This window comes from Bacillus sp. AFS029533, assembly GCF_002585125.1.
Classification (GTDB): Bacteria; Bacillota; Bacilli; order Bacillales; family Bacillaceae_G; genus Gottfriedia; species Gottfriedia luciferensis_B.
Map to the genome: position 1 here is coordinate 41,272 of NZ_NUQC01000019.1, position 89,088 is coordinate 130,359.

The 89,088-nt window shown below is 32.0% G+C and carries 73 protein-coding genes and 6 pseudogenes; 13 read left to right on the plus strand and 66 right to left on the minus strand.

Annotated elements, in window-relative coordinates:
- Window positions 1–484: 484 nt before the first annotated feature.
- From COE53_RS09930 to COE53_RS09950, 5 genes are all read right to left on the minus strand, one after another.
- Window positions 485–1,702 carry an MFS transporter gene (locus COE53_RS09930; RefSeq protein WP_098947958.1) on the minus strand — a complete coding sequence of 406 codons (1,218 nt, stop codon included), beginning with the start codon at window positions 1,700–1,702 and terminating at the stop codon, window positions 485–487.
- A gap of 608 nt (window positions 1,703–2,310) precedes the next feature.
- The gene (locus COE53_RS09935) at window positions 2,311–3,450 is read right to left on the minus strand and encodes a Ger(x)C family spore germination protein (protein WP_098947959.1); all 1,140 of its coding nucleotides are present in this window, start codon (window positions 3,448–3,450) and stop codon (window positions 2,311–2,313) included.
- A complete protein-coding gene (locus tag COE53_RS09940) occupies window positions 3,447–4,871 on the minus strand; it encodes a spore germination protein (protein WP_098947960.1) in 1,425 nt (474 codons plus the stop codon). Before COE53_RS09940 ends, COE53_RS09935 begins: the two co-directional genes overlap by 4 nt.
- A complete protein-coding gene (locus COE53_RS09945) occupies window positions 4,871–5,956 on the minus strand; it encodes a GerAB/ArcD/ProY family transporter (RefSeq protein ID WP_098947961.1) in 1,086 nt (361 codons plus the stop codon). Before COE53_RS09945 ends, COE53_RS09940 begins: the two co-directional genes overlap by 1 nt.
- 812 nt (window positions 5,957–6,768) lie before the next feature.
- Window positions 6,769–7,023, minus strand: a complete 255-nt coding sequence (locus COE53_RS09950) for an NAD(P)H-dependent oxidoreductase (RefSeq protein WP_098947962.1) — start codon at window positions 7,021–7,023, stop codon at window positions 6,769–6,771.
- A 213-nt stretch (window positions 7,024–7,236) separates the two neighbouring features.
- Between COE53_RS09950 and COE53_RS24555 the strand changes: the two are divergent.
- A pseudogene (locus COE53_RS24555) lies at window positions 7,237–7,332 on the plus strand (IS3 family transposase); the annotation flags it as partial.
- Window positions 7,333–7,428: 96 nt separating this feature from the next.
- Here the strand turns inward: COE53_RS24555 and COE53_RS09960 are convergent.
- From COE53_RS09960 to COE53_RS10000, 10 genes and pseudogenes are all read right to left on the minus strand, one after another.
- Window positions 7,429–8,298: an alpha/beta fold hydrolase gene (locus COE53_RS09960; protein ID WP_098947964.1), complete on the minus strand. Its 870-nt coding sequence runs from the start codon at window positions 8,296–8,298 to the stop codon at window positions 7,429–7,431.
- 26 nt (window positions 8,299–8,324) lie between these two features.
- Window positions 8,325–8,822 (minus strand): DinB family protein, encoded by a 498-nt coding sequence (locus tag COE53_RS09965; RefSeq protein WP_098947965.1) that lies wholly within the window; start codon window positions 8,820–8,822, stop codon window positions 8,325–8,327.
- A 44-nt stretch (window positions 8,823–8,866) separates the two neighbouring features.
- Window positions 8,867–10,108, minus strand: a complete 1,242-nt coding sequence (gene fabF / locus COE53_RS09970) for a beta-ketoacyl-ACP synthase II (RefSeq protein WP_098947966.1) — start codon at window positions 10,106–10,108, stop codon at window positions 8,867–8,869.
- Between the two features lie 38 nt (window positions 10,109–10,146).
- Window positions 10,147–10,575: a PaaI family thioesterase gene (locus COE53_RS09975; RefSeq protein WP_098947967.1), complete on the minus strand. Its 429-nt coding sequence runs from the start codon at window positions 10,573–10,575 to the stop codon at window positions 10,147–10,149.
- Window positions 10,576–10,744: 169 nt separating this feature from the next.
- Window positions 10,745–11,323 carry a TetR/AcrR family transcriptional regulator gene (locus COE53_RS09980; RefSeq protein WP_098947968.1) on the minus strand — a complete coding sequence of 193 codons (579 nt, stop codon included), beginning with the start codon at window positions 11,321–11,323 and terminating at the stop codon, window positions 10,745–10,747.
- A gap of 163 nt (window positions 11,324–11,486) precedes the next feature.
- Window positions 11,487–11,609: a hypothetical protein gene (locus COE53_RS24310; RefSeq protein ID WP_286162556.1), complete on the minus strand. Its 123-nt coding sequence runs from the start codon at window positions 11,607–11,609 to the stop codon at window positions 11,487–11,489.
- Window positions 11,610–11,708: 99 nt separating this feature from the next.
- Window positions 11,709–12,926, minus strand: coding sequence for an MFS transporter (locus COE53_RS09985; RefSeq protein ID WP_098947969.1), 1,218 nt, complete (start codon window positions 12,924–12,926; stop codon window positions 11,709–11,711).
- Window positions 12,927–13,186: 260 nt separating this feature from the next.
- A pseudogene (locus tag COE53_RS09990) lies at window positions 13,187–13,546 on the minus strand (class I SAM-dependent methyltransferase); the annotation flags it as partial.
- 800 nt (window positions 13,547–14,346) lie between these two features.
- Window positions 14,347–14,703: an SDR family NAD(P)-dependent oxidoreductase gene (locus tag COE53_RS09995; RefSeq protein WP_286162557.1), complete on the minus strand. Its 357-nt coding sequence runs from the start codon at window positions 14,701–14,703 to the stop codon at window positions 14,347–14,349.
- Window positions 14,704–15,174: 471 nt separating this feature from the next.
- On the minus strand, window positions 15,175–16,404 hold the full coding sequence (locus COE53_RS10000) for an APC family permease (protein ID WP_098947971.1): 1,230 nt from the start codon (window positions 16,402–16,404) through the stop codon (window positions 15,175–15,177).
- Between the two features lie 130 nt (window positions 16,405–16,534).
- Here COE53_RS10000 and COE53_RS10005 point away from each other — a divergent pair.
- Window positions 16,535–16,729 (plus strand): annotated as a pseudogene (locus tag COE53_RS10005) (LysR family transcriptional regulator); the annotation flags it as partial.
- Between the two features lie 98 nt (window positions 16,730–16,827).
- Here the strand turns inward: COE53_RS10005 and manA are convergent.
- The 5 genes and pseudogenes from manA to COE53_RS10030 all read right to left on the minus strand — a co-directional run.
- Window positions 16,828–17,501 (minus strand): annotated as a pseudogene (manA, locus tag COE53_RS10010) (mannose-6-phosphate isomerase, class I); the annotation flags it as partial.
- A gap of 648 nt (window positions 17,502–18,149) precedes the next feature.
- Window positions 18,150–19,310: a murein hydrolase activator EnvC family protein gene (locus COE53_RS10015; RefSeq protein WP_098947973.1), complete on the minus strand. Its 1,161-nt coding sequence runs from the start codon at window positions 19,308–19,310 to the stop codon at window positions 18,150–18,152.
- Between the two features lie 270 nt (window positions 19,311–19,580).
- Window positions 19,581–20,393 carry a VOC family protein gene (locus COE53_RS10020; RefSeq protein ID WP_098947974.1) on the minus strand — a complete coding sequence of 271 codons (813 nt, stop codon included), beginning with the start codon at window positions 20,391–20,393 and terminating at the stop codon, window positions 19,581–19,583.
- Window positions 20,393–21,097, minus strand: a pseudogene (locus COE53_RS10025) (flavin monoamine oxidase family protein); the annotation flags it as partial. The gene COE53_RS10020 and the pseudogene COE53_RS10025, both read right to left, overlap by 1 nt.
- 196 nt (window positions 21,098–21,293) lie before the next feature.
- Window positions 21,294–21,764 (minus strand): hypothetical protein, encoded by a 471-nt coding sequence (locus tag COE53_RS10030; RefSeq protein ID WP_142350406.1) that lies wholly within the window; start codon window positions 21,762–21,764, stop codon window positions 21,294–21,296.
- 220 nt (window positions 21,765–21,984) lie between these two features.
- On the opposite strand from COE53_RS10030, the gene COE53_RS23920 reads away from it, so the two are divergent.
- Both COE53_RS23920 and COE53_RS10035 read left to right on the plus strand, forming a co-directional pair.
- Complete coding sequence (locus COE53_RS23920; protein WP_180242408.1) at window positions 21,985–22,161, plus strand: hypothetical protein; 177 nt, start codon at window positions 21,985–21,987, stop codon at window positions 22,159–22,161.
- Window positions 22,162–22,338: 177 nt separating this feature from the next.
- Window positions 22,339–23,040, plus strand: a complete 702-nt coding sequence (locus tag COE53_RS10035) for an FHA domain-containing protein (protein WP_098947977.1) — start codon at window positions 22,339–22,341, stop codon at window positions 23,038–23,040.
- A 111-nt stretch (window positions 23,041–23,151) separates the two neighbouring features.
- On the opposite strand, the gene COE53_RS23925 is transcribed toward COE53_RS10035, so the two are convergent.
- The 4 genes from COE53_RS23925 to COE53_RS10050 all read right to left on the minus strand — a co-directional run bounded on the left by COE53_RS23925 (window position 23,152) and on the right by COE53_RS10050 (window position 27,384).
- On the minus strand, window positions 23,152–23,319 hold the full coding sequence (locus COE53_RS23925) for a hypothetical protein (protein ID WP_180242409.1): 168 nt from the start codon (window positions 23,317–23,319) through the stop codon (window positions 23,152–23,154).
- Window positions 23,320–23,641: 322 nt separating this feature from the next.
- Entirely contained in the window at window positions 23,642–24,751 is a 1,110-nt protein-coding gene (locus COE53_RS10040; RefSeq protein WP_098947978.1) for a GerAB/ArcD/ProY family transporter, read from the minus strand.
- Between the two features lie 19 nt (window positions 24,752–24,770).
- Window positions 24,771–25,877 (minus strand): Ger(x)C family spore germination protein, encoded by a 1,107-nt coding sequence (locus tag COE53_RS10045; RefSeq protein WP_180242410.1) that lies wholly within the window; start codon window positions 25,875–25,877, stop codon window positions 24,771–24,773.
- Entirely contained in the window at window positions 25,870–27,384 is a 1,515-nt protein-coding gene (locus COE53_RS10050) for a spore germination protein (protein WP_098947982.1), read from the minus strand. Before COE53_RS10050 ends, COE53_RS10045 begins: the two co-directional genes overlap by 8 nt.
- Before the next feature lie 301 nt (window positions 27,385–27,685).
- On the opposite strand from COE53_RS10050, the gene COE53_RS10055 reads away from it, so the two are divergent.
- Window positions 27,686–28,477, plus strand: a complete 792-nt coding sequence (locus COE53_RS10055; RefSeq protein ID WP_069032238.1) for a Cof-type HAD-IIB family hydrolase — start codon at window positions 27,686–27,688, stop codon at window positions 28,475–28,477.
- 217 nt (window positions 28,478–28,694) lie between these two features.
- Here the strand turns inward: COE53_RS10055 and COE53_RS10060 are convergent, their stop codons facing one another.
- The 3 genes from COE53_RS10060 to COE53_RS10070 are packed head-to-tail and all read right to left on the minus strand — an operon-like array spanning window position 28,695 to window position 30,836.
- Window positions 28,695–29,510 carry an RnfABCDGE type electron transport complex subunit D gene (locus tag COE53_RS10060; protein ID WP_069032237.1) on the minus strand — a complete coding sequence of 272 codons (816 nt, stop codon included), beginning with the start codon at window positions 29,508–29,510 and terminating at the stop codon, window positions 28,695–28,697.
- Window positions 29,500–30,405 carry an FAD:protein FMN transferase gene (locus COE53_RS10065; RefSeq protein WP_069032236.1) on the minus strand — a complete coding sequence of 302 codons (906 nt, stop codon included), beginning with the start codon at window positions 30,403–30,405 and terminating at the stop codon, window positions 29,500–29,502. The genes COE53_RS10060 and COE53_RS10065 overlap by 11 nt, the downstream gene beginning before the upstream one ends.
- Window positions 30,405–30,836 carry an FMN-binding protein gene (locus tag COE53_RS10070; RefSeq protein WP_069032235.1) on the minus strand — a complete coding sequence of 144 codons (432 nt, stop codon included), beginning with the start codon at window positions 30,834–30,836 and terminating at the stop codon, window positions 30,405–30,407. Before COE53_RS10070 ends, COE53_RS10065 begins: the two co-directional genes overlap by 1 nt.
- 443 nt (window positions 30,837–31,279) lie before the next feature.
- On the opposite strand from COE53_RS10070, the gene COE53_RS10075 reads away from it, so the two are divergent.
- Window positions 31,280–31,990, plus strand: a complete 711-nt coding sequence (locus tag COE53_RS10075) for a DUF421 domain-containing protein (protein WP_069032234.1) — start codon at window positions 31,280–31,282, stop codon at window positions 31,988–31,990.
- Window positions 31,991–32,084: 94 nt separating this feature from the next.
- Here the strand turns inward: COE53_RS10075 and COE53_RS10080 are convergent, their stop codons facing one another.
- Complete coding sequence (locus COE53_RS10080; RefSeq protein ID WP_098947983.1) at window positions 32,085–32,549, minus strand: DUF2231 domain-containing protein; 465 nt, start codon at window positions 32,547–32,549, stop codon at window positions 32,085–32,087.
- 283 nt (window positions 32,550–32,832) lie between these two features.
- On the opposite strand from COE53_RS10080, the gene COE53_RS10085 reads away from it, so the two are divergent.
- Complete coding sequence (locus tag COE53_RS10085) at window positions 32,833–33,231, plus strand: alpha/beta hydrolase family protein (RefSeq protein ID WP_069032232.1); 399 nt, start codon at window positions 32,833–32,835, stop codon at window positions 33,229–33,231.
- A gap of 102 nt (window positions 33,232–33,333) precedes the next feature.
- Here COE53_RS10085 and COE53_RS24315 read toward each other — a convergent pair whose 3' ends face one another.
- The 3 genes from COE53_RS24315 to COE53_RS10105 form a co-directional block, all read right to left on the minus strand.
- The gene (locus COE53_RS24315) at window positions 33,334–34,689 is read right to left on the minus strand and encodes a L,D-transpeptidase family protein (RefSeq protein ID WP_175403435.1); all 1,356 of its coding nucleotides are present in this window, start codon (window positions 34,687–34,689) and stop codon (window positions 33,334–33,336) included.
- 1,070 nt (window positions 34,690–35,759) lie between these two features.
- Window positions 35,760–37,136 (minus strand): class II fumarate hydratase, encoded by a 1,377-nt coding sequence (gene fumC / locus COE53_RS10100; protein WP_069032230.1) that lies wholly within the window; start codon window positions 37,134–37,136, stop codon window positions 35,760–35,762.
- A gap of 342 nt (window positions 37,137–37,478) precedes the next feature.
- Window positions 37,479–37,877, minus strand: coding sequence for a DoxX family protein (locus COE53_RS10105; RefSeq protein ID WP_069032229.1), 399 nt, complete (start codon window positions 37,875–37,877; stop codon window positions 37,479–37,481).
- A gap of 667 nt (window positions 37,878–38,544) precedes the next feature.
- Between COE53_RS10105 and COE53_RS10110 the strand changes: the two genes are divergently transcribed.
- Complete coding sequence (locus COE53_RS10110) at window positions 38,545–39,330, plus strand: TMEM164 family acyltransferase (RefSeq protein ID WP_069032228.1); 786 nt, start codon at window positions 38,545–38,547, stop codon at window positions 39,328–39,330.
- A gap of 69 nt (window positions 39,331–39,399) precedes the next feature.
- On the opposite strand, the gene fabF (COE53_RS10115) is transcribed toward COE53_RS10110, so the two are convergent.
- Window positions 39,400–40,632, minus strand: coding sequence for a beta-ketoacyl-ACP synthase II (gene fabF, locus COE53_RS10115; RefSeq protein WP_098947985.1), 1,233 nt, complete (start codon window positions 40,630–40,632; stop codon window positions 39,400–39,402).
- 107 nt (window positions 40,633–40,739) lie between these two features.
- Here fabF (COE53_RS10115) and COE53_RS10120 point away from each other — a divergent pair, with 107 nt between their 5' ends.
- On the plus strand, window positions 40,740–41,579 hold the full coding sequence (locus COE53_RS10120) for a helix-turn-helix transcriptional regulator (protein WP_098947986.1): 840 nt from the start codon (window positions 40,740–40,742) through the stop codon (window positions 41,577–41,579).
- Window positions 41,580–41,872: 293 nt separating this feature from the next.
- Here the strand turns inward: COE53_RS10120 and COE53_RS10125 are convergent, their stop codons facing one another.
- The 3 genes from COE53_RS10125 to COE53_RS10135 all read right to left on the minus strand — a co-directional run bounded on the left by COE53_RS10125 (window position 41,873) and on the right by COE53_RS10135 (window position 47,876).
- Window positions 41,873–45,826, minus strand: a complete 3,954-nt coding sequence (locus tag COE53_RS10125; protein ID WP_069032225.1) for a S8 family serine peptidase — start codon at window positions 45,824–45,826, stop codon at window positions 41,873–41,875.
- A gap of 884 nt (window positions 45,827–46,710) precedes the next feature.
- Window positions 46,711–47,001: an SAV0927 family protein gene (locus COE53_RS10130; RefSeq protein WP_069032224.1), complete on the minus strand. Its 291-nt coding sequence runs from the start codon at window positions 46,999–47,001 to the stop codon at window positions 46,711–46,713.
- A gap of 308 nt (window positions 47,002–47,309) precedes the next feature.
- Window positions 47,310–47,876 carry a GNAT family N-acetyltransferase gene (locus tag COE53_RS10135; protein ID WP_069032223.1) on the minus strand — a complete coding sequence of 189 codons (567 nt, stop codon included), beginning with the start codon at window positions 47,874–47,876 and terminating at the stop codon, window positions 47,310–47,312.
- 170 nt (window positions 47,877–48,046) lie between these two features.
- Between COE53_RS10135 and COE53_RS10140 the strand changes: the two genes are divergently transcribed.
- The gene (locus tag COE53_RS10140; protein ID WP_069032222.1) at window positions 48,047–48,847 is read left to right on the plus strand and encodes a formate/nitrite transporter family protein; all 801 of its coding nucleotides are present in this window, start codon (window positions 48,047–48,049) and stop codon (window positions 48,845–48,847) included.
- An 84-nt stretch (window positions 48,848–48,931) separates the two neighbouring features.
- Here COE53_RS10140 and COE53_RS10145 read toward each other — a convergent pair whose 3' ends face one another.
- The 10 genes from COE53_RS10145 to azlC form a co-directional block, all read right to left on the minus strand.
- Window positions 48,932–49,954 (minus strand): NADH:flavin oxidoreductase/NADH oxidase, encoded by a 1,023-nt coding sequence (locus tag COE53_RS10145; RefSeq protein WP_069032221.1) that lies wholly within the window; start codon window positions 49,952–49,954, stop codon window positions 48,932–48,934.
- A gap of 167 nt (window positions 49,955–50,121) precedes the next feature.
- Window positions 50,122–51,756, minus strand: coding sequence for a hypothetical protein (locus tag COE53_RS10150; protein ID WP_098947987.1), 1,635 nt, complete (start codon window positions 51,754–51,756; stop codon window positions 50,122–50,124).
- Between the two features lie 2 nt (window positions 51,757–51,758).
- Complete coding sequence (locus COE53_RS10155; protein ID WP_254664525.1) at window positions 51,759–52,517, minus strand: ABC transporter ATP-binding protein; 759 nt, start codon at window positions 52,515–52,517, stop codon at window positions 51,759–51,761.
- A gap of 275 nt (window positions 52,518–52,792) precedes the next feature.
- The gene (locus tag COE53_RS10160) at window positions 52,793–54,910 is read right to left on the minus strand and encodes a HelD family protein (RefSeq protein WP_069032219.1); all 2,118 of its coding nucleotides are present in this window, start codon (window positions 54,908–54,910) and stop codon (window positions 52,793–52,795) included.
- 384 nt (window positions 54,911–55,294) lie between these two features.
- Window positions 55,295–56,413 carry a Ger(x)C family spore germination protein gene (locus tag COE53_RS10165; RefSeq protein WP_084006721.1) on the minus strand — a complete coding sequence of 373 codons (1,119 nt, stop codon included), beginning with the start codon at window positions 56,411–56,413 and terminating at the stop codon, window positions 55,295–55,297.
- 7 nt (window positions 56,414–56,420) lie between these two features.
- A complete protein-coding gene (locus tag COE53_RS10170; RefSeq protein WP_069032218.1) occupies window positions 56,421–57,506 on the minus strand; it encodes a GerAB/ArcD/ProY family transporter in 1,086 nt (361 codons plus the stop codon).
- A gap of 23 nt (window positions 57,507–57,529) precedes the next feature.
- A complete protein-coding gene (locus tag COE53_RS10175) occupies window positions 57,530–58,987 on the minus strand; it encodes a spore germination protein (protein ID WP_098947988.1) in 1,458 nt (485 codons plus the stop codon).
- Between the two features lie 368 nt (window positions 58,988–59,355).
- Window positions 59,356–61,104, minus strand: a complete 1,749-nt coding sequence (locus COE53_RS10180) for an adenine deaminase C-terminal domain-containing protein (RefSeq protein ID WP_483295428.1) — start codon at window positions 61,102–61,104, stop codon at window positions 59,356–59,358.
- A gap of 18 nt (window positions 61,105–61,122) precedes the next feature.
- Window positions 61,123–61,455 (minus strand): branched-chain amino acid transporter permease, encoded by a 333-nt coding sequence (locus COE53_RS10185; RefSeq protein ID WP_069032216.1) that lies wholly within the window; start codon window positions 61,453–61,455, stop codon window positions 61,123–61,125.
- Window positions 61,452–62,165, minus strand: coding sequence for an azaleucine resistance protein AzlC (gene azlC / locus COE53_RS10190; RefSeq protein WP_069032215.1), 714 nt, complete (start codon window positions 62,163–62,165; stop codon window positions 61,452–61,454). The genes COE53_RS10185 and azlC overlap by 4 nt, the downstream gene beginning before the upstream one ends.
- Window positions 62,166–62,385: 220 nt before the next feature.
- On the opposite strand from azlC, the gene COE53_RS10195 reads away from it, so the two are divergent.
- On the plus strand, window positions 62,386–63,783 hold the full coding sequence (locus tag COE53_RS10195; RefSeq protein WP_098947989.1) for an aminotransferase-like domain-containing protein: 1,398 nt from the start codon (window positions 62,386–62,388) through the stop codon (window positions 63,781–63,783).
- An 82-nt stretch (window positions 63,784–63,865) separates the two neighbouring features.
- On the opposite strand, the gene COE53_RS10200 is transcribed toward COE53_RS10195, so the two are convergent.
- The 4 genes and pseudogenes from COE53_RS10200 to COE53_RS10210 form a co-directional block, all read right to left on the minus strand.
- Window positions 63,866–64,345: a GNAT family N-acetyltransferase gene (locus COE53_RS10200; RefSeq protein ID WP_084006718.1), complete on the minus strand. Its 480-nt coding sequence runs from the start codon at window positions 64,343–64,345 to the stop codon at window positions 63,866–63,868.
- Between the two features lie 672 nt (window positions 64,346–65,017).
- On the minus strand, window positions 65,018–65,209 hold the full coding sequence (locus COE53_RS24485; protein ID WP_175403434.1) for a nucleotide-binding domain-containing protein: 192 nt from the start codon (window positions 65,207–65,209) through the stop codon (window positions 65,018–65,020).
- 34 nt (window positions 65,210–65,243) lie between these two features.
- Entirely contained in the window at window positions 65,244–66,230 is a 987-nt protein-coding gene (locus COE53_RS10205; protein ID WP_069032213.1) for a proline dehydrogenase family protein, read from the minus strand.
- Between the two features lie 40 nt (window positions 66,231–66,270).
- Window positions 66,271–66,501 (minus strand): annotated as a pseudogene (locus tag COE53_RS10210) (L-glutamate gamma-semialdehyde dehydrogenase); the annotation flags it as partial.
- A 180-nt stretch (window positions 66,502–66,681) separates the two neighbouring features.
- Here COE53_RS10210 and COE53_RS10215 point away from each other — a divergent pair.
- The gene (locus COE53_RS10215) at window positions 66,682–68,247 is read left to right on the plus strand and encodes a sigma-54 interaction domain-containing protein (RefSeq protein WP_069032211.1); all 1,566 of its coding nucleotides are present in this window, start codon (window positions 66,682–66,684) and stop codon (window positions 68,245–68,247) included.
- Between the two features lie 543 nt (window positions 68,248–68,790).
- Here the strand turns inward: COE53_RS10215 and COE53_RS10220 are convergent.
- Together COE53_RS10220 and COE53_RS10225 are read right to left on the minus strand one after the other, a co-directional pair.
- Window positions 68,791–70,011, minus strand: coding sequence for a sugar efflux transporter (locus tag COE53_RS10220; RefSeq protein ID WP_069032210.1), 1,221 nt, complete (start codon window positions 70,009–70,011; stop codon window positions 68,791–68,793).
- 141 nt (window positions 70,012–70,152) lie between these two features.
- A complete protein-coding gene (locus tag COE53_RS10225; RefSeq protein ID WP_069032209.1) occupies window positions 70,153–71,022 on the minus strand; it encodes a Cof-type HAD-IIB family hydrolase in 870 nt (289 codons plus the stop codon).
- Window positions 71,023–71,226: 204 nt separating this feature from the next.
- On the opposite strand from COE53_RS10225, the gene COE53_RS10230 reads away from it, so the two are divergent.
- Window positions 71,227–72,123, plus strand: a complete 897-nt coding sequence (locus tag COE53_RS10230) for an AraC family transcriptional regulator (RefSeq protein WP_098947990.1) — start codon at window positions 71,227–71,229, stop codon at window positions 72,121–72,123.
- 83 nt (window positions 72,124–72,206) lie between these two features.
- On the opposite strand, the gene COE53_RS10235 is transcribed toward COE53_RS10230, so the two are convergent.
- The 15 genes from COE53_RS10235 to COE53_RS10300 form a co-directional block, all read right to left on the minus strand.
- On the minus strand, window positions 72,207–73,355 hold the full coding sequence (locus COE53_RS10235; protein ID WP_069032207.1) for a toxic anion resistance protein: 1,149 nt from the start codon (window positions 73,353–73,355) through the stop codon (window positions 72,207–72,209).
- A 19-nt stretch (window positions 73,356–73,374) separates the two neighbouring features.
- Complete coding sequence (locus COE53_RS10240; protein WP_091021241.1) at window positions 73,375–75,057, minus strand: vWA domain-containing protein; 1,683 nt, start codon at window positions 75,055–75,057, stop codon at window positions 73,375–73,377.
- An 8-nt stretch (window positions 75,058–75,065) separates the two neighbouring features.
- Window positions 75,066–75,800 (minus strand): hypothetical protein, encoded by a 735-nt coding sequence (locus COE53_RS10245; RefSeq protein WP_069032205.1) that lies wholly within the window; start codon window positions 75,798–75,800, stop codon window positions 75,066–75,068.
- A 303-nt stretch (window positions 75,801–76,103) separates the two neighbouring features.
- A complete protein-coding gene (locus tag COE53_RS10250) occupies window positions 76,104–76,580 on the minus strand; it encodes a hypothetical protein (RefSeq protein ID WP_069032204.1) in 477 nt (158 codons plus the stop codon).
- A gap of 71 nt (window positions 76,581–76,651) precedes the next feature.
- A complete protein-coding gene (locus COE53_RS10255; protein ID WP_069032203.1) occupies window positions 76,652–79,147 on the minus strand; it encodes a transglycosylase domain-containing protein in 2,496 nt (831 codons plus the stop codon).
- A gap of 199 nt (window positions 79,148–79,346) precedes the next feature.
- Complete coding sequence (locus tag COE53_RS10260) at window positions 79,347–80,264, minus strand: alpha/beta hydrolase (RefSeq protein ID WP_091021240.1); 918 nt, start codon at window positions 80,262–80,264, stop codon at window positions 79,347–79,349.
- A gap of 224 nt (window positions 80,265–80,488) precedes the next feature.
- The gene (locus tag COE53_RS24320) at window positions 80,489–80,611 is read right to left on the minus strand and encodes a hypothetical protein (RefSeq protein WP_286143666.1); all 123 of its coding nucleotides are present in this window, start codon (window positions 80,609–80,611) and stop codon (window positions 80,489–80,491) included.
- Window positions 80,612–80,926: 315 nt separating this feature from the next.
- Window positions 80,927–81,547: an ATP-binding protein gene (locus COE53_RS10265; RefSeq protein ID WP_091021239.1), complete on the minus strand. Its 621-nt coding sequence runs from the start codon at window positions 81,545–81,547 to the stop codon at window positions 80,927–80,929.
- A gap of 22 nt (window positions 81,548–81,569) precedes the next feature.
- A complete protein-coding gene (locus COE53_RS10270; RefSeq protein WP_175495537.1) occupies window positions 81,570–81,950 on the minus strand; it encodes a PAS domain-containing protein in 381 nt (126 codons plus the stop codon).
- A 442-nt stretch (window positions 81,951–82,392) separates the two neighbouring features.
- Window positions 82,393–82,899 (minus strand): (2Fe-2S)-binding protein, encoded by a 507-nt coding sequence (locus COE53_RS10275; protein WP_091021710.1) that lies wholly within the window; start codon window positions 82,897–82,899, stop codon window positions 82,393–82,395.
- A 10-nt stretch (window positions 82,900–82,909) separates the two neighbouring features.
- Entirely contained in the window at window positions 82,910–85,174 is a 2,265-nt protein-coding gene (gene pucD / locus COE53_RS10280; protein WP_091021237.1) for a xanthine dehydrogenase subunit D, read from the minus strand.
- 11 nt (window positions 85,175–85,185) lie between these two features.
- Complete coding sequence (locus COE53_RS10285) at window positions 85,186–86,070, minus strand: FAD binding domain-containing protein (protein ID WP_175495536.1); 885 nt, start codon at window positions 86,068–86,070, stop codon at window positions 85,186–85,188.
- A complete protein-coding gene (locus COE53_RS10290; protein ID WP_091021235.1) occupies window positions 86,063–86,710 on the minus strand; it encodes an NTP transferase domain-containing protein in 648 nt (215 codons plus the stop codon). The genes COE53_RS10285 and COE53_RS10290 overlap by 8 nt, the downstream gene beginning before the upstream one ends.
- The gene (locus COE53_RS10295; RefSeq protein WP_098947991.1) at window positions 86,700–87,743 is read right to left on the minus strand and encodes an XdhC family protein; all 1,044 of its coding nucleotides are present in this window, start codon (window positions 87,741–87,743) and stop codon (window positions 86,700–86,702) included. Before COE53_RS10295 ends, COE53_RS10290 begins: the two co-directional genes overlap by 11 nt.
- A 216-nt stretch (window positions 87,744–87,959) precedes the next feature.
- Window positions 87,960–88,703, minus strand: a complete 744-nt coding sequence (locus tag COE53_RS10300) for an SGNH/GDSL hydrolase family protein (protein ID WP_286143665.1) — start codon at window positions 88,701–88,703, stop codon at window positions 87,960–87,962.
- Between the last annotated feature and the right edge of the window lie 385 nt (window positions 88,704–89,088).

The following is an 89,088-nucleotide window of genomic DNA, read 5'->3' on the forward strand; positions in this document are numbered from 1 at the left end:
AAGGGGAGTTTTTTTATATGTTATTAACTTTAACGTTTATTAGACAATTTTATTCTGTGAACACTGCCACCCTGCGTGCCGACAAACAAATATTCTTCGTCTGGAGAAAGTTCAATTGCTGTAGTATTTCTATTCTCAAGTCCCTCAGATAAATGTTTTTCCTCCATCTACACTCATTATTACACCGCGACAACCCTTAAGAAGTCCAGTTTCATAATAAGAACCAGTGATTTAAGGAAGAATAGGATGACTCTGATAAAACTTAATTAAACCATTTTATTTAAATTCTAAAAACCACAGTAATTACATTGATATTTAGATTCTTTTGATAATAATTCCAAAAAAATTAAAAAACCTGCTCCGATCTGAGAACAGGCTTGAATTAACATTTCGTATTTTTTAATTTCTCTCTTTTGTATGGAATATTACAAAATACCCAAATTGAAAATAATCATTTCATTCCAAAATAAAATTTTGATTGTAGCTATGAAGCTTTGCTTAGTCTACATGAAATCACTGATTTTTTGAAAACTTTTTTATAACGATAATAGACATAAGTTGCTAGTATAATACTAATCAATGCAATTATAAAATCTAACCAGAATACTGCAGTTACACCGATATTTTTTACAAATAACCCTGTAATATATGGGATTACTATGAATGCAGAACTTGATGCAGTGCTTACATAAGCCGATATTGTCGCTTTATTTTTAGGGAAGAACTCGACTATGACTGTAATACACAATTGAAATAAACCTGCAGTTGAAAAACCTATTAGAAAAGAACTTATTATTAACAAACTTGGTTGTTGGCAAAATAATAAAATCAATAATGATAATGAAGTTAAAAATGGATACAAAATTAATATTAATATTGGACTTACAAACCGATTGATAACAAATGCAAGGATTAAAACTGAAATTAGAGATCCAATGTTGAAATAACTCAATAACTGAATAGATTCAGTTCTACTCAATTCAAGTATTTTAAGACCATATGTTGGTATCCAAATTTGTACGACCATAAATAATGTTGTGGTTGTAAATCCCATAAATATGGTAGCTAGGCCTTCCAACAAAATATTTGATTTTGTTTTGAATCGATATCCTTCGTAGATGATATCTTCATTGTTTTTATTAGTATTCTTCGGAAAACGAACTGAAGATAAGAAACTTCCATTAATAAAAAAGATAAATGCAAGTATAAAAAATGAATATCCGTAAAAAATATTATGATTGATAATAAATGAAATTAAGATTGGAAGAATCATTGCTCCGACTGATATAGATGCTTTTATTAATACTGTAGATATTCCTGGATTTTTTGGAAATGCTTCAATCAGTGCCGGATAGGCTCCTGAGTCTAATAATGAATTACTAACCCCGGCAATTATGGCAATAATAAACGCTATTTCATAAGTAGGTGCTAGAGGTATTCCAATCAAAAATAGTAGATATAGAAATGAAGCTGTTACTACAAGTGGCTTTCTCCCGAATTTGTCTGAAAGCCTACCTGATACACTTAAAGTGATTAATTTTCCAATCCCAATACCTGAAACTAAGATACTTATTCCAGTATTATCCGTATTTAATTGTGTTGTTAGAAAACTCATATTTGATGAAAAAATGATATTAATCATACCTAACAGGAAGTAATCAATATATAACCCTATTGTCATACCTACATGTTGAGTTTTCATAAGATCCCCCAATTTAATGTTATACCTTCAATTATTAAAATCTCGTTAAAAAACTAGCTAATCTTTTTTATTATGTCAAGATAATCCTTTTGATTGGCACATTTCTAGTTCACTTAGCTATGCTGCTTGAATATCGATATTGGTCTAAAGATTGTAAAGAGAAGAGTAAAAAAACTGGTCCCAGATGCACAAAAAACCTTTAATTAAAGATATATTTTTAAAAAAATTCATCAGTAATATTTCCATAATTATCTGCAAGGTAGATTTTCAAGATTATTTAATCATTAATACACTTTGATATCTATCTTACTGATCTCTTATTTTATTTCAATTAATAATTACTTTTGAATATTATCTCGAATTCAAGATAATAATAATGCTTATCAAACTTTTTGTCAATTACACCTAAATCATTTTAATTTTTTATCCTTGTTTTCTTATATTTAATTTTTATTACTCTTTTTAACTATCCCCTCACTTAACTATAATTTTCCTTATAAGATTTTTTAGATATCATTATTTAGTCAAAATAGTTTTTGCAAAGGGATAGTATGAATATTGGATTCATTTTTAAATTTATTAAAATATATACTTTTAAATATTTTCATTTATTCTATTTCTTCTCTATCAGTGACTGTAACCTTTACTTTAATCGTACCAAGAGATTTCGATGTTAGTTGAAATTTATTTTTTTTTGTAATTGTTTTCCAGGATTTATAGTTATTTCTAAACAATTCTTCTTCTAAATGAAATACATCAAACTGTTTACTAATTCCTTTTGAAAAAGTCGTACGGATTTCCTTTTTAATTTCTTTTTCTGCTTCATTTTGCAAAACTTTATTGCTGACTTTAGAGTTTAACTGAGTTACAGTTGCATGTACTTTAATATTCATATTAAATTTTGGAACACCTGATTTTTTAACCTTAGAATGCATTTTAATATTTGGGTTTTCAATTTGAAGCAATGCTTTTATTCTTCCGTTTTTTTCGTTAAGAGTTAGAGGTGTTCGTTCTGTGTTCCGATCAACCCAAGCTAATCCTTTTAAATCATCTTTGGATAGCCATTGTGGTTTTTTCGCTTTATAAAACAAAAAAGCTCCATTTACATGCATCATTGGCATATTTTTGTCATCTTTTTTCCACAGTTGGTCATTTAAACCAAGTGTTGGTATGATAATTGACGCACTAGGTTCATTAATTAGTGCTGCGAATTCAACTAATTTCATCGGTTGTATTAGTGAATGTTGTTCATAGTTTCCATTCGGTAAATGTAATAAAGTCATAATTGGTGAATTAGGAAACATAGGTTCAACTGCAAAAATTTTATCAATTGGTTCTTTTGTAGTATAAATCCATGGTGTGAGTCGTGCATCTACAAATCGCTCAAATAATTCCAAGGATTCTTCAACTTGTATTTTACCCAAGGCTGATTCTTTATACACTATCGAACTAATTTGACCAAATAATGTCTTTTGTTGAGTGCTATTATATAAGTCGTTACAAGCCATTGCAAATGTTGTTCCTTTTCCTTTACCGATCCAAATGTTAGGACCTTCAGCTCCACTACTTCCTTGCTCTGATTTACCAATCGTTGCAAAATCCAAAACTTGCGCATATATAACAAATTCATTATTTACATAATCTACTCCTAAAGCTGAAATATATGTTATTTGACTTAATTGTTTTAAATCCCAACATCCGGTTAAAAGTAAAATAGGAGCAATTAGTAGTAGTAACCTCCGTTTCAATTTGAATTATCCCCCTGTTGACGTCCAAGCTTCGTATATAAAAATTTTGGACTCTTTCTCATAACTGTTTTTGGAAGCTGAATTAAACCTTTAATATAGTCACTGTCACTTGGATTATTAAATGAAGACATGTATGGCACTCCAAAGGATTTTAACGTTGAAAGATATATTAATATTAGAAAAAGAGCAAGCATTAAACCTGGCAAGCCTATAATACATGCCATTAAAATACTTATAGCTCTCATTAAAATAACAGCACTTCCAAAAGATTGGTTTACAATTAAAAACTGACCTATCAATGTAATTGCAACAATGACAACTACATTCGGAGAAGTAAGTCCTGATCGAATCATAGTTTCTCCTACAATTAAGGCTCCTACCACCGTTACAGTTTGACCTGTTGATTTAGGTAAACGCAAACCTGCCTCGTACAGAATTTCAAAAAGAATAGTCATTATAATTACCTCCACCCCTGGAGAAAATGGTATCCCTTTACAATTAATTGAAATCGTTGCAAGTGCTGGAAAGGGTATCTGATCTTGATGAAAAGATACCATTGCAATGTAAAAACCTGGAAGTAAGACTGAAATTAATAAGCCTAAATATCTTAATAATCTTTCAAGTGTCACAAAATAATAAGGCATGTACAAATCTTCAGCGGATTTTAGTAAAAATTGCAAATTAATTGGTGCGATTAATGCTGCTGGAGCACCATCTATTAATATACAAAAGCGTCCTCGTTGCAGTGACTCGACAATCATATCTGGCCTAGTATTATAAGTTAAAGACGGGATAATCGAATATGGTGAATCTGATAGCAACTCCTCAAGAGGAGAAACCCCATTTAGAATGTCTAGATCTATCGAATTAAGTCTGTTTCTTGCTTCCTCTATAATATTCTCATTTATTACATCTGAAAGGTAGAGTAATGAAACGCCAGTTTGACTTCGTTTACCGATCGTAAATATTTCATTACATAAAGTGGTACTACGTACTCGTTTTCGAAGTAATGCCACATTTGTTTCTAGAGATTCTGTAAATCCGTCACGAGCACCTTTAATTGAAACCTCATATGTGGATTCCTCAGGTTGACGTTGTGGAACTTTTGATATATTTAATGAACATAGCTCTCCAGTTTCTTCAAATAGTAATATTAATTCACCAGAAAAAACTTTCAATGTGATTTGCTGATCAGTGTCCTTTTCGCCATAAATGATGGGTATTAATTGTAAAGTATTATTTTGGAGATTGGGTAAAACAAACTGATTCATATGAATAGTATCAATCATTCCACTAGAATAGACAAAAATCACTCGTTCACTTTTCGTATGATTATTTAAGATATGAACTTTTATTTGCACATCTGCACAGGTTCTAAATAGCTTTCTTATTTTTTGTTCATTTATTTTTGAAATGGGAATTAGCCCCCTTTTAGTTTTACCTTATATTTTGTAACAAAAAGTACTAATAAAATCGATATGAAAAAGATAATTGGTATAAATATAGGGAAATAATTATTTTTTACAAATGAATGAACATTTTTATCCGTAATAGGTATACAAGCGACTACAAATAACACAAAACATAAAGACCACAACAAATTTTTCTTATTACGTTTTGATCTAATATTTAAAATATCAACACATAAGAATAAAGTTAACGCAATTCTAATAAAGGAGGCTGACATAAATTGATAAACAGAGAGAAAATCTACATGTTGAATAAATTGACCAATACTTAGTAGTCGCCATTGCTCATAAACAGGGTAGCGCATTTTTTCTGATAATTGAGGACCAAATAAAGAGATTGAATAAAATAATGGAAAAAGTGATGATAGTAATATCAAAAATCCTAATAAAAATAATTGCCAGAATTTAACTCGACTTTTGATATGACGTTGGATTAGTAATAAAAACAATAGTTCAATATATCCTCCAGCAATGAAAAAGCTCCCTTTAAAAATAGGACTCCAACCTTTTTGCAACATCGGTTTCATCCAATTTATGTGCATAAATTGGATATTTGCACCATCAAGAAAATATTCAAACAATAGAACAAAAGGAAAAAGAAATACTGATATAACAGCAATGGAAGATATGCCGGCATAAGCACAATAAGTACAGATAATTAATAAACATCCTTCGATAACAATGATTGGTGTTTTCGGTAAATAAATAACTGTGATCCAATATGAGGTATTTTTTAGAGCAATGTATGTATTTATCAATAAAAAAGCTAATAATGGGATTATAATGATAGAATAGGCTAAATTTCCATATCGCTGTTTTATCAGTAAAGTGATGGATTTTTCTTCTGTTTTTATCATGATGTAATATAAAATGCAAAGCCAGACTAATAGAGCTGGTAAAGCAATGATTACCGAAATCCACGAATCTCGACCAGCTATGTCAAGTATTATTGGAATCAACATAAAATGGTGCATAAGTATACTGGAAAATAGTACAAGGATTAATGCTGCACTAATGAAAATTTTTTCATTATTCATTTTTCGAGCAATACCTCCTTTTTCTACTATTCATTTATTTCATGAACATGTATATATTATCCATTGATACAACAACCTATACGTCAAAAAACTGCAGCCATTACCCAATAATAGAGGTAAAAGCTGCAGTTTACTTTATCAACTACTTTATTAATTTATTTAATTATAATTACTTTCGTGTGCTTCAAACAATTCATGTACATATTGAATGCCTAATCCAAATGCTCCGTCATGCTCACTTGTGTAGTAAACGTGTCCCTATTATGAGTGATACTTTGGTAGCAGCCTTTCCTCCATCGGCATTACCCGACTTCATAGGTACTACGCTGCTATCCGATTCGCTACATCGGCATTTGGTTTCCTTACTCTTTATCGCTTGTACAACATACTCTTCTATTAAATGAAAAGACTGGTAGGGTCTCCCGAGTTGCCATATCATATCAATGTGTTACGTGCCAAGGTCTCTGACTCTGGAGAGGCTTTACCCTTCTTGCCTTAACGAAAGGTAAAATGTTGCTTTCTGCTATGCGTAAGGCATCAGCCCTCTCGATTTAATAACATTTCGAAGCTCAATCCCTTCAACCATTTGGCTTTCGGCCCGCAACCTAACTGTCTACGCTTAAAGATTAAAGTTACCAATCCTTCAAGACTCGCTACGAGTGAATGGCTAGTTCTTTCTTGACGGGAATCCCACCCGTTATATGATACGACCTATGCTCGGCCGCAAACGCATGCTTTAGTTGTACAACAAAAACAAAAATCCTTCTCAAAAGAAGGATCTTTATTATGTTAAATATTACAATTACTTCAGCTTAAACCGTTACTGACTGGTTTGTTACGTATTTTACATATTCGGCTGCGTTTTGTGCCAATTGCTCATCGGTTACGTCACCAACCCCGTGCAAAATATACGGTGTCATAAAGGTCATACCGATAAATGGGTTCGTAGCCGTAGCCTGAATCGGCTTCAACAATTCCTCCATTGTGTAACGGTTATAACCGCTAGGCTGATATGATTCCGCAGGACCGAATGGAATATGTAAAACTACTTGTAAAGATCGATTCAAAAGCTGTTAAAGTTTCAAATATTCAAGTGCAACCAAAGAATGGAAAATATGAAATCTCGTTTAATGCTGACACTTAAAAGATACAATATAAAAATAAGTATGGCTAGAAAAGGAAATTGTTTGGATAATGCATGCATCGAAAGTTTCTTTAGCCATTTTAAAACAGTATGCTTTGATCGATATCAATTTAACGATCAATAACAAGTTGAGCACGCAGTGAAACGTTATATTTGGTACTACAATAATAAAAGATTTCAAAAGAAATTAAATAACCTTAGCCCTATTGAATACAGGGCTAAGGCTGCTTAAAATACATTTTTTATTAGTGTCTACTTGACAGGGGTAAGTCCATTGTTGAGTCATCTTTTTCATATTTATCCGATGTTAAAATATTAATTCAATTTGTTATTTAAGATTTTTATTGAGAAAAATATTTACATGTTCTGCAAACATTTCTGGATATTGGAATAGAAATCCATGACCGGAATCCGGATAAATAATCAGTTGAGCATTCGGAATTCGTTGAGAGATGATATAAGAATTAACGGTAGGAATCATGATATCGCGATTTCCGTTGGCCACGAGCACGGGCTGCTTGATTTCTCCCAATCGGTCGAAGGTTGAAATCGTTCTCCATGCCCCGGCACCTTTGATTTGGGCTTGCACCGATTCCGGTTTTACAAGCGGCGCTCTAGATTCTTTTCTTCTGGCAAGACGCTCTAAATACGCTAAGCCTGCCGCTTTGCTCGTCTCACTTTGCTCAAAGAACAAGTACAAGAAATCCTCGGCATCGTTAACTGGCTTGAACGCAACTTGAAATACTTCAGGTTTTCCTGCTTCCGTGCCTTCTCCGGTTCCTCCCCCCGTACCTGCCAAAATCAAGCGACGGACTAAATCCGGATGCTCTAACGCCACGATTTGAGCAATGTAACCGCCCATTGAAAATCCCAACAAGTCGACTTGTTTAAGTCCTAACGCTCTAATGAAAGTATATACGTATTTCGCCGTTCCAAAGAACGACTCCGGTGTCTCTCCCGATGACAATCCTATGCCCGCGTTATCGAACAGGATGATCGTCCGTTCTCTTGCCAGTGCATTGATGAGAGCAGGATCCCAATCGTCTATCGTGCCTCTGAAACGTTGGCAAAAAACGAGCGGAACATCCGATGGTTTACCGAAAGTCCGATAAGCGAACCGAATGCCATCCGCTTCTAAATAAGAAGTTTCTACTGTTTCTGCAGTGAATGTATTTAAATTTTGTTCTAAATTTTTCATTTTATATCATCCTCATAATTTATTTTTTATTTGTTAATCTCTGTGTTTGTATTTAAACGTTGAATCTCCCTTAATATATAGGTTGAAGTCGTTGAATGTTGTACTTCATGTATTGTTACAAACGCTAAAATATCCCCAATTGTTACAAACGAAGTATCACGAATCAAAAATGGATCTTTCAAATTCTCATTTAATTTATCCATAAAGAGTGAATTTATATCGTCTAATTGTAGTTTTAGTAGTTGAACCAATTTAACTTTTGAAGGTGGAGATATAGTCCAGTCTGAAGGTTTTGTTCCGCCTTTAAAAAGTTCAATGAATCCATCAGGTAGCCTTGATGATCCCGTAATTCGTTTGAAAAGCATGCTATCGGTAATCGCAATGAAATGACCTATATTCCATCTGATTGTGTTATTAAACTGAATCGGCTGTATATCATAATACTCTTCTAACAAAGACTCAAATTTTCGGATATTATTTAAACGTACATAGTTTGCAGTTTTCAATATGGTATTCGAGCTCATGATAGCCCTCCTTATTGTATTTTATATAATTGAAAGAGCTATATTTAAAAACTATCATTGAATTTCTTAAATACTAAAACTGCATTATGTCCACCGAATCCGAATCCATTTGAAATCGCATAGTTTACTTCTGCATGAACTGGATGATTTGGAACATAATCTAGATTACATTCTTCATCTGGATATTCATAGTTAATTGTAGGTGGAATTGTATTTTCCAAAATACTTTTAAGGGTGATGATTGCTTCAATTCCTCCAGCAGCTCCAAATAAGTGCCCTGTCATAGATTTAGTTGAACTTACTTTCAGTTTATATGCATGGTCTCCAAATACACTTTTAATTGCTTTCGTTTCAGATTTGTCACCTTCAGGTGTGCTCGTGCCATGAGCATTGATGTAATCGACATCTATTGGTTGGATCTGAGCCATATTCAATGCGAGATTCATTGCTCGTTCTGCTCCATGAAAGTCAGGGGAAGTAATATGATAGGCATCAGTTGTTGATCCATAACCAATGATTTCACCTAAAATAGTTGCCCCTCTTTTTTTAGCATGCTCAAATTCCTCAAGCAACAAAATACCTGCTCCTTCCGACATAACAAAACCATCTCTTCGTTTGTCAAATGGTCTGCTGGCAGTCTCGGGTGAATCATTATTAGTTGACATTGCTTTCATCCTAGAGAAACCAGCATAAGCTAAAGGACTGATGGAAGCTTCAGATCCTCCTGCCAATATGGCATCAGAATATCCGTGCCGAATGTTAAGAAAGGCTTCTCCTATTGCATGATTGCTAGTTGCACAGGCAGATACAGGTGAAAAACTTGTTCCTTTGAAACCTGTTTTGATTGATACGATTCCTACAGCCATATTGCTGATCATCATTGGTGCCATGAAAGGAGATACTTTTCTTGCTCCTTTTTCTAAAAGCATTTTATGATTTTCTAGTACAGTGTCTAATCCACCAATTCCTGAGCCAATAAATACTCCCAATCGATTTGGATCTGTTTTTTCGAGGTCTAGTCCTGCTTGATCTAATGCTTGTTTGACTGCAATATACGCATATTGAACAAATTTATCGTATTTACCTAACTCTTTTTTATCAAAAAATTCTTCTGGAAAAAGTTTCTCGATATGGCCACCAATTTTTGTACTTATATCTTCATAGCCCTCGAACTCAACCTTTTTAATGCCAGATTTTGAAGCCTTTACATTTTTCCATAATGTGTCTACATCATTACCTAATGGTGATACTACACCATAACCAGTTATTACAACCCTGCGATTCATAAAGAACCTCCTATAACAATTCTAGAGATTTTGCCATGCTACCTATTTTTTGCACTTTCACCTTTAAGCGTCATGCATGTTGAACTTGCTTTCGCAATCAATGACTCTTTTTCATCATATATTGAGCAATCAATAAAACCGATGTTGCTTCCTTTTTTGACTACAACCGCATGGGCTTTTAAAGTTGTCTGCCATATAGGTTTTAAATAATTTATTTTTAATTCAACAGTCGTAAAGGATTCACTTTCATTTAATAAGGTAGCATACGCAATTCCCATTGCTGCATCCGCCAGGTCACAAAGTATACCACCATGAACTGTTCCCATCGGATTTAAATGGTCTTCCTTTGTCTCAAGTTGAAATACAGTCTCTCCTCTATTAATCTCGATTGGATAAAAGCCGATTAATTTTGCAACAGGAGGAACAGAAATTTCCTTCTGTGAATTTAATTTAATGGTATTCTTCATTAAAATTCCCCTTTCAGTATTAAATATTATTTAAATACATAAACCTAAAATGAAAATAAAGAATGGATCATAGCAAAGTCACAATTTACTATGCAACTCACCTCTCTAAAAATATTCAAAAAAGAACCAAACGGTCTGTTTTTATTTCAAAAAAATATGGAAATCGCAATTAGAAAAGAATGTCTATTAATTGCATATTTACCATATCTAAATAATTTTTATCTTTGTATAAACGACTAAGGGCTAATGCTCCTTCTAATGAAGACAGAATGAAAACGGCCATTTTTTCTGGATCTATGTCACTTCCGATTTCATTTCGATTCTTTCCATGAATGATAATCGTTTTAGTAAGTTTGATTAAGTCAGTAAATCCTTCTTTTATTGAATCCTCGAATTCAATTGTTGAATCATCAGCTTCTATTGCCGCATTCATCAACGGGCATCCACCTATGACAATTTCATCTTGAGACAAAGTATTAAAAACGCTAATAAATGCTTTAAATTGATCATAAGCAGAATCTTTTGATGCAACTGCTTCTTTATAATTTTCTTTAAGGGTATTTAAAGAATGAGTAAACGAAGCTTTGGCCAATGTATCTTTATTTTCAAAATGATTATAAATACCACCCTTTTTTAAACCAGTGGCAGTCATTATATCAGAGATAGAGGTCGATTTATATCCATGTTTATTAAATAATGTAGATGATTTCTCAATGATGTATTTTTTAGTTCGTTCACCTTTATTAATTTGCTACTTACCTCCTTTTTTTCAAAAAAGAACAACTGGTCTTTTATTAAAACATATTATTATAAGTATTGTCAATCTAACATTAACGGATTAATCCAATTTTTCCTAATAATAATCAGTTTAAAAAGAGAAATCTATCCTATTGTAGCGGATACTTAAATAGTTAAAGGAGATTGGAAAATTCTATTGCTATTCCTTCTCCAATCCCAATAACCCCTCTAGTAATAATAACTGTTTGATTATTGAACTTTCCTGTCATACCTTTAATCCTTTCGACAATTTTCATATATCGTACTTTCCCCTCATACTTTTTACCTAGTACATGATTAAAACCATAAAGGAATTACCTTGTCAATATCCCTTAATCCTTTCCCTACTTTTATGCTCATCCAGACAATGGATTTGTCTGGACTGCCAATACTTCTTCCTTTTCGTTCTCTTTTACAAAACTAGTAATTATTAAGGTGCCAAGAAAAATGCATGAAGCAAGGATGTACGCACTTTGAATTCCACCAAATTTTTCAATAACCGCTCCTGCTAAGGATGGACCTATTAATTGGCCAATCGAATAGAATACTGACACATATCCTAAGACGGCTGGAACTAGAGATGGACTTACTCGTTCGGCTGCCATAGATTGGATAAGTACCAAAAATCCTCCGAGTGAAAACGGAAATAAGATGGAAGCTGCTACAAAAGCAATAAGATGATGATTTAGGACAGGTAGAATTCCTGCAATCATGCAAAGGATCGATGTAATTAGTAAAGAATTTTTTCTTCCTATACGATCAGAAATCATTCCAAAAACTGGACTTCCTACAATGATAGATAACCCAGATAATGCAAATACATTTCCTGCAATTTTTTCACTGAAGCCTGAATTGATCATAAATGATGATTGGAAAAGTACTGGGATTAGGTAGCCCACTCCAACCAAGAAATAAATAATTCCGATTCGAATAATTTTTACATTTTTAAATGCCTTGCTAATTGATTGATTTTGGTTGTTTTTCGTATTCGTTTTGTTTTCTGACTCTTTTAGTACGAACAGTGATAAAAGTGTAACGATTAAGGATATAGTACCGAAAATCGTCCAAATGTCCCTCCACCCTAAAGATGGAAAGTAATCACTTAGATTGGTCGTTATTATTCCACTTAAAAGCATCCCCGAACCTACACCACTCAATAAAATCCCAAGTACAAGCCCTTTTTTATTGGCAAACTGAATAACCATTAGGGACATAAGTGGTGCAAATGCTAATGAACTTCCTGCCCCAAGTAGAAACATGATAAGCATGACAAAATAATATGATTTTGCAAATGAAAGAAGGAACAGACAAACTGTAACTAAAAATCCTCCGGCTAATACAATTTTCTTTATGCCAAACTTTTGGGCCAAAACGGCAATAAGTGTTGAGATGACCAAAAATCCAAGTGAAATGATCGTAGCTAAAAATCCTGCCTGAGCGTAGTTGATAGCTAAATCTTCTTGCATAGAAGGCATTAATACACCATAGGCTAATCTTGCAAATCCTGATGTCGCAATGACCAACAAGTAACCTGCTATTAGTTGAGAAAACATTGAACTTTTTTTATTCACCATTTTTTCATCCTCCAATAAAAAACTGTACGGTCTGTTTTTAACCCAAAAAAAATATTTAAATCCAATTCTGTACTATAAAACATCTGATTTTAAAACATCGCTACTTCCTCAATCCTATTCAATTCATTTTCAGAAAAGAACAATCGGTCTGTTGTAATTTAACTACTTATTCGATAATAAGTCAATAAATTTTTAATTATGTAAGATAAAGTTCTTGATTATAAAAATAAGGATAAATATTCCTTATTTTTATTTTAATAGTATAATATTTTACGGCTTACAGCTGGATGCTCTTTAGGTCCAGGTCCTCCTACTTTCACTATATTTTGATAGGTATCGTCTTGAAAAAACACATCAGGAACACCACAACGAATATGACCTGATGGTTTTAAAAATTTATAACAAACTTTAGCTACATCCACACCTTCTTCATAGGTAAGACGCTCCCATACATGCTCAGCTAAATTAGCTGAGATAGAATTATTATCAAATCTACTTTCCCAAGTAGTCTTATCTAATAAGTTAAGTTCATCTTCTTGTGTTTGAATCTATCCAGGATTATTGTTAAACGCTCCTGCACTTACTACTACTTTAATTTCATCTTGTTTTGTAACCAACACTTTTACCTCATAACAAATTTAGTTCATATAATATTTTCTTTGTTTACTATAAGTTTTTCTTCTTCAACTAAACTGCCATTAGCTTAATAAAAAAAATCGACTAAAAAGTCGATCATGTTGTTCAACTAAAGTATTGCGTTAGTTCAATAAGATTTTATTAATATGTTCCATTTAAGTTGGTAATTAATACATTAAACATGTTTTTTAGAAAGGGAGCTTACTAATGAAAGGTTCACATACTAAGCAGCCTATTCCTCACCTAAAAGCCCATAAACACAATTCTAATCAATTTTAGTATCGACAGCCTATTTTAAGTCATTTATTCTTTGGGATAAACGTTTTATGCTGGTATATTTGCTGGATTAATCACATTTGTCGGGGGTATTATAGCTATATTCATTATTAAAAATGACTAATACCTTATTCAACATAAATTAAAAGGATCTGTCCAATAAGCCCTCAATGTCTTTTAACAGAATAATCACTATGATTGGAATGGAAGGTGCGAGACCCCTATGGGAGTAATGTTACAGATACTACTCCACCCTCCCCCTACATAATAATAGGCCCATTGTGTTAAAACTAACTTTGGTCCAATTTATTTAATTAGATTGTTTTCTTACCCTGCAATTACTTTTTAGATTAAGTGTATATTTATTCTAAATAAAATCTATGTAATTTGTCAGATCCTAATTGGTATTGAACTATCGCTTTGGATAGTTCAATACCTACTTTTTTTTTACTCATTTTTATAAATGAGGATTCCGTTTATTTTTCTTCATCTAAGAAAATAGTTATCGTTAAAAGAATTGTGGGTATATCGCTTTTGCACCGCCAGCTAAATTTTGCTGAACCATTCGGCTCAAATTGTCTGCTAAAATTTCATAGTTATCTGCTTCTATACCATAGATAGCCATCTTTGCAATTTCAGCAGGATTTGATTTAGGTGCCTTAATATTTGCTGTCATGTCTGTTTCCATATATGCTACATGTAACCCAGAAACAAGTATATTTTTAGGAGCTAGTTCCAGTCGGAGCGTATTCGTCAAACTCCATTCTGCTGATTTAGCTGCTGGATATGAACCCCCTCCGTCACGCTCAACAAAGATAGAACGGAAAGAATATTTAGTTACTTCCTTTGCAATCTCGGCTGCCACAGCAATTGATTTTTCATCTGTAATGTCTATCTTTAGTGGGATGACACCAGGGAGATCAATCGATTCCAGTTTTCTAACTCCTGTATAAACCTTAGCTCCTCTCGCAAGAAGTTCCTCTGCATGATGACTACCCAGTCCACGATTTGCTCCTGTAATTAGTGCTATTTGTTTTGAAATTTCCTTTACGAATACACCTCATTTTCTATTTATAAATTATTTAGTCTTATGTCTTAAAATTTGTATCAAAGAGTTTTTGAATTCATTTGAGAATATTCATTCTTAAATGTGCACTAAAATTAAGTGATTCTATTATCATTTACCCTTAATATTCGTGAATTATATAACATATATACGCTTCTTGATTTGGTATTGAAGGACTGGAAGTGACATGTTTAAATCGAACTGAATACAACAATACATAAACGACAATCAAGGAAGAAGACAGATTTAGCACGATAACTTCATGTTCTTTTATACTTTCTTTTCTTCGTATTCAAAAAAATAAACAGTAACTACTGCAATTACAATTATAATGATTGGGGAGGAAAATAATAAGATCCCTAGAAAACAAATGGCAAGAATTCCTGAGCCTATTTTTAAATAAATTGAGTTGAATAAACTCATACATGCTAATACGCCTAATAGTGCATTACATAAGAAGAAGGCATTAGCAATTGATACTAATTGCTGAATACTAACTATATCCATAAAGAAAAGAATGAATACAACTACGTGTATACAAAACAAACTTAGCAATGCACGTGACGGAACATTATTTTTATTTTTAAATGATAACCATGTTGGTAATAATCCATTTTTTGCTTGATCTGAAACTAGCCTAGAAACAGCTCCAATTACTAACAGGACTGTACTAATACATAAGGCAATTGTAATGGTCGATATAATTGGAGTTGCCCATCGACCAAATAAACTTTGAAGTAATGGAGCTAATGATTGATCGGATGAAATCGAATCTTCTGAATGTACCCACTGGAATGCCAGAGCTACCGTCAGACTTACAATAGCTATCACTGAAAAACTTAATGCTACAGCTTTTGGAATTGTCTTTTCAGGGGACTTTACTTCTAATGAGTAACTGCCAATTACTTCCCACCCAATTAATGCCCAAAACAACAATAATAAACTTTGGCCAAAATCATTCACAGAAATTGGATTGGATAAAGATATATTGCCATCAACTGTAAATAAAGTATGAAAGCTACCTACAAGTAGAGTTACTACTATAATACTGGACATAATTAATGCAAATTTTCCTACATCTGCAATATTCCTGGTTAAGATCAAATACACAAAACATAGTAAGCCAATTGCTAGCCATTTTTCATTAAAAAGAGTTTGTGTTGTTAATAATTGTAAATAATGTCCCGCTGTCCCAAACACTGCAATAGGACCAAAACAAATTGCTAGTAAAAAGAATATTGCTGAAAGATTTTTAATATGAGTTCCAAAAGCACGCTCTACTGCTAAAGGTACACCTGAATCACCCGGTATCATCAAACTTATTTTCCCGAACATATTTGCAAATAACATACTTAACCCAAGCATAAGTATCCAAGCAAAAATTGCATAATTTCCAGCTATTTCAAATACAGCAGGAGGTAATATGATAATTCCTGAACCTAATATTGGACCGATCATTAGCCCACTTAGCAATAAATATCCTATTTTCCGATTCTCCATAAAATCACCTCAAATTTTTATTAGAAGAAATTGTAATCTCGTATAATTTAATTATATGTAACGACATATAATCGGTAAAATGAATATATACGATATTATCAATCGGAAAATTCGATAGAAGGAGGTATTTATGGAAATACGCCATTTGATTACATTTAAATCAATCGTAGACTTGGGTGGTATTTCAAAAGCTGCAGTCCATTTAAGGTATGCTCAGTCTACCGTTACAACAATTATCCAAGCACTTGAACAAGAATTAAGTGTCCCATTGTTTGATCGAATCGGTAAAAAGGTTCAATTAACCGAAGTTGGTGGTCATTTTCTTACCCCTGCAAATTTTTAAAGCAGATTTAGAATTAGTATATCTAAATAAAAAAGAATCAGAGCAATCGACCTGATTCTTTATCCACTATTCAAATGCATTTAAGTATGTGAAACAATTAATTCACAATCACCATCTAAAACAAACTCCCCAAATCCAACCGGAATGATGAAGTTTGATCCTTTTGATAATATATATTCTTCACCGCTGTGGATTAGTTTTCCATTTCCTTTTATAATACTAAATAATAAATATTGATCATTATAAGTTAAATGTGTTTCACCAGTAATGTCCCATTTATATACAGTGAAAAATTCTGATTCTACAAATGTATTAATCTTGATATTTTCTTTTTGTTCCGTTTTAAAATCCACTACTGTTTCTTGATTGGGAACTGTTGTGACATCAATTGCTTTATTTAAATGAAGCTCCCTTAAATTTCCCTCATGGTCCTTTCGATCATAATCGTATACGCGATAAGTTGTATCAGAGCTTTGTTGTGTTTCTAATACAAGAGTACCTTCACATAATGCGTGAATGGTTCTACTTGGTACATAGAAAAAATCACCAGGCTTAATTTTTACTCTGCGTAGTAAATTAGACCATTGGCCTTCTTCAATTTGGCTAATTAGTTCTTCTTTTGTTTTGCATTGTGGCCAAATATCATATGTGCGTCTTCTTTACAGTCAAGAATGTACCAACATTCTGTTTTTCCAAGATCCCCATTTTCATTTACTTTTGCATATGAATCTTCAGGATGAACTTGTAGAGTGAGTAAATTAAAATGAGATTTTCACTTTAAATCCAGTAGTGGCTCACATTCTTTAGGTGCGCGGAAAGAAAAATTAATTGGGAGAAATATCTAGATTCATTACCAATACAACAAAAGGCTGATCCCAGATATCCTTACAATAGACATATTAATATTAAATGTATTGAATACAGAGGTGAAGAAGATATACCAAATGATTTTTTAGAGATAAAAACTTATAAATAGAAATTTTAAAAAAAATCTAAAAAAGCCATTCATTGGCCACTCACATCTTCTTCATTAATCTCAATTGTTGGTACAAACTCTGTATCCACCAATATTTCATTGATTACATAACCTACGTTAAAAAATGCATTTGTCGCTCTGAAATTTACTAGAAATTTAATTCCCTTTTGGAATCCTAAATCTTCGTATGTTGTTTCTTATCTCCTAAAAAGTTATTTATTAAATAAAACATCAAATCAAAGTTAAAATTATAGGAAATATTTTCTGAAGTAACAGATTTGTGTCGTTTTTGGAAAAAAATGAACTGTACTTCAATTAAACACATTTATGTCGGTGTACAATTCTTTCCAAAACCAAAAAACAGCCTAGCTAAAAATAGGCTGTTTATAAATATTGATAAATCACTATATATAATGTTACAAAAGCTTAAAAGTTAATATACTTTGCTGGATTAACAGCGTTTGATTTTGCTTCATTCCATTGTCCATCATGTAATTCAAAGTGAAGATGCTGACCAAAAGAATGACCCGTATTGCCCATCGTTCCAATTTTTTGTCCTTTTGAAACAGTTTGCCCTGTTGAGACTTGATACTTTTGCATGTGAGCATAAACTGATGTAAATACTTTTCCTTTAATATTATGTGTAATAAAGACAACATTACCATAACTAGATGAATGGTAAGCTCGTATTACAACGCCATTTGCTACTGAGACAATCTGTGTACTTCCTTTTTTTGCAATATCTACGCCAAAATGCGTTTCATGATCAAATGAACGATATCCGAAACCTGAAGATACATACCCTTCCGCTGGTCGAGTAAAATCACCACCTGTAAAATTTGAAGCGGCTTTTATTGCTTTTTCCTGATCTTTTAATAGGTTTTCCTGTTCTTCTAAACTCAAAATATCTTGTTCCTTTTCGTTTACATCATCCTTAAGTTTGCTTAGTATAGCCTTCATTTGAGTTTCTTGATTAACAAGTGTACGTTCTATATTTTGAAGATCTTTTTTATCATTTTCTAACTTATTTTGGGTTAACATAAAGTCTTTCTTTTTTAATTCAACTTTTTCAAGGTCGTTCTGTTGTTCCTTAACAATGTCTTGATCAGCATTCATAAATTTACCAATTGCATTTATTCGTTGAACTAAATCACCAATACTTTTCGCATCAAAAATAACGTCTAAATATGAGTTATTTCCACCCGATTTTTGTATTGTAATTAAACGATTATTTAAGATTACTTGACGCTGATCTAAACGTTTTTGAAAGTCTTTTATATCATCTTGTAATATTTCTATTTCTTTTTTACCATTTACAATCTCTGCTTCTTTTTGGCTCATCTTTATATTTGCATTCTCAATTGATGAGCTAATTGTATCAAGAGAGTCTAATAACAATTTTTGCTGATCTTTTAATTGATCCATCTCATTTTTCGCTTTTTGTGCTTCTTCTTGAACTTTTACTCGTTTATCTTGAATACTCTTAATCTTTGTATTTGGTAAAGTCTCTGCAAGTACACCTTTTGGAAGTAAAGTAAGTGATAAACTTGCAGCTACTAATATTAGTTTATTAATAATTCGTTTCATCGTTTTCTCCCTAAGCTTGACATATACTTATATATGTTAACTTAGAAATGTAACAATTTAATGCAAATTAGACTACACTCTTTTTACAAGTTTTTTACAAGCTCTTTGCAACACTAAAAAAAAAATAATCAGTAAATCATATAATCATAGTGTACTCAACCTGAGTTATTGAAATCTTAAAAATGTCTAGAAACATAAAAAAAAAGCGTCAAACCGCTATCGTTCCAACGAATTTGACGCTAATATGTAATGGGTTCACCTTTAAATAAATTATTGGAACTTCCAATAACCATCTAACATTTCAAAAAAGTGATTTTGATTCGTATCAGAAAGGTTTACTAAAAAAGGTGTCTGCCCTTTTTCTTTTAATACCGTAGCAGCCGGGCCATCTCCAATAGGTGTACAAAATAATAAATTAGTTCCGTTCAATTTTAATATTCTACAACGTGCATTGATTTCGGAATCAGAGAACTCTTCTCCTTGTTTAAGGCCAAACAAATTCTCCCAAATTTCTACTGTCTTATCTAAATTATCTACAACAAAACCAATGCTTTCCAATTTGGGTTGACCTATTATATGTGATCCGATAAATCCTTGTTCCTCTAATTCCGAATGCCTTTCTTCATCTGATTTTTCCCATTCAATAAAAAATGGTAACTTAACCTTTTTTTCCGGATATTCTGGGAATAACAATGACCATCTGATTACTTGACCATCAGCACGAACTCTCTCCCCAGTAAGCGGTCCATATACTGTAAGTCCTTTTGCTTTTAGTTTACTTACTAGTTCTTCAATTTGATTCGTTCTAATTGCTACTGTCGCAGGTCCTTCCCGATTTTCTTTTGCTAGCTGTTCTACGATTTGCGTAATTAATCGATTTTCCTCATGTTTTTCAGCTATTGATAAAACTTCAATTCCTAAAAATTCAATATAACTTAAGCCAAAATAAGTTAGGGTATTATATGTACCCCAAGTTTCATGACGCCCTCCCTTTACAACATGAATACCTCTTTCCTTTAAGGGTAAAATTGCATTCTCTGGTTTTTTGAAGAACCAAACTAGGTGATCAAAGTATAAATCCATTATCGTACTCCTTTCAATCGATAGTTAATGATTTCAGCAACCGCCTTTTCAGCTGACAAAAGAGCACCTTCAAGATGTCCACTATAATCTGAATTCGTCTCTGTACCAGCAAATATAATTTTCTTTCCCCACATGCCTTCTACTGGGAGTGGACCATAGCTTTGGTAATTTTTAAGAGGACTTAAGTCCTCCTCAACAGTAGTTTCAGAATCTGTGGACCAATCTTTGTAAAAAATAGCTTTTACGTTTTTAGCTTCACTTCCAAAGAGTTTAACTAATTGGTCAACAACCAATTTTAAAACTTTATCCTGACCCATTTTTTTACGTGCTTCTGGTGGCATTCCAAAGAAACCAAATAATGCACCAGAGCCTTTAATAGGAGAGGCATCATATATTTCTTCTAAGGGACCAACTGCACTCAATACATATCCAGAAAGTCCTAATTCTCTCCAGAAGGGACGATCATAGACTGCTACTACCTTGGCCTGTCCCGCCATCCACGTAGGTTTTTTTACGATATCAGTAGTAAGATTTAGATGAAGTGAAGGTGAAAATTCAATGTGTTTCGCCACAAGACGTGGTGGCAATGCCAAAATAACAGCATCTGTATGAAATTTTTTTCTCATTCCATTAGAAAGCTCTGCTTCAACCGTGATATCACCAGATTCATTCAGTTGAATTTTCTCAACTCGTGTCTCCAACTCAACGGATAATTTCTGAAAGAATTAATTGACATAATATTCATCCTTTTTTCACAGAATTATATAATTGTGTAGTTTATAAAACAAATATAATTTCTATCGACTTATATGCAAGTATGCTTGCTATAGTCCTCAATTCCATCTGATAATATGATATAACCAATATAAAAACTCCCCAACAAGGCAAGGAGTTTTTTCTTCATTTATTTCGTTCCAGAAAATCTTTAACTCCTTCGAAATGATGCTTCATTTTTCCATCGATTTTCTCAAGAATAAAATGACCGTCTTTTGCAATTGGACTACTTGGTGTTTGATGTACATCAATCGAAGCAATAGAGTGACCCGAACTGATATTTATTGATGATAAGTTATGAATATGTTGCCCAACATCATAATGTATCCAATCGATTGCATGGTGGTAAGCATTTTCTATGAGCATGCTTACTGGGTAAAGGAAAAGTTTACTAGTTGGAATCAGTAATTCTACTACACCTACTCCAAACCCGACAAGTGCCACTTTCTTTCCTATTTCTTTGGCAAATTGAGTGATCATGAATCTTGAATCAACAAACGATTGTCCATTTTTCGTTTCCCCTTGAATGAGTTTGTGATGACCCACGATTAATAATTTTTGTTCATATGGATAATACGTTGCAAATCGTTTCATCATCCAGCATCCTCTCTTCCATAAAACACTATTCATTCATCACGTGTTCCTCTATTAAACGATATGAGACAACTGGTAAAGTATTCTAACGAATGTATTCACTTCTACTTTTAATAATTTATTAACTTTATTTTAATTGTCTCTTTTACCATACTCATTTCTTTACATGATTCTAAATAAATACATGAACAAATTCCAATACTAATCTTAAGAGGTGATTTTAATGGGTAAATGGAATGAACAAGCCGCAGCGAATAATAATTTGCCATCTAGCACAATCAGAACATCTGAGCTTCTGTTAGGCAAGAAAGCAGATCATGAATTTTCAGAAGACCTTTCTGATGGCGGAGAAAGAAATGAAAATATTGAAATGCTGAATAGGAATCCTAAATTGAAATAATTGTAGGTATGCCTCAATTAACAGAAATAAGAGCTAATCGAATACTTGACGATTAGCTCTTATCAATTTGCATATACAAATTAGAAGACACAATAAACAATCAATTCTTTACAAATTAGTTGCATATGATATACTCTTTTTTGGTTTAACTAGATTAGTTTTCAAAGGAGTAACTTCATGAGTATTCAAAACGTGTATCTTTCTATAAAACAAGGAGAAACAGCCACAAATCAGAATAGAATTCCTATTTCCATTAATGAAACATTGCTAGGGCGAACGTGGGGTGATGATTTCCCAGATATTCCTTTTACAAGTCAATATATTTCAAGAAAACATGCTTTAATTTGTTTCGATAAAGAAGAAAATTACACTATCGTTGATCTCATGAGTAAACATGGCACACAAGTAAATCATATTTTAATAGAAAAAAATAAACCATATTTTCTTCGTGATGGCGATTGTATAAGTCTTGCAAGTGGTGCCGCTGTACTTATTTTTCATAATCTATCAGAGCAGAACCTTGGTGACACACTTGATATGCCATTAGTTTTAGATAAACACATAAACGATGTCAATGGTTTAACTGTGAATGTAGTTAAGAGAGAAATTTTAATTGATGGGGTAAGAATCCATCTAACTAGTAAAGATACCGAATTATTTTTGCTGTTATATCAAAGAGCCAATAGCGCAGTTAGCTATAACGAAATTAAAATAAATGTTTGGCCGGAACGAATGACGAAAGATATTGAGCAGCCGGATGTAGGACGGGAAGAAATTAATACCCTTATCTATAGATTACGTAAGAAATTAGGTAAATACGGTCATAAGATTGTATCTGTTCCTCGATATGGTTATATGTTTGAACAAGAGGATAAGTAATAGAGTAAAGAAATAAAAGCTTATGAAAAAGAGTGTAGATTTTTTAAATTCTACACTCTTTTTTTGGCAAAATATTGTATTTGTTATAATAATATCAATAAATTATATAGCTTATAATAAATTAGCTCTTACTTTTTTCTCTAAAATAGTTAATTCAATATAAATTGCAATAAAAGAACACAATGAAACCATTAAAAGAATTATTGCACATACATATACGGGTAGAATTAACAGCATGTACCCTAATATAGTTCCAACAACTAATAATAAATAAAACATTACAATTCACCCTTTTTCGCATTGATCAAATTAAATCAAAATCGTCTTTTAAAAAATTATGTACTCATGTAAAGATATTACTTCATGCTTTTTTACTCAATATCATATTGATAACAAAACACTAACAATTAAAATTACAATTTCAGAAAAAGAAAAAACCTGCTCCGATACAGGAACAGGTTGATAGTTTGTTATTTCATGTATTTTAGTAACCACTTAATTACTCATATTATTTAAGTAAACTAGAAAAGCTAACTTATTTGTAACTTATTTGAGATCCCTAGGTGAAGATTGGCTCAAAAATTACTATTTACTTTATATACTAATTTCTCCCTAAACGATCGGTTTTCTTAAAAGCTTGAAAGACCAAATAAATAATAAACAAAATTGGTATATAAAAATAAAGAAAGCTAGAAGTAGCATATGTCATAAAAGTCCCTATTTTCTCCACATCCAATTTACTTTTGAGACTGATCACCATTATATGAACAATAATTATTGAGAACCATAAAGACTTTCTAGTTTTAAATTGGAACGATTCTTTTAAAATTCGGAACGCTCCCCACAATGCCATACAGCAAGGAGGGAGTATTACTAAGAGCCATAAAAATATATATACATATTCAAATCTTTCGATAAAAGGATAACGAATAATTTTTGACATCATAAGGGTTGGCCAAGTTATATGTTTAAGTTGTCCATGACTAAAGTAACCGAATGAAACGAATGTAATAAATAAGTATAAAATGATTGTATAAGCTTGTGATATATGTGCCCACTTTTGAGATTTTTGATTATTTTTAATAAAAGGAAAGTAAATAAGCAAAAATTCAGGTCCAGAGTACATCAGAATACAATACTTTGCTGAAACGAAATAGTCACTTATACTATGATTAAAAACAGGTAATAAATTCGTCCAATAAGCATATTTCAATGGAAAGTAACATGTTAACAATAAGAGAGAAGGTATTATTACTCCCCAAAAACATATTCCTGTAATGACTCTAAATCCTCCAATGACCAAATATGTGATAACAAAAAGCATAATAAATGATAAGAGCCAAATTGGAAAATATGGAAAAACCCAAGTAATAAGAACTGCTATATAGGACCGAATGATTGTTGTAATGACTAAAAGCATGTAAATATAAAATAAAGTATTTAATATATTTCCTATCCATTTCCCAAATAATTGTTGGTGTAAAGACATAATATCTCCATTATTTGATTTCTTTAACAAATAATACATTAACCAAATAATGATATGTAAAGAGAAACCAACTAGTAAAACCGAAACCCATGCATCTTGTCCGGCTCCTTTTACTATATTACTTTGAAAATTCAGCAAGCCAACACCTGTTTGGGTACTATGAATAAGAAATAATAAAAAAAAGGGAGATACTGTCAGACTTTCTTTTAATTGTTTACTCATAGACGATCTCCTCCACTTTTTACTCGCCAATCCCAGATTGAGATAATACTACTTTTACATTCACATCAAATTTAATAGTTGGATACACATTTTTATAAAATTCCTTTTCGTTCCATTTTTTCGAATGTGCTCGTGCTAAATCACCTATACCTAAAGGATCGACTTGATGTTTTTGAAAGGTTAATAATAGATTTTCAAAATCTTCTTTCATCTGTTTTTCCAATTGATTGTTTAAAAATAGATTATTTTTTCTTTTCATTAAATCTAGCCATTCTGGATAATCTTTTACCATCCCATTTAGAGTAATATCAAATTTCATTTTTGTTTTTTTCTTATTAGTTTTAATTAATCTTTTTTCATCCCCATTTAAAATCGTTAAAATTGCAGAATCAATTTTATTTCCCTTCTGAATATTAAATTCTGTTTGTCCTCTCATTACTCTTCCTCTTAATATTTTATACAGCAAGCTATCTTTTGGGTTTAAGATCAGAGCAAGTTTGTCCTTCTTAAATACAGCTAGCCCGTTCACTTCAATATTCTCGTTTTGATTTATCTTAATATAGGGTACTGAAGCATCTCTACCTTCTCCATAGTAATCAAATAAAAAACTATGAAATGTTGGAAGCGGTACAAATTGGTTCTTAAAATTTTGTTCAACCAATTTATAGATATAGTTGCTGTCTTTCTCTTTGTTTTTCTTTAATAATTCTCCTGCTGGTTCTTCTGAAACAGCCAATAGTGCATTGCTTCCAAGCAATGGATCCCTACAAACCGCCTTAACAAAATATGACACCCCATTTTCAGCAAGTTCTTTTCCAAAAATAAGAAGGTTCAACTTTCCAATTTCTATCGGTTTTGGGGATTGTTCATTTAAAGCTTGTTTAATTAAAAGGGATTTCTTGCCGCTACCTTGGAGAATAGAACTCCCTTTATTTCCTACATCGGTATAATCAGAATAAAGTGCCGTTCCAACAAAATGATCATCAACCTTATCAAAACCATAAACTGATAGGATTTGTACTTCATCAATAATTTTTTGCCGTGGAAAAGAGCAGCCTGATAGTAACAAGGTTAGTAGAAAAAAAGCACAAAAAGAGCATATATTTTTTCGATTTATACTATCCATCTTCATTATTACGATCATCCTTAACTTGATTAGGATTATATCTTTTAAGCGAAAGAGGTCTTAAAAATCTACTACGAGTCGTTGTAAATTGATATGATGACCGAATAAAACTATCGCCGAAGCTTTTTATTCTAAAAGGATACAAAGGAACCATATACGGATTTCCCAATGATTTAAGCTTTAATAAATGTCCTAACAATAGAACAAATCCAATTATTATTCCAAAACCGCCCATATAAGCTGCAAGTAAAATAAGAGGAAACCGCAAAAGTCGAATAGCATTTGACATTTTAAATATAGGTGTTGTGAAAGAAGCAAGTGCAGACAGTGATACAATGATCAGTAAAATATTACTCGTTAGTGCAGCTTGAACAGATGCCTGTCCGATTACAATACCTCCTACAATTCCCAGTGTTTGTCCAATTTTCGTAGGTAAGCGAGCTCCTGCCTCTCTTAACAGTTCAATGGTAGTTTCCAAAAAAATGGCTTCCCATATTGGAGGAAATGGAACATGAGCTCTTGAACTAATGAGGGGTTGCAATAAATCATCAGGCAAAACTTCATAATGGTATGTTAAGATTGCTACGTAAATTGGTGTAGCAAACAAAGAAAAAATTACACTTATAATGCGAATGATTCGAAAAAACGATCCAAGCACCCAATTTAGATAATAATCTTCAGGAGAAATGAAAAAATCTAATATTGTTGTTGGTCCAGTAATAATGTATGGCGATCCGTTCGAAAGAATAGCAACTTGCCCATTAACCATTGCATATACAACCCGATCAGTCCGTTCGGTTGATAAAAAAATTGGAAAAGGCGTATTTGAGTTATCTGAAATAATTTGATCAATCTGTGAATTATCAAAAATAACATCAAAATCGATGTTTTCCAATCGTTGACGAACAGTTTGTACATATTCTGGATTCGTAATTCCATCCAAAAAGGCAATAACTACTTCTGTTTTTGACATAGAACCTATTTTAATTTCCTCAAAAACTAATTCAGGTACAGCTAATTGTTTTCGAAGTAAATGAAGATTAGTACTTAGATTTTCAACAAATCCAACTTTTGGACCGATAACACTAAATTCATTTTCTGTATCATTATTCTCACGATAACCAAGATTTGCATTTTCTACGCTTATCGTCAAATAGCGTTTGAAATACTTGAATTCAAGAATAACATATCCTTTTATTAATTTTTTTTCGATTTCTAATGGGTCATTAGTAAATTGGACATCCTCAAAAGGAATCGATTTTTTCACATCATTAATTGTACTAATTTTCTTAATATTCTCTTGTAATGACGGAAGTAAAAGGTTATTTATTTTATCGGCATCTACCATACTTTTAAAGTAGCTAATGGTTAGATCCTGCTCTTCAGATAATGAAAATTGGTAGAAATCACTCGATTTAGCAGCCTGTTGAAATATGGACGTTATTGACTTTCTTTCTTTCTCGGACTCTTTACTATTTAATTTTCGATCATTTGATTTTAAACGCATTTAGACCACCCAATCGAGTTTGTTTACTAATTTCTATGTATTAAATATACTCTTCCTAGAATTTCCATTTTATTTCCTAGTTTATTTTTTCGTAATTTCTAATTTATATACAATAAAAGCATTCAATTTATATTTAAATTAATTCTCTAATACATCCATGCAATGCTGTGATCACATTTGCGGTTATTCTTTTCTATCTCCTGTTACTCATTAATCTTCAATAAATCTATACACTGAGTTTACTAGGTTTTAATATTCAGATGATATGATGGGTTTAACTTCAAATGAGGGGGCAGAATAAATGAATATTCGTGCATTATTTATCGATATGGATGGTACACTCTTAACAGTCTCAAACAACATTTCTCGCCGAAATATGGAAGCCATTAATAAGCTCATGAATCAAGGAGTCATGGTTTTTCTAGCAACTGGTCGACACTTTGAAGTGACCGCTCCCTACCATAAAGAAATTGGATTACAAACTCCGATGATTTGTTTGAACGGTGCCGCCATTCATGATGGTGAGACAGGAAGAATGATTCAAATGGAAACAGTCAAAGTGAACGAAGAACTACTCCATCATTTGACTGCTGAAGACCCTTGTAATGTTATTATCCATACAGCAAATGGACTTTACTGTAAAGAAACAAATGAAGAAATTGATTATTGGACAAAAGTTGGGCAAATACCACCACGATACATTGGTGACTTAAGACTGGCTAATTATAATGATGTGCTTAAATATAGTGTTCGAACAGATGAACAAAATATATCTGCTTTGTTTAAAGAGGAAGCTGAAGTCATAAATTGGAATGACGGTTTTGAAATGGTTGCTCCAAATGTTTCAAAATGGTCTGCTATTAAAAAACTACTTCGTGCATATCGAATTAATCCAAATGAAGTAGTAGCTATAGGAGACGGACCAAATGATATTGAAATGCTTCGTTATGTTGGCACAGGTGTGGCAATGGGGAACGCTCGCGAAGAAGTTAAAGCAGCATCTGATTTTGTAACTGGACATCATGAAAATGATGGATTAGCTGAATTTATAGAGCGTTATCTGCTTAAATCAACAGAAACATTTGCGATTTAGTGTTCTTTTCTAACAAGTTTAATGAATGTGAGAATCCAAAATCAGTAGTCATAAAAAAGGCTCAGAAAAAATCTGAGCTTTTTTGCTTTGAGATAGAATTTTATTATTGTGTAAAGATGGAACAGTCTTAAAATTATAGATTTCAGAAAAAACGATTCAATTGAAATTTTTCTTTGTTTATAATGGGAAAAACTAACATTATCATTTGTTACTAAAATCATACCTTATGAAAGGTTTGATTCCTTTGTTTGACTTTTTGAATTGAGGGTTTTGGTTTCAATAAATTAAATAAATTGCCTACGATCAAGCCTGTAAATAAATAGGTTAACCCTCCAAATAATGTATAAATAGTTACTCCTACTAGTGCACATATAAAACCGAAAATAACTTGTTGTTTGTCTTTGGCTGGCGATGTAGGAGGATCAGTGAGCATAAAAAATGCAAAGAAAAGCGATGCATTTATAAATGGACTACGAAAAGCATCCGATGCATCTCCAATATGAAACAGATTAGTCAATATTAAGAGAATGAAATAGGTTCCTAAAAATGAAAAAACCATAGGGAATTTATTTACACGACTTACAACCATATACCCAGCGATTAATAAAAATATATTTGTCCAACCTTGAAGATCTCCAAATGCCCCCCACCAACTTTGTTCAGTGTGAAAAAGGATGATAGACATTAATAGACCAAAAACTGCTGGATTAACTATTTGTTTCCTTTTAAAAACAATTATATATTTTGATAGAATTGAAATGATTGTAGTGAAAACAATCACATACCATGCAGTGGTTATACTTAAAATCATCGCGACAATCATTCCAGTAATAACTGCTCCGTATGGCTTAATATTTTTCCTTTTTAAAATTAACAAACAGAATATATCCGTGATTGTTGCCACAAAAACGGCGATCAAACAGTTAATTACTCCTCTACTGGTTTGATAATCAATTGTAGCAATTAAGAGTAAAATCATTAAGGACAGAATCACATATCCTTTTGGTGACTTTATCCATTGTTTAATAGTCAATAGTATCCACTCCTTTATGATAAATTTGTAAATCGGATGAAATTAAAATACCCTCTAAACCAACTTCTTCTAATAGAGTTAGTCCCTTTTTTCTTCCCATTAAAAAACATGTAGTTGAAAATGCGTCAGCCATCATTGCATATGGTGCGATGATACTACAACTAATCAACTCTGTTGGTGATTTTTTATTTTTTGGGTTAATAATATGATGAATTCCTGGCTTTAAACCACTTTTACGCTCATAACTTCCAGAAGTACAAATCGCCATGTTAGAAATTTCTAGTGTGTGAATGATATTTTCCTTATTTTGTGGATGCTGAATTCCTATTTTCCATTTATCACCTAATTCATCTAAACCTCCTGCATAAAGATCCCCACCAGCATTAACAATGAATCCGTCAAATTGTCTCAATTCATTTACAGCAAGATCAATGGCAAATCCTTTGGCAACAGCACCTAAGTCAATCACTAATGGCTTTTTTAAAAGTATTGTTTTATCTTCTTCATTTAAGGAAATATCCGAGTAAGTAACTTTTTTAGATGTATTATTTTGTATGAGCTCTTCTGTTAAATAATGTTGGTTAAACCCAACATTTTCCATTATTTGACCGACCGTTGGATCAAATAGTCCATTTGTCCATTTAGCCACCTCTAACGCGAATTTTAATGGCTCAAATAATAATGGACTAACAGCTACTGGTTTATTAATTTGTTTACACACCTTCATTAGTTCACTATCCAAACTAAATCGACTACATGTCCTTTCAACTTCTCGAAAAAAATCAAATGCACGATTAATTGAAGCTTCCGTTTCCTCTAACGATTTTGATGTGACTACTTTAATATCAACAATCGTATCCATAAATAATTTCGTTTTTCCTATGATTTTCTTCATTATATGTTCCTTGCCTTTAATAGAGCATCTTGAATAGCATCTTTAAAGGCCTGTGTACTATATGTCGCTCCTGACACATTCCGAACTTGTGAACTTTGAACACTTACTACTTCATTTGGTAAATTTACAATATCATTCTCAGAATAATGCATACCATAATTACTTATCTCTACATCTATTATTTTATCTTCATTTATCTTTAAGGCGATTTGAATCGATCCACGACGATTAGAACCCATCCCATAAAAAGTTCCATTTTTATATAAACTTTTTTTTACAATATTATTTTTAATTAACGGTACATTGACCTGTTCTGTTTTTGGCGACGCTACATTCGAATCTTGAATCTCAGTTGTAAAGTAGCCAGTAGCATATATCGCTCCTATTGCAGTTGAACAGATCGTAACCCATTTTTTACTCATTTTGCCCATTTACATACCTCCAGTTCTTATTATCATCTTGTATTATAATGAGTAATTCTTAAAATTCTTTTAATTGCTAAGCAAAATTAATAAAATTTCTAGAATTTTTTTGAAAACTTTTCTTATCAGATAGCTTCATTTTAGAAGCTGAATAAACAGTTTAAGATAAATTTAGATTACTTTTTCTTGTTATTCAAAAAATAGGTAGCCATTTAAAATTTGTTTCTTCTAAAAATTACACTATAAAAGTGAAAACTTGATGAAAATTTTGTTCTTTTTTCATTAAATTGCAGAAATTGAGATGCAAGTCTTCTAAGTTGCACAAACTAATTTCTACATCATTAAATTTGTCTATCAATTTTAACCTCTTTTATAAGGAGATTACATAAATACTTTAATGATAATAATAATTAAAAATAAATTAAGGTTACTGGTAAAAGGAGTAGTTGCCCATGCCTGAACATTTTGAAATAATTACAAGAACAATGCTAGCATTTTTAATATTGTTCATTGGTGCTAAACTATTAGGAAAACAAATTATTGCTGAGATGAATACCTTTGATTTTATTGCAGCTATTTCAGTTGGGAGCATTATTGCAAATTTAGCTTTTAATTTAAATATAAAAATCCACCATGCAGTATTAGCTTTTTTAATTTTGGTTTTAGTCATTTTACTCGTTAGTTTTATTTCCTTGAAAAGCAGAATAGGTAGAAATTTACTTGCAGGTAATCCAACTGTCATAATTGAAGATGGAAAAATTTTAGAGGCTAATATGAGAAAAATGCGCTATTCTCTAGACTATTTAAATCAACAATTAAGAGAAAAAGGAATTTTCAACATAGATGAAGTTCTTTATGTAGTAGTTGAAACAAATGGTAAAGTATCTTTTTTACAAAAACCACAATACCGAAGCGTAACAAAACAAGATTTAAATATACCGACAAAACAAGAAAGTAATTTACCTATTGAGTTGATTATGGATGGGGAAATTATCTCAAAAAATTTAAGAGAAAATAATCTGTCAGAATTAAAATTGCAAGAAGAGCTAAAAAAACGTAATCTTCAAACGAAAGAAGTAGTGTATGCTGTGTTGGCAGCAAATGGAAATATTTATATCGATACTTATAAAGATCAGATTGCTTCTCCAACTGATCAAGAATGAACGATAAATTATTTGATAGGATTATTGAATAAAGTTCAAATAAAAAAGAGCCAATTAAGGCTCATAGATTATAAATTCATCATTAAAAATTCAATTATTTTGGTGGATTTACTAATTTATTATGAACTTTTACATTGATACCATCAGTATAAACCATTTTTCCACCATAATATCCTACTGATAATACTAGAATAAGTGAAGCTAAAGAAAAGATTAAATATAAAAACTTAAGCTTTTTAAATAGTTCTTTTTTCTTGAAATAAGTAGAATAAATTCTAAAAGCTGCAACAATTGTTACTAGCCAGCTTGTAAGTATTGCTAACTGATCGTGTATATGCAAGAAAGTAGTATTACCTCTAGCCATCTCTTCTGGTCCAGAAGAAACTGAAAGCCAAGCGGTAAGTGCTGCAAAAATCCAAAGCCACAAACCACGCTCTGCTTGAAAGTTTACTTTCTTAAAAAAAGCACTCCAAAAATCTTTTAGAACTGCTAAAGTGATAAATGCAATTGGGAAATGAACAAGAATTGGATGAAGATGAGAAGTTACTTCGTTAATCATGTGAAAACCTCCTATTTAAAATAGTTGTGTATTCCCTCTAAGATTACTTTTAATTAGTTTGATTAAAGTGTAAACAAATATTATGAAAATTAAATGAAAAATAAATTAAATTTTCCGAAAAATCAATAAGTGAATTCCATCTTATTTGGAGGAACTCCTCTAATATCTTGAGTGATTTTTCTATTCTTATTCCCTACCCACCTATTAGATACAAAACTACTAATTAGTAGTACGAGTGCTACAAATCCAAGCACGTATTATTTGCAAAAGGATTTAGTTTTAAATGATATTGGCTAAAATGCTTCAATCTACTCATGTCATTACAGAAGGATCAATTGAAAAACGTTTTTTAATTTATGTACACGCAAGACAACAAGGTGAATGGGTTCAAAAGATAACAGGTGTTGATCCATTAACAAATAAAGATCAGCTTCTAAAATTTTGTCCCATAAAAAAAATTACAAAAGATTACCCGCCAACATTATTTTTACACGGAACGAAAGACACAGATGTTCCATATGAACAATCTGTCTTTATGAGAGCTGCACTTTTACAAAAAGGTGTGAAAACAAAGTTCATCACTATTCCAAACGGAGAACATGTATTTGATAAGGAATTCGAACATCCAATCGTTCAAGATTCATTAAAACAGATGATGGAATTTCTCCGACAGTATGTATGAAAATTTGCTGAAATAAAAGACTAATCGTTATTCTTTGAATGGAAAACTAAAAAAGGATGTCTCTTTGCCGAAAAAACGACGATGAGACATCCCTTTTCTTTATTATGCGATTGAAATACCATAAGATTGGGCAATTTCCCCATTCGAATTTGAAGAATCAGCAATAATGACTGTAGTTCCTACGTTAACTTGCTCAAAAAGCCATTGAATTTCACTATTATGCATTCGAACACAGCCGGAACTTACTGATTGTCCTATTGAACTCTCTTTATTGTTTCCGTGGATACCATATGCAGCACCAACACTTAATCCTAACCAGCGCTTCCCAAGGGGATTCCTAGGATCACCTCCAGGAATATTTCCTTTGTACCATGGGCGGTTCTTAACTTTGTTTGAGATGACAAATTTCCCAGTAGGTGTAGGTGTTGACGACTTACCTGTTGCAACAGTAAAGGTTTTTACAAGATTACCATTACGATAAAAAGTAAGTTTATTCGTCTTTGTATTAATCATTAGCAATTGACCAGTTGAAAACGTTGAACTACTTTTAACTGAACTTACCACTTGTGAAATATAATGTGATACGAGCAAAGTATGTGGAGTACTTTGATTATTACTCTGATCTAGAACGATTACTTTGAGAATTGAATTCGCTTTTTGTTTCCCAATTTTAACAGTGAATTTTCCTGTTGAGCTAACTGTATTATTTCCGATTAGATTTTCGTTCATATATACTTTGACAGTTGCGAAAGGTTCAGATATTCCAGTTACATTCTGTGATTGATCAGATATAGCAGAAAGAGAAGTAATCGATGGTGCAACTGTATCTTTTACACTAACTGTAATTGGTTTACTTTTTAATCCTTCACTCACCCCAATGACACTTATTTTCGTAAATTCTTTCAATGGTTTTATAGCATCATTAAATTCACCTTTATCATTTGTTTCCACGGTATTAATTAATTTAGAATCGGTATATACTTCTACCTGACTATTTGAAAGAAATAGACCTTTAATAGCAGTTGATTGGTTTGTTACTTGTTCGATCGTTGGGGTCGGTAAATCTAAAATTGTAAAATTGATTTTATTATCAGAGATTACTAGATTTTGATGATTAAATTTAATTGAATCAAGTTTATATTCTCCTTTTATAAATGAACTTGTAATTTTCATTTTTCCGGAAAAAGATTTCTCTGAAGTTTGTGTTAAAGAAATATTTTTTCGATTCGTACCATTTGAAAATGTTAATGAAACTTTTTCACCGCTTTTTTTCGTTTTTAAACCGATCTCAATTGTTTTACCATAAGTAGCCTCTGTCGTTTTTAAGTTCACATGATCTATATAATTAGAGAACTCATTATTGTTAAAATTAAACTGAAATGTAGTCGCATTCGCTTTCGGTATGAGGATAAGGATTACTAACATTCCCAGAAGTATCCAAATAATCTTATTAGACATAAGCTCTCTCCTTATTTATATTAAATTACTTAACTAATAGCTGGCCTTGGATTCTAAAACTAACTAGAAAACTTATATATGTATCATAGTTTTTAAATGTTTCATTTTTTGTCACAGGATGTTTCAAAGTTGTAAACATTTCGTTTTTTAACCTAAAAACAAGATAACTGAGATAAAAATAAAAAAGCCAAGAAAAATTCTTGGCTTTTTTTAGAATGTTGAAATATATAATGATCAAAAGGGAAAATGGACATTAAAGGAACATTTATTAATGATGAGATTATTTTTTGGATGGTTTTAAATGTTAATATGTTAAGCAATTTTATGATTCTAATAACACTAGTAATGTTTTTTTAGAAGTTAAAAAAATTATTAATCATCTAATAGGTTACTCTAAGTAAAGGTTATTTGATTAGGATTTATTGCAAACTTTTTTTGTTGAATTAGTTGATTGGAACGAAGGGGTGCTCGACTCCTATGGGATTAGCGGGAAGGCTGAGACCCCGCANNGCCCCATGGAAAGCGAGCATCCCGTAGTGGAAATCAACATCACACTACTCCTTTTACTAAAATTTGGTAATTTAATTGACAAGGTTGTTTTTCAACAGCGTCAAAAAAGCCAAGAAAAAATTCTTGGCTTTTTTGACCTATTCTATTTGGGGGGATATGTAAAAAAGAAAACAGTATTAGTATTTTTCTTTTTTTACATGTAACTTACTATAAATGGTATAGTGATTACTGTTATTAACATTAAGATCCAATTGTGTTTTTTAAGTTTATCTTCAAATTTTTGCATCTCATCTGCTGAAATGGTTTTAATGGGCTTCAATTAATCCGCCTTCTTTCTGTTTAAGTATTATTTAAGAATAAAATGATTATAATCTATTGATGTGAACTTAATGTGAATTTATGTTAACTTTTTTAGAATGAATCCTCTAAAATCGTAAAAAAAATATTGAAAAGTTAATAGATGTTTAATTGAGGGTATGTGAAAATTGATAAAAAAATCCTGATGGCTCTAAAGTGGCCATCAGGATTTTTTTTGACTTTATTTAGTCTTCAAAATCTGACTAAATCATATTTTCTGGTCTGATCATTCGATCGAATTCTTCTTCCGATAAATAACCCGTTTTTAAAGCAGCTTCTTTAAGTGTCAAATTTTCGTTAAATGCTAACTTCGCTATTGTTGCTGCTTTTTCATAACCAATATGAGGATTTAATGCGGTTACGAGCATAAGTGATCGATTTAGATTTTGTTCAATCACTTCTATATTTGCTTCTATACCTTTTGCACAGTGATCATTAAATGAAGTGATTGCGTCTGAAAGTAATCTTACTGACTGCAGAAAATTATAAATAATGACTGGTTTAAACACATTCAATTCAAAGTTTCCTTGACTAGCAGCAAAGCCTATTGTCGTATCATTTCCCATAATTTGTGTTACAACCATTGTCAGTGCTTCGGATTGTGTCGGATTTACCTTCCCTGGCATGATTGAACTTCCTGGTTCGTTTGAAGGAATGGTTATTTCACCTATACCACTTCTAGGACCGCTTGCCATCCAACGGACATCATTCGCTATTTTCATTAAATCTGCAGCCAATGCTTTTAAAGCACCATGAGTATAAACGATCTCATCATGACTTGTTAATGCTTGGAATTTATTTTCTGCAGAAATAAAATGTAGTCCAGTTAACGAACTAATTTCTTCAGCCATCATCGTTCCAAAACCCGGATCCGCATTGATTCCTGTGCCAACAGCAGTCCCACCAATAGCTAACTCAGCAATGAATTTCATACTATCTACTATCATTTCTTCGCTTTTTTCTAGCATACGATGCCAACCACTGATTTCTTGACCAAGTGTTATTGGTGTAGCATCTTGCAAATGTGTTCGGCCAATTTTAATAATTTGTTTAAATTTATTCATCTTTTCGTTTAATGTCATTTTTAAATTTCTTAATGCTGGAAGCAATTGCTCATTTACTGCAAGAGCACTTGAGATATGCATTGCTGTTGGAAATGTATCATTCGAACTTTGAGACATATTGACATCATCATTTGGATGAATTCTTTTATCGTTTCCTTTTTCTGCTAAAAACTCATTCCCACGATGAGCGATTACTTCATTAACATTCATATTTGTTTGTGTACCACTTCCTGTTTGCCAAACAACAAGTGGAAAGTGATTGTCAAGTTTACCTTCTAATATTTCATCTACAGCACCAATGATTGCATCTGCTTTTTCACTATCCAATTTTCCTAGTTTTTTATTAGTAATTGCTGCACTCTTTTTAATTAATGCTAATGCATAAATTAATTGAATAGGCATTTTTTCAGTACCGATTTTAAAGTTCTCAAAACTTCGCTGCGTTTGAGCTCCCCAAAGTTTATTAACGGGTACTTTTATTTCACCAATTGAATCTTTTTCAATTCGATAATCCAATTTTTTGCCTCCTAGATTTTAATTATTAAATCATATGTAAAAAGATGGAATCAAAGTAATAATTTTGACATTAGAATAAGTAGAGTTGAGTTAAGTTTATTTATGTATCATTCGAACTTTGTAAAAAATCCTATCTAAAAGAGTAGTCCTTTTTTATTTTATATTGAAATAAAGTCATCAAAATTTAAAATAAAAGTAAGCTAATCCAACAAGATTCGATTAGCTTACTTTTATTTGACTACATTTTCTATTATTTCTTTTTTTTATGAACAGATTCATTATTTAACTGCACAATTAAACTAATTAGAATTTATTTATAAAATCAATTTATACAGTGGTCAATTAGAATAAAAATGCATCTAACGCATATTTACCAGGTCCAATTAAAGCTATACCAATAGCAACTGACATCAATGTTAAGTTGTATTCATATCCATTAGCTGTTGCCCATAAACCATTAGGTCCATGAACTTTAATAATTGCCATCAGCATTGTTACTGCAATCATTATTCCTGCAAGTGGTGTTAATAGACCTAGTGTAAACAAAATTCCACCAATCAGTTCTGCTAACCCTGCGAAAAGTGCAACAGTCACACCTGGTTTCATACCAATTGATTCAAACCATCCACCTGTTCCTTTCAATCCATGACCACCGAACCAGCCAAATAATTTTTGAGCACTATGCCCCACAAAAAGTAAACCGATAACTAAACGAATAATTAATAAACCAATATTTATCATCTTAAAATCCTCCTAATTGTTATTTATCTTTAATTCGAGATAATATTTTAAAAAAATTACTGAATTAATTGTTTTTTATACATTATTTCTAAGACAGAGATTGTGAAATATTTATGTTTTTCTTTATTAACTCATCAAAAACTTCTTTATACTATTGATTTTAAAGTAAAACGAAAGAATTTAGAATTTATTATCCATTATTCACACCTCCAAGTTGTTTCAAATTAAAATATCTTGAATATGAGATAATAATAGTATGAAAAAACTTGGTTGTCAATAATTACAGGAAAAATAATTAAAAAATGTTAAACATACTAGATAAGATTCCCGCATTTTTAATTTAAGTTTAAACAAAAAATGATTTTTTGCCTTTCTCAATACTAAAATCAATACTTATTCGGTAAACGATTTGTCACTAATTAATAATGATCCCTTACAATTACCCTCAGTTAACATTTCTTTTTTCGGTACAAGTTTAAAGTAATTATTACAAGTTCTTTCTAAAAATTTTTTGAATAAATCAATAGTAGGTATTGATTACTGGATGTCTTTAGTTTGATCGCTTAATGATACGTTTTTTGCTCAAACCAAATTACAATAATAAGTAATGGGGGTAAATCGCGTTGAAAACAAGTGAATTTTACTACATGAAGGAAAGTATAGTTCAATGACCTTTCAAATGTGGAGTCCATTTCATTTTTTATTTATGGCTAGCCCTTTTCTATTTGTCACTTTGTTTTATTTTCTATTTAGGCGCTTTAACAATCAGACGTTACGATTGATTGGTATGGGTTTCTCGCTTATTGGGATTGCTCTTTTAGTTGGTCGTAATATAGAAATTTATCACAAAGTGAATCAAGTTTCACCTGAAGAAATCCCTTTACAAATTTGTCATTTTGCTAATTTTATTTTATTATTTGCTTTTTTATATGAAAGTGAATTACTATTTTCAATTGCGTTTTGTTTTAACCTTCCTGCAGCTTTAGTAAGTATTATATTTGCAAACGGGCTTTCAAACTATCAATCTCTCCTAACATGGCAAGGAATGGCGTATCTTTGGGGGCATATGCTAATCGTAGGAATTGTATTGTGGGCATATTTCAATCATATGGTTGTAATTAATTTAAAAATTTTACGAAAAACAATGTCGCTCATTATTTTAATGTACATTTTATCAATCTTTATAAATAATTTGTTTATGAAATGGATGGAACCCTTTACTTCTAATTACTTTTACACAATGGCACCCGAAAAAGGAACTCCATTAGCCTATTTTTACAATCTGGGTAAAGAAACAACAACTTTTGGACTTCATTACAATCTAATGTATTTATTGATCCTACTTTTAGTTGGGCTTTTTGTTGTATTCCTCTTTTATTTGGTCTATCTATTTTTAAATTTATTTAAAAACAGTGCAGTGAAGAAACTGAATGAGCAAAATCCGATGAATTAGGTAGAGTATTTAAGCCTCTTATTAAAAAGAGGCTTTTAGACAGTTAATATAAAATTAGTAGGATATCTTTTAAACGTACTTTTTCAATACAATAGCAGAATTATGACCACCAAAGCCGAATGAGTTTGAAATACCAATGTTTATTTCTTTTTTCCTAGCCACTTGGGGTACATAGTCTAAATCACAATCAGGATCCGGCTGAGTTAAGTTGATTGTTGGTGGAATAATACCTTCTTGAAGACTTTTCACTAAAGCGATCGCCTCTACTCCACCTGCTGCGCCAAGCATATGACCAAGCATTGATTTATTTGCTGTAACTGGAATGTTATAAGCGTGTTCACCAAACAGTTTTTTTATTGCCAGCGTTTCAGATTGATCGCCTAATGGGGTACTTGTTGCATGTGCACTAATGACATCCACATCTTGTAATGCTATTTCAGCTCTATTTAATGCATTTCTCATAGCTAAAAACGCTCCTCTTCCTTCTGGGTGAGTTGCAACCATATGATATGCATCAGAACTTGCTCCATAACCAATTATCTCACATAAGATGGGCGCATTTCTTTTAATCGCGTGTTCTAATGATTCTAACACTAAAACCCCTGCTCCTTCACTCATTACAAATCCATCTCTATTTGCATCAAAAGGTCGACTTGATGAAGTAGGTTCAGTATTGATGGACAATGCCTTTGCGTTACCAAAACTTGCTAAAAATAATTGAGTTATAGCTGCCTCTGTACCACCCGCAAAAATAACATCAGCTTCTCCGTTACGAATTGTATTGAATGCTTCTCCAATTGATGAATTTCCTATAGAGCACGCGGTTACTGGTGATAAAGATGGACCAAGTGCACCTAATCTTATACTTATTTGAGCTGCTGCTGCATTTGATATCATCATCGGTACTAAACTTGGACTAACTCTCCCAGGTCCTCTCTCGTTTAATAAATTTACATTTTCGATAAAGGTATTAATTCCACCAATTCCTGATCCAACATAAACGCCTAAACGTTCAAGATCAATTTTTTCTAATTGTAATTGTGAACTTTCTAAAGCTTGTTCAGCAGCTGCTAAAGCAAATTGACAAAAACGATCTAATTTTCTTGCTTCCTTTCTTCCCCATCTTTCTTCGGCATCAAAGTCACGAACAATTCCTGCTACCTTCGTTTTTATATTTGATACATCAATTGTATCAATAGCGGTGATACCTGATTTTCCGTTAATTAAGTTATTCCAAACTGTATCTACATCATTTCCAAGAGGCGAGATAACACCCATACCTGTAATAACTATTCTTCTCATTATAAGTTCTCCAATCGTTTTTTCTTTATTTTAACGCGTATTTATCCTATTACAAGTTGTAGTTTATCCTAGTATAATTTATACTACGTTGAGAAGGGAGTTATAAGATGAATCAAGAAACCCGACTTCAAGCACTGTCAGAATTTCTAAAAACGCAACGGTCTAAAATAAATCCGCAAATGGTTGGATTACCAGTTGGAAACCGTAGAAGAACGCCGGGCCTCCGTAGAGAAGAGGTTGCCGGGTTAGCAGGGGTAAGTACAACATGGTATACATGGCTAGAACAAGGAAGAGATATAACAGTTTCTAATTCTGTATTAGATGCTATTTCAGATGCATTACAATTAAATAAGGATGAGCGAAATTATTTATATGCACTTGCATTACCGGAAGCTGAAAAACGCTCATTTTCAAATGAAGAAGAAACAGTCATTAGTCCAGCCTTGACTAAAATATTAATTGAACTTCGGAACTGTCCGATCATTATTTCAGATCGAAGGTGCCATATCGTTGGATGGAATCCAGCAGCAGCTCACGTATTTTTAGATTTCGAACAAATTCCAAAAGAGGAACGAAATCTTATTCATTTACTGTTCTCTAGAAAAGAATTTAAAAGTTTAGCAGTGAATTGGGAGCATTTTGTGAAAGGCTTTTTAGCTATTTTTCGAACTTATTACGGACAATATATGGGAGATCAATGGTACACTTCGTTTATTTATGAAATGGAACAAAATTACCCTGAATTTCATGAACTCTGGAATGAGAGCGAAGTAAGTTCGGCCCCAGATGTTTTAATTGAATTTCGACACGCAAAAGCAGGAAAAATGCTCTTTAATTTAACTTCATTACAAGTACAAGGTAACATTGATTTAAGATGTAGTGTTTACACCCCTGTTGAAAATACCAATACAGAATCTAAGTTAAGAAAACTGATGAATAATGAGTAGATTTTCTTCTTTTTATATACTCATGGAGTTCTTATGAGGTACTTAATTTCTTATTTTCGCCTTTTTACTTACTCATGAAGCTCTTATGAGGTACTAAATTTCGTATTTTCGCCTTTTTACTTACTCATGAAGCACTTATGAGGTACTACTTTTCGTATTTTTTTCTTTTTACCTTACTCATGAAGCTCTAATGTGGTAAAATTTCACGTAATTAAACTAGTCTAAATTCAAAAAAAATCCCGATTACTCATAAGAGCAATCAGGATTTTTTGTTTTGCTAATGCTTATACATATTATTTAACTAAAGAAAACTGAGTTAATTTAAATGAATCAACATTTATTAACTTGTTTGTTGCGGCACTAGATTTTGTACCAGTAGCAACAATCTTAATAGTGTGAGCTTTATTTGCTAGATTTTGTATATCGAATACATTTACTTTATATTTACGGCTTGAAGAGTAAAGGTCAATTTGCTTTATTTTTTTGCCATCAATATAAATATCTGCTCTACCCATATTCTTATCTTTTAAAGCATTTACAGTTATACCCGTACCACTAAAATTGTATTGAAGCGATCCAGTTGATCCTTTTGTTTGATTTATCGTGCCACCAGAAGCGCTCGTATAATTTAACTTACTCCAGTTTCCTGAGTATTTAACATTAGAATCATTGTTCTCTACTGATTTTGTTGTTTGCACTGAAATATTAATACTATATTGGCCAGAGCCTTTTACAGCAGAAGGAACGATATAGTACATACCAGTTTTTGTTGGTTTAAAGACAATTTTTTCAGTAGACGTTGTACTAGCAGACTTTTTCAATTCATTCGTACCATAAATAGTTGATGTACCAATGTTGTATAATGAAAGATCAAAGTTTGCATTAGTCGGACCAGTTAACGTAATTTCATATGTTTTGCCTGCTTCTAAGTTTTTAGCCCAAACATCTTTAAAGTCTTTTGCGTCAGTATTAAGACTGCCTTTTGCAGTACCTGATATATATATTCTTCCTTTAATATCATCATCGTTTACGTAACTAATTGATGTTGAATAAGGTGTCTCAGTTTTATCCTGTGTATTAATTACCACAACATAGTTGTACGTTTTTCCAGGTGACATAGCAGTTGTATCTGTAAATGTCGTTGTTGTAATAGGTGTTTTATTTATTTGTACATAATCAGTTTGTGACGACTCTTTTCGATAAATATTATATGATTCTGCCCATTTAGGAGCAGTCCATGAAATTACTGGATATTTCTTTGCAGTATCAAATGATGTTTTTAATGAAATAGGATTATCTTTAACAATAAATTTATCCAAATTGATTCCTGTAGCAGATTTTCTTGCCATTGGATCACTTTTACCAGTCCAAACAATTCTGATAGAGTGATTGCCATAAGTTGTAAAATCATATTTTAATAAACTTTGATTTGATTTCAACGTACTATTATAAAGCGATAGAGATGGGATCTTATTGCCGTCTATATATACATCGGCAATTCCTTGTGTTGCATCTTTAAAACCTTGCCATTCAATGCTAGATCCAACAAATGAGAAATTAACTTCACCTCTAGAATTAAGTACTCCTGCCATTTCTTCAGAGAATTGCGGATTAATTACTGCATTCCATTCTCCATCTAACGTCACTGCGTCAGAATCATCTTCATACGATCCACCGAAATTTCCAGAATAAAGTTTGTAGTTTCCTGAACCACTGTAATCGTAGACATTTACAAAATAGATTCCAGTTCTAGGAGCGATAAAGTTAATCTTTTCTTTGGATGAATTTATGTTCTCTGAGTACGCAACCATACCATTCTTATTATTTACACTAGATGAGGATTCATTATAAACATACAAGTCAAAATCGCTTCCTGTTTGCCCGTTTAATGAGAATGTAATGCCTTGGCCTTCTTTTAATGATATTGCATAAACATCGTTTTTGTCTTTTGTAGAATCTAGACTTCCATTTAGTACACTTTTATCTAATGGAATACCTGGTGTATCATTGTCATCAAAGTTATCTAGAGTTGATGATTTAACAATATTTCCAGTGCCTACTAGACCTTTTAGTGAATCTAATTTCGTTCCTTTTGCACTTGTATATAGCTTAAGCATCTCAGGTGACATGTTTGGATGTAAACCTAGTAAAATAGCAGCCGCACCCGTAGTATGTGGAGTTGCCATAGATGTTCCACTATAATAATCATATGCTTGGGTATAATCAGAAACATATTTAGAATTAATGACTGTTTTTGGATCATTCGATGTTACATAATCAGCGATGTAGTATGGTAAATCATATCGGTTTACATCAAATTTAGTATCTTGATAGATTCCACCAGTACCTTCAACATTTAAACTTGGACCCATGTCTGAATAAACATTTAAATGTAAAGTATCTTTTACAAGCGATGATTTCTCTTGTCCACCAAGTACGTTCACACCAGATAATAATAACTTACCGCCATTAGTAAGATAATTTTTTAGTAATTCTGTATCTGATTTTGTTAAAGTAGTACCCTCTTCAGAGTTAATTCCAATACCGTTCCCTGTAAACCAAACTACAGCATCGTATTGTGATAAATCTGTACTGTTCATTGATAAAGAAGAATCAGAACTGATTGTAACCGTATTTACCGAAGAATACTTAGACAACAGTTTTTGATATGTCGGTAAATAGTTTTTAAAGATTTTAGCAAGTTCAGGAATAAAATCTTTTAACAAGTCTGCAAGATCATTTTCATCATCTTGAACTAGTAAAATTTTCTTATTCGTATCCGTTAAATCTAAATAACTTAATGCTTTATCAAAAGCATCCTGTCTTTGTTTTTCAGATATCTTTTCATATCCAATGCCATCAAAGATCGCTTTGTAATTGTCTCCAGCAATTTGAGCTGATGCTCCAGCTTGATCAATTTTTAATGCTTTTGTAATTTCATCGATTGGGTATTTAGGGACTGAACTCATAATGTCAACTCCAGGAGCAGCAACATCTACAGATTCAGCGCCATAATTTGAGAATGGTGCTAAATTTCCTTTATTATCAACTGCAGCAACGGATAATATATTAGAACTTTCAAAACTAGCAGGATAAGAGCCTTCTTCATCATTATCCATTCCGTCATTACCCGCAGCAGCTACAAATAAGCTATTTGAATTTGCAATTGCTTCTTCAAGTAATGGATCGTATTCTCCGCCACCCCAGCTGTTATTTGTGATTTTTACGCCCATACTTTTAGCGTATTCGATTGCTTCGATCGCATCTGCTGATGTTCCTCCATCAGGACCGATGAACTTTAATGGTAAAATCTTTACGTTAGGAGCAACACCTACTACACCTTTATTATCTGATAGATTTGGACCTTCTAGTGCTGCGGCAATTGTTCCAGATACATGAGTACCATGTTCATCTCCATCAAGTGCATCGTAAACAGTGTTATCATCGTTATAAAAATCCCAGCCATTTACATCATCAACATAACCATTATGGTCATCATCAATTTTATTATTAGGAATTTCTTTAGTATTTTTCCAAATTTTTCCTGCTAAATCCGGATGATTAATATCCACGCCTGTATCGATTACACCAACTACTACTTGCGCTTCAGGTTTTGCAAGTTTTGAACTAAAATTAGTCCAGCTTTCAGGTGCGTCTATATCAATATCTTCTTTTCCTACACTATCATTGACCGTTTGTCCTTTATTATTAAGTCCCCATAATTGTTCATAATAGTCATTCGCATTATTGAAGTCAGAAGCGTAATATTTGTAGTTCGGTTGTACAGATTCAACATTTGGATCCTTTTTTAGTTTCGTTATGTATTCTGAAGTACTTTCGCCTGTTGGAATTTTTACTAACTCAGCATTTAAACTCTTTAATTTCTTAGAAGACTTTAAAGAATATTTTTTCTGTAGTGTAGTGATTTCCCCAGTAGTCACTTTCTTTTTATATTTAACGATTAATTCACCTGTTTGTTCATTATGTTTCGTTACTGATTGTTTATTTTTTAATTTATCTCTTAATTTTGTTTCAATTTTAGATTCTGCCTTTTTAGGGAGTACTTTACCACTTGCTTTTTGCACTTCCTTCATTTGGCTTTTTCTAAGGTTTTTACCAGAGTTTGTCTGATTAGCTACTGTACTATTAGCTCCTGTTACTGAAGCAGCTTGAACTGTTCCAGAATAAATACTTGAAAATAACAGGATTGTTGATACAGGTAAAGCTAAATAATTTTTTTTCTTCATTGTTGAGCCCCTTTTTTAATAGATTCAAAGATTATTAACTAGACAAACATATGTAACAACTAAACATTAATCCATTCATTTAAATGTAAGATTAGAATTATTTAATGAATGAAAACAAATGGATTAAACTTATATGTAGTTACATCATTTACAAATCAAAACTATCAAACCCCTCCTTTCTCTTGGAATTATTTTCTAGTAAACACTCAATAATACCTTTTAGATTACTCAAAAATAGAACTTTTGGATTTGATAATATGAATTTCCGAGGATTTTCAAGGTCTATTTACCTGTAACGTAATTAACAAAACAAGCGTTTTTACTCACTATTAATAAAAAGAGATATAATTGTTACAAATTCTTATTAATTGTAAGGTATTTAAAACAAAATTAATATACAATTAATTGTTTTTTAAGAAAAATAGTAAAATTTTCCTTATCCCTATTTTTTCCATAATTGTTTAAACAAAAAATTAGGGTAAAAACTAACCAATCAACAAAAATATAATTCAAATTTTACATACATCATAATTTAGAGTAAATTGGGGGATTTAAGCATGAATGAAAGAACATAAAAAAGGGCATTTCACTTAAAAATATTGTCATTTAAACGATATTTAAAGAGAATCCCAAGTTAATTTGAGGAAATATCAATTCGTTTTATTAAAAAAACATAAATTTTTTATATTGATTTTTTTTATAATTGGGGAAATTAATAGATTAAATGTTTATTTTGTGATGCAACTAAAATTATATGTCGAAATGTATTTTTTAATTCTTTGTTATAAAATAAAAAAGAGGTAGCAAAAAAGCAAACCTCTTCAAAAAAGTACTTTTAAATACAAAATAAAAAGAGCCTCCAAAAATTTGGAGACTCCCACTTTTTAATATTGATCACTAAACATTCGTTGATCCAAAATAGAATGAAAAAATGTTTCAATTTCTTTGATATCTTCAGCTGCAATGCCGAGCTTTTGATCCCAGTGTTCTGGATGGTCAATGTCTTCTCTGCAAAGTAATACCATTCTTCCACTTTGAATAGAGACAACCATTGCTTTACCTAGAAATTTTCCCGAAAAGATAACAGCAAAGTCGTAGCGATGGCTACCTGCAGCGATACAGTAATAATGAATGTTTTGGTTTTCCTTCTCTTCCGATATAATGTAGAAATTCATCCCTACCACTCCTTTTTTTTACCATAGTTTTTACTTTGAGCATCTTACACTTAAATCGAATGATTGCATCGATTATTAAATAGAAAGAGAGTATAAACTCCCTTTCTTATTAATTAGCTAAAATATGCCAATTTTCCTTTATTTTTATTGTTAAAATTTTGTGATAAATTAAAAATTATGTCGTAATGCATCTAATTATTTTCAAACTAATGTAAATTTGAACTTTTTTTAGATATTAAAATTATTTTCTATTAAAAAAAGATAAACAGTAAACTGTCTATCTTAAATTAAACAAAATGTTTATTTTACTAAATTAGCTTTGTGCAACCTTCTTTTGCAAATTCTTCTTCTAAGATTGCCAAACAAACATGATCATACCACTGATCTCTAATTTTTAAGTTTTTTCGATAATATCCTTCCTTCACAAATCCAACCTTTTCAAGGACGCGTAAAGACCCTAAGTTTTCTGGATTAACTTCTGAAGTCACTCGGTGGAACTTCAAATCTTCAAATGCAATTTTCAAAGCAAGTTTCAAAGCTTTCGTCATATATCCTTGGCCGTTAAATTTTTCCCCAATATGGTAACCAACCATACAACTTTGTTTAGGTCCTCGTGTAACAAAAATGAACTGTACTTCGCCAATTAAAGTAAATTCATTGTCTTCTTTAACAAAGATCGCAAAATCATATCTATTATCTTCTGCACTTTTTTCCATAAACTCTTTAATACTATTCATTTGTCCTTCAACTGTATAAAATTCCTCTTTCCTTAATGTAGGAGACCATTTTTCAAAGTGTTCTTTATTTTCTACATGTAATTGTAACTTAGCCTCTGCATCCTCAAATGTATATGGGCGTACTATAACTTCTTTCAAATTAACCCCTCCAATAAACTTTTCTATCTCTACTATTCGTTATCCATCTACTCATTAATAACAGCTGATTTATTTATACGGAAAATTGTTAATAATGAAATTTTACCATAAAATTTTACAAAAATGCTATTTCTTAAACATTTATGGACAAATTAAAAAGGGGTGATTTGATGGAAGTAAAACCGCTGTTAGAAGTTGAAAAGTTAGCCTTAAAGAAACAAAAAATATTTGACCAAAGCCATCTCCGCTACGTATTAAGAAGTATGCTTGCAAGTATGTTTATTGGTTTTGGGGTAATGGTAGCTTTTAAAACAGGGAACGGCTTTTTCTTAGTGAATTCTCCTGTTGCTTACCCAATTGCCGCATTAACATTTGGAGCAGCTATTGTGTTGATTTGGTATGGAGGTGGAGATCTCTTTACTGGGAATACATTTTATTACACTTATGCTGCATTGAGAGATAAAATGAAATGGCCTAAAGTCTTTGAGCTCCTGGTATATAGTTATGTAGGAAATGTATTAGGCGCATGTCTTTTTGCTTTTATCATTTATACTACTGGACTTTTTGATGCTCCTGACTCAAGTGCGTTTCTATTATCAGTTGTCGAACATAAAATAGATAATTCTATTTTTCATTTATTCGCAAGGGGGATCTTGTGTAATTGGCTCGTGTGTCTTGCCTTTTTCATACCAATGTCTTTTGGTGAAACTGAAAATCTAACAAAAATTACTGCGATGATGTTATTTGTATTTTGTTTCTTTATGTCCGGTTACGAGCATAGTATTGCCAATATGTGCTCCTTTGCAATAGCACTTGTAATTGATCATCCTACCACTATTTCTGTATCAGGAATTATTCGAAATCTAATTCCTGTAACAATTGGAAATCTTATTGGTGGAGAATTTATGATGGCAGTTATGTACTATTTTGCGAACAAACCATTTTTTGATGAAGAAGTAAATTCTAAATAAGACTTAGTTAGAAACTATCCAAGTTTTTTTTATAGTCTCATTAGAAAAGTACGCTGATTACTCAGCGTACTTTTTACTTTTTTCTTAATATGCTCTTTCATAAGGTTTTGGAGTCAAAGGTTTTCCATCAAGAAGGATTGAAGCTTCATTAGCCCAATAAGGATTGCTTAGCATACCACGACCAACAGCGATTAAATCCGCTTCTTGATTGCCAAGTACAGCTTCTGCAAGATTTGCATCATCTAATTTCCCAACTGCAATGACAGGGATTTCTACTTCTTTCTTAATTTGTTCAGCTAATTTGACTTGATATCCAGGATGAGATCCAGGTCTACCTCCTGAACCGATTGGACCTTCACCACCGGATGAAATGTGGAAGATATCCACACCTGCATCACGGAATGCTTTAGCCATTTCGACAGAATAATCTAGTCCATAGCCTCCATCCACGTATTCTAACGCAGAAATTCGCATAATAAGTGGCATGTCAGCTGGCATTACACTTTTAGCTGCTTTAATCACTTCTTTTCCAAATAAAAATTTATCCTGTCCATATTCATCTGTTCTTTGATTCGTATAAGAAGATGCGAATTGGTGAATAAGATAGCCATGAGCACCATGAAGCTCAATCGTATCTACACCAGCAAGAACTGCACGCTCTACACCTTTTTTGAACTTTTCAACCATTTCTTTTACTTCTAAAGTTGTTAACTCATGTGGAGTTTTTGAATTCTCGTTAAAAGCGTTTGGTGAAGAGGACACTGGAATTGGAGCATCTTCAGCTTTACGTCCTGCATGAGCAATTTGAATCGCAACTTTTGCACCATATTTATGACATTCATCGATAATTCGCTTAAATGCCGGTATATGGTCATCACTCCAAATTCCTAGGCAATAATCTGAAATGCGGCCTCGATCTTCAACGTTTGTCATTTCTATAATGATTAAACCCGTACCTCCGATTGCACGACTTGTATAATGAACGAAATGCCAATCTGTTGGAATCCCATCTTTTAAATGGACCGAATATTGACACATAGGGGGCATTACAACACGATTTTTTAATTCTAATCCTTTGTATTTGAATGGTTTGAATAAATTAGACATAGTCAACGTCCTCTCACAAACTTTATATTTAAGCTACAATCCCATATTATCCCAATCATTTTAAAAATTCTATTTAATTGCTCAGTTCACTCATTTATCTTACCCAAGAAATAAAATATAAAAAGTAGAAAGCAATATGCCTTCTACTTTTTTAGTATTCAATCATTTCAAAAATTCCAAATCGTTTTATAAGCTTGCTTCCATGAAAAGAAAGTCACAATAATTAGCAAGACTAAATAAATCATTACACCAAATGGAATAAATGTTACCCCCCAATGAATTAATGCCAATATGCCCCCTAATATTAAAGCAACCATTATTTTGAGACCGGAATTTTGAGTGGCATCCTCAAATGACTCTGAAAATGGTAGCGATCCCTTAAGATAATTTGAGCAAATAACTGTATATAAAATTGAGCTTATAAAAACTACTAATAGATCAGGAATTATTTTTATACCAAAGATTCCGATAAAAATTATACTTAAAATAAAATAGACCGGAAAATATAGATTTGCGATAAATACTTTTAATGTTGCGCTATATAATGGTGCTAGGTTTGATACAGGAGCCGTTTTGTAGATCCAGGCTCCTTTATATTTCCCGGAATATTTTAACATTGCAATCGCATTAGGGATAATTAAACAAGACATATAAATCGTTAGAAAACTCTTACTTGATACGATATGATGGTAGGAAGAAATTTGTAATTGATTGAATAAGAAAACAAATGGGAGAACGATGGATAATCCTAATGACGGATAAACCTTTAGTCGGAATTCCCTCTCGTTTCGTATCATATTATCTGCAAATCTAAAAAATACTTTTTCTTCATTATTTTTACAAATTACATTAGCTAGCCAATTTTTCCACTTACTGTCTTTTTTTCTATTTAAGCCGCTATTATTTGATAATTTTTGAAGATTTTTCTCAAAGGATGGGATCAATAAACTGTAAAACATGATTGCAATAATAGGGATTATTACTGCTAAAATAGAAAATCCAATAAGATAAGTACTTGTATTACGATTTAAAATCAGCTCAAATGGTGCCCCAAACCAAATAGGTGGAATCAGAAAATGGTACCAATTTGGCGAAAATGACATATCTAGATTTACAAAGCTAAATGCTCTACCAACAAGTTGATAACCAACAGCAATTGAAATTGATAGCCCGATTTGAACGTAATTGATAATATCTTTTAACTTTTCACCATCAAAAAATCTTAAAATAATATAATAAATAATTGAAGTTAAAACAACTATAAATAAATTGACTAGAAGAAGCTCTACAATCGCTAAAATTAAAAATAAAAAACCGTGTCTAAATGTCCCAACTATTACTGGCAATGCTGTAATAGATGTAGTTATTAATAAAAGATAGATCGATATATGTACCATTTTAGCAGCAGTAATCGTCTTTTTTCCGATCGGTTTCGTATGAAGAATCCCCTTGTCTTTCACATCAAGTAAGACATTTGAAAAATCTGAGATCATTGATGTCATGATGAGGAACATAATAATGCCAAAAAAAGCGCTCATTTCATATACATAACTTTTTCCAAAAAGCACTAAAGGTATGAGCATTAGACTAAGTAAAGCATACATTCCTAAAGATTTTGTAACTCCATTTTCTTCGTCTTTTTTTGTTTTCTTGTTATTTTGATTAAAAATGGTCGGTGTCCTACGACTATCCATTGTTAATTTAACTGCTAAAATTTTACGCATGATTGGATAATCAACACCAAATAGTTCAAAAAGCGGTCGAAAAAAGTCTAAGATTTTTAACGTAGGGAAATCCTTCACAGTTATCCCCCTTTTACAATGGATACGAATTCCTCAGCTAAAGCTTGATGTTCATTAAATCCTGTAAGCTGATTGAAAATTTGTTCCAATGATCCTTCTTCATTTTGCTCCTTTAATTCTTTAAAACTACCATCTGCAACGATTTTGCCATCATTAATCAAAATAATTCGATTACTTATTTTCTCTACTACGTCCATAATATGTGATGAATAAAAGATCGTTTTTCCATTAGCTGCGAGAATGTCTAGTATTTCTTTAAATACCATTACACTATTTGCATCAAGTCCACTAAGTGGCTCATCCAAAAATAATAGGTCAGGATTATGTATTAAACTTGAAATGATTAGGACTTTTTGCCTCATCCCTTTTGAAAAAGAAGCAATTCGCGATAAATAAACTTCCTCCAAACCAAATACCTTCATTAACTTCATAGCCTTCTCATCAGCTTCATCAAAATCCATTCCGTATAACTCGCCAACGAATGTTAAATACTCTCTGGCTGTTAGATTATCGTATAGTTCGGCAATTTCAGGAACATACCCAATATTCTTCTTATATTCAACATTCTGATCTGAAATTTCCTCTCCAAAAATCTCAACCTTCCCAGAGTAATTCCCTTCTAGTCCTAATAAAATTTTGATAGTCGTGCTTTTACCTGCTCCGTTTGGACCAATATAACCAATAATTTGTCCACGATGAACTGTTAAATCAATCCCTTTTAAAACCGATTTTGCACCATAATCCTTTTTTAAATCCTTCAAGCACAATACGACTTCGTGTTTTGTCTCGATGATGATCACCTACTTTTTATTTAATAATTCAATTTTAATAGACTATTAATCTTGTTGTAAGAGCAAGAATTACCATATTTTAGGAATTTTTTTACAATAACAGAAGAATTTTTTGTCTGTTTTAATTTAAAAATGGAGTTTTAGAAAAGTTAATTCAAGTCAATATAAAAAGCATCGATCTATAAAATCGATGCTCTTTTGTAAATTTGTATTAAATCATTCAGTTAAAATAATTAGCATTGTATTTAAACGATCTGAAGTGGTGATTTTCCAATCAGTGGAGACTTGTTTCCAGAGTAAAGTACGATCAAATTGTGTAGTGCTCGAGTACATCCAACATAAAGTAATTTAGCGTCTTGTTTCGTTTCTTCGTAGTGTTCATCATCTACATCGACAAGTAGTACTGCATCAAATTCAAGTCCTTTAGAAAGATACACCGGTACTACCGAAATGCCCCCTTCATATTTTCTCTGTTTTGAATGAATAAAGGATACTTCTTCACCAGCTGCAGATAATTCACTGTGTAAAATTGCACACTCATCCTCAGTCCGACCAATAATTGCAATTGTATCCATTTTATCCTTTTTTAATTGACGGATGGAATTAATGATTATTTCAATCTGATTTGAGTGATCTACTTCTTGTATTTTAACTTTTTCCCCACTTCGAAATACTGGATTTGCTAAGCTAACAGGTATATTTGCCTTTTTTATAATCTCATTCGCAAACTGAATGATTTCCATTGTGGAACGATAGCTTCTATTTAACTCGTAATAGGTTACTTCTTTTGCATTGAATACCTCTAAAAACTCATCCCAATTATTAATACCTTGATACTCGTGAATGGCTTGGGATAAATCTCCGAGAATCGTGAACGAATTTCTAAGCGTCATCTGCTTTAATAGTGCAATTTGGAAAGGTGAAAAATCTTGCGCTTCGTCAACGATTACATGATGGAACTTTTGCTGTGACTCAATTCCAAAAAGACGATTGTGAATATAGACTAGCGGAGCCAAATCCTCCTGATCCATCTCTTTCTTTTTACAATTTAAAGATGTTGATTTAATAATATCTGCTGGTATTTCGTCTACAATAGAAGCACCCTTTGTTGTAGTGAATAGAGATTTATAGAAAGAAAGTGCAGTATGCTTTGGCCATTGTTTCATATAAGAATTTAAATATTGAATAGCTTTTTTCTTTTTCTCTTTTCTTATATTTGTTTCTTCTATAATCTTTAGCTCATTATCAATCCATTTCTTGAGCCTTGCAACAATTCGTTCTCTCCGTTTAGCAAGTGGATAATGTTTATATTCAATACTAAACCAATGTTTAAGTGTTTCTTTATCAATCATTCTTTTTTTCCAAGGTTTGAAATCTTTCTCAGGAACAGCTGAGGCTTCATACATATCCATACATCGATCAATATATGACATAAAATGAGTTGAACCTTTCCATTTACCTGGACTATATTGATTGATTTCAAGACGATTAGCACCAATTGCGAACCATTTGTTTAAGTTTTCTGACGAATCCTTTAATTTTACATCATGGTCGAGAGTATTTAATGCCCAATCTGAAAATGTTGTCTGTTGGATGCCACCTACTCCTAACTCTGGAAGAACGTTAGAAATATAATCTAGAAACATATTATTAGGTGCAAAAATAATCATTTTATCTGCCCTTAATGTTTCACGGTATTGGTAAATCAGAAATGCAAGTCGATGAAGAGCAACAGTTGTTTTTCCGCTTCCTGCTACTCCTTGAATGACTAAAGGTGTATTTTTGGATGAACGAATAATATCATTTTGTTCAGATTGAATAGTAGAGACAATATCCTTCAAGCGATTATCTTTGTTTTCACTTAATCGATATAGAAGAAAATCATCAGTAGTTGATACATCTTGATCGCCTTTTACATATGTATCTACAACGCGTTGGAGATTTTTTTTGCGGATTACTATATTTCGTTTTAAATAGATAATACCTTCGATAATACCTTCAGGCGATTCGTAATAAGCAGGATCGTCCCCTCCAGTAAACGAATAAAACATACTAGCAATTGGTGCACGCCAATCAATTATCAATGGATTTTCTGTAGCTTGTTCTGATATTCCTACTTTTCCTATGTAAACTGGTACCGAATCTTTATGCTCCTCTTGAAAATCCATACGACCAAAATAAGGTTCGTTTTTAGCTAAGCGAAGATTCCTTCGATTTGTTTCTCTTATTCCTTCTAGTACTTGTTCGGTTACATCACTTCCAGTGTAAACGGGAATCCCTTCAAGTTTCGTTAGTTGCCGTTCCATTTCAGATAAAATTGTGTTTAAATATTGAAGTTCTTCTTCGAATTGCTGTGTCGCCATTTTCTAACCTCCCTTTATGTAAATAAATAGCCGAATTTTCAGACGGAAAGCTATTGTATCAAGAATTTAATAATAAAGTAAAGACATTATTATTAAAAAATTATTTTTGATAATGGTTAAGCTTTTCTTGTTATATCAAATAAATTAAATATTATTACTATATGGAACTAGGAAAATGACTGTAGCTGAACAAAAGAAAAAAGAAACTATAATAAATTCAATAACAATTTTAAATTAAAAAAGATGAAAACTGTACAACACAGAAATCATCTTTCCATTACGGATTACTTCTTTTTCAAAATTATTTTTAAAAGAATCTTTCATTAAGTGATTTTCACTTGTTTTATTGTTTTGTTTATTTTGTGAAATTATATATCTTTTTACTTACATAGTTGTCCCTTTATCTACCAAGATAATTTTTACGTTTACATTAATTTTTGATTGTTGGTATGCACTAACCCAATCATCTTCTACTTTTTTCCATTCATGGTATTTAAATGACCTTGCGAATTGACCAAGACCAATAGGATCCAACTTTTCTTTTTGTAGTGATTTAATTAAATGATTAAGTTCTTTTTGTAATTCATGCTCAATTTCCTTTTTCAAATTTCCTTGTGATTCATCATTTAATAATATTGGGGATTCTGTTATTGATACCGGTAATTTAAGGTTTATATCAAATTGGTATTTTCCATCTTTATATTTCTTTTTTACATTCCTTTTTATATCCCTAACATAAAAACTGATTTTATCATTAGGGATGGTATTATTATTTTTGTTGTCTTGTTTATCCTTTAACCACATACTTATTTGTCCTGTATTTCTATCCGCTAATATTTTTATTAGCAATGTTTCTTTTAATGATAGGGACCTACTATATTGATTTTGATTGTTTAATAAAGTAGTACCACTTATTTCTAAAATATCATCCTTTAAAGTTAATTCAGGTGCAAAAGGTGTAATACCTTTTTCTGAATTCAAAGAGTAAAAATTTCGTAATGTAGTTCTTACTGAGACATTTCTAAAATTGGCTGTTTTTATTAACTGTGGAATAAAGACTGATAATCTTGGCTTATTTTTCGGACTAAATTCAAAAACATCTGAAACAGAACCGTTAATAACTAATATATCAGCATTAAGACGCATCTTTGGATCTCGGTAAAATACATCTAATAAAGAAAACCAGTCGTTACGTTCAATTATTTTTCTACCGATTAATATAGCCTGCAACTTACCACCTGCTGTAATACCAGTTGCTTTTGCATCAAAATAATCTCTGGCTTCTTTGAAAGATAAACTTTTCACTTTAAATTCTTCATTTTTTTCTTTCGCATCTTTACTAAAAACAGGGCTTGACATATAAATAGTAACATTCCCTTGTTCGTCTAAATCAATTCCGTATAAAAGCGCCATAGTAATGTCTTCAATATTAACTTTATCATTACAACCTGTTAATCCCATTAATATCATCAAACTTAATAAACAATGAGCAATTTTTTTCACTTTGATGTCACCCGAAATTTTTTTTATTTATTATTCCACCTATCCATAACAATATAGGTAGGCCTAAAATAACAATGAGCCCCAAATTAGAAAAAGTTTTCACTTGAAGATCAAAGAATTTAAAGGATGGAATGAAAAAAAATGAACTAATTATAATGAAACTAAAAATAGTCATTACAAAAAGCGGAAATCGTTTTATTTTAAATAACTCATAAAGTCCGTCCATACCTGCCCAAAAATAGGTAACCCATGTTTTTGAAATTACCATAAATAGTAAAGATAATAAAATTACATCCATTCGCTCTAAAAATTGAAATTCGATAATACTTAAAATATCAATAACAGGTGCAAAAATAGTTAATATCTCATATGGATTATAATTTAAAAAACAAATTATTGTTACAAATAAATAGGTAAACGAACTCATCACATTTGCTATAATAACTCCCTTCATTGCTTTTTCCTTCTTATCTAAAAATGGATAGATTACAAATATGATTTCGATTCCTAAAAATGACACAGTCGTTGTAGGAACAGATTTTATAATAGGCATCCAACCTTCTTTCAAAATAGGAATTAGATTTTTAAAGTTTGGAATTTTTAATGTCAGAAATAACATAAGTAAGAAAAATATAACTAATGGAAATATTGTTTCAATATATTTCGCAATTAAATGAATACCTCCAGTTACTAATTGAAAAGACGGAACCAAAAATAAGAACAATATAATATAAGCACTTGTATGTTGAAGTAAATATGATTGAACAAATAATACAGATAGCATTAAAACTAAAGATGCACCATATATGAAATAGATTGAGATTAAAAAAAGCATTATTTTTCCAACTATTTTTCCTAAATAAAAAGTAATAAATGAAGAAAAATTTTTGTGTGGAACTTTTTGACATAATTTTATATATAAAGTACTTAAAATTGTTGAAATTAAACCTCCAATTAAGATCGAAATCCAACTGCCTGCACCTGATTTTTCAGCTAATTCACGTGGTAGCGATAACATTCCAATACCTATTTGAACGCCAAAAATAATAAGAACAAATTGGTAGTATGTAATGTTCAATTTAGTGATATTCATTAATAATCACATCCAATATTCACTTAATCCTTTTTAATCGTTTTATTTTGATTTTTCCAAAGATAGTTTAAAGGAATTCGTATAAATGTATCCTTTAGTTGACTAAAAATAATTGGTGATAGGGGTGAAGAATATGCTGTATTGAAACTCTTTAATGATAGTACGTGAACAGTTAAGATCATTGTACTAATAACAAGTCCAAAAATGCCAAATAATGACGCCATCACCATTATAGGAAATCTTAAGATGCGTAAACTTGATGCCATTTCATATTTTGGAATAATAAACGAAGAAATAGCTGTTAATGCAACTACAATAACCATAATGTTACTTACAATACCTGCTTGAACTGCAGCTTGTCCAATTACAATCCCCCCTACTACCCCTACTGTTGTACTAATTGGCGCTGGTAATCTAATACCAGCTTCTCTAAGCATTTCTAATGTAATTTCCATAATAATTGCTTCAAATAGAGGATCAAAAGGGACCTGTGCACGTGATTCACCAATAGAAAAAAGTAATTTTAAAGGTACAACTTCAAAGTTAAACGAAACAATTGCAATATAAATTCCAGGTAAATAGAGCGTAATAAAGAAAGCTACAACTCTTAGAATTCGATTAAATGTAGCTACTAAAGATCTAGAAGAATAATCATCAATACTTGTAAAAAATGATATGAACTCAGAAGGTAAAATAATGACATCAGATGAACGATCTAATATTAGAACGACTTTTCCTTTTAATATTGCTGAAGCCGCTTCATCTGGCCTTTCAGTAGTTAATATTTGTGGAAATGGTGAGAATTGATTTCTCTCCATTAATTGAGCCAATTGATTTGCATTTAGTATAGAATCTACTTTTATTTCTGAAATTTTGTTTTCAATAGATAAAAGTAAATTATTTTCAACCACATTATCTAAATAAGCAATTGACACGATGCTTCTATTCTCATTTCCAATTTCTGTTTGCTTTGTTCGAAAATCTCGATTTTGAATAAATCTACGGAGCAATGCAATGTTATCTTGATACGTTTCAACAAAAGATATTCTTGAACCCTTCAGCGAATTATCGATAGTAGGTGGCATGAATGTCCTATGAGGTGGATTCTCTGTAGAATAAATAAAAGCAGATGAAACCCCATCTAAAAATAAAACGCTCTTACCCTCTAGTACAGATTTTTCGATTTTAGCAATTCGAATCGTACTTTCCGTATTATTATTTACGAATAACTCGAAATCTTTTTTTTGCGAAATTATATTATTAATAAATGAATCAATTTTTTGTTCATTTACTAGACCCGATAAATAAATTAAAAGTGCAGGCTTGCCATCAATCATTAGAATTTTTTTTACAAGGTCAGAAGTAGGAAAGATTGATTCGATGATTTCCAAGTTTTCATTGATATTTCCTTTGGGATTAATTGTGAAATTATGGACATTATTTTTCTTATTTTTTTCATTTCTTCCATTTAAATCAACCACTTACTATTTCATCCCTTCGCAAAAACTAAGAACTTTTATAGATAAATCATCCTACCATCTTCCACTCTAAAAATTATCTTGATTAGTATGCGCTTTTTTGTTTCTTTTCATTATTGTTTGTCAAAAAAAAGCGTAAAAATGAAAATTATATTAAATTTTAGGTTTAATAATTACTAGATAGCATATTGTAAACTTTTGAATTTCGAATAATTCAATTTTTTGATCTGTTAGTTTTAAATTAAAATAATCAAATTCAAACAAATCAAAAAGCATGAATCAGATTAATTTTCAGATTCATGCCTTAGATACAGCTTTATAGTTTATGTTTTTTTGTTAAGATTTTACATTTTTTTCAATGTTATTTTCTCTTAAAGTACAATTTCCCTTTTTGTTGGTGAAACTAAAATTTCTTTATTTTTCACATCATATAATCCACTTGGAGTTAATCGAATAAATGGTAAATGGGTTGCAGAAAAGAATAATAATGTAAAAGCAGGATCGTCGTATTTATATCCTTTTTCTTTTAGCAATTCAATCATCTTTTTCTCAATTTGGATTAAACTGTCCATTTCTAATTCTGACATGCTACCTTTTAAAGTTAAAGATATTTCGTGAACAATTTTGTTCTCTTCAACTAGTACCATGCCACCACCTATTTCTTTCATTCTTTCAAAAGCTTTCAACATATCTGACTTTCTTTTGCCTAAGATTAAAATGTCTCCAGTACCAGAATAAGAACTTGCAAATCCACCCATGTGTTGAGCAAATCCTTTCACTAACGAGTTTAATCTCCAAGAACCATCTCTTCCAACCATTAAAAGAAAACATTCATCATGCTCGTATGATAATTCTTCACATTCTAGATCAATCATACTTTCATATGGTTTTGTAATAACATTATTTATCAAGTTTATACCATATGAATTTGATAGGTTCAGATCCTCTTTATGTAAAGTCCACTTTAAATCTAGTTTAGAAAATTGATATTTCTCCCAATCGATCGGTGAATATTGATTGATAAGGTTCCCGTCTTTCTTGATCCATTTACCTTTTGCTAAAACACTTTTAGGTGTTGGGTTTTCTTTACTTTCTAGTAAATTAATATTTGCAATTCTTCCCGTGGCGATTGAACCATGTAAATGTTCCAGATGATAATAGCAAGCTACATTAAAACTAGCCATATTATATGCTTCAATCAATGGTATTTCGTGACGGATTGCTATTTTTATTAATTCATCAGTCATTCCTTTTTCATAAAAATAAGGATGTGAACCGTCAGTCGTAAAGAAAAAACGATCAAATTTTTGAATGCCGAGTTCTTTAATTTCCTTTAAAAGCACTTCTAAATCGGGTCGTATCGAAGAATGTCTTAATGAAACCATATAGCCTTGCATTAAGCGCGAAAGTACTTCGTTTCCTGTCATTGCTTCATGATCACAATCTGCACCTAATAACATTAATTTAGCTAAAGTGCGTTCTGAAGCTCCAGGAAAATGCCCTTCCACTTTCTTATTTAGCTTCTTCGTCTCCTGTATCCAAGTAAGCATTTGGTTGTCACCATTTAATAGCTTTGGCCACGCAGTTAGTTCTCCACCTTGTAAAACTAAATCATTTTCAAGCCATGACATAACATCTTTTGTATTGAATAACTTATCATTATTCGGAAATTCAGTTTGTGCATCGAAACGACACCACCAATACATGCTTGATGGGATATTTTTAAAATCATTTAATAATTCAAAAGCAGCATGACTAGGCAATTCTAAGAAGAATTTTAGATTATCGTTTATTAATGTTGTAGTACCGAATTGTCCAGCATGTTTTGCTAAAGTAAGAGGATTATAGAGTTGATAAGGATGAGCATGAGGTTCAATATAACCTGGCACTAAGTATTGCCCTTCACAATCAACCACTTCAATTTCATTCAAGTTTTCCGGAAGAACCTCTCCAACATAAACAATCCGATCTTGATAAACCCAAATATTTGCATGTAACCATTGATTCAAATATGAATTTAAATACGTTGCATTTTTTAAAATGATATGCGGATTAATTACTCCATCAAGAACGCTTACTTGGTTTCTAATTTGTTCATTACTCCATCTATAATTTTTCATCATTTCACCCCTATTTTGTTAAAAAACTAACTGAACAAGAATCATATAAACTATCGTACCTCCCGCAATCGACAGAAGCATCATTCTCTTCCATAAATGGAGAATCGCAACAACAAATACTGACATGAACTCTGGAATACCGTGCGTATGAGAAAGTATATTTACATTTTTAAAGCAATAGATGACCAATAGTCCAATTACCGCAGACGGTAGGACTTTACCTAGATACTGAATATACTTCGGTGTAGCTTTCCCAGGTGGAAAAATGATAAATGGAAGAAATCTTGTAAGCATAGTACCTAAAACAACCATTGATACTGTGATAATTTGCTGTGTTATATTCATCGTCATACTGATACCTCGACTTTCTTAGATGGTTTTCTTCTAAGTACACTAAGTGTAACAAGAATTGAAAGCATCGCAGGAATAATAAAGTGATCCCCACCAAAAATAATTAAACAAATAGTTGAAAGACCAACCCCTGTTATTGCACTTATGTGTTTTGTCTCTTTTTTCCACTGTTCAATGAATATAACAACAAAAAGGGCAGTCATGACGAATTCAAGCCCTTTAGTATTGAATTTTACAAGTGAACCAAAAATTCCTCCAATTGATGCACCAATTACCCAATACAAATGATTAAGGAATGTAACAAAAAACATAAACCATCTCTTATCCACGCTATCTGGGATATCGGCAGTATAATTTATCGAAAAAGTCTCATCACATAATCCGAAAATTAGATAGATTTTTTTCTTTCCAGTGCCTTTATATTTATCTAACATTGAGATTCCATAAAACAAATGTCGCGCGTTCACCATTAAAGTTAGTAACAGTGCGTTAATTGGATTGAAACCCATAAGTAATAAGTTTGCTGCAATAAATTCCATCGATCCAGCAAAAATTGTTAGCCCCATCAGAATAGGATAAATGGCACTAAATCCTAAAGAGTTCATAAAAATCCCATATGCTATACCTAAAAATAAAAATCCTGCAAAAATGGGTATTGTGTGCGGAAAAGCAAAGCGAAATGCCATCCAAAGTTTGTTTCCCTTTTTCATAGTTTCACATCCTGTATCGTTAAATTTATTATAATTTAACATAGAGAATCCATACAAAAAACGAAATAATTGTATGGATTACAATTTTCTAAAAATTAAATCAAGTATAGTTTAAAGGATGTTTACCACTTTCTATTCAATTAGGAATCTATTTTTAATTTTTTGATTTCCATACAAAAATGATATAATTGTATGGAATTAAACAGTAGAGGTGGAAACTATGCCAGTAAATTCATTTGAAAATTACCCAATGTCTTGGAAACCAGACAAAAAGACTTTAAAGCGTCCTTTTTATAATTCCATTGCCCTACAACTTGAACAAGATATTATCAATGGTTTTTTAGCACCTGGTACAAAGTTACCACCGCAGCGAGAATTAGCCGATTTTCTTGACCTAAATTTTACGACAATCACTCGCGCCTACAAAATATGTGAAATAAAAGGTTTAATCTATGCGATTACAGGTAGTGGAACTTTTGTCGCTCCAAATGCAGCTCATTCAATCACGATTTCAACAGATAAAACAGCCAATAGTATTGATCTTGGCTTTGTGGCTTCTTTTGAACAAACGAATAGTATTGTGACTGAAGCAATTCAAAAAGTAGTCGGTAAAAGCTATTTAGATCAATTATTAAATTACAACGATCCCACCGGTATCCCACATCAAAAAGCAGCAGCACTAAACTGGATGGAAGCTTTTGGTATTAAAGCAAAACAAGATAATATCGCAATTGCGTCTGGTACTCAAAATGCTTTGGTCCTTGCTTTGGCTAGTTTATTTGAGCCAGGTAATCGAATTGCAACAGATTTTTACACTTTTTCAAATTTTATTGAGTTGGCCAAAACGCTGCACATTCAATTAATCCCTATTCCTTGCGACCAGTATGGAATGTTGCCGGATGAACTTGAAAAGCAATGTAGCCAATTAAATATACATGGCATATTCCTAATGCCTTCTTGTAGTAACCCAACTACTATCATGATTTCTGACTTTCGTAAACTTGAACTAGCTTCTGTAATAAGGAAGCATCGTTTAATTTTAATTGAAGATGATATACATGCATTTATAACTGCAGGAGTAATTTCTGACTATAAACAGCCAATGTATAATCTACTTCCAGAACAAAGCGTATATATTTGTGGTACATCAAAGTCCATCTGTTCTGGATTGAGAGTTGCCTACATGGTTTTTGGAGATGCACTACGTGAAAAAATTTTGAAGGCAATTTTTAATCTTAACGTAAAAACATCATCACTGGATGTGGAAGTAATTACTGAACTGATCTTATCAGGAAAAGCGCATGAAATCGTACAACAAAAGAAACAGTTAGCTGAAACTGTAAACGACATTTATTCATCCTATTTCCCTGTAAATAAGATTGGTCATCCGCTTAGTTTTTACCGTTGGCTTCCAATTCATGGAAATAGTAATGGGGTAAACTTCGAAGCAGATTTGAAAAAACTAGGTGTACGTGTGTTTCATTCTGATCGTTTTCTAAGTGGACAGTCTTCTTCTGAAAAGTATTTACGTATTGCACTTTCTTCTACCCATTCACTAGATGATTTAGATTCTGGATTGAATGTTCTTGCTCAATATCTCGACAAACAGATGAAATAATTGCGATACAACAAATGTATTTGAAAAAAAGGAGCTGAATTACAATCAGCTCCTTTCAGACTATTAATTTATTCTTTTAAATTTAATTAAAACGAGAAGAACTAACCTTTAAGTTATAATCAGTAATCTCAAATCCAAGTTGTTGATAGAGATTCAATGCACTTTGATTATGACCAAAAACGTGTAGGCATACTTCATCTACTCCTAATTCATTAATTTCTTTTATACACATTCTCATCGATTCTTTACCGAATCCCTGACCCCTATATTCTGGATAAATTAGAATTTCATATAAATAAGCATAATTTGGCACTTGTTTTATGTTAATAGAATACCAGATATAACCAATCTTTTCTTCATTTAAAACAATGTTTTTCAAATAGTTATTTTCAGTATTTTCACCTTCTGGCAATAAAGATTGAAAAGCTGCCTTAGATTGTTCTAAAGCTGTTTCTTCTTTCCAACTTCCATTTTTCACCTTATCATTCGCAAAATTCACGGTTGCTATTTCTAGAAACCTCTGAAAATCTTGGTGATTCATAAGTGTCAAATTTAAAGTCAAATTAGATCATCCTTTTCATTCAAGTAATTTTTAAGCTTAAAGTCCCAATTAAGTATTCAATTTTATATCAGAAATATCCTTTTTTGATCGTCAGACTATGAAAATAGGACGGCACTTTTGGCTATCAGATAGTAATTTCCATGAGATTTATCCTAAAGATGGGTGAAATTGAGTAAAAGAAGACTATTCAAATGTTTATTTTCAAATCCATCTGTTCAGATAAAATATGAAAGTAAAAAAGACCCTCAATCTATTAAATACAGGTACGAGTCTTAATACTGTAATTATGAATATTTTAGTTCAATTAAGTCCATTAAACCAAGCGGTCGCTGTAATTTTATTCATTTGTAAGTCTTTTAATTCTATTGTTTTCTAAGAAGTCTGTGCAATTTCTGTGCAATCGAAAAGTAACGCTTTATTATGAAGTAGGTTGAATTGCAAAATTAAACTATCATGTACACCTGCTTCGATTATGGGAAGCGCTAGAAGAAACTTAGTAAAAATAGATATTACGATCTGACACAATTTGAAAAAGGACTGTCTAAATTTTTGACAGTCCTTTTTCGATCTTATTGAAATAATACTAGCGTTAGCTCGATAAGAAAAGCTATGTTTGAACACTGAGAAGTACCTAATCTAATGTAAATTAATTAAGAAATGATGGTAATAAAATCACCTCATTAAACAAAAACGAATACAAATTAATTGTAAAAACAGGGGGAACTCGATCACTAGTTTCATTATATAATAGATTGTTACTGGTATACGATCCCTTGCTACACATTCACCACTTTTTAAAATATAGCACTCTACATAATGATCACAATGAAATCCATGCAAGTTTGTTGTTGTGAATTCAGCCAACTTCGCCTTAAATTATAAACGCCTTATTTTTTTATTATTTCTGTTTTTTCTTGTTTACTTTAGATAATCTTCCTAATGTAAAGGCACCGACCGCTAAGCCAATCATGGTGTTGTTTTTTTTATTAAAGACCTGTTTTGCTACAAGGTTTAAGTTTTGTGGTCTTTCCGCAAGCCGACGCATAAAGTAACCGTACCAGTCCTGTCCAAATGGCACATAAGTGCAGAAATTGCAGCCTTCACTTGCTAGTTTCAATTGAAGGTCTTTTCTGAAGCCGTACAGCATTTGGATTTCAAATTTATCGTTCGGAATATTATTTCTTTTTACAAAATCTTTAACATGTTGGATAATTTTGTGGTCATGTGTTGCAATAGAAGTGAATTTTCCATTTAACAAGTGCCATTCTATCAACTTAATAAAGTTTTTATCAATATCTTTCTTGTCTTGGTACGCATATTCCTCAGGCTCTTTATATGCACCTTTTACAATACGAAGGCGAAAATCTTTATACTTTTCGAGATTTTCTTGTGATTGATAGAAGTATGCCTGAATAACGGTTCCTACATTATCATACTCCAAAGAAAGCTCATCTAAAAGATCAAACGAAGGCTTTAAGTGTCCATAATCTTCCATATCAATATTAACAAAAATCCCATATTGATGAGCCTGGTGAACAATTTCTTTTAAATTACTCAAACAAAAAGAGTACTCAATGTCCAAGCCCAATTGAGTCGGTTTTAACGAGATATGTGCATCTACTTTATTCTTATGAATGGCTTCGATGACTTTCAGAATTTGTTCTCTAGCCTGGATTGCTTCTTCCTTTTTAAAGACAAATTCCCCTAAGTTATCAACCGTACATGAGATCTCATGTTTATTTAGCTCTTTAATGCTTTTAATTACTTCTTCAATATTTGTACCAGCTACAACACTTTGCGCCCCCATTTTTAAACCATACTTTTTAGCGGCACTGTTAAGAAATTGGTTTTGTGATAAGGCCATAAAAAAATCTTTCAATATCATATTGATTCCTCCCATATTTTCCTGCTACCTAAATCTAGTTTGCTTTTTCCGGCAAATCTTTGCTAGCTTTTGAAACAACCCCAACCACTTCATTTTTATTAGCAGGGTTAAATGATGTGATTTTGTGATCCGTTATAATTTTTTCCCCGCCAATGGTTAGGGGATATTCTTTCCCAAGCTGTGAGTTTACAAGATCTAATGCTTGATTAAAAGCATTTATATTCTCCTCTTTTGAAAAGTCTGTAAAAGGTTCGTGTTTATAAGATAGCATGTTTTTACCCCCTCAAATTCTTTGTTGCTTTATTTAAATGCAATTTTTGTGCCAACTTAAAAAACTACTTTATACTTGATTTTTCGAAAATTGTGTAAACTATACATTTACAAAAGTGTAAATGGAGTGTAAAATATAAACACTTTTGTAAACCATTAAACAGTGATAAGGTGATTGGTTATGTTAAAAGAAAAAGTTTCACTTCTGTCCATTTCCCTTCCTTTAGATGAGGAGATTCATACAGAAAAAATAAAACAATTCTCTGTCGACACCTTGCTCTCAGAGGTTGAAGAAATAGTTCTAGACCAAGATATTGTTCTTGTTGATGAAGCTGGAAGGCAAGTGCGCAGGGTCCCTTTTACTACATTAATAAATGCTATTTTTCAAGAGTGGCAAAAGCTTTCAGGTGTTTATCAGACGCTTCTGCGTGCCGTAGATAATGCCATTACAATAGTAGACAACGATGGAAAAGTTGTTGCATGGAATCCTAAGGCAGAAGATTTGTACAAAACTTCTGCTGAAGAAATGATCGGCTCTAAAATTACAAATCGCTTTAAAGAGGATTCAGTAGTTTTAATGTCCACAATGAAGGAAGGAAAAGGGGTTATTCGGCATTATAACCAGCCGCAGGAAGATGTCCATGTATTAATTAACACCTTACCAATATTCATCAGGAATAAGGTGGTAGGTGGGATTTCCGTTGAAAGTGATATTACAGAAATTGTAAAACTAAATAATGAACTTACAACTACTACTGCGTATATTCAAGATTTGGAAAATCAGATTGGGAACAAGGATATTATCGATCCCTTCCACAAAATAAAGGGAAGAAGCCAAGCGATAAAAACTTCCATCTCTTTGTCCAAGAAAGTCGCCCATACAGATGCAACCGTCGTGATTACTGGTGAGAGCGGTGTTGGTAAAGAGTTGTTTGCACAGGCTATTCACAAAGCAAGTCCCCGTTCAAAAGGGCCATTTGTTGATCTTAACTGCGGGGCCATTCCCTCGGCGCTTTTTGAAAGTGAATTATTTGGTTATGAAAAAGGTGCATTTACTGGGGCAATAAAAGAAGGGAAGCTAGGAAAAATAGGGACAGCAAAGGGTGGAACATTATTTCTCGATGAAATTGGGGAAATGCCATTAGAGCTTCAAGTAAAGTTGCTGCGTGTCTTGCAGGAGAAACAATACTATCGAGTTGGCGGAAACCAACCTATTCCAATAGATGTACGAATTCTTTCAGCAACTAACCGGGATTTGGAGAAAATGGTGGAAGAAGGTTTATTTCGTGAAGATTTATATTATCGGTTAAATGTGGTTACGATTCCTATCCCGCCCCTCAGAGACAGAAAGGAAGACCTACCCGAACTTGTCCAATTATTTTTAAAAGAGTTTTCCATCAAATACCGGAAGCCGGTTCCAGTCATTTCTCCGGAAGTGATGGTAACATTCATGCATTTTCCTTGGAACGGCAATATCAGGCAGCTAAGAAATATAATTGAGCGAGTAATGATATTTACAGATGATAATATAATCAAATCTGAACAATTGCCAAATGAATTTTTTAAAAGACACACAAATTCTCAATCGCCTATTCTCGGAGAAGCAGAACTACACGAAGGGGATGAAAAGTCACTAATAATACATGCCCTAAAAGTAACATATGGAAATAAATCAGCTGCTGCAAAAATGCTTGGTGTTTCCAGGGTGACACTTTATAACAAAATGAAGAAATATGGGCAGTTATAATGAGATGTAATTTTTAACAAAAAAAGTGATCGCGCAATAAAAATTTAGCGATCACTTTTTTCAAATAACATCTATTTTCTAGGAAAGGTATTTAGCTCCTTAATTGGGGGAGTACCAGTGGTTGTCACCACCCGCAGTAAGGCAATCCAAATCTCAATGTCTCCACCAGTATTTGATCCCTTAACTGCGACTCTTGCACTGAATTTGTAGCACCATTGATACCGCTTCTAAAATCAAATTACTTATATTAATCCACTTAATAAAAAAAGGTTAAGTCCCAATAACGAAGGGAACTTAACCTCTAATCTCAACTATTTGATACTTTATATCTTAGACTTTACTTAAAATTAACACTACCTCTAAAACCATACACATTTCATAAATAATTTATTTTCTTTAAACTCTATAGTAATACTACCATTCGTTTTTTCCATTAACTTTTAGCAATTGGCTAACCAAGGTCTGTGCCTTTTCCTGTTCGAGTATGTTCAGCCAGCTTTATAAAAACGATCAATCATACGTTATTTATGTGTAATTCATCAACTACACAGACTGACTATGACCTGTCGAAATTTCCATTTCCACATTGTTTTTTGATTTCCATAATATAAAGAGTGAACAAATTACAAACAATATACAAAGTAAATAAACATTACGATAACCTGCTAATTGTGCAAATAGACCTCCGCCTAAATTTCCTACTAAACTTCCGATCGTTGAGCAATTCGCATAAATTGAAGCAGAAAATCCCGGTGAATTTGGTAGTAGGTCGTTAAAATAGCTTATACCATTACCCATTACGATAGCAATGTAAGTTGCCTGTAGTAACTGTGCAACGATTAACTCCCATGTATGAGTTGAAATGCTTAAGGTTAAGTAATAGAGTAATCCAATTAAGCAGCCGTAGATCATCAATGCATGATTGGAGATTTTTTTAGAAAGTACTCCCAACACAAGCATGATTGGAATTTCTAAACCTGCACATAAACTTACGACTAATCCAACATCTGTATTAGTACCATGTAACACATTGACGATAAAAAGAGGTGTGTTGATCCAATTTATCGAACTAACTGCAAATAATAAGATAAAAGCTATAAATGGTAATCTAAGTTGTTTTCGTTTAGCGGCTGTGACTTTTGTCTTGTTTTTCTTTTTTATATTGTTCTGAACTGGCTTTCTCTTTTCTAAAAAGAAGAATACTAGAAGTGTAATCAATACATAAATGCTAGATGTTCCCCAAAAAAGTCCATGATAACCTTTTGCCCTTAAAATTAAAGTACCTATTAATGGTCCAATTAAAAAACCTAAAGAAACAAGTGAACGTAAAGTTGATAATGCTAAAGTCTTGTCTTTCGTTAAACTTGCATTTGCCGATTCCTGTGCGGATGCAAAAATTTGTGGCATAGCCGCTGCACCTAATCCATTAAATAAAGCAACAAAAACTAATAATAAATAGTAGTTATGAAATAGTAAATAGGATGCATAACCTATTGCAGATGAAATCATCGCAATCAGAATAATCCATTTTCTGTCAATCCCTCGATCAGAACGTTCAGCAATAAATGTATTAACTAAAACACCACTTAATGAAATCACTGCCATGAAGATACCAAATGCTCCAGAGCTCATCCCTATATATTTTGTTGAATACAGTGATAAATAAGGAGTTGTGATTGAAAGTCCGATCCCTACAAATAACAAACAGATGACAAATAAACTATACCCCTTAATGGCAAATAGATCTTTTATCCGTCTAACCAAATTTTATTCCCCCTTACCTTTCTATATTTTAATCGATTGGTTTAAATAGACAAATAAAAACAACCTTGGATAATGTTATATACTCACACATTTAACCAAGGAAAATATTGCATATTTAGATGTATTTAGATTTCTTTACTATTATAGTACATTAGACTCTTTAAAAATATATTTTTGAAATGCATATGCAACACCATTTTCATCATTACTTAATGTAACAACATCACTTGAGAGCTTTACTTCTTCTTCAGCATTCCCCATTGCTATAGATAATCCGGCTATATTTAACATCGGTAGATCATTTTTTTCATCTCCAATAGCTACTGTATTTTCTATTGGAATATTAAAATATGAGGCCATTGCTTTTAAACCATACCCTTTATTTCCATTTATATGTGTAACCTCAAGATTAAAAGGTGAGGCACTTGTAACAAAAGTCTCATCTATGGATCTTAATTTTTTATCAAGTCTCTCCATTTGTTTTGGTTCAAGGGTTAAAATAAGAAACTTTTGGACTGTCAAATCCTCATTATCAATTATTTCATGAACTTTGTTAAAAAACGAATGCCCATATACACTTGGAGGTGTAGTAAACATTTTGAAGTGTCTGTTTGAAAAGTATTCTTTAGGAACACGCCCAGATGAAACAACTTGTTCAAATCGTTTATGCCAATTACTTGGGGCATATATTCCCTTGTTTGTAGAAATATTGTACGGCAAGTCTTCTCTCTCAACTTCTAAGGCAATTTTTTGCACTTGAGGTCTTCCTATCGAATTTAGTTCAATTAATTTACCATTCACATATAATGCGGTTCCGTTATGGCCTCCAACTGGACAATTTAAGCCATACTTTGAAAGTTCATCATTAACTGAACTTGGTGAACGCCCGGATAAAATCATCACGATATGCCCTGCTGCCTGAGCTTTTTTAATCGAATTTAATGTTTCTACACTTAATATTTTATTAGTGTTGAGTGTTGTACCATCAAGGTCTAATGCAATTAGTTTCATAAGTATCTCTCCCTTAAGGGTTTTAAAATTAATTCCTCATCGATGAAATGATAATATTATAGTTTTGAAGATATGTTTGATATACTTAATTATGCATTAAAATAAGCAGAGTTCGTTAACACATTCCTCCTCAATGATTGCCTAATCCTCTCACAATTACATATCCTATGAAAAATTTTTTAAATTTAAAGTAAGGAGGACTATATGTCTGAAATTAACGTTTCTTATCTAAGCGAACTAATCCAAATTATTGATCGCAATACTAGTCATGAAGGTGTTAACGAGACCTCAATTAACTCATTATTTTTCATTCGGGAGTCTACGATTACTGATCCTAAATACAGGGTCTATAAGCCGTCGCTATGTATAGTTGTTTCTGGTAAAAAGGAATTATTACTAGGTAATGAAAGTTTTAAATATGGACCTGGAAATTATTTAGTAGCATCCGTTGATTTACCAGTTACAGGCCAAGTTATTGAAGCTACTCCAAGCGCTCTATATCTAGCTTTAAAACTTGAATTTAATCCAGGTCAAATCTTGGAAATTTTAACTGATACTAAAATTCCCACTAATTCAAAGGAAATTGCTAAACGAGCGATTTTTGTTAACGAGTTAGAAGGTTCAATTTTAGATGCAGTGATTAGATTGGCCCGTTTAACGGAATCACCTGAAGATATCCCATTTCTTGCACCTATTTTTACAAAAGAAATTCTCTATAGAGTATTGCGTGGACAGAATGGGAATATATTGCAACAAATAGCCATCGAAGGTAGCACAACTAATCGAATTAATGAAGTTATTGAACAAATTAAAGCGAATTTTTATAAGTCTTTACGAATTGATGAGCTTGCAGAAATCGCAAATATGAGCGTTTCTTCCTTACATAGACATTTTAAAGACGTAACTGCAATGAGTCCCCTACAATTTCAGAAGCACTTAAGGTTGCAGGAAGCGCGACTTTTATTACTGTCTGAATCTTCAGATGCACAAGAAGTAGCATTCCGAGTAGGGTATGAGAGTCCATCCCAGTTCAGTAGGGAATATTCTCGATTATTTGGTTTTCCGCCAAAAGAAGATCTTAAACGAATGAGAGCGAAATAACCTAGTTAAAATGGGAAAGCAAAAAACTAAGATTCTATCAATCTTAGTTTTTTTGCATCTTATTTATCTTTTTCCAGTATCTTCTATAATCCGATTCGGTCCCCTTTTTCAAGTCTTTGAATCTGTTGTGAACCGACTTCAGCTAATTCTTGAAATTGTAAAATTGTTTGACGCATTTTTGGCAAAGCTTCTTGTTTAAATGTACTAATCGATTCAAATGCTGATATGACGTTTGTGAATGAGGTTTTTAGTGTTTCAACCGATACCGCTGATTCCATTGCTTGCTTTTGGATTGCAACTCCTTGCTCCTTTAATAATCTAGAAGTACCTTCAATAATTGTATTTGTTGTTTGATTTAAAGCAGTGATTTTTTGTAAAACGATTTTTTGATTATATAGAGCACTTGCTACCGTTACAGCTGTATTCAGTGCGGAAATCGTTACTGTTTTTGCACGTTCAACTCCACGGATTAATTCACGATTATTCCGAATAACAACTTCATATGACATATCTCCTTGGTGATTGACAACTAACATTTGCTGTAGGTCCATGACTCGTTGTCGTAACGGATAAAGAACTTCCTCTGAGATGAATTTAATTTTTTCTTGATCTTCCCCTTCAATTTTTGCTTTTTCAATCTGGTTTTCAATTGACTCATCCATTAATGTTCCAAGTTGGATTTCTTTTTCTAGCGTTTTTGAAAGCATACGAAGTGATAATTGTTCATGCTCTAATGTCGTATTATCATTTTCAAGAATTTTTTTACCCTTATCAAGAGACTTTACAATATCTGCGATTGCAACATCTGCTTTTTCAAATCTTTGAAAATATGAACGAATAGGATTAAATAACTTACCTAAAAAACCCGACTTTGTAAAATTAATTACACTTGGATCTAAATCTTTTAATTGAACTTGGAGCTCTGATAATCCTTTTGCAACTTGCCCTCCTTCGTCTCCACTTTTAGCAAGTTGACCAAGTGAAACCTTTAGAAGAGAATTTTTATTCGAAGAAGATTTCATTGTCTGTAATCCAAATGATTCGATAGATTGAAGAATTTCCTTTCGTTTTTCGTATGTTTCTTTTGAAACAGTGTCTATTTCCATAATCATCGCTACATTTGCATCCGCTGTTGCCTTTAATTTCATTAATTCCTCTGGTACAGGCTTTACTTGCTCTTCTATTACTGCTTTGATTTCCTCTTCATTTACAACTTGCATAGAAAATGACATGCTTAAATCCTCCTACTAATTAAAGTTGAACATTAAAGAGATTACGAATTTTATAGATTACGTCATCTGAATCTGCATTAATATTCGCAGCTTCGTTAATATTGGAAATACTTTCAAGCGCTTTAATATTGGCGTTATAACCAATCGTATAAATTGGAATTTTATATGCTTTTATAATTCCTTTTACATTTTTTAATGAATTCCCGTGATTGGTCTCCCCATCGGTTAGGACAAAAATAAGCGGTCTTACATTTGGATTTTTTTTCATTTCATCTTTCAGCATATTAATTGCTACAAGGATTCCATCGTTTGTTGCTGTATCTCCACTTGCATCGAGGCTAGATACTGCACCAACAAATTTTGACTGTTGATTGGCATCATATTTTGCAATTGGAAGATTGATCGTAACATCAGCAGAGTATGAGATTAAGCCAATACTATTATCTCTTCCTAAATATTTTTGTCCTTTAAGTAATGATTCTTTTAGCTCATTTAATGGTTTGCCATCCATACTACCTGAAACATCGGCTACAAAAACCGCAGCAATTGGATTTGAAGTATTTTTCTTTCCTTTCCAAAGCTTCTGTGCAGCACTTAATGTATCCCCATCGATCGTTTTAAGCTCTGATTTGTAATTGTTTAACCCATTAAACCCATCTTGTTTCGCAAGTGATTGAAGATTATTTTGACCAGTAAATTCAGCAAATTTTTTCAAAATATCCATTTTCTCTTTTGATAAATTCCCTAAAGCATAAAGTGGACTGTCGTGACGCACTCCAAATGGTATAAACTCGTAACTATTTTTTAAATCTGGTGAATTAACAAATGTTTGATATTCTAAGACAAATGCATCCAGCACGCCCGATTCTGCTGCATCACTCATTTGTAGAGTCGTAGATGCAGTGAACGGTACATTTGCTTGAAAGCGTTCAAACCCTCTCACAGCAGTATCGCTTAATACATCTTTTGAATCAAAAGAATTTAAAGTCGTAACTAAAAAATTTAATCCTGTTGAACTAGTAAATGGATCAGTATATCCCATTGATAGTTCATTTTTTGTCATCGCTTCGATAACGGTTTTCGGATCGACTTTACTGTACTTTTTCATTAACTCATTATATTTTGTTTTTGAAATGACAATTCCAGGAACATTCCCAACTAAACGCGAGGATACGGTTTTTGTTTGAATACCGCTTGCTGTGATCATTTGACCCCAAAGTTCATTTGAAGGTGTAAAGGCATCAGGAACATATTTACCAGTTTTAATAAAATCTGTTGCAGTACCAGATGCAATGTTTCTAATTTTTACAGATACTTGCTTACCGTTTAGATTGAATTTTGCATCATTAAACTTATTTGCGACCTCATTTAGCCAACCATTTTTTCCATCACTTGATTTTTCAGTAGATGAAAAAATTTCAACAAAACTTTCAGTCGTATTGTCTACGGATACAGGAAATTTTGAAATATCGGGGAGTTCACTTGCTACATCAGCTGTACTTAAGTCAATTTGACCTTTAATTGGTTTTGCTTTCGAAATATTTATTTTTTCTATCATTTTAGCTAATTGCTGATTTTTATTTTTATCAGTAATTTTCACAACCTTATCCCCTGAAGTCATATTGACTCCAATATAGACAAGAAGAAAAACTACAACGATCACTGCAATAGATGCAAAAAGAAACTTCCTCATTGTTATCATCCTTTCATTCATTGCCTATAATATTTTGTTTGTTGAATTAACGAATCGATTTCTTTCATACATTCCATTTTTTCAATATCATCGATTCCGATTTCATCAAGTCTTGAAATTTCTAAAATTAATTTATCAATATTAACAAGAATCTCTTCATTCATTTCAATTGCTCTTTTTACGAATTTAATGTATTCATTAAAAAGATTTGTTTTCTCTTGAATTAATGACTTTGAGTACCGTAATCCATCTTTCCCCTTTATTTTTTTATATTCAAGTTCATCAAAAGTACTAATCTTGTTTATGATGTTTCTTATTCTTAAATAAAATAATGTTTCAACCTCGTCCACAACAGATGCAAACTTGTTGTATGTAATTTCGGTTGGAGAAAATCGATCTGCTAATAAGTTATAAAATACGCCTTTTTTCTTTTTCATTCGTTCGATTTGCTCAATTGAAGTAATAATATCTTCTTTTAGTACTTTACTATTTTTATACCGACTTAAAGCAAGAACGAAATCTTCATTTGTTTTTAGCTGTTTAATTGGCTTATCTTTAACAGGCTTGAAATATAGTTGAAACATACTAAATAGAAGTACTAACAAATTCGCTATTATGAACGATATCCCAAATGCAGTTTGAAATGCACTCGCATTAATTAATTGGATTCCGATTAAACCTGGAGAAAATACAATCACGTTCAAAATCGTAATGAAAGCGATTAGCCCCACTAATTTTAATCCCTTTATCATCTTTCACTCCTCCGCTATACTCTATTTATGCTCTATTACTCATTTATATTTATCATTCTGATTTTTTAGTTTAATAATTAATGACTTGGCTTAAATTTTTTTACAATTGATTTTTTTATTAAACAAAAAAAAAGACCGCTAAGCAGTCTTTAAGTTTGTACTAAAAGCTTGTTAGACACCCTATCTCTTCATTTTTTCCCAACCTTTTTTTGTCCTAAGAATATGCTAATTGTAGTTTACTTTATTTAACCACCAGTCCAATAGCTAAATTAATCCCCCGACTTTTCGGGGGCATCAGCATTCTCATTTTTTGTAAATATTTGCATTAAGAATGTTCTTACACTTATTAATCTTTTGTTTAATTTGCATATTATCAAAAAAATATACTTCTGTACCTGACCAAATAAATACCCAACATACTATGCTTAATATGCCTCCGATATAGGCGTGACTTTTTTGAAGCTTTAAATATAAGATGCCGATAATAATACCAAAAACAAATAAAATAATTGTCTTTTTAATATTTCTAGCATAAATCCGTTCATCAGTTTTCATGAGGTTAGAAAAAGAGTTTAACGTCGCAGTTTTTAATGAATGTTCATCAAAATTATTTTGACCACCAAATAGTAGCTCTATATTTTTTCTTTTAGCACTATGTAGTTTAGATAATATAAAATCTTCTAAATCAGAGCTTAAGTGTAAATCGTCTTCGCTATAATAACTAGCGTATGGATTATCCGACTCTTTTAAAAAAATATTAATCCTTATTTTATCTTCCATTTTAAAACTCCTTTAACATGATCACTTTAAAAAAACGCATTGATATTTCTCAATGCGTTTTAATTTTAGATTTAATGTGGATTTTTAGGATTAGGTACGATTGGATTTACAATATTATCTCCATTCGCTCCTCCTGTACCCGGCGTTTGATCACCTGGCTTCGTACCTTCTCCTGTCCCGTTTCCATTCCCTTGCTCATTTCCAGTTCCTTGTCCATTTCCATTTCCCTGTCCATTTCCATTTCCTTGTCCACCTTCATTTACAGGTGGAGTAGTTGGTTGTTCAGGTGAAGATAAATCAACAGTAACTGTAACAGGTCCACTCTTACCTTCAGCACTCATAGCAACAATCGCTATTTTTACAATATCTCCAGGGACAATTCCATTAATACTTGTTGCTGTACCTTGAATTTTTTGAGTTTGTCCCGCTGCACCATTTACAGTATAACTTACTTCAAAAGAGGTTTTTTGAAGCAGATTTGCAGGATACGTCCAATTTAATGAAATATTACTTGTAACAGGATCATAATTCGCCTTAACATTTTTTGCAGACTCAATCACAATATCTTTTGGAATATCATCTACTTTTTCTCCACGAATGTATAATTCATTTCGAATTTCTTCAACCGATGAAGGTTTTCTAAATATTGCGTTTCGATCACCATTTGCAGCTAACATATCTCTTGCAATGTATTTGGCAATATTCGTTGAACCTTTACCAAGAAAGTTATTCTTTTTATTTTTTTCATACCCAGTCCAAACAGCCATTGTAACATCTGAAGAATATCCTATAAACCAACTATCACGAGTTGCGTTATCCGGAAATCCGTATTTTTGTTTTACTTCATCAGAATAGTTTGTCGTACCTGTTTTACCTGCCATATCAAGCCCTGGTACATTTGCTCTCTTACCAGTACCAAGTGGTGTTTTTACTACATCGCGAAGCATATCTGTTACCATATATGCAGTATAATCACTCATTACTTGTTTAGGCTCAGTTGCAAATACTTTTTCAGTTTTATCAGGATAAATAATTTTTTTAACGGAGTGAGGCTTATTATAAATTCCACTATTTCCAAATGCAGCATAAGCTCCTGCCATCTCCATTGCTGATACACCTGTGAATCCTCCAATAGAATAAGATTCATAATATGTATTTTTCGAAAAATTAAACCCTAAACCATTCCCAAATTCTCTAGAGCGATCACTTCCTACAGCCTGGAAAGTCTTTAATGCAGGAATATTTCGAGAATCGACTAATGCTAATCGAATTGAAATATTACCTTTGTATTTGCGATCCCAGTTTCTAATAGGTGTCCCATTAGAATATGTATAAGGTTCGTCAAGAATTTGATGAAAAGTTGACCATTTTAAATACTGAATAGCTGGACCGTAATCAAGTATAGGTTTAATCGAAGATCCCGGCTGTCTTTTAATATCAGTTGCAAAGTTTAAACCACCAGTACTTGTATTTCTACCAGCACCTACTGCTCGAATTTCACCTGATTTCGTATCTAATAATACAAAGCCAGTTTGAAATTCATCACTCGGATAGAAGCTTTTTCCCCTACTTAATATTTCATCAGCTTTATCTTGAGCTTTAGGATCTAATGTAGTTTCAATCGTTAGCCCATCTGTATAAACATTTGCATCACTGTTTTTTTCTACTTCGTTTACGACTACATCGATAAATGAATTGTATTTTGTACCACCAGATTCATGTACCTTTACTAATGATTTCATTGGTATTGCTTTTGCAGTTGTATATTGTTCCTCTGTAATATAACCATATTTTTTCATTTGACTTAAAACCGTATTTCTACGATTTTGTGACTGTGTAGGGTGCTTTGCAGGATTATAGCTATTTGGGGCCTTCACCATACCTGCTAAAGTTGCTGCTTCTGGCAATGTAATTTTAGATAAATCTTTACTAAAATAAGTTTCACAAGCTTTAGCTACCCCATATACTCCTCGCCCTTTAAGACCATTTGAAAAGTAAACTTTATTTAAATACATTTCTAATATTTGATGTTTAGAGTATCTTTGTTCTAATTTAAATGCTAAGTACATTTCCTGAACTTTACGCTTAATTGTTTTTTGAGAAGATAAAAATGAGTTTTTTACTACTTGCTGGGTGATTGTACTTCCACCTTGTGATCCAAAACCTCCAGTAATATTGGCTAAAACTGCACCAAATACCCGTCGAATGTCTACGCCTTTATGTTTATAAAACCGCACATCTTCAGTGGCAATAAATGCGTCCTCTACAACCTTTGGAATTTCATTGTAGGACACTTTTGTTCGTTGTTCTCTACCTAATTCGGCTACTACTTTGCCATCCTTATCGACAATAGTCGAAGATAGCGGTACTTTAAGTTTTGATTCATCTAGTGCGGGTGCTCCGCTAACTAAATATGAAAATATTCCTACACCAATCAGTATGAAAACAATTACGATTGATAATAATGTTACAGTAATTTTTTTCCATAAGCCTTCAGACTTATTGGAAATTTTAGAAGGCTTTTCCAGCCGTTTACGTTCTTCTCGCGAACGATATTCATTTGCCATCTTAGTTCGCCTGCCTTTTTAGTAAAATAGAGCTTTTTGGGGCAAAAATTATACTTTTTATTTAAACCAATTTAGTAATAATAGTATTTTCTACACGCTCTACTTTCATGTACATGTACTGAAGAATATCTTCCTCAAATAAAAAAACAGATAAACCGCTCTTTAAGGTTCATCTGTTTTACAAAATCTAATTAGTTATTTAATTTGCATTAGACGAAAACGTCTTTTCAATAAAATCAATTACTCTCTTCATATATGGTTCAGGTTCTTCAATAAATGTTGTAATATGTCCATGTTCTGTTAGCCATAATGTTTTTTCGTTTTCATTAGGGATTTGTTCATAAATCATTTCACTACTACTGAATGGTACTTTCAAATCATTTTTTCCATGAATTAATAAATAATTTGTAGAATTTCCTTTTTGAACTGATATGACTGGAGACACTTCTTTTGGATCAATCTTTAATAGGTGTTTCATCGAACGTAAAATGATTGAAGTAAACGGTTTTTTAGGTAATTTTGACCAAACACTTAAATTATCTTCCAAATAAGTTTGTAAATCATGAAATGGGCTATCTGCAATAACTCCTTTAATTTGCGGATGAAGACTGCCAACTAATAAACATGTCGCACCACCCATACTCCATCCAAGCAAAACAATTTCAAGTTGATTTCGTTGATTAATCACATATTCGACTGCCGACGATAAATCATGCTGCTCATAATATCCAATTCCTGTTGTTCGTCCACCTGATTTTCCACTATTACGGAAGTCAAACATCAATACATTATACCCTTGATCATGGATTGATTGGACAATTCGAAGACCATTAATCTTTTTTTGACTTCGTTCATCTGTATACCCGTGTGCAGTTATAACAGTTTTAGATGTTGAATTTTTTGCTGGTATCCACCATCCTCTTAGCACAACTTGATCAAGATTACTCTTAAATTCAACCTCTTCAAATTGCAAATTGTAATCGGCAGGGGTTTGTTCGGTTTTTCGTCTAAATGGATGCGTTAAAATTAAACCGACTAATATCGGTATTAGGAAGAATAAAAACGGAGACAAAATTAACATCCAAATTAAAAGCTTATTTATTTTTTTCCGTTCCATCTTGCACACTCCTTTTGTCTGGTAGCCCAATAGAAGTTCTTCTATTTAAAGTATGAAATATGTTAGACTTTGTTAGTCTTAATCAAATTTTATTTATGTATTAATTGTATCTTTTTAAGTTCCTGTTAATCAATAAATAAGGGGTGCCGAAATTTCAGTTACACCGAATTTTTAGGCACCCCATTTAATGAACTTTAGATTAACTTTAAAAATTTACTTACGTGCTAATTTCTGATGTCTTCCATTATACAATCTTGTGGTCCTTGTCTATATGTTAAAATAACTAATGTTGTGATTGCGACTAAATAAAATAATAGCATTGCACAAAATCCGATTACTAAGAACATAAGATTACCACCTTTATATTTGTTATGATTTTCACAAGTTAAATTTAACATATAAAGTTTAGGATTAATTCTCGATATTATGTATTTTCTTGTGATAAAATTCACAAAGTTGCATTTGAGATATCATGGAGCATGAAACAATTAGTTAATACTAAAAAGTGTAATGGCAACAATTACGTTATTTGCCGAATCGTTGCCGTCATCAATTATCTCCAAATTATATATAAATTTATAATTACTTATAGCAACTTATTATGCGAAAAAAGCTATTAATTTATATTTAATTTTAACAAAATTATTTTTAACGAAAAGCACTCATCTATTAAATCTAATATTAAAATTCGTACCATTGTCACTAGTTGTAAAATCAATGGTTGCGTTATTTCGCTTTGCAATCGCATAACAAATTGCTAATCCCAATCCAGTTCCATTTTCTTTTGATGTGACAAATGGTGTGGAAATTCTCTCGATTATTTCAGGTGGAATCCCAGTTCCTTCATCATTAATTGACATAACAATTTTATCGTCTTCAATATAAGTATGTATTTTTACAATTTTTCTAACATCCATTGCATCTAAGGAATTACTAACCATATTTAAAAGTAGCTGTCGGATTTCATTTTGATCAATGATTAAATTAGGAATTTCATTTAGCTCTCTTATAATGAGTTTGTCCTCTTTTAATGCTCTAGTTTCAAGAAATGGATATAAAGTATTTATTATTTGATTTAAATTATGTTCTTCAAGCTTGTTAGGCCTTTTCTTTGCAATATCGAGAAATTCAGTAATAATTGCATTTACCCGATTAATTTCATCGATCATTAATTCAAATATTTGACTATAGCTTTCAAAGTCTTTATTTTGTAATCCTAATTGTAAAAATCCCTTTACTGTAGTAAGAGGATTTCTAATTTCGTGCGCTACACCAGCAGCCATTTCTCCTATTATTTTTAGTTTTTCATCTCTCAGATATATTACTAAAAATAGCTAGTATCCCATTCTGATCGGGTATCACCTTAATTTCATATGGAATAAGTGAATACTCCGTTATTGTTTCAAATGACTGGATTTTTTGTTCATTATAGGCCTTATTGTAATAGTGATAAACATCTGTATTCACATAATTAGGTAATGCATTCCACATACAAACGCCGATTAACTCCTTTTTGGGCTTTTCAATCATCGCTTCAGCAGCCTTATTTATAAAAACAAATTCCATTTTCGAATTTAAATAGTAACATCCTTCCGCCATGTTATTAAAAACTTCATGTAGGTCAACATGATTAATTAATTGATTTTCTTTATTTAATGATAAATTACTATTTGAAACCAAAGTCATCATACCCCTTCCTTTTTTGATGACTAATAAAAAATCTAACCAGTTTATTTTAGAATATCATATTTCTGAATTTTCAGAAATAAACACTTATCCCATTATTCAGTTAGATACAAACAAAATTAAATTTATAATTTCATTACATTACTTAAAAGATACTCTTTTTACTTCTTTCTTTATACTAAATCCAGGAAAAAATCCACCCTTTTGAGGTTCTCTTTATTATGATCATTAGTAAACAATATAAATAGAACAATATATAAAAATTATTATTGAGCACCCGGTTACTTATTATTTTAAAAATGCAAAAAACAACAAATGCACCAAATGGAAATTTAAAATAGCTCAAAACACAAAAAATCCCCTCATATTTTCCCTATGAACAATAGGTGAATTATAGAAGGAAAAGTTTTAAATGAGTATAATTTTTTTACTTTAAAAGAATTTAACTATCATTCTTATTAATGAGTTTAATTGCTTTTTGGATCGACCGTTTTATTCCTGTGTATCCTGTACATCTACATAAATTACCTGATAAAGCTTCATTTATTTCTTCATCTGTAGGATTTGAATTTGTATCAAGAAGCGCTTTTACAGCCATTATCATACCTGGAGTGCAATATCCACATTGATATCCGCCCTCTTCTAAGAAAGATAATTGAATCGGGTGGAGCCCTTTTTCTGCTATTCCTTCAATTGTACAAATTGATGTATTATTTACTTGATAGGCCATCATCAGACAAGAATTAACTAATTTATTATCCATATGAACCGCACATGCCCCACACCGACCAATTTCACATGAGATTTTAGTTCCCGTCAGTTTTAATTCATCTCTTAAAATGTCAATTAGACGTTTGGTAGGTGAAACATATAATTGCTTTTCCTTATTATTTATTTTTAAATTTAGTTCAAGTAAATGAATAGGTTGATCTTGATCATATTTATTCATACCCATTAGCTCATCTCCTTGAATTTATTAATTGCAATAAATATTCTGGGGAAATTGGTAATTTATTGATCCAACATCCTGTCGCGTCGAAAATTGCCCTAGCAATTGCAGGAGCAACAGCAACTGTTCCGATTTCTCCAACTCCTCTAGGTCCAAATGAATCTTCTTCAACAAGATTTTCTATTGGGACTACATTTAATTTAGATGGAACATCACAAATTGTTGGTATTAAATACGTATCAAAGTTATCAGAAATGTATTTACCTTTTTCCATTATCGAATCTTCCATCAATGTATACCCTAATGCCATAACACCTCCACCCTCGATTTGACCTTTATAACCTAAAAGATTGACAACTGGACCAGCAGCAACTACTTGGTCTAATCCAATGATCTTGGTTTTTCCAGTCAAAAGGTCTACTTCTACTTGTGCCAAAACGGATGCGAAAGAATAAAGATAGTGACTACCTCCAACAGTAGCATCAGGACTTATCGGAAAATCAAAAGATGTCTGAACGATTATATCTTGTTTTTGAGGCAATTTTTGAGCAAGCTCTTTATACGTCATAATAAATTTTTCTTCTCTATCGTTAACTTTTAGCCAAATCCCTTTAGGTCCCATTTCAAGAAAGTTAATCGGTAATCTAGTAACCTTTTGAGCTAGTTCAAGAACTTGGATCTTAAATGAAGCTTCCATTCTTTTTAAAGAATGCCACACCATGCTTGTAGCTCTCGATGCTGTAGAAGAACCACTAATTGGCACCAATTCAGTATCACCTATAATAATATTAATATCTTGTTCAGAACAATTAAATTCATCGATTAATAATGTTTCAATTACAGCTAGAATACCTTGACCACATTCTTCAAATCCAAAAGCTGCTTCTATTTTACCTTTTCGAGTAAACGATAACCGACCTCCCGCTGGGTCTATTCTGTCGACCCCAAGTCCCCCACCATGCATTGTGATCGCAATACCTTTTCCATAAACCTTCCAATTCTGATTATGCTCATTTTTATTTAATAGAGGTGTATTACATATTCGATTTAATACATCATAAGCACTGTTTGTTGGTACGATTTTTTGACCTAATGGGCCTAAATCATTTGTTTTTCTTAGATTTATTAAACGAAATTCGATTGGATCCATATTAAGCTTTTCAGCAATTCGTTCGATTTGACCCTCAAGAGCAAACGTAATTTGATTTCCTCCAAATCCTCTAAATTCACCAGCAACTCCATTATTTGTAAATACTGAACACCCTTCAATTTCAATATTAGATATGATATAAGGTCCTGATGCATGTTCAATAGCAAAATCTAATACTGCAGGACCTAATGTTGCGTATGCACCTGTATCAGCAATAATTTTTACTTTATGTGCTTTAATTTCTCCAATTGCGTTTACACCTGTTTTCATTGTAATTTTCATTGGATGTCGTTTTAATCCAGACTTAACAGATTCGCTTCTACTTTGGTGAATTTTTATTGGACATTTAGTTTTTAGAGCTAACAATGCACCGTATGGTTGAATATTTAATTCATCTTTCCCTCCAAATGAACCACCCATTGGGCTAGAGATAATTCGAATTGTTTCTTCTGGCATATTTAGAATCCTGGCCAATTGAAATCGATCTTTAAAACCATGCTGTGTTCCAACATACACCGTTAAATCCCCATTTATTTCAGGGACAATTACTCCACCTTCTGTTTCCATATATGCATGCATTTGCCTAGGTAACTCATATGTTTCTTCAATAATCGTACTACATTCTCGAAACCCCTCGTCAACATCACCTTTTTGATATTTAGACTGATGTAAAATATTTCCTTGTTCATGTAATTTAGGAGCATCAAGGCGAAGGGCCATTTCAGGGCTATCAATAACAGGTAGCTTTCTATATTCCACTTTTATCAACTTTAATGCCTTTTCAGCGATTTCTTCTGAATCAGCGGCGATTGCTGCAATTGCATCACCGATATACCTTACCCGGTCTTTACAAAAAACAGGTTGGTCAGGAACGATCAGACCAAAACCATTTAAACCTGGAATATCCTTATAAGTAACAATAGCTTTAACACCCGAAATTTTTTCAGCTTCTTCAATTGAAATAGATAAGATTTCAGCATGTGGCTCTGTACTTCTTAATACTTTCGCATATAACATTTTTGGAAAGGAAAGGTCCGTAAGATATTTCAGATTTCCGGTCACCTTGTTTAAACCATCAGGACGAATTCTTCTTTCCTTATTGGTAGGGGTCAAATCTTTACGCATTCAATCACCTCTCATTTACTACTTAGTTTAGCAATCTCGGAAACTATAATATTAATTGTAATGTCCTGTTTATAGTTCGAAGATGAAAAATGATCAGAAGGAGGATTGAATTCCTTTTTGATTGACTGAGCTATTTCATTGAATTGAAATGGTGGAAGGAGTAACTCTTTAATAAGCTCTTCTGTACGATTTAACCTTTGGGGCAAAAAAGAGCTACCACTAACTGCTAAGTGAACTTTTTCGATTACCTTTTTTTTGCCGGTTTTGAAATAACCGCAGATACTCACTATACTTTGACAAAAATTCTCTCTTAATCCTATTTTTTTATAGAAATAATTTTCACTAGTTTTCTTTTTTTGAACAGGAATAGTAATACTCACGAGGATAGAATTTAATAAAAAGTTCTTTTCTTTTATACATTCTGTTAATTTTTTTACTTTAATTTTGTCTCCATCATACAATAACAGACTTGCATCCAATACTAATAATGCCGGAATGACATCACCATATCCATTTGCAACATTCCCCCCGATTGTTGCTCTGTTACGAATGGCTGGAGATGCAATATTGCGAACAGCTTCCACTAAGATTGGGACATTTTCAAGGAAGATTGGATTATTCCTACAACAATCTAAAGTTGTTAAAGCTCCAATTTGGATAAAAGATTGCCCATATTTTGTCACTAATTCAATTTCCTTCAATTCTTTAATGTTTTCTATACTTATTATATTTTCCGGACACTGAATTCCCTTTTCCCATTCAGTTTGTAAAAGAGTTCCTCCCGCAATAAGGCATGAATTATAATAATATTGCCGCTTTAATTTGTATGTTTTCTCAAGTGTATCTGGAAACCAAACGGCTTGCTTATTAAGGGTCTCATCTCCTTTTCTAATCACAAATAAAATCAACTCCTTTCGCTACATCATACGCCTCTTTTGTATCGATATCGAAAAAATCCCACTTATTCTCAAATTCAACTAAAAAATCTTCTAGATTAGTATGATTCTGAATAATTGCTCTTGCTCCTTCATCTCCATTTAACATGAATAACTCAGGTATCGTATTTAGCGATAGGATAATAGGGGGTCTAGGAACGCCTTGGAAGCTTGCTGCTAAAAAAGGAATTGTTGAATTCTCACTAACACGATTTAAATAAATTTGATGTAATTCATTAATCGTTTGGATTGATAAAAAAGGTTGGTCTGCTAGGAGGATCATGATCCCTAAAGGCTTTGATTCTAGGGTTTGAGTTACACCACATTTTAGAGAATATGATTGTCCCTTGTTAGCACTTGCGCATGGAACATGTGTCCATAAATCTTTATAAGGTTCTTGAAAAAGATCTTTGCTAATCCAATTTAGTGAATCATCTTCTTTTGTTACGACAAAAACATGGTCAATATTAGAATTGATAAATGTACGTAAACCGATACTTCCAATTGTAGAATTACCTAATGGAAGTGACATTTTATTCTGTCCCATTCTTTTACTACTACCTGCAGCAAGTAAAATTGCAACGATTCTACTATTCTTCATACTTAGATATCTTCTTTATTCTTTGTCGTTGAATTAATTCACCAACAATACTGATTGCAATCTCTTCTGGGCCTTCAGCACCAATTTGCAGGCCAGCTGGACTGTTTATTTCTGTATCTACTTTTTTACCTTCCAAAAGTCGTTGTATTCGTTTTTTTCCACCTAGAACTCCTAAATACTTAAGATGAATATTTAAAATATGATTTACTATTTCCTTGTCTTTTTGGAATTGATGGGTAATGATTATAGCAGAATCAGAAGCAGTCAATTGAAGTCTTGGTATGATTTCGCTCGGAAAGCCCACAAGAATTTGATCTGCGTCTGGAAAGTATTCTTTAGAGCAAAGATCTGCACGCCAATCGGTTATCGTTACAAAGAATCCTGCTAAAGATGCAAGTTTTACTAAAGGAATCGCATCTTTACCTGCTCCGAACACGAATAATCGAGGCTTTGGATAAAAAGTATGTAGATACGTATTAGTTTTAAGCGGTTTAATCATTCGTAACCCACTTTTTTGATTAGTATAATGTAATTCATTAAGAGCACTTTTAACCTGATCTAATTTTCTTTCATTACAATTTCCAAAAAAGGTCTGTTCATCCACGAGGAATAAAGTTTCAACTTCATTACAATCATCAAATAAAATTTTCATCATCGATACACTCATACCATTTAATAAGAATCTTTTTAATTTAGTTAGTAAATTAAACATACTTTCATCAATTGGCTCTAAAAGCACAGTAATAATTCCGTTACACCCTGCTCCATTTCCCCATGTTAAATCATCCTCTGCACTCATGTCATAGGTAACAGTTTGAGGTGTTTTTCTTACTCTTGTTTCTTGAACTCGATATGACAAATCTGCTTCAAGGCAACCGGTACTTAGTAAGCCAACCTCTTTCCCATTTCCCTTAAATAACATAGAAGCTCCTTCTTTCCGGTATGCTGAGCCTTCTACATGAATAATAGTCGCTAATACATCACCCTCTTTAGCTGATGTAATTTCATTTAGTATCTCATGGATACTTTCCATTAGATCACTCCTAAATATAAAATCACTGATTCATAATCCAAACGGCATTTTTTTAGTAAATATTAATATATAGTTCTATGATGAATGTGTTATGTCTCCATACAAAATTAATTAACATAAATAATAACTACAATAAAAAAAGATTAACCATAATCAATGGTTAATCGATAAATTTAAGTAAGTTAAATTGAAAAATATAAACTTAATACAAAATTTTTATTTTTTTATACCTAGCGCGTTCTTTCCAATATTAGCTAGTACAGTTTGTCCATCTTTAGTTGGATGTATATCTCCCTGTCTAACATACGTTGCTTGTTTTTCATCAAACGCAGAAAAAGCATCAGCTATTTTTACATTTTTGTATTTATCTGCAATGCTAGCAATTTTAGGATTAATGATGAAAGATAATATTTGATTTGAAAGTTTATGCATCGGTTGATTATTTACTTGAAATGGATTATAAAAATTGTACAAAACAATCGTAGCATCACTAAGTTCACGAATTTCCTTAATTATTTCATTTAAATTTCCTGTTAATTTTGGCATCATTGAAGCAATTTTAACTGGAAGTTGTTCTAAATGATTACTTTTTTTCAAAGTATGTAACAAATCATTATTTCCTATATCCAAAGTAATATAGTCTGCATGTCTTATTGATTGTCTGAAGTTGATATCATATTTTATTGCTTGTAAAAGATTAGCTGTCGTCCAACCTGGAACGCCTAAATCACGAACTTCAAGGTTTGCGTTTTCACCAATTAGAAATGGGAACGCATAGTTTGATGGTATATTATTATTAGTGCCTAGATTGAAACCAAATGTTATGGAATCTCCAAGACCAACTAGATCAATCTTTTCATAAGTATTAACTTTATCTTCTTTTGCAAGTGCTGTATTTGAAAACAAAGAACCTGCTAACGCAAAAGTAAGAAATGTTATTACAATTTTTTTTCTTTTCAACAAATACGCCCCCTTAAATAAGTGTATTAAGATACTAAACTTCTTTTTATGATTAGTAAAAAGTAGTAATACAAGACTTAAATTACCAATTTTCAGGATTATACTCTAAATATATAGGTATTGTGTTTTATTAAATTATTTGTCTAAAAGAACAAAAACATGTAACCATTTAGCATAGATTTGATAATAAAAGATGAAATTTGAGAAATAAAAAAACTAACTGTATTTATTAGCTTCTTTCACGCTGTTGGATAATAACTTTGTCAATTAATTACCAAATTTTCGTAAAGGAGAAGGGTGTTGTTGATTTCCACTACAGGATGCTCGCCCTTTCCATGGGGCGAGACCTGAGCCTCCTCGGCAAGCCTGCGGGGGCTCAGCCTTC

What these genes read in the sequence shown, in the direction of transcription:
- COE53_RS09945 (WP_098947961.1), bottom strand. Translation starts at nt 5,956, where the DNA reads ATGAATAATGAAAAAATTTTCATTAGTGCAGCATTAATCCTTGTACTA.
- COE53_RS10260 (WP_091021240.1), bottom strand. Translation starts at nt 80,264, where the DNA reads ATGGAACGGAAAAAAATAAATAAGCTTTTAATTTGGATGTTAATTTTG.
- COE53_RS10050 (WP_098947982.1), bottom strand. Translation starts at nt 27,384, where the DNA reads ATGCGTTTAAAATCAAATGATCGAAAATTAAATAGTAAAGAGTCCGAG.
- COE53_RS10255 (WP_069032203.1), bottom strand. Translation starts at nt 79,147, where the DNA reads ATGGCAAATGAATATCGTTCGCGAGAAGAACGTAAACGGCTGGAAAAG.
- COE53_RS10205 (WP_069032213.1), bottom strand. Translation starts at nt 66,230, where the DNA reads ATGATATTGAAAGATTTTTTTATGGCCTTATCACAAAACCAATTTCTT.
- COE53_RS10040 (WP_098947978.1), bottom strand. Translation starts at nt 24,751, where the DNA reads ATGAGTAAACAATTAAAAGAAAGTCTGACAGTATCTCCCTTTTTTTTA.
- COE53_RS10230 (WP_098947990.1), top strand. Translation starts at nt 71,227, where the DNA reads ATGTCTGAAATTAACGTTTCTTATCTAAGCGAACTAATCCAAATTATT.
- COE53_RS24320 (WP_286143666.1), bottom strand. Translation starts at nt 80,611, where the DNA reads ATGTTCTTAGTAATCGGATTTTGTGCAATGCTATTATTTTATTTAGTC.
- COE53_RS10110 (WP_069032228.1), top strand. Translation starts at nt 38,545, where the DNA reads ATGACCTTTCAAATGTGGAGTCCATTTCATTTTTTATTTATGGCTAGC.
- COE53_RS10120 (WP_098947986.1), top strand. Translation starts at nt 40,740, where the DNA reads ATGAATCAAGAAACCCGACTTCAAGCACTGTCAGAATTTCTAAAAACG.
- COE53_RS10215 (WP_069032211.1), top strand. Translation starts at nt 66,682, where the DNA reads ATGTTAAAAGAAAAAGTTTCACTTCTGTCCATTTCCCTTCCTTTAGAT.
- COE53_RS10055 (WP_069032238.1), top strand. Translation starts at nt 27,686, where the DNA reads ATGAATATTCGTGCATTATTTATCGATATGGATGGTACACTCTTAACA.
- COE53_RS10070 (WP_069032235.1), bottom strand. Translation starts at nt 30,836, where the DNA reads ATGGGCAAAATGAGTAAAAAATGGGTTACGATCTGTTCAACTGCAATA.
- azlC (WP_069032215.1), bottom strand. Translation starts at nt 62,165, where the DNA reads ATGAAAAAGGGAAACAAACTTTGGATGGCATTTCGCTTTGCTTTTCCG.
- COE53_RS10000 (WP_098947971.1), bottom strand. Translation starts at nt 16,404, where the DNA reads ATGGAGAATCGGAAAATAGGATATTTATTGCTAAGTGGGCTAATGATC.
- COE53_RS24310 (WP_286162556.1), bottom strand. Translation starts at nt 11,609, where the DNA reads ATGAAAATTGTCGAAAGGATTAAAGGTATGACAGGAAAGTTCAATAAT.
- COE53_RS10235 (WP_069032207.1), bottom strand. Translation starts at nt 73,355, where the DNA reads ATGTCATTTTCTATGCAAGTTGTAAATGAAGAGGAAATCAAAGCAGTA.
- COE53_RS10290 (WP_091021235.1), bottom strand. Translation starts at nt 86,710, where the DNA reads ATGAAGAATAGTAGAATCGTTGCAATTTTACTTGCTGCAGGTAGTAGT.
- COE53_RS10140 (WP_069032222.1), top strand. Translation starts at nt 48,047, where the DNA reads ATGGAAGTAAAACCGCTGTTAGAAGTTGAAAAGTTAGCCTTAAAGAAA.
- COE53_RS10130 (WP_069032224.1), bottom strand. Translation starts at nt 47,001, where the DNA reads ATGAATTTCTACATTATATCGGAAGAGAAGGAAAACCAAAACATTCAT.
- pucD (WP_091021237.1), bottom strand. Translation starts at nt 85,174, where the DNA reads ATGCGTAAAGATTTGACCCCTACCAATAAGGAAAGAAGAATTCGTCCT.
- COE53_RS10085 (WP_069032232.1), top strand. Translation starts at nt 32,833, where the DNA reads ATGATATTGGCTAAAATGCTTCAATCTACTCATGTCATTACAGAAGGA.
- COE53_RS10035 (WP_098947977.1), top strand. Translation starts at nt 22,339, where the DNA reads ATGAGTATTCAAAACGTGTATCTTTCTATAAAACAAGGAGAAACAGCC.
- COE53_RS10030 (WP_142350406.1), bottom strand. Translation starts at nt 21,764, where the DNA reads ATGATGAAACGATTTGCAACGTATTATCCATATGAACAAAAATTATTA.
- COE53_RS10180 (WP_483295428.1), bottom strand. Translation starts at nt 61,104, where the DNA reads ATGAAAAATTATAGATGGAGTAATGAACAAATTAGAAACCAAGTAAGC.
- COE53_RS10275 (WP_091021710.1), bottom strand. Translation starts at nt 82,899, where the DNA reads ATGAATAAATATGATCAAGATCAACCTATTCATTTACTTGAACTAAAT.
- COE53_RS10240 (WP_091021241.1), bottom strand. Translation starts at nt 75,057, where the DNA reads ATGATAACAATGAGGAAGTTTCTTTTTGCATCTATTGCAGTGATCGTT.
- COE53_RS10080 (WP_098947983.1), bottom strand. Translation starts at nt 32,549, where the DNA reads ATGATTAACGAAGTAACTTCTCATCTTCATCCAATTCTTGTTCATTTC.
- COE53_RS10270 (WP_175495537.1), bottom strand. Translation starts at nt 81,950, where the DNA reads ATGACTTTGGTTTCAAATAGTAATTTATCATTAAATAAAGAAAATCAA.
- COE53_RS10020 (WP_098947974.1), bottom strand. Translation starts at nt 20,393, where the DNA reads ATGGATTTATACTTTGATCACCTAGTTTGGTTCTTCAAAAAACCAGAG.
- COE53_RS10075 (WP_069032234.1), top strand. Translation starts at nt 31,280, where the DNA reads ATGCCTGAACATTTTGAAATAATTACAAGAACAATGCTAGCATTTTTA.
- COE53_RS10105 (WP_069032229.1), bottom strand. Translation starts at nt 37,877, where the DNA reads ATGATAAATATTGGTTTATTAATTATTCGTTTAGTTATCGGTTTACTT.
- COE53_RS09975 (WP_098947967.1), bottom strand. Translation starts at nt 10,575, where the DNA reads ATGAAGAATACCATTAAATTAAATTCACAGAAGGAAATTTCTGTTCCT.
- COE53_RS10045 (WP_180242410.1), bottom strand. Translation starts at nt 25,877, where the DNA reads ATGGATAGTATAAATCGAAAAAATATATGCTCTTTTTGTGCTTTTTTT.
- COE53_RS24315 (WP_175403435.1), bottom strand. Translation starts at nt 34,689, where the DNA reads ATGTCTAATAAGATTATTTGGATACTTCTGGGAATGTTAGTAATCCTT.
- COE53_RS23925 (WP_180242409.1), bottom strand. Translation starts at nt 23,319, where the DNA reads ATGTTTTATTTATTATTAGTTGTTGGAACTATATTAGGGTACATGCTG.
- COE53_RS10065 (WP_069032236.1), bottom strand. Translation starts at nt 30,405, where the DNA reads ATGAAGAAAATCATAGGAAAAACGAAATTATTTATGGATACGATTGTT.
- COE53_RS10195 (WP_098947989.1), top strand. Translation starts at nt 62,386, where the DNA reads ATGCCAGTAAATTCATTTGAAAATTACCCAATGTCTTGGAAACCAGAC.
- COE53_RS10015 (WP_098947973.1), bottom strand. Translation starts at nt 19,310, where the DNA reads ATGAAACGAATTATTAATAAACTAATATTAGTAGCTGCAAGTTTATCA.
- COE53_RS10125 (WP_069032225.1), bottom strand. Translation starts at nt 45,826, where the DNA reads ATGAAGAAAAAAAATTATTTAGCTTTACCTGTATCAACAATCCTGTTA.
- COE53_RS10185 (WP_069032216.1), bottom strand. Translation starts at nt 61,455, where the DNA reads ATGACGATGAATATAACACAGCAAATTATCACAGTATCAATGGTTGTT.
- COE53_RS09985 (WP_098947969.1), bottom strand. Translation starts at nt 12,926, where the DNA reads ATGGTGAATAAAAAAAGTTCAATGTTTTCTCAACTAATAGCAGGTTAC.
- COE53_RS09930 (WP_098947958.1), bottom strand. Translation starts at nt 1,702, where the DNA reads ATGAAAACTCAACATGTAGGTATGACAATAGGGTTATATATTGATTAC.
- COE53_RS10295 (WP_098947991.1), bottom strand. Translation starts at nt 87,743, where the DNA reads ATGGAAAGTATCCATGAGATACTAAATGAAATTACATCAGCTAAAGAG.
- COE53_RS10225 (WP_069032209.1), bottom strand. Translation starts at nt 71,022, where the DNA reads ATGAAACTAATTGCATTAGACCTTGATGGTACAACACTCAACACTAAT.
- fabF (WP_098947985.1), bottom strand. Translation starts at nt 40,632, where the DNA reads ATGAGAAGAATAGTTATTACAGGTATGGGTGTTATCTCGCCTCTTGGA.
- COE53_RS10170 (WP_069032218.1), bottom strand. Translation starts at nt 57,506, where the DNA reads ATGAATATCACTAAATTGAACATTACATACTACCAATTTGTTCTTATT.
- COE53_RS10145 (WP_069032221.1), bottom strand. Translation starts at nt 49,954, where the DNA reads ATGTCTAATTTATTCAAACCATTCAAATACAAAGGATTAGAATTAAAA.
- COE53_RS23920 (WP_180242408.1), top strand. Translation starts at nt 21,985, where the DNA reads ATGGGTAAATGGAATGAACAAGCCGCAGCGAATAATAATTTGCCATCT.
- COE53_RS10160 (WP_069032219.1), bottom strand. Translation starts at nt 54,910, where the DNA reads ATGGCGACACAGCAATTCGAAGAAGAACTTCAATATTTAAACACAATT.
- fabF (WP_098947966.1), bottom strand. Translation starts at nt 10,108, where the DNA reads ATGAATCGCAGGGTTGTAATAACTGGTTATGGTGTAGTATCACCATTA.
- COE53_RS10250 (WP_069032204.1), bottom strand. Translation starts at nt 76,580, where the DNA reads ATGGAAGATAAAATAAGGATTAATATTTTTTTAAAAGAGTCGGATAAT.
- COE53_RS10265 (WP_091021239.1), bottom strand. Translation starts at nt 81,547, where the DNA reads ATGGCTGCTGGTGTAGCGCACGAAATTAGAAATCCTCTTACTACAGTA.
- COE53_RS09965 (WP_098947965.1), bottom strand. Translation starts at nt 8,822, where the DNA reads ATGAGCTCGAATACCATATTGAAAACTGCAAACTATGTACGTTTAAAT.
- COE53_RS10245 (WP_069032205.1), bottom strand. Translation starts at nt 75,800, where the DNA reads ATGATAAAGGGATTAAAATTAGTGGGGCTAATCGCTTTCATTACGATT.
- COE53_RS09960 (WP_098947964.1), bottom strand. Translation starts at nt 8,298, where the DNA reads ATGAAAAATTTAGAACAAAATTTAAATACATTCACTGCAGAAACAGTA.